Annotated in this window: 101 protein-coding genes, 5 tRNA genes and 1 other RNA gene (2 of these 107 cut by a window edge); 59 read left to right on the forward strand and 48 right to left on the reverse strand. The window is 53.9% G+C overall.

Annotated features, from left to right (window positions below; all coding sequences use genetic code 11):
* The 4 genes in view from rfaQ to rfaD are tightly spaced (at most 3 nt apart) and all read right to left on the reverse strand, a layout consistent with a single transcriptional unit that may run on beyond the window.
* On the reverse strand, positions 1-423 hold the start of the coding sequence (rfaQ, locus tag N1249_RS00555) for a putative lipopolysaccharide heptosyltransferase III (RefSeq protein ID WP_014068359.1). 681 nt of this gene lie to the left of the window's left edge; the window shows 423 of its 1,104 coding nt (coding positions 1-423); it begins with the start codon at positions 421-423; its stop codon lies beyond the left edge, outside the window.
* The gene (gene rfaC / locus N1249_RS00560) at positions 416-1,402 is read right to left on the reverse strand and encodes a lipopolysaccharide heptosyltransferase RfaC (RefSeq protein WP_259833726.1); all 987 of its coding nucleotides are present in this window, start codon (positions 1,400-1,402) and stop codon (positions 416-418) included. Before rfaC ends, rfaQ begins: the two co-directional genes overlap by 8 nt.
* Positions 1,403-1,405: 3 nt before the next feature.
* Complete coding sequence (gene rfaF, locus N1249_RS00565; protein ID WP_259833727.1) at positions 1,406-2,452, reverse strand: ADP-heptose--LPS heptosyltransferase RfaF; 1,047 nt, start codon at positions 2,450-2,452, stop codon at positions 1,406-1,408.
* 2 nt (positions 2,453-2,454) lie between these two features.
* Positions 2,455-3,387 (reverse strand): ADP-glyceromanno-heptose 6-epimerase, encoded by a 933-nt coding sequence (rfaD, locus tag N1249_RS00570; protein ID WP_259833729.1) that lies wholly within the window; start codon positions 3,385-3,387, stop codon positions 2,455-2,457.
* A gap of 215 nt (positions 3,388-3,602) precedes the next feature.
* Here rfaD and kbl point away from each other — a divergent pair, with 215 nt between their 5' ends.
* The 6 genes from kbl (at position 3,603) to N1249_RS00600 (ending at position 10,767) form a co-directional block, all read left to right on the forward strand.
* Positions 3,603-4,799: a glycine C-acetyltransferase gene (gene kbl, locus N1249_RS00575; RefSeq protein WP_014068363.1), complete on the forward strand. Its 1,197-nt coding sequence runs from the start codon at positions 3,603-3,605 to the stop codon at positions 4,797-4,799.
* Positions 4,800-4,808: 9 nt separating this feature from the next.
* On the forward strand, positions 4,809-5,834 hold the full coding sequence (gene tdh, locus N1249_RS00580; RefSeq protein ID WP_259833731.1) for an L-threonine 3-dehydrogenase: 1,026 nt from the start codon (positions 4,809-4,811) through the stop codon (positions 5,832-5,834).
* A 176-nt stretch (positions 5,835-6,010) separates the two neighbouring features.
* On the forward strand, positions 6,011-7,591 hold the full coding sequence (locus N1249_RS00585) for a phosphoethanolamine transferase (protein ID WP_259833733.1): 1,581 nt from the start codon (positions 6,011-6,013) through the stop codon (positions 7,589-7,591).
* A 63-nt stretch (positions 7,592-7,654) separates the two neighbouring features.
* The gene (locus N1249_RS00590; protein WP_311202514.1) at positions 7,655-8,920 is read left to right on the forward strand and encodes an O-antigen ligase family protein; all 1,266 of its coding nucleotides are present in this window, start codon (positions 7,655-7,657) and stop codon (positions 8,918-8,920) included.
* Positions 8,921-8,991: 71 nt separating this feature from the next.
* Positions 8,992-9,840 carry a glycosyltransferase gene (locus N1249_RS00595; protein WP_259833736.1) on the forward strand — a complete coding sequence of 283 codons (849 nt, stop codon included), beginning with the start codon at positions 8,992-8,994 and terminating at the stop codon, positions 9,838-9,840.
* A gap of 15 nt (positions 9,841-9,855) precedes the next feature.
* Positions 9,856-10,767 (forward strand): capsular polysaccharide synthesis protein, encoded by a 912-nt coding sequence (locus N1249_RS00600; protein ID WP_259833738.1) that lies wholly within the window; start codon positions 9,856-9,858, stop codon positions 10,765-10,767.
* 37 nt (positions 10,768-10,804) lie between these two features.
* Here the strand turns inward: N1249_RS00600 and N1249_RS00605 are convergent, their stop codons facing one another.
* The 3 genes from N1249_RS00605 to gpmM are packed head-to-tail and all read right to left on the reverse strand — an operon-like array spanning position 10,805 to position 14,581.
* A complete protein-coding gene (locus N1249_RS00605) occupies positions 10,805-11,740 on the reverse strand; it encodes a divergent polysaccharide deacetylase family protein (protein ID WP_259833740.1) in 936 nt (311 codons plus the stop codon).
* Between the two features lie 3 nt (positions 11,741-11,743).
* Complete coding sequence (gene envC / locus N1249_RS00610) at positions 11,744-13,003, reverse strand: murein hydrolase activator EnvC (RefSeq protein ID WP_259838274.1); 1,260 nt, start codon at positions 13,001-13,003, stop codon at positions 11,744-11,746.
* A 33-nt stretch (positions 13,004-13,036) separates the two neighbouring features.
* Positions 13,037-14,581, reverse strand: coding sequence for a 2,3-bisphosphoglycerate-independent phosphoglycerate mutase (gene gpmM, locus N1249_RS00615; protein WP_259833741.1), 1,545 nt, complete (start codon positions 14,579-14,581; stop codon positions 13,037-13,039).
* Positions 14,582-14,830: 249 nt separating this feature from the next.
* On the opposite strand from gpmM, the gene N1249_RS00620 reads away from it, so the two are divergent.
* The 5 genes from N1249_RS00620 (at position 14,831) to cysE (ending at position 17,944) form a co-directional block, all read left to right on the forward strand.
* Positions 14,831-15,262: a rhodanese-like domain-containing protein gene (locus N1249_RS00620; RefSeq protein WP_166718128.1), complete on the forward strand. Its 432-nt coding sequence runs from the start codon at positions 14,831-14,833 to the stop codon at positions 15,260-15,262.
* An 11-nt stretch (positions 15,263-15,273) separates the two neighbouring features.
* Positions 15,274-15,525 carry a glutaredoxin 3 gene (grxC, locus tag N1249_RS00625; RefSeq protein ID WP_014068373.1) on the forward strand — a complete coding sequence of 84 codons (252 nt, stop codon included), beginning with the start codon at positions 15,274-15,276 and terminating at the stop codon, positions 15,523-15,525.
* A 32-nt stretch (positions 15,526-15,557) separates the two neighbouring features.
* Positions 15,558-16,025: a protein-export chaperone SecB gene (secB, locus tag N1249_RS00630; RefSeq protein WP_003860835.1), complete on the forward strand. Its 468-nt coding sequence runs from the start codon at positions 15,558-15,560 to the stop codon at positions 16,023-16,025.
* Positions 16,025-17,044: an NAD(P)H-dependent glycerol-3-phosphate dehydrogenase gene (gene gpsA, locus N1249_RS00635; protein WP_259833743.1), complete on the forward strand. Its 1,020-nt coding sequence runs from the start codon at positions 16,025-16,027 to the stop codon at positions 17,042-17,044. Before secB ends, gpsA begins: the two co-directional genes overlap by 1 nt.
* A gap of 78 nt (positions 17,045-17,122) precedes the next feature.
* A complete protein-coding gene (gene cysE / locus N1249_RS00640; RefSeq protein WP_008502718.1) occupies positions 17,123-17,944 on the forward strand; it encodes a serine O-acetyltransferase in 822 nt (273 codons plus the stop codon).
* On the opposite strand, the gene trmL is transcribed toward cysE, so the two are convergent.
* The 8 genes from trmL to N1249_RS00680 all read right to left on the reverse strand — a co-directional run bounded on the left by trmL (position 17,941) and on the right by N1249_RS00680 (position 26,514).
* Entirely contained in the window at positions 17,941-18,414 is a 474-nt protein-coding gene (gene trmL, locus N1249_RS00645) for a tRNA (uridine(34)/cytosine(34)/5-carboxymethylaminomethyluridine(34)-2'-O)-methyltransferase TrmL (protein ID WP_223562074.1), read from the reverse strand. The genes cysE and trmL overlap by 4 nt on opposite strands.
* A gap of 38 nt (positions 18,415-18,452) precedes the next feature.
* A complete protein-coding gene (lldD, locus tag N1249_RS00650) occupies positions 18,453-19,640 on the reverse strand; it encodes an FMN-dependent L-lactate dehydrogenase LldD (protein WP_259833747.1) in 1,188 nt (395 codons plus the stop codon).
* Positions 19,637-20,410 (reverse strand): transcriptional regulator LldR, encoded by a 774-nt coding sequence (lldR, locus tag N1249_RS00655; protein WP_259833750.1) that lies wholly within the window; start codon positions 20,408-20,410, stop codon positions 19,637-19,639. Before lldR ends, lldD begins: the two co-directional genes overlap by 4 nt.
* The gene (gene lldP / locus N1249_RS00660; RefSeq protein WP_259833753.1) at positions 20,407-22,062 is read right to left on the reverse strand and encodes an L-lactate permease; all 1,656 of its coding nucleotides are present in this window, start codon (positions 22,060-22,062) and stop codon (positions 20,407-20,409) included. The genes lldR and lldP overlap by 4 nt, the downstream gene beginning before the upstream one ends.
* A 277-nt stretch (positions 22,063-22,339) precedes the next feature.
* A complete protein-coding gene (locus N1249_RS00665) occupies positions 22,340-22,702 on the reverse strand; it encodes a YibL family ribosome-associated protein (protein ID WP_014068380.1) in 363 nt (120 codons plus the stop codon).
* 58 nt (positions 22,703-22,760) lie between these two features.
* On the reverse strand, positions 22,761-23,351 hold the full coding sequence (gene mtlR, locus N1249_RS00670; RefSeq protein ID WP_259833756.1) for a mannitol operon repressor MtlR: 591 nt from the start codon (positions 23,349-23,351) through the stop codon (positions 22,761-22,763).
* Positions 23,348-24,496 (reverse strand): mannitol-1-phosphate 5-dehydrogenase, encoded by a 1,149-nt coding sequence (gene mtlD / locus N1249_RS00675; RefSeq protein ID WP_166718123.1) that lies wholly within the window; start codon positions 24,494-24,496, stop codon positions 23,348-23,350. The genes mtlR and mtlD overlap by 4 nt, the downstream gene beginning before the upstream one ends.
* Positions 24,497-24,606: 110 nt before the next feature.
* Positions 24,607-26,514: a PTS mannitol transporter subunit IICBA gene (locus tag N1249_RS00680; RefSeq protein ID WP_257271746.1), complete on the reverse strand. Its 1,908-nt coding sequence runs from the start codon at positions 26,512-26,514 to the stop codon at positions 24,607-24,609.
* 658 nt (positions 26,515-27,172) lie between these two features.
* Here N1249_RS00680 and N1249_RS00685 point away from each other — a divergent pair.
* The 7 genes from N1249_RS00685 (at position 27,173) to aldB (ending at position 35,651) form a co-directional block, all read left to right on the forward strand.
* Positions 27,173-27,529 (forward strand): DUF3302 domain-containing protein, encoded by a 357-nt coding sequence (locus N1249_RS00685; protein ID WP_166718121.1) that lies wholly within the window; start codon positions 27,173-27,175, stop codon positions 27,527-27,529.
* 2 nt (positions 27,530-27,531) lie between these two features.
* Entirely contained in the window at positions 27,532-28,668 is a 1,137-nt protein-coding gene (locus tag N1249_RS00690; protein ID WP_259833763.1) for an HlyD family secretion protein, read from the forward strand.
* A gap of 90 nt (positions 28,669-28,758) precedes the next feature.
* Positions 28,759-29,367 (forward strand): glutathione S-transferase, encoded by a 609-nt coding sequence (locus N1249_RS00695; protein WP_259833766.1) that lies wholly within the window; start codon positions 28,759-28,761, stop codon positions 29,365-29,367.
* Between the two features lie 103 nt (positions 29,368-29,470).
* Complete coding sequence (gene selA / locus N1249_RS00700) at positions 29,471-30,856, forward strand: L-seryl-tRNA(Sec) selenium transferase (protein WP_259833769.1); 1,386 nt, start codon at positions 29,471-29,473, stop codon at positions 30,854-30,856.
* Positions 30,853-32,724 (forward strand): selenocysteine-specific translation elongation factor, encoded by a 1,872-nt coding sequence (gene selB, locus N1249_RS00705; protein ID WP_259833772.1) that lies wholly within the window; start codon positions 30,853-30,855, stop codon positions 32,722-32,724. The genes selA and selB overlap by 4 nt, the downstream gene beginning before the upstream one ends.
* 151 nt (positions 32,725-32,875) lie before the next feature.
* Complete coding sequence (gene yiaY / locus N1249_RS00710; protein ID WP_259833774.1) at positions 32,876-34,027, forward strand: L-threonine dehydrogenase; 1,152 nt, start codon at positions 32,876-32,878, stop codon at positions 34,025-34,027.
* 85 nt (positions 34,028-34,112) lie between these two features.
* Complete coding sequence (gene aldB, locus N1249_RS00715; RefSeq protein WP_014068390.1) at positions 34,113-35,651, forward strand: aldehyde dehydrogenase AldB; 1,539 nt, start codon at positions 34,113-34,115, stop codon at positions 35,649-35,651.
* Here the strand turns inward: aldB and N1249_RS00720 are convergent.
* The gene (locus N1249_RS00720; protein WP_259833777.1) at positions 35,648-36,610 is read right to left on the reverse strand and encodes a LysR family transcriptional regulator; all 963 of its coding nucleotides are present in this window, start codon (positions 36,608-36,610) and stop codon (positions 35,648-35,650) included. The two genes, aldB and N1249_RS00720, sit on opposite strands and share 4 nt — an antisense overlap.
* Positions 36,611-36,730: 120 nt before the next feature.
* On the opposite strand from N1249_RS00720, the gene N1249_RS00725 reads away from it, so the two are divergent.
* From N1249_RS00725 to N1249_RS00735, 3 genes are all read left to right on the forward strand, one after another.
* Positions 36,731-37,471, forward strand: a complete 741-nt coding sequence (locus tag N1249_RS00725) for a MipA/OmpV family protein (protein ID WP_259833779.1) — start codon at positions 36,731-36,733, stop codon at positions 37,469-37,471.
* Between the two features lie 336 nt (positions 37,472-37,807).
* Positions 37,808-37,993: a type II toxin-antitoxin system HicA family toxin gene (locus tag N1249_RS00730; RefSeq protein ID WP_259833781.1), complete on the forward strand. Its 186-nt coding sequence runs from the start codon at positions 37,808-37,810 to the stop codon at positions 37,991-37,993.
* A gap of 14 nt (positions 37,994-38,007) precedes the next feature.
* Positions 38,008-38,412: a type II toxin-antitoxin system HicB family antitoxin gene (locus tag N1249_RS00735; protein ID WP_259833783.1), complete on the forward strand. Its 405-nt coding sequence runs from the start codon at positions 38,008-38,010 to the stop codon at positions 38,410-38,412.
* Positions 38,413-38,455: 43 nt separating this feature from the next.
* Here the strand turns inward: N1249_RS00735 and N1249_RS00740 are convergent, their stop codons facing one another.
* On the reverse strand, positions 38,456-40,405 hold the full coding sequence (locus N1249_RS00740; RefSeq protein WP_259833785.1) for a glycoside hydrolase family 127 protein: 1,950 nt from the start codon (positions 40,403-40,405) through the stop codon (positions 38,456-38,458).
* A gap of 10 nt (positions 40,406-40,415) precedes the next feature.
* On the reverse strand, positions 40,416-41,816 hold the full coding sequence (locus tag N1249_RS00745) for an MFS transporter (RefSeq protein WP_259833787.1): 1,401 nt from the start codon (positions 41,814-41,816) through the stop codon (positions 40,416-40,418).
* A 224-nt stretch (positions 41,817-42,040) separates the two neighbouring features.
* Here N1249_RS00745 and N1249_RS00750 point away from each other — a divergent pair, with 224 nt between their 5' ends.
* Complete coding sequence (locus tag N1249_RS00750; protein WP_259833789.1) at positions 42,041-42,865, forward strand: AraC family transcriptional regulator; 825 nt, start codon at positions 42,041-42,043, stop codon at positions 42,863-42,865.
* On the opposite strand, the gene araD is transcribed toward N1249_RS00750, so the two are convergent.
* The 8 genes from araD to yiaK all read right to left on the reverse strand — a co-directional run bounded on the left by araD (position 42,866) and on the right by yiaK (position 50,465).
* On the reverse strand, positions 42,866-43,561 hold the full coding sequence (araD, locus tag N1249_RS00755; protein WP_259833791.1) for an L-ribulose-5-phosphate 4-epimerase: 696 nt from the start codon (positions 43,559-43,561) through the stop codon (positions 42,866-42,868).
* Positions 43,555-44,415, reverse strand: coding sequence for an L-ribulose-5-phosphate 3-epimerase (locus N1249_RS00760; RefSeq protein ID WP_166718110.1), 861 nt, complete (start codon positions 44,413-44,415; stop codon positions 43,555-43,557). The genes araD and N1249_RS00760 overlap by 7 nt, the downstream gene beginning before the upstream one ends.
* Before the next feature lie 2 nt (positions 44,416-44,417).
* On the reverse strand, positions 44,418-45,071 hold the full coding sequence (ulaD, locus tag N1249_RS00765; RefSeq protein WP_259833794.1) for a 3-keto-L-gulonate-6-phosphate decarboxylase UlaD: 654 nt from the start codon (positions 45,069-45,071) through the stop codon (positions 44,418-44,420).
* Positions 45,068-46,573 (reverse strand): FGGY-family carbohydrate kinase, encoded by a 1,506-nt coding sequence (locus N1249_RS00770; RefSeq protein WP_259833797.1) that lies wholly within the window; start codon positions 46,571-46,573, stop codon positions 45,068-45,070. The genes ulaD and N1249_RS00770 overlap by 4 nt, the downstream gene beginning before the upstream one ends.
* Before the next feature lie 93 nt (positions 46,574-46,666).
* The gene (locus tag N1249_RS00775) at positions 46,667-47,986 is read right to left on the reverse strand and encodes an MFS transporter (RefSeq protein ID WP_259833799.1); all 1,320 of its coding nucleotides are present in this window, start codon (positions 47,984-47,986) and stop codon (positions 46,667-46,669) included.
* Positions 47,987-48,034: 48 nt separating this feature from the next.
* Positions 48,035-48,961 (reverse strand): DUF4862 family protein, encoded by a 927-nt coding sequence (locus tag N1249_RS00780; RefSeq protein ID WP_259833800.1) that lies wholly within the window; start codon positions 48,959-48,961, stop codon positions 48,035-48,037.
* 26 nt (positions 48,962-48,987) lie between these two features.
* Entirely contained in the window at positions 48,988-49,455 is a 468-nt protein-coding gene (locus N1249_RS00785; protein WP_259838276.1) for a YhcH/YjgK/YiaL family protein, read from the reverse strand.
* An 11-nt stretch (positions 49,456-49,466) separates the two neighbouring features.
* The gene (gene yiaK / locus N1249_RS00790) at positions 49,467-50,465 is read right to left on the reverse strand and encodes a 3-dehydro-L-gulonate 2-dehydrogenase (protein WP_259833801.1); all 999 of its coding nucleotides are present in this window, start codon (positions 50,463-50,465) and stop codon (positions 49,467-49,469) included.
* A gap of 225 nt (positions 50,466-50,690) precedes the next feature.
* On the opposite strand from yiaK, the gene yiaJ reads away from it, so the two are divergent.
* Both yiaJ and N1249_RS00800 read left to right on the forward strand, forming a co-directional pair.
* On the forward strand, positions 50,691-51,506 hold the full coding sequence (gene yiaJ, locus N1249_RS00795; protein WP_259833802.1) for an IclR family transcriptional regulator YiaJ: 816 nt from the start codon (positions 50,691-50,693) through the stop codon (positions 51,504-51,506).
* Positions 51,507-51,634: 128 nt separating this feature from the next.
* Positions 51,635-52,105: a 4Fe-4S binding protein gene (locus N1249_RS00800; RefSeq protein ID WP_259833803.1), complete on the forward strand. Its 471-nt coding sequence runs from the start codon at positions 51,635-51,637 to the stop codon at positions 52,103-52,105.
* Positions 52,106-52,109: 4 nt separating this feature from the next.
* On the opposite strand, the gene avtA is transcribed toward N1249_RS00800, so the two are convergent.
* Positions 52,110-53,366, reverse strand: a complete 1,257-nt coding sequence (gene avtA / locus N1249_RS00805) for a valine--pyruvate transaminase (RefSeq protein WP_259833804.1) — start codon at positions 53,364-53,366, stop codon at positions 52,110-52,112.
* Positions 53,367-53,543: 177 nt separating this feature from the next.
* Positions 53,544-55,574 (reverse strand): alpha-amylase, encoded by a 2,031-nt coding sequence (locus N1249_RS00810; RefSeq protein ID WP_259833805.1) that lies wholly within the window; start codon positions 55,572-55,574, stop codon positions 53,544-53,546.
* Between the two features lie 314 nt (positions 55,575-55,888).
* On the opposite strand from N1249_RS00810, the gene N1249_RS00815 reads away from it, so the two are divergent.
* Positions 55,889-56,716, forward strand: coding sequence for a protein bax (locus N1249_RS00815; protein ID WP_259833808.1), 828 nt, complete (start codon positions 55,889-55,891; stop codon positions 56,714-56,716).
* Between the two features lie 51 nt (positions 56,717-56,767).
* Here the strand turns inward: N1249_RS00815 and xylR are convergent, their stop codons facing one another.
* The 4 genes from xylR to xylF form a co-directional block, all read right to left on the reverse strand.
* The gene (xylR, locus tag N1249_RS00820; protein WP_259833810.1) at positions 56,768-57,946 is read right to left on the reverse strand and encodes a D-xylose utilization transcriptional activator XylR; all 1,179 of its coding nucleotides are present in this window, start codon (positions 57,944-57,946) and stop codon (positions 56,768-56,770) included.
* A gap of 34 nt (positions 57,947-57,980) precedes the next feature.
* The gene (gene xylH / locus N1249_RS00825; RefSeq protein ID WP_259833812.1) at positions 57,981-59,162 is read right to left on the reverse strand and encodes a xylose ABC transporter permease XylH; all 1,182 of its coding nucleotides are present in this window, start codon (positions 59,160-59,162) and stop codon (positions 57,981-57,983) included.
* Positions 59,140-60,681: a xylose ABC transporter ATP-binding protein gene (locus tag N1249_RS00830; RefSeq protein WP_259833814.1), complete on the reverse strand. Its 1,542-nt coding sequence runs from the start codon at positions 60,679-60,681 to the stop codon at positions 59,140-59,142. The genes xylH and N1249_RS00830 overlap by 23 nt, the downstream gene beginning before the upstream one ends.
* A 72-nt stretch (positions 60,682-60,753) precedes the next feature.
* Entirely contained in the window at positions 60,754-61,746 is a 993-nt protein-coding gene (gene xylF, locus N1249_RS00835; RefSeq protein WP_259838278.1) for a D-xylose ABC transporter substrate-binding protein, read from the reverse strand.
* 371 nt (positions 61,747-62,117) lie between these two features.
* Here xylF and xylA point away from each other — a divergent pair, with 371 nt between their 5' ends.
* The 4 genes from xylA (at position 62,118) to N1249_RS00855 (ending at position 66,530) form a co-directional block, all read left to right on the forward strand.
* On the forward strand, positions 62,118-63,440 hold the full coding sequence (gene xylA, locus N1249_RS00840) for a xylose isomerase (protein ID WP_259838280.1): 1,323 nt from the start codon (positions 62,118-62,120) through the stop codon (positions 63,438-63,440).
* Positions 63,441-63,513: 73 nt separating this feature from the next.
* Entirely contained in the window at positions 63,514-64,968 is a 1,455-nt protein-coding gene (gene xylB, locus N1249_RS00845; protein ID WP_259833815.1) for a xylulokinase, read from the forward strand.
* A 102-nt stretch (positions 64,969-65,070) separates the two neighbouring features.
* Positions 65,071-65,610: an isochorismatase family protein gene (locus N1249_RS00850; RefSeq protein ID WP_259833816.1), complete on the forward strand. Its 540-nt coding sequence runs from the start codon at positions 65,071-65,073 to the stop codon at positions 65,608-65,610.
* Complete coding sequence (locus N1249_RS00855; RefSeq protein WP_259833817.1) at positions 65,610-66,530, forward strand: GlxA family transcriptional regulator; 921 nt, start codon at positions 65,610-65,612, stop codon at positions 66,528-66,530. Before N1249_RS00850 ends, N1249_RS00855 begins: the two co-directional genes overlap by 1 nt.
* Here the strand turns inward: N1249_RS00855 and N1249_RS00860 are convergent.
* Positions 66,523-67,518, reverse strand: coding sequence for an acyltransferase (locus N1249_RS00860; protein WP_259833819.1), 996 nt, complete (start codon positions 67,516-67,518; stop codon positions 66,523-66,525). The two genes, N1249_RS00855 and N1249_RS00860, sit on opposite strands and share 8 nt — an antisense overlap.
* A gap of 184 nt (positions 67,519-67,702) precedes the next feature.
* On the opposite strand from N1249_RS00860, the gene N1249_RS00865 reads away from it, so the two are divergent.
* From N1249_RS00865 to glyS, 3 genes are all read left to right on the forward strand, one after another.
* The gene (locus N1249_RS00865; RefSeq protein ID WP_014068420.1) at positions 67,703-68,008 is read left to right on the forward strand and encodes a YsaB family lipoprotein; all 306 of its coding nucleotides are present in this window, start codon (positions 67,703-67,705) and stop codon (positions 68,006-68,008) included.
* 160 nt (positions 68,009-68,168) lie between these two features.
* Positions 68,169-69,080, forward strand: coding sequence for a glycine--tRNA ligase subunit alpha (gene glyQ / locus N1249_RS00870; protein ID WP_003860141.1), 912 nt, complete (start codon positions 68,169-68,171; stop codon positions 69,078-69,080).
* A gap of 9 nt (positions 69,081-69,089) precedes the next feature.
* Complete coding sequence (glyS, locus tag N1249_RS00875) at positions 69,090-71,159, forward strand: glycine--tRNA ligase subunit beta (RefSeq protein ID WP_259833822.1); 2,070 nt, start codon at positions 69,090-69,092, stop codon at positions 71,157-71,159.
* A gap of 77 nt (positions 71,160-71,236) precedes the next feature.
* Here glyS and N1249_RS00880 read toward each other — a convergent pair whose 3' ends face one another.
* Positions 71,237-71,674 (reverse strand): hypothetical protein, encoded by a 438-nt coding sequence (locus N1249_RS00880; RefSeq protein ID WP_259833824.1) that lies wholly within the window; start codon positions 71,672-71,674, stop codon positions 71,237-71,239.
* Positions 71,675-72,648: 974 nt separating this feature from the next.
* On the opposite strand from N1249_RS00880, the gene N1249_RS00885 reads away from it, so the two are divergent.
* Positions 72,649-74,268, forward strand: coding sequence for an ABC-F family ATP-binding cassette domain-containing protein (locus N1249_RS00885; RefSeq protein ID WP_259833827.1), 1,620 nt, complete (start codon positions 72,649-72,651; stop codon positions 74,266-74,268).
* Between the two features lie 42 nt (positions 74,269-74,310).
* Here N1249_RS00885 and N1249_RS00890 read toward each other — a convergent pair whose 3' ends face one another.
* On the reverse strand, positions 74,311-74,598 hold the full coding sequence (locus N1249_RS00890) for an HTH-type transcriptional regulator (RefSeq protein WP_014068424.1): 288 nt from the start codon (positions 74,596-74,598) through the stop codon (positions 74,311-74,313).
* Positions 74,599-74,928: 330 nt separating this feature from the next.
* On the opposite strand from N1249_RS00890, the gene N1249_RS00895 reads away from it, so the two are divergent.
* Entirely contained in the window at positions 74,929-75,639 is a 711-nt protein-coding gene (locus N1249_RS00895; RefSeq protein ID WP_014068425.1) for a DUF3053 domain-containing protein, read from the forward strand.
* A gap of 245 nt (positions 75,640-75,884) precedes the next feature.
* Positions 75,885-76,097 carry an RNA chaperone/antiterminator CspA gene (cspA, locus tag N1249_RS00900; protein ID WP_003860775.1) on the forward strand — a complete coding sequence of 71 codons (213 nt, stop codon included), beginning with the start codon at positions 75,885-75,887 and terminating at the stop codon, positions 76,095-76,097.
* Positions 76,098-76,155: 58 nt separating this feature from the next.
* On the opposite strand, the gene ghrB is transcribed toward cspA, so the two are convergent.
* The 6 genes from ghrB to N1249_RS00930 form a co-directional block, all read right to left on the reverse strand.
* Positions 76,156-77,130, reverse strand: coding sequence for a glyoxylate/hydroxypyruvate reductase GhrB (gene ghrB / locus N1249_RS00905; protein WP_259833828.1), 975 nt, complete (start codon positions 77,128-77,130; stop codon positions 76,156-76,158).
* A 27-nt stretch (positions 77,131-77,157) separates the two neighbouring features.
* Positions 77,158-78,438 (reverse strand): MFS transporter, encoded by a 1,281-nt coding sequence (locus N1249_RS00910; protein WP_259833829.1) that lies wholly within the window; start codon positions 78,436-78,438, stop codon positions 77,158-77,160.
* Positions 78,439-78,557: 119 nt separating this feature from the next.
* Positions 78,558-79,496 carry a sugar kinase gene (locus N1249_RS00915; RefSeq protein WP_259833830.1) on the reverse strand — a complete coding sequence of 313 codons (939 nt, stop codon included), beginning with the start codon at positions 79,494-79,496 and terminating at the stop codon, positions 78,558-78,560.
* Between the two features lie 3 nt (positions 79,497-79,499).
* Positions 79,500-80,249, reverse strand: coding sequence for a sugar phosphate isomerase/epimerase (locus N1249_RS00920; RefSeq protein ID WP_259833831.1), 750 nt, complete (start codon positions 80,247-80,249; stop codon positions 79,500-79,502).
* Between the two features lie 103 nt (positions 80,250-80,352).
* Complete coding sequence (locus N1249_RS00925) at positions 80,353-81,369, reverse strand: LacI family DNA-binding transcriptional regulator (protein WP_259833833.1); 1,017 nt, start codon at positions 81,367-81,369, stop codon at positions 80,353-80,355.
* 141 nt (positions 81,370-81,510) lie between these two features.
* Positions 81,511-82,173, reverse strand: a complete 663-nt coding sequence (locus tag N1249_RS00930; protein WP_259833835.1) for an OmpA family lipoprotein — start codon at positions 82,171-82,173, stop codon at positions 81,511-81,513.
* A gap of 212 nt (positions 82,174-82,385) precedes the next feature.
* Between N1249_RS00930 and N1249_RS00935 the strand changes: the two genes are divergently transcribed.
* Positions 82,386-84,665, forward strand: coding sequence for a molybdopterin guanine dinucleotide-containing S/N-oxide reductase (locus N1249_RS00935; RefSeq protein WP_259838283.1), 2,280 nt, complete (start codon positions 82,386-82,388; stop codon positions 84,663-84,665).
* Here N1249_RS00935 and N1249_RS00940 read toward each other — a convergent pair.
* Together N1249_RS00940 and tag are read right to left on the reverse strand one after the other, a co-directional pair.
* Positions 84,628-85,074, reverse strand: coding sequence for an N-acetyltransferase (locus N1249_RS00940; RefSeq protein WP_259833837.1), 447 nt, complete (start codon positions 85,072-85,074; stop codon positions 84,628-84,630). The two genes, N1249_RS00935 and N1249_RS00940, sit on opposite strands and share 38 nt — an antisense overlap.
* On the reverse strand, positions 85,052-85,633 hold the full coding sequence (gene tag, locus N1249_RS00945; protein ID WP_259833839.1) for a DNA-3-methyladenine glycosylase I: 582 nt from the start codon (positions 85,631-85,633) through the stop codon (positions 85,052-85,054). The genes N1249_RS00940 and tag overlap by 23 nt, the downstream gene beginning before the upstream one ends.
* Before the next feature lie 160 nt (positions 85,634-85,793).
* Here tag and N1249_RS00950 point away from each other — a divergent pair, with 160 nt between their 5' ends.
* The 10 genes from N1249_RS00950 (at position 85,794) to dppF (ending at position 96,567) form a co-directional block, all read left to right on the forward strand.
* The gene (locus tag N1249_RS00950) at positions 85,794-86,498 is read left to right on the forward strand and encodes an autotransporter domain-containing protein (RefSeq protein WP_259833840.1); all 705 of its coding nucleotides are present in this window, start codon (positions 85,794-85,796) and stop codon (positions 86,496-86,498) included.
* A 238-nt stretch (positions 86,499-86,736) separates the two neighbouring features.
* Positions 86,737-87,939 carry an MFS transporter gene (locus tag N1249_RS00955; protein WP_259833842.1) on the forward strand — a complete coding sequence of 401 codons (1,203 nt, stop codon included), beginning with the start codon at positions 86,737-86,739 and terminating at the stop codon, positions 87,937-87,939.
* Positions 87,940-88,201: 262 nt separating this feature from the next.
* The gene (eptB, locus tag N1249_RS00960) at positions 88,202-89,893 is read left to right on the forward strand and encodes a kdo(2)-lipid A phosphoethanolamine 7''-transferase (protein WP_259833844.1); all 1,692 of its coding nucleotides are present in this window, start codon (positions 88,202-88,204) and stop codon (positions 89,891-89,893) included.
* Between the two features lie 91 nt (positions 89,894-89,984).
* A tRNA-Pro gene (locus N1249_RS00965) sits at positions 89,985-90,061 on the forward strand.
* 33 nt (positions 90,062-90,094) lie between these two features.
* A non-coding RNA gene (locus tag N1249_RS00970) (RtT sRNA) lies at positions 90,095-90,226 on the forward strand.
* A gap of 620 nt (positions 90,227-90,846) precedes the next feature.
* Complete coding sequence (gene dppA, locus N1249_RS00975) at positions 90,847-92,454, forward strand: dipeptide ABC transporter periplasmic-binding protein DppA (RefSeq protein ID WP_014068442.1); 1,608 nt, start codon at positions 90,847-90,849, stop codon at positions 92,452-92,454.
* Between the two features lie 177 nt (positions 92,455-92,631).
* Positions 92,632-93,651 (forward strand): dipeptide ABC transporter permease DppB, encoded by a 1,020-nt coding sequence (gene dppB / locus N1249_RS00980; RefSeq protein ID WP_014068443.1) that lies wholly within the window; start codon positions 92,632-92,634, stop codon positions 93,649-93,651.
* A gap of 9 nt (positions 93,652-93,660) precedes the next feature.
* Entirely contained in the window at positions 93,661-94,563 is a 903-nt protein-coding gene (gene dppC, locus N1249_RS00985) for a dipeptide ABC transporter permease DppC (RefSeq protein WP_259833849.1), read from the forward strand.
* 10 nt (positions 94,564-94,573) lie between these two features.
* The gene (dppD, locus tag N1249_RS00990) at positions 94,574-95,557 is read left to right on the forward strand and encodes a dipeptide ABC transporter ATP-binding protein (RefSeq protein WP_014068445.1); all 984 of its coding nucleotides are present in this window, start codon (positions 94,574-94,576) and stop codon (positions 95,555-95,557) included.
* The gene (dppF, locus tag N1249_RS00995) at positions 95,554-96,567 is read left to right on the forward strand and encodes a dipeptide ABC transporter ATP-binding subunit DppF (RefSeq protein WP_259833853.1); all 1,014 of its coding nucleotides are present in this window, start codon (positions 95,554-95,556) and stop codon (positions 96,565-96,567) included. Before dppD ends, dppF begins: the two co-directional genes overlap by 4 nt.
* Before the next feature lie 54 nt (positions 96,568-96,621).
* On the opposite strand, the gene coaA is transcribed toward dppF, so the two are convergent.
* Entirely contained in the window at positions 96,622-97,572 is a 951-nt protein-coding gene (gene coaA / locus N1249_RS01000) for a type I pantothenate kinase (protein WP_259833856.1), read from the reverse strand.
* Positions 97,573-97,891: 319 nt separating this feature from the next.
* Here coaA and N1249_RS01005 point away from each other — a divergent pair.
* The 13 genes from N1249_RS01005 (at position 97,892) to rpoC (ending at position 111,960) form a co-directional block, all read left to right on the forward strand.
* A tRNA-Thr gene (locus N1249_RS01005) sits at positions 97,892-97,967 on the forward strand.
* Positions 97,968-97,975: 8 nt separating this feature from the next.
* Positions 97,976-98,060: transfer RNA gene (locus N1249_RS01010), tRNA-Tyr, on the forward strand.
* Between the two features lie 117 nt (positions 98,061-98,177).
* Positions 98,178-98,252, forward strand: a tRNA-Gly gene (locus tag N1249_RS01015).
* Between the two features lie 6 nt (positions 98,253-98,258).
* Positions 98,259-98,334 (forward strand) — tRNA-Thr (locus N1249_RS01020).
* Between the two features lie 118 nt (positions 98,335-98,452).
* Positions 98,453-99,637, forward strand: coding sequence for an elongation factor Tu (gene tuf, locus N1249_RS01025; RefSeq protein WP_014068448.1), 1,185 nt, complete (start codon positions 98,453-98,455; stop codon positions 99,635-99,637).
* Between the two features lie 229 nt (positions 99,638-99,866).
* Positions 99,867-100,250, forward strand: coding sequence for a preprotein translocase subunit SecE (gene secE, locus N1249_RS01030; RefSeq protein WP_014068449.1), 384 nt, complete (start codon positions 99,867-99,869; stop codon positions 100,248-100,250).
* 1 nt (position 100,251) lies between these two features.
* Positions 100,252-100,797 (forward strand): transcription termination/antitermination protein NusG, encoded by a 546-nt coding sequence (gene nusG, locus N1249_RS01035; RefSeq protein WP_003862341.1) that lies wholly within the window; start codon positions 100,252-100,254, stop codon positions 100,795-100,797.
* A gap of 156 nt (positions 100,798-100,953) precedes the next feature.
* Positions 100,954-101,382, forward strand: coding sequence for a 50S ribosomal protein L11 (rplK, locus tag N1249_RS01040; protein ID WP_008503452.1), 429 nt, complete (start codon positions 100,954-100,956; stop codon positions 101,380-101,382).
* Between the two features lie 3 nt (positions 101,383-101,385).
* The gene (gene rplA, locus N1249_RS01045) at positions 101,386-102,090 is read left to right on the forward strand and encodes a 50S ribosomal protein L1 (RefSeq protein ID WP_006176745.1); all 705 of its coding nucleotides are present in this window, start codon (positions 101,386-101,388) and stop codon (positions 102,088-102,090) included.
* A 291-nt stretch (positions 102,091-102,381) separates the two neighbouring features.
* Entirely contained in the window at positions 102,382-102,879 is a 498-nt protein-coding gene (rplJ, locus tag N1249_RS01050; RefSeq protein WP_259833857.1) for a 50S ribosomal protein L10, read from the forward strand.
* Between the two features lie 66 nt (positions 102,880-102,945).
* Complete coding sequence (rplL, locus tag N1249_RS01055) at positions 102,946-103,311, forward strand: 50S ribosomal protein L7/L12 (protein ID WP_006176746.1); 366 nt, start codon at positions 102,946-102,948, stop codon at positions 103,309-103,311.
* 320 nt (positions 103,312-103,631) lie between these two features.
* Entirely contained in the window at positions 103,632-107,660 is a 4,029-nt protein-coding gene (gene rpoB / locus N1249_RS01060; RefSeq protein WP_259833858.1) for a DNA-directed RNA polymerase subunit beta, read from the forward strand.
* Between the two features lie 76 nt (positions 107,661-107,736).
* Complete coding sequence (rpoC, locus tag N1249_RS01065) at positions 107,737-111,960, forward strand: DNA-directed RNA polymerase subunit beta' (protein ID WP_014068451.1); 4,224 nt, start codon at positions 107,737-107,739, stop codon at positions 111,958-111,960.
* A gap of 91 nt (positions 111,961-112,051) precedes the next feature.
* Here rpoC and N1249_RS01070 read toward each other — a convergent pair whose 3' ends face one another.
* The 4 genes from N1249_RS01070 to thiH all read right to left on the reverse strand — a co-directional run.
* On the reverse strand, positions 112,052-112,369 hold the full coding sequence (locus N1249_RS01070) for a PTS lactose/cellobiose transporter subunit IIA (protein WP_257271782.1): 318 nt from the start codon (positions 112,367-112,369) through the stop codon (positions 112,052-112,054).
* 3 nt (positions 112,370-112,372) lie between these two features.
* Positions 112,373-112,678 (reverse strand): PTS sugar transporter subunit IIB, encoded by a 306-nt coding sequence (locus N1249_RS01075; protein ID WP_014068453.1) that lies wholly within the window; start codon positions 112,676-112,678, stop codon positions 112,373-112,375.
* A 180-nt stretch (positions 112,679-112,858) separates the two neighbouring features.
* Positions 112,859-114,400, reverse strand: coding sequence for a sensor domain-containing diguanylate cyclase (locus tag N1249_RS01080; protein WP_259833859.1), 1,542 nt, complete (start codon positions 114,398-114,400; stop codon positions 112,859-112,861).
* 334 nt (positions 114,401-114,734) lie between these two features.
* Positions 114,735-115,343, reverse strand: the 3' portion of a protein-coding gene (thiH, locus tag N1249_RS01085) for a 2-iminoacetate synthase ThiH (protein WP_259833860.1). 525 nt of this gene lie beyond the right edge of the window; 609 of the gene's 1,134 nt are visible here — the last part of the coding sequence; its start codon lies off the right edge, out of view; the stop codon is at positions 114,735-114,737.

A 115,343-nucleotide genomic window follows, 5' to 3' on the forward strand; every position in this document is an offset into this window, starting at 1 on the left:
GGTGAAGGATTTCACCCAGCGACGACGTGCCAGTCCACCGCGTTTATCCGGCTTAAAGCCGACGGAGACACGCGGCTTCAGCCGACGCGCCAGACGCGCGCCGTGCCAGTGTTCGGTCAGATTAATCAGCACATCGTACTGGCGCCCTTTCAGCGTATTGACCAGCGCGCGATACAGGCGGAACTGCTCGAACCAGCCCTTTTTGCGCCAGTTGCGACCAATGGTATGCACCTGATCGATATGCGGGTGGCTGGTCAGCATCGCCTGCGTGTCGTCATAGACCAGCGCGTCGACTTCAACGTTCGGCCAGTTCTTTTTCAGGACGGTAAAGACCGGCGAGGTAAGCAGCACGTCACCGTGGTGACGCAGCTTAATGATCAGCACGCGCTTTGGTGGGCGCTCCGCTGAGAAAAAATCAGACATAGGCTCTCTCTGCTGCCAGCAAAGGCTCTAATTGCGCAAATACCGCAGCGGCGCTGAGGTCGCTCAACTGCGATGAATGTTCCGGGCGGCAGATATATTGATTTTTTCCGTAGCCGCCGATAAGACCCGGGTCCGTTGGGCCGTAAAGCGTAATATTAGGTCTATCCAGCGCGGCCGTCAGGTGGCTCAGGCCAGTATCCACCGATACCACTGCCGTCGCGCCCGCCAGCTCTTGTGCCACGCCGTCGAGCTTCATGCGTGGCAACACGTCCACATAATCAAACCCTTCCGCCAGGCGTTTGGCGCGCGCTTCTTCATGCGGGGCACCCCACGGCAGTTTGATGTGCAAACCTGTGTTGCCCAGTAGACCAATCAGCTCACGCCAGTGGGCTTCCGGCCAGTGTTTGTCATCCCGGGTGGTGGCATGGAGGAAAATCAGATAAGGCGCGCTAACGTGCTGTGAATTATGGAGGAAATGCTGCGAAATAGCGTAATCGCCCTGCATTTCAGGTTTGGCATAACCCAGACTTTTGGCGAACAGCTCACGGGTACGCTCCACCGCGTGCTGCTGCTTCGCAATATGATGGCGACGGTTATAGAACAGGCTTGCCAGCGGTTCGCGGGCGGTTTGCCAGTCCATGCCGTGCTTTACGCCGTGCGCCAGTCGCGTCACCAGCGCAGCGCTTTTGACCAGCCCTTGCGCGTCGATAATGGCATCGTAATGCTGAGCCTGCACCGCTTCGCGAAACGCTTTGCGCTCGGTTTTAATCGGTGCCGAGAGCCACGCCTTACGCCAGCGGCGGATAGCTACCGGGATCACGCGATCGACCGCTTCATGCCAGGTGGGGATCTGCGCGAAGCCTTCTTCCACCACCCAGTCAAAACGAATGCCGGGAATGGCCTGCATCGCGTCCGTCAGGGACGGCAGCGTATGCAGAACATCGCCCATCGAAGAGGTTTTAACGATCAATACCCGCATTCGCTATCCTTCTTCGCTCAACAGCAGTTCGTTAAGCTCTTCGAGCACGCGCTCTGGCGTAATGTCGATCAGGCTCTGATGATAGCCTTGCGCCGCATCGCCTTTACGCACCTTGTGGTAGCCGGTGATCAGGCGAATCACACGCGCTTTGTGTGACAGCGGTGGGGTGAAGTCCGGGCTGCTTGGACCATACAGGGCAACCAGCGGGCGGTTAAGGGCGGCAGCAACGTGCATCAGACCAGAGTCGTTGGTGACCACGGCTTTACAGGCGGCAATCAGAATAACCGCTTGCTCAAGCTGAGTTTCCCCGGCCAGGTTGCGGCACCAGGCCTGCTGTTCTGTGCTCAGCGCGGCAAGGATTTCATTACCCGCTTCGTGATCTTTCGCCGAGCCGAACAGGACAATCTGGTTGCCTTCGTCGATAAGCTGTTTTGCCAGTTCGGCGTAGTGATAGTGCGGCCAGCGTTTTGCCGGGCCAAACTCTGCGCCAGGGCAGAAACCGATCATCGGGCGTTCGTCAGAAATACCAAACGCGTTGCAGGTCTGGGATTTTTCGCCATCGTTAACTTGCAACTGTGGCCACAACAGCGGCTGCGGCAGGTCTTTCGCACTGCGCATCACGCCTTTGTCGTAGGCCAGTGCCACATAGCGCTCCACCATCAGCGGCCAGGCCGCTTTATCCAGCACGCGGGCGTCGTTCAGCAGGCCGTAACGCATCTCACCGCGCCAGCCGGTACGATGAGGCACGCCAGCAAAGAAGGGCACTAAGGCGGATTTGAACGAGTTTGGCAGCACGTAAGCGCGGTCGTAGCGCTTTTCGCGCAGGCTGTGGCCGAGCTTGCGGCGTTCGCCGATTTCCAGCGCCCCGTGGCCGAGCGGCATCGGGATGGCGTCGTTAACTTCAGGCATCCGCGATAACAGCGGACGGCACCATGCAGGTGCCATCACGTCAATTATCGCCTGGGGATAGCGCGCCTTGAGCGTGCGATAGAGACTTTGCGACATCATCATGTCGCCCACCCATGACGGGCCTATCACCAAAATTTTCATACTTACGCGCTACGGTTCAGCCAGGCCATATATTCCGTTACGCCTTCGGCAACGGTCTTGAACGGCTTGTCGTAGCCTGCAGCACGCAGGTTGGTCATGTCAGCCTGAGTGAATGCCTGGTAGCGGCCTTTCAGTTTTTCCGGGAACGGAATGTACTCAATGCTGCCTTTTTTGTGGTACGCCAGGGTTGCGTCTGCAACGGCCTGGAAGGATTCTGCACGGCCGGTACCCAGGTTGAAGATGCCGGACACGCCGTTTTCCCAGAACCACAGGTTCACTGCGGCAACGTCGCCCACATACACGAAGTCACGCTTGAAGCTATCGCTGCCTTCGAACAGTTTCGGACTTTCGCCATTATTCAGCTGGGTGTTCAGGTGGAACGCCACGCTCGCCATGCTGCCTTTGTGGCCTTCACGCGGCCCGTATACGTTGAAGTAACGGAAGCCCACGATCTGGGAATTCGCTTCAGGCAGAACCTGGCGCACATATTCGTCGAACAGGAACTTAGAGTAGCCATACACGTTCAGCGGCTGCTCATATTCGCGGGATTCGATGAAGTTTGATGTACGGCCGCCGTAGGTTGCCGCAGAAGAGGCATACAGGAACGGAATTTCACGCTCCAGGCAGTAGTGCAGGATCTCTTTGGAGTACTGATAGTTGTTGTCCATCATGTACTTGCCGTCCCACTCGGTGGTGGAAGAGCACGCACCTTCGTGGAAGATGGCTTCGATCTCGCCGAACTCTTCACCCGCCATAATCTGGATAAGGAAGTCTTCTTTATCCATGTAGTCAGCGATGTTCAGATCCACCAGGTTTACAAATTTGGTGCCGTCTTTCAGGTTGTCCACCACCAGGATGTCGGTGATGCCTTTGTCATTGAGAGCCTTAACAATATTGCTGCCGATAAAGCCCGCGCCGCCGGTAACGATAATCATAACTGTAACCTTTGAAGTGTGGAGTCCGGGGACAATCCCGGACGCTAATGTTTCTATCATATCATTAGTATGGCGACCCTTCAGCCATTCACCGACATCGCGCATGGGTACGCGTGATTTATGCTACAAAAACGACAAGAGATAATGTGTCATCTCGTCATGAAGTATAGGTTTGGGTAATATGTGCCGAAATTTGCCGAGTCTGGAGAATTGCAATGCGTGGTGATTTTTACAAACAGTTAAACAGCGACCTGGACACCGCACGTGCGGAAGGGTTGTTCAAAGAAGAACGCATCATCACTTCTGCGCAGCAGGCGGACATCACCGTCGCCGATGGCAGCCATGTGATTAACTTTTGTGCGAACAACTATTTAGGTCTTGCGAATCACCCTGAGCTGATTGCCGCTGCGAAAAACGGCATGGACACCCACGGTTTCGGTATGGCCTCCGTGCGCTTTATTTGCGGCACGCAGGACAGCCACAAGCAGCTTGAGAAAAAGCTGGCGAGCTTCCTCGGAATGGAAGACGCGATCCTGTACTCCTCTTGTTTCGATGCTAACGGCGGCCTGTTTGAAACGCTGCTGGGCGCAGAGGATGCGATTATTTCCGATGCGCTGAACCACGCTTCCATTATCGATGGCGTGCGTCTGTGTAAAGCGAAGCGTTTCCGCTATGCCAACAACGACATGGCAGAACTGGAAGCACGCCTGAAAGAGGCGCGTGAAGCCGGTGCTCGTCATGTACTGATTGCCACCGACGGCGTGTTCTCGATGGACGGCGTGATTGCCAACCTGAAAGGCGTATGCGATCTGGCAGACAAATACGATGCACTGGTGATGGTCGATGACTCTCACGCAGTGGGCTTTGTGGGCGAAAACGGCCGTGGTTCACACGAATACTGCGACGTGATGGGCCGTGTGGATATCATCACCGGCACGCTCGGTAAAGCACTGGGCGGCGCATCCGGCGGCTATACCGCTGCACGTAAAGAAGTGGTCGAGTGGCTGCGTCAGCGCTCCCGTCCGTACCTGTTCTCCAACTCCCTGGCACCGGCCATTGTTTCTGCCTCCATCAAAGTGCTGGAGATGGTGGAATCAGGCGCGGAACTGCGTGACCGTCTGTGGTCCAACGCGCGTCTGTTCCGTGAAAAAATGAGCGCTGCAGGTTTTACTCTGGCCGGCGCCGATCACGCGATCATCCCGGTCATGCTGGGCGATGCGGTTGTGGCGCAGAACTTTGCCCGTGAACTGCAAAAAGAAGGGATTTACGTCACCGGGTTCTTCTTCCCGGTGGTGCCAAAAGGTCAGGCGCGTATTCGCACCCAGATGTCTGCGGCGCATTCGCCTGAACAAATTGAACGTGCGGTTGAAGCCTTTACCCGCATTGGCAAACAACTGGGCGTGATTGCCTGAGGACGTGAGATGAAAGCGTTATCCAAACTGAAAGCAGAAGAAGGGATTTGGATGACCGACGTGCCGGAGCCGGAAGTCGGTCATAACGATCTGCTGATCAAAATCCGTAAAACCGCGATCTGCGGTACTGACGTCCATATCTACAACTGGGACCAGTGGTCGCAGAAAACCATTCCGGTACCGATGGTGGTTGGCCACGAATATGTCGGCGAAGTGGTTGGCATCGGCCAGGAAGTGAAAGGCTTTAAAATTGGCGATCGCGTGTCTGGCGAAGGCCACATCACCTGCGGCCACTGCCGTAACTGCCGCGGTGGCCGTACGCACCTGTGCCGCAATACCGTGGGTGTGGGCGTGAACCGTCCTGGCTGTTTCGCGGAATACCTGGTGATCCCGGCGTTCAACGCATTCAAAATCCCGGACAACATTTCCGACGATCTGGCCTCCATCTTCGACCCGTTCGGTAACGCGGTGCATACGGCGCTGTCGTTCGATCTGGTGGGTGAAGATGTGCTGGTGTCTGGTGCAGGCCCAATCGGCATTATGGCGGCAGCCGTAGCGAAGCACGTAGGGGCGCGCAACGTGGTGATCACCGACGTGAACGAATACCGTCTGTCGCTGGCGCGTAAGATGGGCGTTACCCGTGCGGTGGATGTCTCTAAAGAGAGCCTGAACGACGTGATGGTTGAGCTGGGCATGACCGAAGGCTTCGACGTGGGCCTGGAGATGTCCGGTGCGCCGCCGGCGTTCCGTACCATGCTGGATACCATGAACCACGGTGGCCGTATCGCCATGCTGGGTATTCCGCCTTCAGACATGTCCATCGACTGGAACAAAGTCATCTTCAAGGGTCTGTTCATCAAAGGTATCTATGGCCGCGAGATGTTCGAAACCTGGTACAAGATGGCTGCACTGATCCAGTCTGGCCTGGATCTGTCGCCAATCATTACGCATCGCTTCTCCATCGATGAGTTCCAGCAGGGCTTTGACGCAATGCGTTCAGGCCAGTCCGGGAAAGTTATCCTGAGCTGGGATTAACCTGCTCTCAGGCACCCGTTTTTACGGGTGCCCTTACACTTTTTAGCGGTTTGACTTTCCAGAGGTTACTTGTTAACTTCTGGCGAATTTTTCTCCACTTAGTCTTCTCCGCACGTTCATTCTTGCAGTTATAATGATTACGTCAGGAAAGATATTGCCAGGCTAATCAGGTCATTATGTCCACATTGTTTTCGCAAAAGTTGGTTGATACCCCTTCACGGCTTGCCGCTTTTTTAACTGTAGTTATTTCCCTGCTAATAGTTATTGGCGTTAATATTATCAATGCCAAATATAATGCGGTGATTAACCGGACGCTGGTATTTGTACTGATATTGCTGACGTTAAAATGTATAAATAATAAATTTATTAAAAACGTACTGGCGGTGGTTTTATTAATTCCGGTCGCGGCTGATCTTACCCTTCAGTTATATGCGTGGAATAACTTCAATTCAGCATTCAGCTACGGATTTGCGCTCAGCGTATTAAATACCACACCGGGTGAAGCCAGTTCGATGCTCGGGCTGTACTGGCGTGAATGCATTATCTTTGTGGCGTTTTCCGCACTGTTTATCTATACCGCCAACACCGGTGGATGGCCCGTTGCACCGCGTTTTCGTCGCTGGCCGGGTATTGCGCTGGCATTAACGCTCGCAGCCTTTATTGGCCAGGCCTGGCAGCATCAGCTCAGAAGAAGTAATGTCGAAAGCATGGCGCAGCGCGTCGTGCAGGCCACACCAGTCAGTACCGCAAAAGTGTTTATGCAGGCGATAGAAGATAACGCGGTGGTCGCCAATATTGGCAATAACATTCCCGATTATAAACTCACGCTGTCAGACACTGGGATTGAAAACTATGTGCTGATCATCGGTGAGTCAGAGCGCACGGCAAACATGGGTATCTATGGTTATCCACGGGATACCACGCCGGAGCTGGAGAAGCAGAAATCGCAGCTTTTGCTGTTCCGCAATGCCGTGACTCCTGCGCCGGTCACCATTATGGCCGTGCCGTTAGCGATGACAGCCGATACCGTGAGCAAGCGCGATCCGCATAAATACAGCGATAATGTTATTAATATCGCCAATAAAGCGGGATATGACACCTACTGGTTTAGCCGCCAGGGCAAGGGCGGGGCGCATAATAATGTCATTACCGGCATCGCCATGAACACGAAGGAGCATCAGTGGGTAGAAGGTGGCTATGATGAAGACCTGCTGCCGCTACTGAATGAGGCGCTGAAAAAACCGGGCAAAAAAATCATCGTCCTGCACCTTTACGGTAGCCACGAGCCCGCCTGTCGACGCTTCCCGGCAAACCAGGCTGTTCTGCATGGCGGCAGCGAAGCCGATGATTGTTACGATAACTCGGTGCGTTACACCGATACTCTGATGGGCGATGTCTTCCGTACACTGGAAAACTCGCGTTCATCGGTGATGTATTTTTCCGATCATGGTCTGATTCGCGATCCGCAGCGTTCAGTGGTTTACTCTCACGGTAACGTTAATCCTCCGAGAGAAGCCCTGCACATCCCGATGTTTATCTGGTACGGGCAACAGGTTGATCCTAAAAATAAATTCATTGGCGACTATAATAAGCCCTGGTCGGCTGACGATGTAAACACGCTCGCGGAGTTGTGGTTAGGCATTCATCGTCAGGGAGAGCCTGTGCAATCGGTACAGTCCTGGCTTGGCAGTTACGATAAGAATGTGACGGTGCTGGATACGACCGGTAAGTCGTATGAATGGCGCAATATTCGTTAACACAGGTACGATCAACAAACGTAACGGGATGTGCTAGCCTGTTTTTTACTTTCAGTAAGTGGAATGATGATGAGTAACTTAACATTAGATAAGACCCAATATTATTTATTACAGTTATTATTTGGGCTATGTGCTGTTGCGTTTGGGTGCGTTATTATTTCACCCAATTTTTCGATAAAAGTATTTAGTGTTGCCGGTATTGTGGCTCTGGTTGCATTTTTACTGGATATTAAAAACTTTAAAAAACATGATGCATTTTGGCTATGCCTGGTGCTGCTGGTTATCGGTATTTGCGATCTCGTCTGGTATCGCATGTTTAAGGTAGAGAGTAGCCCGGCGATTAACTCTTACCGCGCTTACCTGGAAGTGGGTAAAATTTGCTTGTTTGGCGCATTTTCGCTGTTTGTATTTGCAAACAGAAGTCAGCTCAAAATCGGTAGCAATAAAGTCCATGTATTTCTGGCTGTTCTGCTTCAGGTGATGATTATTGTTTATGCAAGTTATCAGCACTTTTTCCTTGATAGTCAAAGGGTAACGCTTGCACTGAAGGGGGGGACCAACGCGACGGGTGCGGCGTATACTATTGCCTTTATCTCCTTCTATACCATCCTTGTGATGCAGCACAGCGCTTCCCGCTGGAAAGAGTTTGGCATCCTTGCGCACTTCTTTATTACCTTCCTGATTCTGGTTTCTACAGAAACACGTGCCGCTATTCTGGCGTATCCTGTCATTTTCTTCGGCCTGCTGGTGGTGAAGTTCTACAAAGAAAGGCATATCCCGTGGAAAGGTGTTGGTGTGCTTTTGGTCGCGTTGCTTGCGGGCATGTTTATGATGAAACACAGCCTGATCCAGCGTTATAACGATTTAAACCACGACATTGTTGCCTATGATAAAGACAACAGCACCACGTCCGTTGGGGCGCGTTTTGCCATGTGGAAAACCGGTTTAATTGCGGCAGAAGATAACTATTTCTGGCAATCCACTGATGTGCGTAATGCCAAAATTGCTGAAGTGGTGAAAAAAGATCCTAGCCTGGCAGGCGCGTTAGAACATATGCGTGGTCACTTGCATAATGAAGTGGTTGAGACGCTTTCTTTAAAAGGTCCGTCAGGTTTAATTCTTTATATTCTGTTTGTCATATCTCTTGCGTGGTATGCATTGCGGAAGCTAAACAGCGTTATTCTTTGTGCATTCTTAGCATCATTAATTATGTTCGGTTTAAGCGGCGTCATGTTCTATTCTAAAACAACACCGGTTGCCTGGATGCTGACGCTTATAATGTCGGTTGTTTTCCTGGAGCAAAACAAGCACCGGGATATCATAAAGTAATCGTTTTGATTCTCCACCGGGAAAAAGGTATTCTCCCGGTGGAAAAATGTCATTTAACAGACGAGCACGCTATGAACGAACTGATTTCAGTAATCATCACCACCTACAACAGAGAGGATTTGCTGGAACGCGCTATTCGCTCAGTAATTGCTCAGACTTATCCTGCTGTAGAATTGATTATTGTTGATGACTGTTCGAACGAAAAAACGGCGCAACTTATTGAACGTATACGATCAGAATGTGAAGCGCGTTTTGTGCATTTCACTTATGAACGTAATGAGAAGAACAGCGGCTCTAACTTCAGCCGCAACCGGGGTTACGCACTCTCCCACGGTGTGTTTGTCACCGGTCTGGATGACGACGACTATTTCCTCCCTGAGCGTTTGGCAAAGCTGGTTTCCCGCTACGATGAAAACTATGCCTTTGTCACGGATACCCCAGCCCGCCTGGATAAAACCCACCGCACTTACCCTGATACCAACAATAAAAGAATAATTGGTTTACAGGATATCCTGTGTGAAAACGTGGTGGGTAATCAGGTCCTGACCACGAAAGAGAAACTGTCAGGCGTGGGTGGTTTTTCCCCTGAGATTAAACAACAGCAGGATCGCGATGTCTGGATTAAATTAATCCTGACATATGGTCCCGGTATTAAATACAGCTTTAGCACCGCTATGGTGGATGCTGAGCACGGCAGTAACCGTATTACATCGCAAATTAAAAAATATAATGCTTACCGCAAGCTCTATTTTAAATACCGCGAGCACATGTCCGAAGAAACCAAAAGTAATAACCTGTTCCAGCTGATGTCGTTTCGTGGCTTTAAATCTTCGCGTATGAACTGTTTATTACGCGGGCGTAAAAAAGATGCCAAGCTGAGAATGAAACTGCTACGCCGTACATTAAAAGAGCTATTCTGATATTAATAAGGTGAAATGATGAATCTTAATTTAACGAATAAGCTCATCAAGAAAACACGGCGCTGGCACAAAAAAACCGGTTTATCTCTTTTCCAGCGTGCGGCTGAGCATTTTGAGCAGAAGAAAAAAGAGACGCTGTTTGGCGTGATTGATGCGCTGAAAATTCAGCCTGAATCCGCGAGTAACACTGAACCTGCCCAGTCACGCATCATCTGGATTTGCTGGTTTCAGGGGCTGGAAAGCGCACCAGCGCTGGTTAAGCGTTGTATCGAATCCGTACAACGTAATACGCCTGACGCCAGGGTTGTCATCCTGACGGATGATAATATTCCTGACTACCTCTCGTTACCGGAACACATTAAAACCAAGTATCAGGCCGGACTTATCAGCAAAGCGCAATATTCCGATATTGTTCGCTGCTCATTACTGTACCAGTACGGCGGGATCTGGATGGATGCCACCGTCTTGATGACGAAAGCCGTGCCTGAATCCTTCTATGAAAATAGCTTCTCATCGCTGCGTTTTGATTCGGGTGAAAATGCGACAAGCCAGGGATTCTGGACGGCCTATTTTCTTGCCTCGCAAAAGGGCAATACGCTGGTGAAACTGGTTCGGGATATCCTTTATCGCTACTGGCAACAGCACGATACCCTGATCGAATATTTCTTAATTGATTACAGCTTCTTGTATGCCCGCGAACGTTATCCTCAGTTTCGCGAGATCATGAATGCGCAGCCGGTGACGGGAAATAATCGCTTTTTGATTCGCCAGTTTATCTCTGCTGCACCTGATGCGGCGGCGATTGATACCCTGAATCGCGATCCTGTGGGCATCTATAAACTCTCCCACAAGGAACAGTATCGTACGGCGGATAACGGGAAGCCGACGCTGTACAGCCAGATCCTCGACGATACCTTCCGTCTGTAATGACAAAAAAGCCACCCTCACAGGTGGCTTTTTGTTATCAGGATTTCTTACCCCATCCCTGCCATTGTTGCTGAACGTATTTCACCAGCGTGCTTTCGCCAATGCTTTCGCCAATCACCGTGAAGAAGCGGGTCGCGTAGACCGGCGCTGGCGGTTGTTTCGGTTTACAGCTCTTCACGCCGCGGAACGGATTACGCGGCGCAGATGGCTTAGCAGGTTGTGAAAGATTCGGTGTCGACGTATCAGACTGTGGTTCATTCAGCAGGTCGCTCGGGCGCACCAGCGTGATATCGGCAGGCAACGTCGGCAGCATCTGTTGCAGGACGCGCACGGTAGACGGATGCGGGTGGCCGATAGCAATTGCTGAGCCGTTGCGACGCGCCAGCTGCACCGCGCGATTAAACTGCACGCGGATATCCGCTTCGTTTTGGGTGTCATCCAGGAACACCTTGCGCTTAATGACCTTCACCCCTGTGCCCTGGGCTGCGCGCATGGCCTGGCTGTTGCCGATGGTCATGCTGTCCAGGAAATAGAGATTGTAGCGCTCCAGCGCCTGCATCACCTTGAGCATCCCGTACAGGCTGGATGTCATCGCGCTGCCCATATGGTTATTGAGGCCCACGGCATACGGCACTTTGTTGTACGCATCGCGGATAATGCGATCGATTTCATCGCTGCTCATGTCCGGGCGGAGGGTGTCTTTTTCCAGCGGTTGCTTACTGATTGGTGCCATCGGTAAGTGGATCAGAACCTGATGCCCGCTGTTGTGGGCTTTGGTTGCCATTTCGCGCGCATGTGGTGCATTGGGCAGCACGGCGACGGAAATGGCTGACGGCATCGCCAGTACCTGGTTTTCGGTTTGCGGACGATAACCGAAATCATCAATGACGATGGCAAGTTTGCCTGCGTATACCGGTGCTGCCAGCGCCAGTGCGCTGGCGACGGAGAGAACAATTCGACGAAATTGAAGCAAAACTTATCTTCCCAACCACGGCTGTGGATTGACCGCCTGACCCTGGCGACGAATTTCGAAATAGAGTGACGGGCGGCCCTGACCGCCACTGCTGCCCACAAGGGCGATGGGTTGGCCTGCGCGCACCTGCGTGCCCACGCTGACCAGTGCGCTCTGGTTGTAGCCGTAAAGGCTCATATCGCCTTTGCCGTGTTCGACTACCACCACAAGCCCGTAACCCTGCAACCAGTCGGCAAGGATCACGCGGCCATCGGCAATCGCTTTTACTTCGCTACCTTCAGACGCACCGATAACTATCCCTTTCCAACGTAGCTCACCCTGCAACTGTTCGCCATAGCGATGCAGAATAGAGCCGCGAACAGGCCAGTAAGCCTGACCGCGAGGCGCACCCAGACCGCCGGTACGCGACATCAGTGAGCGTTCGCTCTCCGTTGGTTTGTAGGTTGTCCCTTTGCGGGACGCTTCTTGTTGCTTGTCGCGAACGGCCTGCGCATCACGTGCTTCTCTCTCGGCGCGCGCTTTGGCGGCCGCTTCTGCACGGGCAATGCTGTTACGCAGTTTTGATTCGTTGGCGCGCATCTCGCTCAGCTGGCTCTGGCCTTCCTGAATGGACGACTCAAGACCAGAGAGGGTTTTTTTACGCTCATTACGCGCCTGCTCGAGCTTCGCCTGCTGTGCCTGCTGATCGTAGAGCAGCGTTTGCTGCTGACTCTGCTTCTCTTCCAGCTCGGCTTTTTGCGAGGTAACTTCTTCGCGGGTTTGTTTCAGCTGAGCGATAGTTTCCTGGCGGGCCTGGTTCAGGTAACCGAAGTAGGCCTGCAAACGCTGGCCGCGCTGAGTCTCTTCCCCGCTTAAAATCAGCTGAATACCGGTATGTTCCCCCTGACGAAAGGCGGCATCAAGCTGAGCTGCGAGATTGCGCTCCTGGCTGGCGCGCTGGCGCTCCAGTCTGGCAATCGAGGCATTCATTTCGTCGATCTGTTTGTTCAGCTGCGCGAGGGTGTTTTGAGTTTCACGTAGCTTGCGCGCGGCAGTAGAGATGGCTTCTTCCTGCTGCTTTAGTTGGGCAAGGAGTGATGAACGCTGCTGTTGTTGCTGGCGTACCGCGCGCTCTTTGGCTGCGATATCGGCCTGAATAGATTTAAGCTGGTCGCGATCGTCCGCATGGGCGGATGCTGCGCACAGCAATACGCCAGCGCTGAGTGCGCTGGCGCAAAATAGGGCCCTGACTGATAACCGAAGCGGCTTCACGACCCATGTGATTGAAAAAATCGCCTTTCCCCTCATGGGGAGCGATTATTCCACGATGAACAGCGGCTTGCCAGTCATCTCTTTAGGGATTTCCATGCCCATCAGCGTCAACATGGTTGGAGCGATGTCGGAAAGCTTGCCGCCTTCCACCGCTTTCAGTGATTTATCACCAACATAGATCAGCGGAACAGGCAGGTTGGTGTGGGCAGTGTGAGCCTGGCCGGTAGACGGATCGCGCATCTGTTCTGCGTTACCGTGGTCGGCGGTGATCAGCAGCTGGCCACCTACGGATTCAACCGCTTTTGCAACCTGCTCAACGCAGTGATCCAGCGCTTCAACGGCTTTGATTGCGGCTTCCATCACGCCGGTATGGCCAACCATATCGCCATTCGGATAGTTACAGATGATGGTGTCGTACTTGCCGCTTTCGATAGCCGCGACCAGTTTTTCAGTCAGCTCGGCAGAGCTCATTTCGGGTTGCAGGTCGTAAGTAGCCACTTTCGGCGAGTTGATCAGGATACGGTCTTCGCCTTTGAACGGCTCTTCAACGCCACCGTTAAAGAAGAAGGTCACGTGCGCGTATTTCTCTGTTTCGGAGATACGCAGCTGTGTTTTATCGTTTTTCGCCATCCACTCACCGAGGGTGTTTTCCAGTGAGGCCGGTGGATAAGCGCATGGCGCTTTGATGTCTGCGGCGTATTCGGTCAGCTGGATGAAATCAAGTTTCACCACTTTCTTACGGGCGAAGCCGTCGAAATCGCTGTTCACGAATGCACGGGTGATTTCACGCGCACGGTCAGCACGGAAGTTCATGAAGATCAACGCATCGCCGTCTTCCATCGCAGCATCGGCCTGACCTTCAGCACGGATAACCGTCGCTTTTACGAATTCGTCGTTTTCATCGCGGGCGTAAGCCGCTTCCAGACCTTCTACAGCGGTCGCAAACTGGAACTCGCCTTTTGCCAGGGTCATCAGGTCATAAGCTTGTTCAACGCGATCCCAACGGTTGTCGCGGTCCATTGCGTAGTAACGACCAATGATGGAGGCCACACGACCTTTGCCCAGTGCGGCAAATTTGTCTTCGAAAGCTTTCAGGGAACCTTCAGCGCTGCGCGGTGGTGTATCGCGGCCATCAAGGAAAGCGTGCAGATAGATTTTCTCAGCACCGCGTTCTGCTGCCAGCTCAACCATCGCCATAATGTGATCTTCGTGGCTATGAACGCCGCCCGCAGAGAGCAGACCCATGATGTGTACCGCTTTGCCCGCGGCAACGGCTTTATCAACCGCACCCGACAGCGTTGGGTTGGAGAAGAAAGTCCGTTCTTTAATTTCAACGTCCAGACGGGTCAGATCCTGATACACAATACGACCCGCACCCAGGTTAACGTGACCGACTTCGGAGTTGCCCATCTGGCGATCCGGCAGACCCACTTCCAGGCCAGATGCATCAATCAGGGTATGGGGACGTTTTGCCCACAGCGCATCCATGACCGGGGTTTTGGCGTTGAAAATAGCGTTATCCTGGCTGTCTTCACGGTAGCCATAGCCATCCAGAATCACCAGTACCATAGGTTTTTTAGAAACCGACATTGCGATAACCTCATGCTCAAGAGACAAAAAATTTGCGTAATTTTACTACAGCTGAATCGATCAAATAGCCGCAGAAGATCAAAGAATGCGTAGGGGCAAGGGGCTTCTCAGGTCATTTTAGGGCTTTTTTTTCGTGGCATCCCGCAGAAAATGGATTAGCTTATTGTCGCTGGCTGTATTTGCCACAACGCACAGGTATACTCCTGTCCTGGTTTTTTTAATCACTTTAGACGGGAGTTGTTACCCCCCATGCAAGAAATTATGCAATTTGTTAGCCGCCACCCGGTACTGAGCATCGCGTGGATTGGTCTACTGGCCGCAGTGCTGTTCACCACCTTTAAGGGCCTGACGTCCAAAATTCGGGTAATTACCCGTGGTGAAGCGACGCGTCTTATCAACAAAGAAGATGCCGTCGTCGTTGACCTGCGTCAGCGCGATGATTTCCGTAAAGGCCACATTGCAGGTTCTGTTAACCTGCTGCCTGCTGAAATTAAAGCGAACAATATTGGCGAGCTGGATAAGCATAAAGCCCAGCCTATTATCGTTGTAGACGGTACCGGGATGCAGGCGCAGGAATCTGCAAGCGCACTGCACAAAGCCGGTTTTGAAAACGTATCTGTACTGAAAGAAGGCATTTCCGGCTGGAGCGGGGAAAACCTTCCTCTGGTTCGCGGTAAATAAGGAGCCCAGTCATGGCCAATATCGAGATCTACACCAAAGCAACCTGCCCGTTCTGCCACCGTGCAAAAGCGCTGCTGAACAGCAAAGGCGTCACCTTCCAGGAACTGCCTATTGATGGTGACGCGACAAAACGCGAAGAGATGATTCAACGTAGTGGCCGTACGACGGTTCCGCAGATTTTTATTGATGCGCAGCACATTGGCGGCTGTGATGACTTGTATGCGCTCGACGCACGTGGTGGACTCGATCCCCTGCTGCGCTAAGAGACTTTAGGACAATTAAAAAGGGTTTTTCCATGTCAGAACAAAATAACACTGAAATGACTTTCCAGATCCAGCGCATCTACACCAAGGATGTCTCTTTCGAAGCGCCAAATGCGCCACACGTTTTCCAGAAAGATTGGCAGCCAGAGGTTAAACTTGATCTTGATACCGCATCCACCCAACTGGCGGATGATGTGTATGAAGTTGTGCTGCGCGTAACCGTTACCGCTTCTCTGGGCGAAGAAACTGCATTCCTGTGCGAAGTACAGCAGGGCGGCATCTTCTCCATCGGCGGTATCGAAGGTAACCAGATGGCGCATTGCCTGGGTGCATACTGCCCGAACATCCTGTTCCCGTATGCTCGCGAATGCATCACCAGCCTGGTTTCTCGCGGTACATTCCCGCAACTGAACCTTGCGCCAGTTAACTTTGATGCGCTGTTCATGAACTATCTGCAACAGCAGGCTGGCGAAGGTGCTGAACAACATCAGGATGCCTGATGAGCACTGTTAATGCGTCAATGACTGTGATCGGTGCCGGCTCTTACGGCACCGCTCTTGCCATCACGCTGGCAAGAAATGGTCACGATGTGGTTCTGTGGGGCCACGATCCAAAACATATCGCGACGTTGCAACACGACCGCTGCAATGTGGCGTTCCTCCCGGACGTTCCGTTTCCTGATTCCCTGCACCTCGAAAGCGATCTCGCGACTGCGCTCGCGTCCAGCCGCAATATTCTGATTGTGGTGCCAAGCCATGTCTTTGGCGAAGTGCTGCGTCAGATTAAGCCGCTGATGCGCGCAGATGCGCGCATTGTGTGGGCGACGAAGGGGCTGGAAGCTGAAACCGGACGCCTGCTCCAGGATGTTGCCCGCGAAGCGCTGGGCGATGACATTCCTCTGGCGGTGATCTCCGGGCCGACATTCGCGAAAGAGCTGGCCGCAGGTCTGCCGACGGCAATCTCTCTGGCATCGACCGATGCGACCTTCGCTGACGATCTTCAGCATTTGCTGCACTGTGGCAAGAGCTTCCGCGTCTACAGCAACCCCGATTTTATCGGCGTGCAGCTGGGTGGCGCGGTGAAGAACGTGATTGCTATCGGCGCAGGCATGTCGGACGGCATTGGTTTCGGCGCGAATGCGCGTACGGCGCTTATCACCCGCGGGTTAACCGAAATGTCCCGTCTTGGCGCGGCGCTGGGCGCTGACCCTGCCACCTTTATGGGAATGGCGGGTCTGGGCGATCTGGTGCTGACCTGCACCGACAACCAGTCGCGTAACCGCCGCTTTGGCATGATGCTCGGACAGGGCAGCGATGTAAAAGGCGCGCAGGAGAAGATTGGCCAGGTGGTTGAAGGCTATCGCAATACCAAAGAAGTCCGCGAGCTGGCACACCGTTTTGGTGTCGAAATGCCAATAACCGAGGAAATTTATCAGGTATTGTATTGCGGAAAAAATGCGCGCGAGGCAGCATTGACCTTATTAGGTCGTGCGCGCAAGGACGAGCGCAGCAGTAACTAATCGCAGGGATCCTTGTTAGCTATATGACCCGGCCAGCAAAGAACTGGCCGGTCATTAACATATCGTCTGGAGTATGCAATGCCGTGTGAAGAACTGGATATCGTCTGGAACAATATTAAAGCCGAAGCCCGGGCTTTGGCCGACTGCGAGCCTATGCTGGCCAGCTTCTATCACGCGACGCTACTCAAGCACGAAAACCTCGGCAGCGCCCTGAGCTATATGCTCGCCAACAAACTGGCCTCCTCAATTATGCCTGCCATCGCCATTCGCGAAGTGGTAGAAGAGGCCTATGCCGCAGACCCGGAAATGATCGCCTCTGCCGCCTGTGATATCCAGGCTGTGCGCACGCGTGACCCGGCTGTCGATAAATACTCAACGCCGCTGCTGTACCTGAAAGGCTTCCATGCGCTTCAGGCCTACCGCATCGGCCACTGGCTGTGGAACGAAGGCCGCCGCGCGCTGGCCATCTTCCTGCAAAACCAGGTGTCGGTCACCTTCCAGGTGGACATCCACCCGGCCGCGAAAATTGGTCGTGGGATCATGCTTGACCATGCCACGGGCATTGTCGTGGGTGAAACGGCGGTCATTGAAGATGACGTGTCGATTCTGCAATCCGTCACGCTGGGTGGTACGGGCAAAACCAGCGGCGATCGCCACCCGAAAATCCGCGAAGGGGTGATGATTGGCGCGGGTGCGAAGATCTTAGGTAATATCGAAGTCGGGCGTGGGGCGAAGATTGGTGCGGGTTCGGTTGTATTGCAGCCCGTTCCGCCGCACACCACTGCGGCTGGCGTACCGGCGCGTATCGTCGGCAAGCCAGACAGCGATAAACCGTCGATGGATATGGATCAGCACTTCAACGGTATTCACCATACGTTTGAGTATGGTGACGGAATTTAACTTCTGAGAATGGCGCCAGGGTAACCCAGCTGGCGCCAGGCCTCATATACCACCACCGACACCGCATTAGACAGGTTCATGCTGCGGCTGTCCGGCATCATTGGAATACGGATTTTTTGCTCAGCGGGCAGGGCGTCCAGAATGGTTGCAGGCAGACCACGGGTTTCCGGGCCAAACATCAGATAATCCCCGTCCTGATAGCTTACCGCGCTGTGTGCAGGCGTTCCTTTGGTGGTCAGGGCAAACATGCGCTGCGGCTGTTCTGCTTCCAGAAACGCGGCATAGTCGTGATGGCGAACCACGGCCGTAAATTCATGGTAATCCAGTCCTGCACGGCGCAGGCGTTTGTCGTCCCACGTGAAGCCCATTGGCTCAATGATATGCAGGCGGAAACCGGTGTTGGCGCACAGGCGGATGATATTGCCGGTATTGGGTGGGATTTCTGGTTCGAATAAAACGATGTTAAGCATGTTGCCCCCTTGAATAGCGGGGGCAGAATAGCACAGAACTAGGCCGCATTCCCCTGCGACAGCGGGGCCGGTGCCGCAGACAGTTTACTCAGTTCCTGCACCAGCGAATCCTGGCTGATTTCACTAATCGATTTCGCCCCGGTCAGCGTCATCGCCACTTTCATCTCTTTCTCGATCAGGTTCAGCAGATTCGTTACGCCCGCCTGGCCGTGGGTCGCCAGTGCGTAAAGGTAGGCCCGGCCCAACAGCACGCTGTCAGCACCCAGCGCAATCATGCGCACCACGTCCAGCCCGCTGCGAATGCCGCTGTCGGCCAGAATCGCGATATCGCCTTTGACTGCATCGGCAATGGCAGGCAGTGCGCGGGCAGAAGAGAGTACGCCGTCGAGCTGGCGTCCACCGTGGTTAGAGACCACAATGCCGTCGGCACCAAAGCGCACGGCATCGCGCGCATCTTCCGGATCGAGAATGCCTTTGATCACCATCGGGCCGTCCCAGAATTCACGGATCCACTCCAGATCTTTCCAGGAAATTGACGGATCGAAGTTGTTCGCCAGCCAGCCAATGTAATCTTCCAGGCCGGTGGGCTTCCCGAGGTAGGTCGAAATATTGCCCAGATCGTGCGGACGACCGTTCAGACCAACGTCCCATGCCCACTGCGGGTGAGTCACTGCCTGCCAGTAGCGGCGCAGGGCGGCATTCGGGCCGCTCATGCCGGAATGGGCATCGCGGTAGCGTGCACCCGGTGTTGGCATATCGACGGTAAAGACCAGTGTCGAACAGCCTGCGGCTTTGGCGCGCTCCAGCGCATTACGCATAAACCCGCGATCGCGCAGAACGTACAGCTGGAACCACATCGGGCGCTTAATGGTTGGAGCGACTTCTTCAATCGGGCAGACGGACACGGTGGAGAGCGTAAACGGGATGCCTTTGGCATCTGCCGCTGCGGCCGCCTGTACTTCGCCACGACGGGCGTACATGCCGCAAAGACCGACAGGGGCGAGTGCAACAGGCATTGAGAGCGTTTCATTGAACAGCTTCGTCTCAAGGCTCAGGTCGGACATATTTTTCAGCACGCGCTGGCGCAGGGCCACTTCTGACAGGTCTGCCACGTTACGACGCAGCGTGTGCTCGGCATAGGCCCCGCCGTCGATATAGTGGAACAGGAATGGCGGCAAAATGCGTTGCGCCGCGGCGCGATAGTCACTGGCTGCTGAAATAATCATGCTTTGTTCTCCCTGGAAATATCGTTGTCGCCTGGCAGACGGGTAATGCGCGCCTGTCGGGCCTGATCTTCATCGAATCGTTTAATGGTGGTGTGCACAAAGCCCAGATGCGCCATCATCGCTTTGCGCGCGGTATCGGCATCACCGGCCAGAATGGCGTTAAGCACCGCCTCGTGCTGTTCGGTCAGTTGAGCAAACACCGGCGGCACCAGATACATGCGCTGGCGGCTCTGCTTTACGGAGGACTGCAGCAGGTCGAAGAAACCGCGCATGGTCTGGAGCAGCACCACGTTGTGCGACGCCTCGGCAATCGCCAGGTGAAACCGCACGTCAGCCTGCGAGGCGATATCCGGATCGCTGCTTTGGGTTGCTTCAAAACAGGCCCGCAGTTTCTCTTTATCGGCTTCTGTGGCCCGCATCGCCGCGTGCCAGGCGGTGCTGGCTTCGATGGCGTGTCGCGCTTCGAGGATGTCAAAACTGTAGTCAGGGTCGTTTGCCATCAGCGTTTTGAGCGGCTGAACAATGTTTTGCTCAGACCAGTCATCGTGCTGCCAGCGCACAAAGGTGCCGCCGCCGCGACGGCTCAGCAGCACACCGTCGTTAACCAGCGTCGCCAGCGCTTCGCGCAGTGAATTACGCGATACTCCAAGCTGGGCGGCAAGCTGGCGCTCGGCGGGCAATTTCATGCCCGCTTCAAGCTGTTGTTCTTCAATCAGCGCCCGCACGCGAGAAGCAATCTCGTCGGACAGGCGCCTGGGCATCACTATCATGGAATCATCCAGGTTAAGACATAGGCCTGCAGGGTGGTTATCACACCGACCATGCAGGTGAATATCAGGCTGTGTTTGACGGTAAAGCGGAACAGATCCGACTCTTTACCCACCAGGCCCACCGCTGCACAGGCAATGGCGATGGATTGCGGGGAGATCATCTTGCCGGTGACGCCACCCGTGGTGTTCGCTGCGACCAGCAGCACGTCCGAGACGCCGATTTGCTGCGCGGCAGTTGCCTGAAGCGCGGCGAAGAGGGCGTTAGACGACGTATCTGAACCCGTCAGGAATACCCCCAGCCAGCCGAGGAACGGCGAGAAGAAGGTGAACGCGTGGCTGGTATGCGCCAGAGCCAGCGCCAGCGTGGATGACAGGCCGGAATAGTTCGAGATAAACGCGAATGCCAGCACCATTCCAATGGAGTAAATCGGTAGCGCCAGCTCTTTAATGGTAGTGGCAAAGGTCTGTACCGCTGCGGATGGCTTCATGCGAAGCCACACGACAGACAGGATAGCCGCAAACAGGATCGCCGTGCCGGTCGCGGAGAACCAGTCGAACTTATAGACCGCAGCATAGGGCGTCGCGGCGTGAACGACTGGCGGCATCCGGGCGACCATTTTGTCGAGGAACGGCACGGAGATATTAATCACCATGTCGTACAGCGCGCCGCCAGGGGCAAACAACGCTTTAAACGGCGGCACGCTCCACAGCGTGACGGTTGCGGTCAGGAACAGGAACGGCGACCACGCGCGAATAACCTGGCCTGCGGTATACCCGGTGCGCGCCAGCGTTTGATCAACCTGCGAGGCTCCCATATCCGCAAAGCGGAAGATGCGTACCGGCTGCCAGCGTTTGAGGAACAGCGTCAGGCAAACCAGCGAAACCAGGGATGAGATAATGTCCGGCAGTTCCGGCCCGAGGAGATTCGAGCTGAGGAACTGAGCAATGGCGAATGACCCCCCCGCCACCATAACCGCAGGCCAGGTTTCTTTCACGCCACGCCAGCCGTCCATAATCGCCATGATCCAGAACAGCACGATAATGGTCAGGAATGGCAACTGACGGCCCACCATCTGGCCGATTTCAAAGCTGTCCAGCCCGGTGACTTGCCCGGCAACCAGAATCGGGATCCCCATCGCGCCAAACGCCACCGGCGCGGTGTTTACGATCAGGCACAGGCCCGCGGCATAAAGTGGATTAAAACCAAGACCAACCAGCAGCGCCGCCGTGATCGCCACAGGCGCGCCAAAACCGGCAGCCCCTTCAAGAAATGCCCCGAAAGAGAAACCGACAATCAGCATCTGCAAACGCTGGTCCGGGGTGATCGAGAGAATCGACGAGCGGATGATGTCAAACTGTCCGGTTTTCACCGAGATTTTATAGACAAAGACCGCGGCAATAATGATCCACGCTATTGGCCACAGCCCGTAGAAGAAGCCGTACACCACAGAGGCCAGCGCACGATCGACCGGCATTTTGTAAAAGAACAATGCGACCAGCAGCGCAATGGCAACGGTGTATGTCGCAGCAAGGTAGCCCTTCAGCTTGAGCTTAATCAGCGCAAAGAAGAAGAACAGGATCGGTAGCGATGCGATCAGGCTTGAAAGCCAGATATTCCCGGCCGGATCGTAGTTTTGTTGCCAGAGGCTCATGCAGGTCTCCAGGGGACCGCACAGTCAGTTTCGCGGTGAGTCTGTGCTCATCTCGGCGTCACAGTCTGTGTAAAAGTGGTCCTGCCAATAGTGTGATGTAGGGTGAATGACAATGAATGGTTAATCAGATGTTATCGATGAGCAATGGTTTTGTGAGCAAAGATTATGGAAGTGTGAACCAGGAGAGGGATGTTCGATGAATTGGTTGGGCCAATTTGAAGCTGGTGGGGCCTGATGCCCTCACCCCGGCCCTCTCCCAGTGGGAGAGGGGGAATTATCAGAACGCGGTCTTACAAAAGCCCGTCATCTCTTTCAGGCCCATTTCGCGGCCGAGTTCCGTCATCGGGTGTACAACCACCAGGCCACGCACGCTTTTCTTCAGCTTGCCCATATCGGCCTGTTCTTTTTTGGTGATCGCGCGGCGGTGCGGCATGTTCATCAGCTTCTGCGCTTCTTTGCTCAGCTTCTGGCCTTTGACTTCACGCAGGCGCTCGATTTCGGTTTCCAGCGTGGCGATCTCTTTTTCCAGCTCAGCGTATTTCTCAGCGGCATCAACCAAAGAGAGATCGGCCTGCTGGTGGCGGATCAGATCCAGACGATCGCTCAGGCGTTTAATTTCGTTCTTTTCGACTTCTTTCATCACAAATGACTCTAAAAACGGGGGATTTACAGGGAAGGATACACCAATGTGCGCAGGCTTACTTCTGAAACGCTTTTTTTAAGCTGATTCGGGAAATCAGCTCAGTCAGGGAAAGGACCATGGTAGAACGGACAACCTGTTGATAACGAAGCTTTTGCATCGCATACAGCTCAGGATCGCTGTTATCAAAATGCGGTGCCGGAGGAAGCGCGGTGACGCAGTGCAGCTCGCCGAAGGGGCCCAGAATTTCATCATCGGTAAAGCTGTATTCATTACCGTCATGATTTAACTCTTCGCGCAGCGCCATTAACAGCTCGGCGTCTTCATACTCTGGCCTGCTGAGCACGCCAAGGCCGTAAATCAGCTTCAGGCGCACGGATAAATCGCCCAGCGGTCCGTCTCCGTCCAGTAACGGTTCTACAGCATATTTTACCGCGTAGTCGTCTTTGCGAAACACCTGAAGCACCAGGATATTCACCGCCTCGGTTAACAACTCGACGGCGGCAATCAGGAAGCTTCGTACGGTTTTGCCAGCATTCAGACGCTCAAGCACACGATTTTCAAAGGCCTGGGTTTGTTCCATTATTGCCTGCATATCTGACAATCTGTTATCTGGGCGCAGGATAACCTGCGCCGCATTCTGCATCATTTGGTTGCGTTGTATGCGTTAACCGCCTCCACAACCACGTTGCTGTTGGCATCCAGGCCTGAAACCTGCGCCAGCGCAGCTTGCGGGCCTTCATCGCCAATCAGTTTCGCCAGCTCAAGCGCCTGTGGATCTTGCTCGCTGCGGTAGTGCATGGCAGCGGCAATCCCTTTCACCAGGTTGGCGTGCGGCAGGCCGTATTCCAGCGTGCCCAGCAGTGGCTTAATCAGACGGTCGCCCGCGCTCAGTTTACGCAGTGGCTGACGGCCAACGCGCTCTACGTCATCTTTCAAATACGGGTTTTCAAAACGACCGAGGATTTTCTGGATGTATGCTGCATGTTTTTCAGCATCAAAACCGTAGCGTTTGATCAGCACCGCGCCGCTCTCTTCCATTGCACCTTTTACCACAGCGCGGATTTTCTCATCGAGAATCGCGTCACGGATGGTCTGATGACCGGCCAATTTTCCGAGGTACGCGGTTATAGCATGACCGGTGTTCAGCGTGAAGAGTTTACGTTCGACAAATGCCATCAGGTTATCAGTTAATTCCATCCCCGGGATGGTTGGCAGCGCGCCTTTGAACTGCGTTTTATCGACAATCCATTCGCTGAAGGTTTCAACGGTCACTTCCAGCGGGTCGTTGGTGGCGGATTCAGACGGCGGAACGATACGGTCAACGGCGGAATCAACAAAGCCAACATGCGCTTCAACCCAGGCTTTATCTTCGTCGGCCACGGCGGCCAGAACGTGACCTTTCAGCTGCGTGGTGCCGCGAACCATGTTTTCACAGGCGATGATGTTCAGCGGGGTATCAATGCCCTGTGCTTTACGTTTTGCCAGACCTTTTGCCACCGCAGGGGCGATACGCTCAAGCACAACCGGGCCGACCGCCGTGGTCACCAGGTCAACGCTTGCGATCAGATCAACCACGTCATCACCGATGCTGCTTACCGCATTCACGCCAGAAACGGTTTCGACCTGCTCGTTTTCTCCCACTACGTGAACCTGATAGCTATGACGGGCATTCAGGGCGTCTAGCACCACCTGGTTCACATCGGCGAATGTCAGCGTAATGCCCGCGTCTGCCAGCAACTTGCCGATAAAGCCACGACCAATATTACCTGCGCCAAAATGTAATGCTTTCATAGTGTTAACCTTCATCAATGTTTTTACCCGAGAGGGCTGGGGTGAGGAACCGCATAACTTTCCCCTCACCCAAGCCCTCTCCCCAGTGGGGGAGAGGGAAGAGTACGATATTACTTGTTCAGCAGCGCCAGAACTTCTTCCACGCTGGTGGTGCTGGCCAGGCGCTCGATGACTGATTCGTCATCCAGGGCGTTGGTCAGGCTGGTAATCACCTGGATGTGCTCGTTGTTGCGAGCGGCGATACCAATCACCAGACGGGCGATGTCGTCTTCTTCTTCACCGAAGCGCACACCCTGTGGATACTGACAGAACACCACGCCGGTTTTCAGCACGCGGTCTTTCGCTTCAACTGTACCGTGCGGAACCGCGATGGATTCACCCAGGTAGGTTGGGGTCAGTTTTTCACGTTCCAGCATGGCGTCAACATACTCAGGCTGTACGTAACCGCCTTTCACCAGCTGTTCACCCGCAAAGCGAATCGCTTCTTCTTTGTGGGTCGCGGTACGGCCCAGGAAGATGTTTTCCGCACCCAGTTTGAACAGGTGGCTGTCGTTCGCATCGAAGCTGTCTTTTAGGCTATCGCGGACTTTCACTTCGTTGTCTTCGTGGCGCTGTGCCGCAACCAGACGTTCAGTCAGGCTGGTGTAAAGGCCGCTGTCGAGGAAGTTGGTCAGCGAAATGTGCTGCGCCTGTGGCACCTGACGCATAGCGCGTTCGGTCAGATCGCGGTGCGTGATAACCAGGTCAACATCCGGTGGCAGGCTGTTAATCGCGCTGTTGGTCACAGAGATATTGCTCAGACCGGCATCCTGTACTTTCTTACGCAGCACGCCTGCACCCATTGCGCTGGAGCCCATACCGGCATCGCAGGCAACGATGATTTTACGTACGTGGCTCAGGTCGTTAGACACATCACCCGCGGCCAGTGGCGTAGCGCCTTTGGATTCCGCTTTCATGTCGTGCATACGACGGGTTGCTGCTTCGATATCGTCTTCTTCTTTCACTTTGCTGGTTTTCAGCAGGATAGAAGAGACAACGAAGGAGACTGCCATTGCTGCACAGATAGCCGCGATGTTAGCGAAGTAAGCACCTTTTGGCGTCATCGCCAGCACGGCCAGGATAGAGCCCGGAGAGGCGGGAGAAACCAGACCACCGCCCAGCACGCTCAGAGTGAACACGCCAGTCATACCGCCGAGGATAACAGCCAGGATCAGACGTGGGTTCATCAGCACGTACGGGAAGTAAATTTCGTGGATACCACCCAGGAAGTGAATGATCGCCGCACCGCCCGCAGACTGTTTTGCACTGCCACGGCCAAAGAAGATGTACGCCAGCAGAACACCCATACCCGGACCCGGGTTCGCTTCAATCAGGAAGAAGATAGACTTCCCGAGGTCATGAGACTGCTGAATACCCAGCGGTGAGAAGATACCGTGGTTGATGGCGTTGTTAAGGAACAGGATTTTCGCCGGTTCAACAAAGATAGACGCCAGCGGCAGCATGTCGTGCGCAACCATGAAGTTAACGCCTGCTGCCAGAATTTTGGACAGCACTTCAACCGCCGGGCCAATGCCGAGGAAGGCCAGAATCGCCAGGATCATACCGATGATGCCAGCGGAGAAGTTGTTCACCAGCATTTCGAAGCCGGATTTGATTTTACCATCAACCCAGACGTCGAATTTCTTGATTGCCCAACCGCCCAGAGGACCGGCAATCATTGCACCGAGGAACATCGGCATATCCGCACCGACAATCACACCCATGGTGGTGATAGCACCCACCACACCGCCACGATCGCCGCCAACCAGACGACCACCGGTAAAACCGATGAGCAGCGGCAGCAGGTAAGTAATCATTGGGCCAACAAGCTTCGCCAGCGTTTCGTTAGGCAACCACCCTGTCGGAATGAACAATGCAGTGATGATACCCCACGCGATAAACGCGCCGATATTTGGCATCACCATGTTGCTGAGGAAACGACCAAAGCTTTGTACTTTGATCTTGAAATCGGATGACATAAAACACCCCTTCTTATGTTTACGCTTAGGCTTGCGGCCCGAGGTTTATCGTTAATGTGCGGCGGCAGAGGTAGCCGGGCCCTGTTCATGCTGTGAAATCTGGCACTGAATCGTTCAACTGTCCAGATAGCGAAATTTTGTGTGATCTCAGTCACGTAAATGTAGGGGGTGTGGCATTTAATGAAGTGATCTGCGTCACAAAAGTGGTGTGCAAAAAAAACTCAACGCGGGAAAAAGGTGCAAAAAGCACGTGCTTTTGTGATGAGTGTCACATTTGGTTGTCGTCGGTTTGTTTCTGTAATGTGACTGAATTCACAAAAAATTTTCATGCAGATTTCTCTGGATGTGATCAAAGGCAAATTCTGTTTTGCGGTTCATAGCCAGGATGTAATCAAACAGCACCTAAAGCAAAAACTACTCATATGTGAGTGTGTTATGGCGAAAAGTGAAAACCTGGATTACGCTCAATATGTAAGGTTAAGTCTATTATTATTCAGGATATATTTTGACACGCTTATAAACTTGCATGGAGATATAATAAAAAACCATACTCTGCGGCTCTGAAAATAAGTGCGGGTCATTGTGCTTAAATTAATTTAATTTGGGTGCTTATTATTTTATTTATTTAATGAGTTATCTTTGTTTGAGTGAGGGGAATATGTTTCTCAACTACTTTGCGCTGGGTGTCTTAATTTTTGTATTCCTGGTTCTGTTTTACGGGATCATCGCTATTCATGATATTCCCTATAATATGGCCAAAAAACGCAACCATCCTCATGCTGATGCAATCCATACCGCCGGATGGATAAGCCTGTTTACGCTCCATGCCATATGGCCGTTTTTATGGATTTGGGCAACGCTGTACCAGGAAGATCGTGGCTGGGGTATGCAGAACCATATCACAAAGCCTGATGAGGTCCCCGGCATGGATGCTTTGGCCAAACGTGTGGCCGAACTAGAACAAAAACTGGCTGTCGCTCAATCGCCAGCAGATAAGAATACGTCGGAGCACTGATCATGGATCTGTTGATTATTTTGACCTATGTGGCGTTTGCCTGGGCAATTTTTAAAATATTCCGTATTCCTGTAAACCAGTGGACACTCGCTACCGCGACATTAGGTGGGGTGTTTATTGTTGCGGGACTCATTTTATTAATGAACTATAACCATCCGTATACCTTTACGGCGCAAAAAGCGGTTATTTCGATTCCCATTACGCCGCAGGTTACAGGCGTGGTTAGTGAGGTTACGGATAAAGGTAACCAGCTTATTAAACAAGGTGAAGTGTTATTTAAACTCGACCCAACCCGCTATCAGGCACGCGTCGACCGGCTGCAGGCTGACCTGGTGACCGCCACGCACAATATCGACAACCTGAAGGCACAGCTTTCGGAAGCGGTAGCCAATACCACGCGTGTGTCTGCCGAGCGCGACCGACTGTATAAAGACTATCAGCGTTACCTGAAAGGTAGCCAGGCGAAGGTTAACCCGTTCTCTGAAAGCGATATCGACAATGCACGCCAGAACTATCTGGCACAGGATGCGCTGGTAAAAGGTTCCGTGGCTGAACAGACGCAGATCCAGAGTCAGTTAGACAGCATGGTTAACGGTGAGCAATCTCAGGTGGCTTCTCTGCGTGCCCAGCTCGCGGAAGCCAGATACAACCTTGAGCAGACCGTCATTCGTGCACCGAGTAACGGTTATGCCACGCAGGTGTTAATTCGCCCGGGGACCTATGCTGCGGCGCTGCCTCTGCGTCCGGTGATGGTGTTTATTCCGGAACAGAAACGCATGATTGTTGCTCAATTCCGTCAGAACTCGTTACTGCGTCTGAAACCGGGTGATGAAGCGGAAGTGGTGTTTAATGCGCTGCCGGGCCAGGTATTTTCAGGCAAGCTGCTTGGCATTCAGCCAGTCGTACCTGGGGGCACTTATCAGGCACAGGGTGCGGTGCAGGCACTGACCGTGACACCAGGTACGGATGGTGTTATTGCCAGCATCCTGCTGGATCCGAATGCTGATGTCGATGCACTGCCAGACGGTATTTATGCTCAGGTTGCGGTCTATTCCGACCACTTCTCGCACGTTTCCGTCATGCGCAAAGTCCTGCTGCGTATGACCAGCTGGATGCACTACCTCTACCTCGATCACTAATCCTTCCGGGGCAGGAATGCGATATGCATACCTGCCTTTTTTCATTGCTTGATCCATACTGACCTCTTTGTGGGCATTCAGGATCAGGCAATGAAACTTATCGGCAGCTATACCAGTCCCTTCGTGCGTAAAATCTCGATTCTCCTGCTGGAGAAAGGGATTGAATTTGAATTCGTCAATGAACAGCCCTACAACGCCGAAAATGGCGTAGCCCGGTTTAATCCGCTGGGGAAAGTCCCGGCGCTGGTAACCGATGATGGCGAGTGCTGGTTTGATTCCCCTATTATTGCGCAATACATCGAACTGCTTGGCGTGGCGCCAGCCATGCTCCCGACTGATGCGAAAGCCGCGCTGGCGGTGAAACAGATTGAAGCCCTGGCCGATGGCATTATGGACGCGGCGCTGGCTTCCGTGCGCGAGCAGGCAAGACCCGCCGCGCAGCAATCGGAAACGGAGCTGGTACGTCAGCGCGAAAAAATCAGCCGCAGCCTGGATATGTGCGAGCAGTTGATCCGGGATGGCATCATCCAGCGTGACAGCCTGAACCTGGCGACAATAGCCATCGCCTGCGCCATCGGCTATCTCAATTTCCGTCGTGTTTCTCCGGGCTGGTGTGTGGAACGCCCGCTGCTGGTTAAGCTTGCTGAAACGCTCTTCCAGCGCGAGAGTTTTGCACAGACTGAACCGCCTAAGGCTTGATGCGGGTTATAACACTTGGGCTCGGGAGGTTGTACAATCCCTCTTCACATCGACTCCCTCTCCCGTCGGGAGGGGGGATGATAAATCATTGCCAGGCGCTTTCATGACTACTCATCTTTCTCTCTACAGCCACATTCCCGCAACCGATCGTCTGCTTCGTGATCCTCACTTACTGGTCGTTCTGGAAACGTTCGGCCATCGCGCAACGGTAGATATGCTGCGCACGTTACAGGAAGAAGCCCGGGAACATATTCAGGCCGAACATGCGTTGCCAGACTGGGCTGCACACTGGGGGCAGGAGGTTGAAAAGCGGCTGGCGGCGAATACGCAAAACACGCTGCGTCCGGTCATTAATCTGACGGGGACGGTTTTGCATACCAATCTGGGCCGTGCCCAGCAGGCTGAAGAAGCCATCAGTGCGGTGGCGCAGGCCATGCGCTCGCCCGTTACGCTGGAGTACGATCTCGACGGTGCCGGGCGCGGTCATCGCGACAGGGCGCTGGCGGACTTACTTTGCCAGCTAACTGGCGCGGAAGATGCCTGTATCGTGAATAACAACGCGGCGGCGGTGTTGCTGATGCTGGCGGCGACAGCAAGCGGCAAAGAGGTGGTCGTATCACGCGGTGAGCTGGTAGAGATTGGCGGCGCATTCCGCATCCCCGACGTGATGCGTCAGGCCGGGTGCACACTGCATGAAGTAGGCACCACCAACCGCACTCACGCGAAGGACTATCGCGCGGCAGTGAATGAAAACACCGCGTTGCTGATGAAAGTACATACCAGCAACTACCATATCGAAGGCTTTACCCACACGGTTGAAGAAGCCGAGCTTGCGGAGATTGGGCGTGAGCTAAACGTACCAGTGGTGGCCGATCTCGGCAGCGGTTCGCTGGTGGATTTGAGCCAGTACGGCCTGCCAAAAGAGCCGATGCCGCAGGAGATGATCGCAGCCGGCGTGAGCCTGGTGAGTTTTTCCGGTGATAAATTGCTGGGCGGGCCGCAAGCGGGGATTATTGTCGGGCGGCGTGAACTGATTGCCCGGTTACAGCAACATCCGCTGAAGCGGGCGCTGCGCGCGGATAAAATGACGCTCTCGGCGCTGGAAGCGACGCTGCGGCTTTACCTCCACCCGGAGAGGCTGGCCGAACGCCTGCCCACCCTGCGGTTGCTGACGCGCGATGCTGCTTCGATTCGCGCTCAGGGTGAGCTGCTGTTGGCCCAGGTTGCACAGCATTACCCCGATTTTGACGTGCGTGTCGAATCCTGCCAGTCCCAGATTGGCAGTGGTTCACTGCCGGTAGACAGGTTGCCCAGCGCAGCACTGACGTTCACCCCGCGCGACGGCAGAGGCAGCCAGCTTGAGGCGCTTTCTGCACGGTTACGCGCCTTGCCAGTACCGGTAATTGGACGTATTTATGATGGCCGAATGTGGCTGGATCTACGCTGCCTTGAAGATGAAGAGCGGTTTCTGGAGATGATGTCGAAATGATTATTGCCACCGCCGGTCACGTTGACCACGGCAAAACCACCTTATTGCAGGCCATTACGGGCGTAAACGCCGATCGCCTGCCGGAAGAGAAAAAACGTGGGATGACCATCGACCTGGGTTATGCCTACTGGCCGCAACCCGATGGTCGCGTGCTGGGCTTTATTGATGTGCCTGGCCATGAAAAGTTTCTTTCCAACATGCTGGCGGGCGTGGGCGGTATTGACCATGCGCTTCTGGTGGTGGCGTGCGATGACGGCGTGATGGCGCAAACGCGAGAACACCTGGCGATCCTGCAACTGACCGGCAATCCGCAACTGACGGTTGCGCTGACGAAAGCCGACCGCGTTGATGAAGCGCGCATCGATGCCGTGCGCGAAGAGGTGCAGGACACCCTGCGTGAATACGGTTTTGCCGATGCCCCGTTATTTGTGACGGTCGCCACCCAGGGGCACGGGATTGACGCTCTGCGCGACCATCTGCAACACCTTGCATCCCGCGAGCAGGCCAGCCATCACAGTTTTCGCCTGGCGCTCGACCGCGCATTCACTGTGAAAGGGGCGGGTCTGGTGGTGACGGGGACGGCGCTGAGCGGTGAAGTCCGTGTAGGCGATACCTTATGGCTGACAGGCGTTAACAAGCCAATGCGAGTACGTGCGCTTCACGCGCAAAATCAGCCGGTTGAACATGCTCATGCCGGGCAACGCATCGCGCTGAATATTGCGGGTGATGCCGAAAAAGAACAGCTGAAGCGTGGCGACTGGCTGCTCTCGGATGCGCCGCCGGAGCCGTCGGAACGCGTCATTGTCGCACTTCAGATCCATTCGCCGCTGACGCAGTGGCAACCGCTGCATATCCACCATGCCGCCAGCCACGTGACCGGGCGCGTATCACTGCTGGAAAACGACCTGGCTGAGCTGGTGTTTGATTCCCCGCTGTGGCTGGCGGATAACGACAGGCTGGTGCTGCGGGACATTTCCGCTAAAACCACCCTTGCCGGGGCGCGTGTGGTGACACTGAACCCGCCACGCCGCGGAAAACGTAAGCCGGAATATCTGCAATGGCTTGCGGCACTGGCACAAGCGAAAGGGGATGCTGACGCGCTGGCCGTGCATCTTGACCGTGGTGCCGTGAATCTGGCGGATTTCGCCTGGGCTCGCCAGCTGAGCGGCGAGGGGCTGCGTCAGCTGACGCAAGAGCCGGGCTTTATCCAGGCCGGATACAGCTTGTTAAATGCACCGATAGCGGCGCGCTGGCAACGTAAAGTGCTGAGCACGCTCGCCACGTATCATGAACAGCATCAGGACGAACCCGGTCCGGGGCGCGAGCGCTTACGTCGCATGGCGCTGCCCATGGAAGACGACGCGCTGGTGCTGTTACTGATTGAAAAAATGCGCGAAAGCGGGGTGATCAACAGTCATCACGGCTGGCTGCATCTGCCGGATCATAAAGCGGGCTTTACGGCTGAACAGCAGGCGGTGTGGCAGAAAGCCGCGCCACTGTTTGCGGATGAACCCTGGTGGGTGCGCGATTTAGCCCATCACACCGGTACCGATGAAACGCTGATGCGCCAGGTGTTGCGCCATGCGGCTCAGCAGGGGCTGATTGTGGCGATCGTGAAAGATCGGTATTACCGCAACGATCGTATTGTGGCGTTCGCGAATCTGATCCGCGAACTGGATCAGGAGCGAGGCTCAACCTGTGCGGCCGATTTCCGCGATCGGCTGAACGTGGGGCGCAAGCTGGCCATTCAGATCCTGGAATATTTCAACCGCATTGGTTTTACCCGTCGTCGTGGTAACGATCATTTATTACGCGATTCATTATTATTTCCTGAAACAAAACCAGGAATTAATACAGAAACAAAATAGATTGAAATAGATTTATATATTAATTAACACCCTCGCAGGCTTAAATATATTAAGCCTGCGAGAATGCACGCAAAAACAGGTTATCGATCATGTTTTTTAAATGACCTTTTCCGTATGCTGCCGATACTTTTTATCTCTTCGAGGAAATATCATGGCTGCATCCGTATTTTATATTCCTTCCGTGAATATTATTGGTTCTGAATCATTGGGTAGCGCAATGGATACCATGCGCGACTACGGCTGGCGCCGGGCGCTGATTGTGACTGATGCCATGCTCAGCAAGCTGGGCATGGCAGCGGATATTCAGAACGCACTGAAAGAACGAAATATTGCCAGCGTGATTTATGACGGGACACATCCTAATCCCACCACGGGAAATGTGGCCGCCGGTCTTAAAGTATTAAAGGACAATAACTGCGACTGCGTTATTTCTCTCGGTGGCGGCTCGCCACACGACTGCGCAAAAGGGATTGCGCTGGTGGCCGCTAATGGCGGCGATATTCGCGATTATGAAGGCGTGGATCGTTCTTCAAAACCACAATTACCGATGGTGGCTATTAATACTACTGCTGGCACGGCTTCAGAAATGACGCGTTTTTGTATTATTACCGATGAGGCACGCCATATTAAAATGGCGATTGTTGATAAACACGTTACCCCGGTGCTTTCTGTTAACGATTCATCGTTGATGGCGGGAATGCCGGCCTCGCTGACGGCGGCGACAGGTATGGATGCCCTGACCCACGCAATTGAAGCTTATGTTTCCGTTGCCGCAACCCCCATCACGGATGCCTGCGCGTTGAAAGCAATCACCATGATTGCCGAAAACCTCGTCCATGCCGTTGAAGATGGCAGCAATACGGCGGCGCGCGAGGCGATGGCCTACGCGCAGTTCCTTGCCGGGATGGCCTTTAACAACGCCTCGCTGGGTTATGTACATGCAATGGCGCACCAGCTTGGCGGCTTCTACGATCTGCCGCATGGCGTCTGCAATGCGGTGTTACTCCCACACGTTCAGGTCTTCAACGCCCAGGTTGCGGCCGCCCGCCTGCGGGACTGCGCCAGCGCAATGGGTGCGGATGTCAGCAAAATGAGCGACGAACAGGGCGCTCAGGCCTGTATCGTGGAAATTCGCGCCCTGGCGCGTAAGGTGAATATCCCGGCGGGTCTGCGCGAGCTGAACGTCAAAGAAGAGGATATTCCGGTGCTGGCAACCAACGCTCTGAAAGATGCTTGTGGGTTCACTAACCCTGTTCAGGCAACCCACGAAGAGATCATGGCGATTTACCGCGCCGCGATGTGACCCCTGTCGTAAACCCAGGATGGGCTGGCGAGAAAATCGCCAGTCCGAACTACCCTTGTTGTACACCAACAGCAAGGAGACGGTCATGACAAACAATCCTCCCTCATCGCGTATTCAGCCTGGCGAGTATGGTTTCCCTCTCAAGTTAAAACCCCGTTATGACAACTTTATTGGCGGCGACTGGGTTGCGCCCGTCGACGGTGAGTACTATTCGAATCTGACCCCAGTTACCGGCCAGCCGCTGTGTGAAATCGCCAGTTCCGGGAAGAAGGATATCGATCTGGCGCTGGATGCGGCACACAAGGTGAAAGACAAATGGGGGCATACCTCTGTGCAGGACAGAGCCGCCATTTTGTTCAAAATTGCGGATCGAATGGAGCAGAATCTGGAGCTGCTGGCAACGGCAGAAACCTGGGACAACGGTAAACCTATCCGTGAAACCATGGCGGCGGACGTCCCGCTGGCCATTGACCATTTCCGCTATTTTGCATCCTGTATCCGTGCGCAGGAGGGGGGAATAAGCGAGGTAGATAGCGAAACGGTCGCTTACCATTTCCACGAGCCGCTGGGTGTGGTCGGGCAAATTATTCCGTGGAACTTCCCGCTGCTGATGGCGAGCTGGAAAATGGCTCCGGCACTGGCGGCAGGCAACTGCGTTGTGCTCAAACCTGCGCGCTTAACGCCGCTGTCGGTGCTGTTGCTGATGGAAGTGATTGGCGATCTGTTGCCGCCGGGGGTGGTCAACGTGGTGAACGGTGCCGGGGGTGAAATTGGTGAATATCTGGCGACCTCAAAACGTATCGCCAAAGTGGCCTTTACCGGGTCGACAGAAGTGGGCCAGCAAATCATGCAATACGCGACCCAGAACATCATCCCGGTAACGCTGGAGCTGGGCGGTAAGTCCCCGAATATCTTCTTTGCCGATGTGATGGATGAAGAAGATGCCTTCTTCGACAAAGCGCTGGAAGGCTTCGCGCTGTTTGCTTTCAACCAGGGTGAAGTGTGCACCTGCCCGAGCCGGGCGCTGGTTCAGGAATCTATTTACGAGCGCTTTATGGAGCGCGCGATCCGACGCGTGGAGTCTATTCGCAGTGGGAACCCGCTGGATAGTGTCACCCAGATGGGAGCGCAGGTGTCCCATGGGCAGCTGGAAACCATCCTCAACTACATTGATATCGGTAAGAAAGAGGGGGCCGATGTCTTGACCGGCGGACGACGTAAGGTGTTGGGCGGCGAGCTGAATGAAGGCTATTACCTGGAGCCCACCATTCTGTTCGGCAAGAACAATATGCGTGTCTTCCAGGAAGAGATTTTTGGCCCTGTGCTGGCGGTGACGACCTTCAAAACCATGGAGGAGGCGCTGGAAATCGCCAACGACACGCAGTATGGCTTAGGGGCGGGTGTCTGGAGCCGCAACGGCAATCTGGCCTATAAGATGGGGCGTGGCATTCAGGCTGGCCGCGTGTGGACGAACTGTTATCACGCCTATCCGGCACATGCGGCGTTTGGCGGGTACAAGCAATCGGGGATTGGTCGCGAAACGCACAAGATGATGCTGGAGCATTACCAGCAGACGAAATGCCTGCTGGTCAGCTACTCGGATAAACCGCTGGGATTGTTTTAATCACCCATATCAGGCCGCCCATGGGCGGCCTGAGCAATTTGCTGGCGAAGGCAGTTCAGTACGCCGTCCAGGACGTATTGCACGCGCCAGGGCTGGTACTCGCGTTTGCGGAATATGGCCGTGAGATCGAGCCACCACTCCTCCTGATGCGGAAAACAGGGGACTAACATGCCATGAGTGAGCTCTTTTTTCAGGCTCTCTTTCGGGGCAAAAACAATGCCGAGGTTATTTCTCGCAAGCTCCAGCGCCGTCTGGGTATTATCACAAATATAATTCCCGGTGACTTTATAGTCGCGTGCACCTTCACTGCCGTGCGCCCGGAAACGCCAGATGTTAGCATCGTCAACCAGCATCGAGTCTATTAATATACATGAGTGATTGATTAAATCGTCAGGTCCGCTAATCGGGTGGATCTTTAAGTATTCTTTAGAGGCAAATGCCGTGACGGAATATTTTGTTAATACGCTTGCGACTAAACTTTCATCTTTCGGTTGAGCATAGGTGATTAAAATATCGCAATCATCAGGAAATGAAACGCCTTCGGAAAATTCGTTGCTATCGAGGTTATAGGTTTTTAGCGAAATACGAATGTCGCCAGGATCTTCAATCTTGTGAATGACATAGCGAGCCAGATAGGTGACGATGCCCGTTGGGGCGTAGATCGTCACTTTCCCTCGTTTTTCATGCTTGTAATCAGCAATGAAATTAATGAGTTGGCTATTCTTATCCAGTGAAGCATTAACATAGGGTAACAACGCCTCGCCGAACTGCGTGAGTGACAGCTGGCGGGTGGTGCGCTCAAATACTTTGAGTCCAACACGGGTTTCAAAATCAGATAGATATTTACTCACATTGGCCTGCGCCATACCCAATAAGGCGGCAGCATCACCAATGCTGTGCGTTGCGGCGATGACAGAAATGATTTTTAACTCACGCGGTTTCAATTGCAGGTTACTCATCGTGCGCACCCATCTATATGATTTTATATATAATATTATATAAACGGCAACGTTGCATTGGCAAATTTGTAACCATTATTATTCGCCCCGCTTGTTTGGCGTTTAAATGGATTGCATGGAATGACTATTAATAAGAATTTACTCATCGCCGCCACGTTATTTGCAACATCATCCGCGATGGCCGGTGATTTTTCACTAGGGGCGGGGGCTGTATTTAATGAATCGCCTTACAAAGGGTATAACGAAAATACCACAGCAGTACCGTTAATTAGCTATGAAGGCGACCGGTTTTATGTGCGTCAGACCACGGGAGGATGGATCCTGTGGAAAGATGGCAAAAATGAACTGAGCCTGACGGCAACCTGGATGCCGCTGCATTTCGACCCGGATGATAACGACGACCATCAGATGAAACACCTTGATGAGCGTAAAGCTTCCGCATTTCTCGGCGGCGCATACTATCGCCACGAAAGCTGGGGTAGCCTGAAATTCGCCGTTTCTGGTGATGCGATGGATGAAAGCGGTGGTGTGATGGGCGAAGTGTCCTATTTCCGTCCGATTCGTATGGAGCGCCTGACGCTGACGCCGTCAGTGGGCGTTTTCTATAGCGATGAGAGTTACAACGATTACTACTACGGCGTGTCCGGCAACGAATCTCGTCGCACCGGGCTGGATGAATACAAGGCTGGTGACAGCTGGACACCGTACGTTGGCCTTGCCGCAAAATACCAGCTGACCCAAAGCCTGTTCCTGAATGCCAGTGCGGTTTACACCGTATTACCTGACGATGTGAAGAACAGCCCGATGATCGACCGTGATGACAGCTTCGCGCTGATGACGGGCGTGACCTGGCGTTTCTGATGGCTTAACACTGTCCCCACGGATGGGGGCAGCCTCTCTGATTGCCTGGTGCTGTTGCGTTTATCTGGTTTGTCAGCCCTATTTTTGCCGGGTGGCGGCTCCGCCTTACCCGGCCTACGATACGGCTTCAGGCCCGCGCAAGCGCAGCGCCGCCGGGCTTTTTATTGCGATATTCCCCGCATCTTATTTAGTAATATCGCGTATTGCACTTTCTTTTCTCATCGTATCTTCCTGTTCTGGCAATAGATTGCTGCACTCTGACCATCCCCGCGCTAATGTGATCTCATTCGGTAAGTTTCGTGTGTATAATGTGTATAATCATCGAAGGATCAGGATGTGAAAAGTGCGGACGTCATTACCATTCTGGTCAGTCATGGCTGGAAATGCATAAGAACGAAAGGAAGCCATCATCAGTTCCGCCATCCGGTATATAAGGGGCTGGTAACCGTTCCTCATCCTAAAAAAGACATTAAACCTGGAACTCTCGCGCAAATCTGGCGGCAGGCGGGAATCAAACATTGATATCAGGAGTAGTTATGTTTTATCCGGCTTATATTCATTCTGACCTCAACGGAAGCGCCAGTGGCTTTTTTCCTGATGTGCCAGGCTGTTTTTTTGCAGGAGATTCTCTGGATGATGCTTTTCAGGACGCTCGTGCAGCGTTGACTGCTCACTTTGAAGCGCTGTTTGAAAGCGAAGAAGAGCTGCCTTTGCCTGGGAATGTTGAAGCGCATCTTGAAGCAACTCCAGCTGATTTTATCGGTGGGCAGTGGCTGCTGGTGGACATCAATATGAAGCAGTTTGACGGCAGGGCTGAGCGTATTAATATCACTATGCCCCGTCGTTTGTTGGTTAAGATCGATTCCTTTGTCAGCGAACATCCCCAGTTCAGCAACCGGAGTGCATTCCTGGCAGAGGCAGCACGTCGAGTGCTGCCCTGATTATCTCCCTCTCCCGTGGGAGAGGGTCGGGGGCCGCAAGGCGTTACGCCTCATCCACCCAAATTCGCATTTCCCCTTCACCGCGGTTCGCCCAGCTAAACCATGGAATAAAGGTTAATGTCTGAGGCTGACGCTGCACCGGCGAGCGATCGTATTGCCACAACGCATCTGAATCAGTTGCATGACAACCGATGCCCTCTGCCTGAATCAGCATCTTGTGGGCGAAAATCCCTTTTCCTTCAAAGACCCGGAATGTGCTCTCCTCGGGCAGGGAGAGATTATGCAGATTCGCACCGTTGTCGGCCTCTTCCAGACAATACACCAGCGGCCCGCGTTGCAGGGCGACTTTACCCGCCTGCTGGCGTACCTGTGGATTACCATACAGACGGCGAACCGGCATGGGGAGCGTTAGCGTAAGGGTGTCTCCCTCTTGCCAGCTGCGGGTGAGGTAGAGATAACCTCGTGTCACATCCCCTTTAATGACTTCGCCATTCAGGGCAACGACCGGGTTCGCGCACCAGTCAGGCAGACGCAGAGCCAGCGTGTGAGTTACCGGCACCGGAGAGGTAATGTCGATTTTCACCTGCTCATGCCACGGATAGTCGCCGCTGATACGCAGCTGTAGCGTGCGGTCGCCAACCGGGATAGTGACATCGTTCCCTACATACAGGTTGATAAACAGCGCATCCTCACGAACGGTATAGATGTAATGACCGAGCGAGGTCAGCACCCGTGCGATGTTTGGTGGGCAACACGCGCAGCCAAACCAGCGCTGGCGAACCGGCTTCACGTGATCGTAGATATGGTTAAACGACAACGTCTTAGGATGCACCTCCAGCGGATTCACATAGAAGAAATGCTTTCCGTCCAGCGCCATACCGCCTAATACCGTGTTGTATAGCGCCCGTTCCATGACGTCGGCGTACTGGCTGTCTGCTTCCATCTCCAGCATCCTGCGGGCAAACATCATCAGGCCAATCGAGGCGCAGCTTTCGGCATACACCGTGTCATTGGGCAGATCGTAATCACTGCTGAAGGCTTCGCCGCTGCTCTGCGAGCCGATCCCACCGGTAATGTAGAGCTGGCGCTGGGCCATGTTGTTCCACAACCGCAAACAATCCTGGCGTTTACCTTCGTCATGACTCAGGCGCGCCAGATGCGCCATGCCTGTCATCAGATAGACAAAACGCACTGCATGGCCAATTGCCGTATGTTGCTCCGCAAGCGGCTGATGCGCCTGGCTATAGGCTTTGTCTTTCACCATCCACGCCGGGCCGTAGGTGTTCCAGTGTGACGTTTTGCCGCGCTTTTCGTATTCGATATCGTAAAAATGCGGCTGTGCCCCGCGCTCTTCGATGAAGTATTTCACCAGCGCCAGGTAGCGAGGCTCCTGCGTGACGTCGTACAACCGCATCAGCGCCAGTTCAATTTCCGGGTGACCGGGGTAACCGTGCAGCTGGTTAACGCCTGGGCCAAAGACACTGTCGATGTGATCGGCAAGCTTGCACACCACCTCCAGCAAACGGCGTTTCCCCGTACCCTGGAAATACGCCACGCCGGCTTCAATCATATGCCCGGCGCAGTAAAGCTCGTGGCACTCAGCCAGATTCGTCCAGCGCGCTTCGGGGGCTTTTACCGTGAAATAGGTGTTGAGATAGCCATCTTCGCATTGCGCCGCCGCGACCAACTCAATCACCTCATCGGCGGTTTTTTCCAGTTCTGCGTCGGGCTTCTGGCATAGCGACCATGCCACGGCTTCGAGCCATTTCGCCACATCGCTGTCCTGAAACACCATACCGTAGAATTCGCCTTTCTCCAGACCTGCCGCAATGCGGAAGTTAGTGATGGCATGGCTTGGCTCGGCTTCCGTCACGCGATCGTTGAGCGCATCCCACTGGTAAGGAATGACCACATCGCGCACCAGCTGCTGATACTGGCCAAGAAAGGGATCGTTAATTTTAAGCGTGTGCAGGTCGGCTTCCATTATGGACATCTCGTTCTCCTCAGGACTGTACGTGACGCTGGCGCAAATCGGTGGAAATGCGCGACATCATTGGATTGTTGAGTCTGCACCAGCGAATACTGACAGCCAGCAGCAGATGGAAAAGGGCAGGGAGCAATGTCTCCATGGCGGTGATGCCTTGCAGGGACGCCGGTGTCTGGTTACCGGCACCAGGCTGATAGGCCACGGCGATAAACACCAGGCTGATGATCCCGGCGCTGGAGGCCCATGCCAGCTTGATGAAAAACAGGTTAAAGGCGAAGTTCATGCCAGAGGAGCGCACGCCGGTTTTCCATTCGCCGTAGTCGTCGGCGAAGGCCATCAGCGAGAAGTGCAGCGGCAGCGTAAAGCCAAGGATGACGCCGTTGCTCAGGATCACAATCAGCCACAGCGTCTGGTAAGTCGGCCCGCCGGGCAGGAGCCACATTCCCGCCGCGAGCACGGCCAGCACCAGGTTGGTGTAATAGTAGAGTTTGACCGTATCAATACGGCGGGACAGCGGGTTGACGATCACCGCCCCAAGAATGGCCGCAAAGGTCACCATGGTGAAAAACAGTGAGGTGTAGGCGGTGCTGCCCTGGAGCACATAGGTGATGAAGTACATGTATCCGCCGCCGCGAATGTTGAACACGTTGATCAGCAGGAAGGACATCACCAGCATCAGCAGCAACTGGTCGTTATTACGCAGGCCCGCCAGATGCTCGCGCAGGGTGAATTTGCCCATCAGCGCCAGCGGTACACGTTCACGCACCCAGAAGAAACAGCACAGGAACATCACCACGGCGATGGTACACAGCACGCCGACCCCAAGCTGATAGCCCTTTGCAGCATTACCCTGACCTAATGCAGATACCAGCCACGGCAGGCCAACGGACACTAAAAATCCGGCAACGCCGCACAACACAAAGCGCCAGGACTGGCAGGAGATCACCTCGTTGTGGCGAGTGGTCATGGTGTTAATCAGCGCGCAGTAGGGCACGTTGATGGCGGTATAGCCCACTGACAAGAGCAGATATGTTCCGAACGCCCAGGCGATTTTCACTCCCATGCTGGCTTCCGGGACGGTGAAGGTCAGTACGCCGATGATCCCGATCGGGAACGCCACCCAAAGCTGCCAGGGGCGAAAACGTCCCCAGCGGCTTTGCGTACGGTCAGCAATCACGCCCATCACCGGGTCGGAGATGGCGTCAAACACGCGAAGTGCAATAAACAGCGTGCCAACCAGGGCAGGTGTCAGGCCAAAGATATCGGTATAGAAAAAGGTGAGAAAGTTCATGATAAGACAGGTAATGACCGTGCCGCCCGCGTCACCCAGGCCGTAGCCTATTTTTTCGCGAACTGACAGGCGGTCATCCACTGCCTGTTGTGCAACGTCAGATTCTGTAATCGGTGTGGAAGTCATGAGGTAACTCCTCGGTAAACGATTTTTATCGTATTTGTGCAAGGTACCCCATTCATTCTGCACTGAACGGAAAGGCCAACAAGGGAAGGGAAAAGTATAAAAAGATGACGATTCCGACCTGATGCCAAAAATGTGAGTTGGATCGGGCAGAGACGTTAATATTTATTAATAATCAATAAATAAACTCAACTATTACGATGATAAAAGCGGGAAAGTGAATACCGATGCTTGAATTATCCATAGCGCTTCCGATTAAAGTACAAAATGGCGGGTTATTTATTTCCCGGGGTGTGGGTCGCCATCCGGCGAGAAAACTGACGTCGTGGGAGATTATTTTTGTCGAAAAAGGGACATTAACGATCCTCGAGGAAAATACCCTTTTTGAGGTGAAGGCCGGAGAGTGCTTATTGCTTTGGCCGAACCGACGACACGTTGGCGTGGAGGATTTCCCGGCAGACCTCAAATTCTACTGGCTGCATTTTGAAGTGGAAAACGTTGATGTGGAAAATACCGCGAAGAACGGCCCACCGCTGGCAATAGAACAACATTGCAGCGTCAGGGATGCGCAATATGTCATTTCTCTGTTCCGTCAGTTTCTGAGCGAGCAGGAAAAATTACAGCGCAGCATTGCGCTGGAACTCTTGTTGCTCCTGATTTTGCAGCAGGTTTCACTCTCTTGCGGATATGAAGACAAAATGGATGAGGCTGGCGCCTCGATGGCGTGGAAGGCGAAACAGCTTATTCGCACACAATTTCATTTACCCCTTTCCACTTCGCAGCTTGCCAGGGAGTTGCACTGTAATGCCGACTATCTGGGGCGGGTGTTTCGACGCACCTTCCATTTAACCCTGACAGAGGCGATTCATCGCCAGCGTGTCAGGGCGGCAGAAAAACTGTTACTGAATGACTCCGCATCACTCACCGAAGTGGCAGCCCGCTGCGGGTTTAATGACGTGGGCTATTTCCGGCAGATATTCACTAAGCACACCGGCTTAACACCCGCCGTCTGGAAACGGCGGTATTGTAAGGAACATATTAATTCCGGGTGATTACTGCCCGTAATAGGCATTCGCCCCGTGCTTGCGCAGATAGTGTTTATCTAACAACTCTTGCTGCATTACCGGTAGCTGGGGGGCCAGCTGGCGCGAGAACAGCCCCATATAGGCGCACTCTTCCAGGACCACAGCGTTATGTACGGCATCGGCGGCATCTTTGCCCCAGGCAAACGGGCCGTGGGAATGCACCAGCACCGCCGGGATCTGCATTGGGCTAAGGTCACGCTCCTCGAAGGTTTTGATGATCACTTCGCCGGTCTGATACTCATATTCCCCTGCAATTTCTGCCGTGGTCATCAGACGCGTGCAGGGGATCGCCCCGTAGAAATAATCAGCGTGAGTGGTTCCCCAGGCTGGCAGATCCTGCCCCGCCTGTGACCAGATGGTTGCGTGGCGGGAATGGGTATGCACGATGCCGCCAATCTCAGGATAACGGCGGTACAACGCAAGATGCGTTGGCGTGTCGGACGAAGGTTTTTTGCTCCCTTCGACTACCGCACCGGTGGCGATATCCACCACCACCATGTCCTGTGCGGTCATCACGTCATACTCCACGCCGGAGGGTTTGATCACCATCAGGCCGCTTTCACGATCGACCGCACTCACGTTGCCCCAGGTAAAAGTCACCAGCTGGTGGGCGGGAAGTGCCAGGTTTGCCGCCAGCACTTCGGCTTTGAGTTGTTCTAACATGCCATGCCTCCTTCCTGCATCCGGGCTTCAATCCAGCGACGTGCCTGGATAATTTCGAGTACGGGTTCTTTTGCTTTTTCAGTCCACATTTCAATAAGGAATGCCCCGCGATAGTTCAGTTGATTCAGCGTGTTAAACACGCCAACAAAATCAACGCAGCCTTCGCCAAACGGTACATCGCGGAACTGCCCCGGGCTTTGTTCAGTGACCGGTTGGGTATCTTTCAGGTGGATTGCGGCAATACGATCAATGCCCAGCGTCAGCTCGGCGGTCACATCGTTACCCCACGCGCTCAGGTTGCCGACATCCGGGTAAACGCTAAACCACGGTGAGGCGAGCATATCGTCCCACTTTTTCCATTTGCTGATGGAGTTCATAAAGGCGGTGTCCATGATCTCCACCGCCAGCATCACCTGAGCGGCAGCGGCTTGTTCCACCGCCCAGGCCAGCCCTTCAGCGAAGCGTTGCTGCGTGCCCTCGTCATGCTCTTCGTAATAAACGTCATAACCTGCAAGCTGAATGGTGCGGATACCCAAATCACGCGCCAGCCTGATGGCTTTGGTCATGATCTCGCGCGCGCGTTCACGCACGGTTTCATCGCGGCTGCCAAACGGGAAGCGGCGGTGGGCGGACAAACACATCGACGGGATCGACACGCCCGTTTCCAGCATGGCTTCGACCAGAGACGCGCGCTGCGTGGTGCTCCACTCCAGGCGGGATAAGCGTTCATCGGTTTCATCGACCGACATTTCGACAAAGTCGAATCCGCAGCTTTTTGCCAGAACCAGGCGCTCTGGCCAGGAGAGTGTTTTTGGCAGCGCTTTTTCATAAATACCTAACGGATGCTGACGCATGATTACTCCCCCCAGATGTCGCGGATTTGCGAATGGAATGCCTGTGCCACCTGCGGCGGATTTTCTGCACCTGCCAGCGCTCGCCCGGCGATAAAGGCTTTGACGTTGATCTGCTTAAATAACGGCAGGTCGGCAGGGGTGATCCCGCCGGTGACAGAAAGCTGCAAACCGATATCCGACAGCGCTTTCATTCTGGCGAGATCCACTTCACCCCACTGCTGACCGCTCGCCTGAGCATCGCGTCCGCGGTGGTAGATGGCTTGTTGTACGCCAGTGCGGTACCACGCGCGGGCATCGTCCAGTGTCCAGTTACCAAACAGCTCTATCTGGATTTCACCGCCGCAGCATTGTGCAACCTCATGGCCTTTTTCAATGGTTGCCAGCGGTGCGGCGCAGATGATGGTCATCCAGTTGGCGCCTGCACCAAACGCCTGTTGTGCCAGCGTTTCCCCGGCATCGGCCACTTTCCAGTCGGCGACGATGATTTTGTCCGGGCACTGCTCGCGAAGTGCGCGCACGGCTTGTAAACCCTCGGTCAGGCACAGAATGGTGCCTGCTTCGACGATGTCGACATGATCCGCAAGCAAAGCGACGTCGCGCTGCGCGGCCTGAAGTGAGGTATGGTCGAGCGCCAGTTGAAGTAATGGACGGCTCATAGGTCGAACTCCTTAACACGGGCGTGATAGCCCTGTAGTGCGGTAATCAGTAACTGGTATCGGTGGTATTTGCTCTGGTAGGCCGCATGGGCGCGCATGTCGGGTTCAATAATCCGGATGTCATGGCGCAGGGCACGCTGCGCAGCGTGGAAATCGGCATAGATGCCCGTACCGACGAGCGCGGCCAGCGCGGCGCCGGAACACCCCGTCTCTTCAACCTGTGGCAGCTCTATCGCCAGGCCGCTGACATCTGCCAGCATTTGCATCCACACATCTGAATGGGTCGGGCCGCCCGTGACGCGCAGTGACGTCACCTGCGTAAAGCGTTCGAGCATCCGGTTCAGGTGGGTCATGTGGCTGAAGACCACGCCCTCATAAACCGCCTGCAACAGATGGGCCCGGGTGTGCAGTGCCTGCATTCCGTAAAAGCCGCTGGTCATCTCCAGGCCGGCGTTGCTGCCATAGAGAAAAGGCAGAAAGAACACATCGCTCTCCGCTTTCGGTAAGCTGGCGACGGCGTGGTTAATTTCAGTGAACGACACGTCACCCCACTGCGCGGTCAGCCATTCCAGGTTGCCGGATGAGGTAGGGCTGGCTTCGTGTACGATGTACTGCTGCGGATGAACATAGCGGCCATACACATAAGGAAAGGGTTCGTTATCGCGAATGCCGTTGGCGATCCCGCTGGTTACGGCCCAGGTTCCCATCACCGCGTTAAGGGTGTATTCGTCATGTAATCCGGCGCAGATCGCGGTGGAAACCACATCAAACAGCCCGCCAACGACAGGAGTACCCGCCGCCAGACCGGTAAGCGAGGCTGCCTGAGCGGTGATTTCCCCGCAAATTTCTGCCGATCCGACAATGGGCGGAAGCGCGCCGTCTATTTCGCCAATCCCGAGCCAGCGAGTCAGCTGCGGGTCGTACTGGCCGGTGTTCATGTTGTAGAGGTTGGATTCCGAGATGTTGCTCTCTTCGCAGCCTTTTACCCCCGTCAGGCACCAGCGCAGGTAGTCGTGTGCCATCATCACGCAGCCAATCTGCTGATAACGCTGTGGTTCGTTCTCTTTGACCCAGCGCAGGAGCGATGCCGGATGCCCTGTCCACAGCGTCTGGCGCGTGTGCGGGTAGAGTTTTTCGGGAATACCGTCCTGCTGCCAGCGCTGCACAATCTCCAGTGCCCGACGGTCTGAAGAAAGCATGGCATTGCCCAGCGGCTGATCTTGTTTATCAAGAAGAAACAGCCCTTTGCCCTGAGCCGAAATCCCAACACCTTTAATTTGCTCACCGTCGACACGGGCGTTTTTGAGCAGCAGCGTGACGGTTGCATGGCAGTGCTGCCAGAGCTGGTGCATATCCCGTTCGGCATAGCCAGGGCGCGGGCTGAGGGTGGCAACCGAGCGGCGCTCAATACAGACTTCTTTTCCCTGGCTGTTGTACAAACCGGCTTTCAGATAAGTACCGCCACAATCGATACCCAGCCAGAAGGGCTCTTTTTCACTCATCTTCATCTCACTTATGCGCCGGGTGGCGCTGCGCTTACCCGGCCTACGGTTCGGTTTCAGCCCTCTCCACAGGAGAGGGCTGAGGTAAGGGCATCAGGCCGCACGTTTATGCGGATTCACCGTGGGATTCGTTTCCGATCCGGCATCGCATTTCGCCGGTAACAGCAGGGCCAGCAGTGATGCCAGCGCCAGAGATACCGCCAGGCAGTAGACCCCTGCGTCTTTGCTGTACAGCGTGATAAGCACGCCCACCGCATAAGGGCCGCAGAAACCACCGAGGTTACCCAGGGCGTTAATGACACCGCGCGCACCGCCTGCCATTTCGGCACTGAACAGACGCGCCGGAATGGTCCAGAACACGCCCGCTGCGGATTGCAGGAAGAAGCCGCAGCCCACCAGAGCGGCATAGGCCAGCCAGGTGTTCTCTTTTAGCGCCACAGAAAGGAACATGCAGAGCGCGAAGCCAATCAGAGGCAGGGAGACAAACAGTTTGCGTTTACCGGTACGGTCAGAGAGTGAAGAGAACAGGAACATGCCCGCAATCGCGCCGATGTAAGGCAGAATGGCGAGCATCCCCACCTGGCCGATACTGGTGTGTGTCAGCTCTTTCAGGATGGTTGGCAGCCAAAGGGTGTAACCGTAAATCCCGGTCTGGTAGAAGAAGTTCAGGGCGATCAACTGCCACATGGTTTTGTCAGAGAGCACGGCACCCAGCGAGGCGTTTTTCACCTCTTTGCCGGCGATGGCTTGTTGTTCAGCCGCCAGGGTTTGCACCAGGTAGTTTTTTTCAGCCTCGGAAATCCAGCGTGCTTCCTGCGGGCGGTCGTAGACGGTGAGCGCCCACAGCACCAGAACCACAATCGACAGCAGGCCTTCAATGATGAACAGCCAGCGCCAGTCGAGTGCGGTGATGATCCAGCCCGACAGCGGTGCGGTGATGATCCCGGCGATGGGCACAAACATAATCACAATAGCGTTCGCGCGACCCCGTTCGGCATCCGGGAACCAGTTACTGATCATCGTGAGTACGACAGGCAGCATCCCGCCCTCAGCCACGCCGAGTAAGAAACGTAGCACCAGCAACTGATACTGGTTTGTGACCAGACCCGTCAGTACCGAGAGCACCGCCCAGGCGACCAGCGACCAGCCAATGAATTTCTTACCACTGCCGTGAACGGCAATTTTGCCGCCAGGCACCTGGAGGAACAGATAGCCAAGAAAGAAGATCCCACCCGCCAGGCCTGCCATGGTGGCAGAAATACCCAGTTCCTCGTCCATGCCGCCAGGCATCGCAAATGCGATATTCACACGGTCCATATATGAAATAATGCAGGCGATAAGAATAGGAGGAATGATCCTTAGCCAGCGCTGGTGCGGAATATCCGCATGTAGAGCATTAGAAGAAGTGTTCATATTTAATGTCTCAGTTAATGTAACCGATATAGGGATGTTTTTTTATTGTTATTGCGTTGCTTTATTCATAGCGCTAATACCGTCGCGCAAAATGGCGATGCGATGGTCGACGTTAGCATTAGCATTTATTTCCAGTAATTTAATACCGGAGAATTTCAATGTTGCGGCGCTCGCCGCAGTAAACAGTGTTTTTGCGTGTTCAGGTGTCATTAAACTTTCGGCGCAGAACGAAGAAAACGGCGCATGAAGATCCTGCCAGTCACCGTATTCACCGGATGCGGTGGTGCCGGAGAACATCAGTGCCCCGAGCTTCCCGGCCTTGAGTGCCGCCTGAACATGCTCAACGGGCCGCGTGGTATTTCGTCCTTCAATGGCTGAACGCGCCCAGTTAATGCACACGCTGATATCGGTGTCTTTCACGACGTCCAGCACCTGCTCCAGGGGTAAAAATCCCTTACGCGGTGCGCTGCCGTTCATGGCATCGCAGTGTTCCAGAACCAGATCGCATGACCAGTCCCATCCGGCGATTTCGCGAATCGAGCGGGCGAACGCGTCAGTGGCCTGCTCAACCGAGGCATTGCCTGCCTGAGGCGCGGCCTGCATTTCCAGCGCGATCACTTTGCCCGGGAAACGCGTATTGACGGCATCAATCTTCTGACGCAAATGGCGGTAAAAATTGATGCTGGCTTTTCGCTGTTCTTCGTCCGCGGAGGCCAGGCCAAAGGCACCGTTTGTGCCACGCCGGCGCATGGTTTCCATGACCGCCGTGACCACGATTTGCCAGTCGCCAGGCGTATGCCGGAACAGCCATTCATCACCATAAGGATGCAGGTCTTCAAGGCAGGGTTGTTCCAGCCCGCGAATGTACGGTGTGTCGGAAAGTACTCGCCAGAAGGTTTGTTCTTCTTGCTCCCCTTTCTGGTGAAACGAGGGTGCGCAGGGGTACGCACCAATAATAAAACCGGTGTTGGTCATTTCGCGTTCCTGTATTTATCAGAAAATTACGGTAATTCGCTGATTGCCACTTTCACTACAATTTTACGAATTGCAGTTTCCTTGTTTTTAATACAGGCAGGACGATGAACATCCTGCGGGAAAAATATGGCGTAATTGCCAGGAGTCATTTCAATAAACGATTCGTTTTCACTGCCGTGATAAAAAATAATATCCCGTTGTTCCAGCAACGATTCACTTATTTCGTTATTACCCGTATCAATAGCGATACCTATTTTTTCTTCGCCCCAGGCGAGAAACTGGATATCCAGATAACGACGATGCACTTCGGGACGGTTTTCGTGTTTTTCCTTCGTTTTCAGGTCGAGCACCTGGGCGAAGATGTTCCGTCCGTCAATTTCCACGACGCCAGGTTCCAGCGCGGTGAAGTCTGTGTTGCGCAGAAAATCGAGTGCTTTTTCAATTGCCTGCGGCAGGCGGCACGGGTTTGGCTGCGAAATATGTCCGAATATCATGGCGTCACTCCTTACAGCGACTGGATCTTCGCCCATACGCTGTCGTCAACGGTAATACCGTTACGACGGTTCTCTTCCAGCAGGCGTGTGAATTCATGCCCCGGCAGGCGCACAGCAACGTTTTCGTCTGAGCGCTCGGCACTGGTGATGAAATCCATAATGCGCTGAAGTTTGGCATCGCGGGTTGGACCGTCGATCAGTTTATCGACCTCAATGGCGATAAAGATCTGTGACACGCCGTACTCGTCGCTGTTGTCCTGGGTGACTTCCGCCACGGAGGAGCCGTTAGAGAGCAGGGTCGCAATCATATCCAGCACGATGGACAGGCCAGAACCTTTCCAGTAGCCCATTGGCAGAATACGGCGGTTTTTCTCAATCACGCCCGGTTCTTTGGTCAGGTTGCCTTCGTCGTCAAACCCGCCGTCAACCGGCAGCGTGCGCCCGGCAAGGCGGTTCACTTCCAGCATCCCGTAAGAGAACATTGACATCGACATATCGACCATGGTGATGGGGCTAGACGGGATTGCGACGATCAGCGGGTTGGTCCCGATGCAGCACTCTTTCGAGCCCCACGCGGGCATCACGGCGATGGAGTTCGTCCAGCAAATGCCAATATAGCCTTTCTCCGCAGCCTGCCAGCCGTAGCTGCCGCCGCGCATCCAGTGGTTTGCGTTACGCAATGCCACCAGGCCAATCCCGTGGTCGGAGGCTAACTCTGTGGCGCGATCCATCATCTTTTTCGCCGTCAGATTGCCAATAGAACGCTGGGCATCCCACTGTTCGATCGCACCCAGCGTGGTCACGCGTTTTGGCAGCGCATCAGGAATGATGTCGCCTGCATCAAGCTGCTGGATAAAACGTGGGAAGCGATTCACACCATGTGAATAGACGCCTGATTCTGTGGTGCGGGCAAACATTTCCGCACAGGCATCTGCGGTATCGGCTTTGACGCCACGATTGAGCAGAACGCGATTAAATGCCGCTTTCAACTCTTCGAATGTCACTTTCATCCCTGTTCTCCTGTTCTTTTTAGGGGGCGCTGTGAGTGCTTTTTTATCTCTAAATTTCACTATGCGAAATCTGATTTCAAATATAGCGATCAATTTTTGCCAGATCAACGACATTCATGTTTTTCAAAATCGATTAAAATCAATTGGTTGTGTTTTTTCTGTTGAGATCGTGAACTGAGCCACACTTTGCGCTACCATCAGGGCGCGATAAAAAGGAGCCATTTGATGAGCATGAAAGAGAGCGAAATGACGCAAGAAAAAGAGAGGCCAGCAGGTAGCCAGAGCTTGTTTCGCGGCCTGATGCTGATTGAGATCCTCAGTAACTACCCGAATGGGTGTCCGCTTGCGCATTTATCAGAACTTGCGGGGCTGAATAAGAGCACCGTGCACCGTCTGTTACAGGGGTTGCAGTCGTGCGGGTATGTCACACCAGCCCCGGCCGCGGGCAGTTATCGCCTGACCACTAAATTTATTGCCGTCGGGCAGAAGGCGCTGTCGTCGCTGAACATCATCCACGTGGCGGCGCCGCATCTTGAGACGCTGAACATCGCCACGGGTGAGACGGTGAACTTCTCCAGCCGGGAAGATGACCATGCCATTCTGATTTACAAACTGGAGCCGACGACCGGGATGCTGCGTACGCGTGCCTATATTGGCCAGCATATGCCGCTCTACTGTTCTGCAATGGGTAAGATTTATATGGCGTTTGGCCACCAGGATTATGTGGCGAGCTACTGGGACAGCCATCAGGAGCAGATCCAGCCTCTGACGCGTAACACCATTACTGAACTCAGCGCCATGTACGATGAGCTGGCGGAGATCCGCGAACACAGCGTGGCAATGGATAAAGAAGAGAATGAACTGGGCGTGTCGTGTATCGCCGTGCCGGTCTTTGATATTCATGGCCGCGTGCCGTACGCCATCTCCATATCGCTTTCTACCTCGCGTATGAAGCAGGTGGGCGAGAAGAACCTGTTAAAACCCCTGCGTGAAACCGCAGAGGCGATTTCACGCGAGCTGGGCTTTACCGTGCGCAGCTAAACGTCTGGCAAAAAGCCAGATCGGGTGGCAAATGCCACAAATCTGGCTCCTTTCCCCTGTTTGATCAAAGCGCTGTCGCGCACCTCTCTGGCACTCTGCGGTTTTAAGCGCGCAGGCGGAGTGAAGAGATGAACCGGTTTATTGTTGCTGATTCGGCAAAGTGCATTGGCTGTCGCACCTGCGAAGTGGCCTGCGTGGTTTCGCATCAGGACACGCAGGATTGCGCAGCCGTTACTGCCGTGGCGTTCTCTTCGCGTATCCGGGTGATAAAAGGCGGGGCATTTACTACTGCGGTGGCGTGTCATCAGTGCGAAGACGCACCCTGTGCGAATGTGTGCCCAACCCAGGCAATTCGTTCTGAGGCGGGAGTTTGGCGGGTGGAGCAGTCCCGCTGTATTGGCTGCAAGAGCTGTATGGTGGCCTGCCCGTTTGGGGCGATGCAGGTTGCCGTGGTCGCGGAACACGCTCAGGCGCTGAAATGCGATTTGTGCGCGCATCGCGCGGACGGGCCAGCCTGCGTTGCTGCTTGCCCGACTCACGCGCTGAGCTGTGTTGATCCCGCCAGATTACGCGCCGAACGTCTGCGTTATCTGGCGTAGGGCGTTACTGGCCGCCTTCGCGCCAGGCGATTTCAATCTCTTCTGCGAGAATTTTCACGCCAGCTTCAATTTTGTCCGGATCGGGAACGTAGTTCATACGCATACACTGGTGCGTGTGCGGCCACGGCTTATCCAGGCCCGGGAAGAAGTAATCCCCCGGTACCATCAGGACACCGCGTTTTTTCAGGCGCTGATAAAGCAGCTCCGTCGAAATCGGCAGATCCTTAAACCACAGCCACAGGAATATCGCCCCTTCCGGTTTATGGATAAGGCAACGTTCTTCCGGTAAATAGCGGCGAAGAATGGTAATCGTGTCCTGAACGCGCTGGTAATAGAACGGTTTAATCACGTCGTTTGACAGGCGCAGCAGGTCGTTGCGTTTGATCATTTCGCACATCATTGCCGGGCCGATACCGCCAGGAGAAAGGCTGATAATGCCGTTCATGTTGGTGATGGCAGTGATGATTTTTTCGTTGGCAACGATGATGCCGCAGCGGCTACCCGGCAGGCCGAGCTTGGAAAGGCTCATGCACAGCACAATGTTCGGGTTCCACAGCGGGCGTGCCTCGCTGAAGATGATGCCAGGGAAAGGCACGCCGTAGGCATTATCAATCACCAGCGGGATGCCGTGCTGATTCGCCAGCGCATCCAGCTTCATCAGTTCGTCGTCGGTGATGACGTTGCCTGTCGGGTTGGTTGGACGCGACACGCAGATCATGCCCGTCTCTTCACCAATGTGCAGGTGTTCAAAATCGACGTGATACTTGAACTGGCCTTCCGGCAGCAGCTCGATATTCGGACGCGCAGAAACAAACAGGTCTTCTTCCAGGCCGGAATCGGCGTAGCCGATGTATTCCGGGGCCAGCGGGAACAGCACTTTTTTGGTAGTGCCGTCGGCGCGACGTCCTGCAAAGAGATTAAACAAGTAGAAAAATGCGCTCTGACTGCCGTTTGTCAGTGCAATATTCTGTGGCTCGATATCCCAACCCAGCTCTTCACGCAGCATATCGGCAAGGAGGGTGAGCAGCTCTGTTTTACCCTGAGGGCCATCGTAATTGCAAAGCGCATCAGTCGCTTTACCGTTTTCCAGCATGTTGGCCAGCAGGGTCTGGAAATATTCATTCATCTCCGGGATTTGAGCCGGGTTTCCGCCGCCGAGCATGATTGCGCCCGGTGTGCGCAGCCCGTCGTTGAGATCCTCCATCAGGCGGGTAATGCCTGAATGGCGGGTAAATTTGTCGCCGAAAAGTGAAAACGTCATAGCAGGTGATCTGTCGAGCTTATTATGAAAGTGGGTAACCATAACGCTAGCATCGGGCGGGTGCAAATCGAGTGAAACGACAGGGTTTGTTGTTTTATGTGGTGACGGTGTGTTTATGTGGTGAATTGTTCTGCTGGTTTAACCCCCTCCCTTTCGGGAGAGGGTTAAGGTGAGGAGTTACTGATTTCCTGCCCACACGACCATGGCTTTATCGCCATTGTGCTCACGCACAAAACCGTACCCGTCTTTTAGCGACAGCGTGGTTTGCTTACCTTCGCCAATGGCCGGGTGGCGGGCGCGGAACTGCCCCAGGATCTGCCAGTGGGCAACGGTTAACGCCTCTTTACCCGTGACATCCTGCCAGTTCATATCCGAACGTGTTCCCTGAAGTGGGTCAGATCCTGTCGGGCCAAATGGGCGTTCGGATTCATCCCCGTAGTAGATTTGCACGCTTCCTGGCGCCAGCAGGAGCAGCTCTGCGGCACGTTGCCCTCCTTCACGGAACAGGCGGGTATCGTGCGAAGAGAGATAGCTCAGGACATTGAATCCCTGGAGTTTTTCCGCCATTTGCTGCCAGGTTAAGTCGATATCGGCCAGGCAATCCACCGCTTTCGCCGCCTGTTCCTGGTAGTCGAAGTTAATCATTGCGTCGAAACCGTGGCGGTAATAGTCGCTCTGCATAACCCCGTGGCCCCAGGATTCTCCGGTCATCCAGAACGGGGCATCATCGAGCTTTTTGGTCGGGTTTTCTGCTTTCCACGCCTTTAACGCTGCGCTTGCCTGGTCTTTCAGCTGCTGCCACGCGGCAAGTTCGACATGTTTAGCCGTGTCGACACGAAAACCGTCGATGCCGTAATCGCGTACCCACTGGCTGAGCCAGTGAGTCAGGTAATCGCGTGGCGTGTAGCCCGCAATCTCTTTGGCGTGGGTGTCTGGCTTGTGTTGATAAAAGTTTGGCAGGCCGGAAGGGACGGTCGATTCCGTTTTCAGGTCAGGTAAAAACGCCAGCGACATGGTTAAGTCGTCATAACCCGGGCTGTCGTAATCGCCGATATCGGTGCGTATCCATTTTTTGCCCCACCATTTTTCCCACGCGGCTTTGTCACTGAAATTAATATAATCGTTAAAACTGTGCCAGCTCTGGCCCGCGCCTGGCTTCCAGTCAGTCCAGTGTTCGCCCAGGGTCTTTTTCAGCTCGTCGCCTTGCAGGTACAGTGCGCCGAACCGGAATTCCTGCATATCGGCGAGCGTGGCGTAACCCGTGTGGTTCATTACGATATCGAACAGGATGCGGATACCGCGCTTGTGGGCTTCATCAATCAGATGACGCAAGTCGTCTTCCGTGCCCATATTGGCATCCAGTTTTGTCCAGTCCTGCGTGTAGTAGCCGTGATAAGCGTAGTGAGGGAAGTCGCCTTTCGTACCTCCACCCACCCAACCGTGGATCTGTTCCAGCGGGGAGCTTATCCAGAGCGCGTTAACACCCAGCTGCTGTAAGTAATCGAGTTTACTGGCGAGGCCTTTGAGGTCACCGCCGTGGAATGTGCCAATCTCCTGCATCCCGTCTTTATGGCGACCGTAGCTGTTGTCATTCGTCGGATCGCCATTAACGTAGCGGTCGGTCAGTACGAAGTAGACGGCAGCGTTTTGCCAGCTGAAGGGAGCAGGTTTGTCGGTTTCGGCGCGCTCCAGCAGCAACAACCCATTGCTGTTAGCCGCGGGCTGAAGTGTGATTTTTCCCTTCTGTACGGTCGCGGTTTGCTTGCTGTAGAAATCGCGCACCACTGAGCCTTCAGGGAAGGTACTGCTCACGTCCAGAGTCAGCGGTTTTCCGTCCCATTTTGGGCACTGACGGATAACGTTTGCCACCGGCTGTTCCGTCGCGCTTTGGATCGTCAGCATCAGGGTTGGTGTGCCAGAACGGGTATCGACACGCATCTGGTAGTCGGCATCGCGGAACAGACGCCACTGCGGTGGTGTACCTTCGCAGGGTTTAAGCGATAACATCTCATTGAGTTTTATGGCATCTGTTGGCTGCCAGCACGCGTTGTCAAAACTCACCGTCAAAGGACGGGTACCCTTCGCGAGCTTTGCATGGCTGGTAAATATCCCGGTGCCTTCGGCACTGAACGCGCCAAAACCCGGCGATGTCCAGTCGGCGTGTGCCAGTGCGGGTAACATCAGAAAAGCTAATGCAGTGCGTTTCATTCCATTTTCCTGTCGCGGCATTTTTGACCAGTGTGCCACCAGGTAAACTCGAGAAACTCATCCCTTTGCGCTTTCTGAGAGGGTGATGTGAAAGGATGAGTGATCCCGCGCAAAATTAAGCAGTTATCTGCGATAACGCACACAATTTTTCAGGAATGATGTTTTAGTGAGCAACTTTTAGGTGACATAGTTTCGGAATTGGACTATTTCTTTAGGTGCTCTGGAAGTCTATTTTTGATATGATTTGAGATTCCGCTCTCAAATTTGTGAAAAAAATAAGGTGTTGGAATGTTTAAATCCGACCAGGAGACCTAATGATATCGACTCCCATTCGACGATTTGGGGCTACGATACTCATGTTACTCACCGTGTCATTTTCAGGTGAGGTGCTTGCGAAAACGCACACGGATACATCGAGTCACAAAGCCCACGTCATAAAGACGACGAGTAAAAGTAAGGTTAGCAGTAAACAAGAGTATTCTCGCAATAGTGCAAAGAGTAGTTCACTTCCTGATTTGCGAAAATACCCTTCCGGGACACCAAGGAAAAAAGCGTTTCTCCGGACGGTAATGCCTTATATTACAAGTCAAAATGCCGCGATTACTGCGGATCGTAACTGGCTAATATCAAAGCAGTACGATAGCCGCTGGTCGCCGTCTGAACGCACGCGTCTGAAAGAAATCGCGCAACGCTACAAGATCAGCTGGAACGGTAACACGCGTCGCGTGCCGTGGAATGCGTTGTTAGAGCGTGTGGATATCATCCCGGGCAGCATGGTAGCGACCATGGCCGCAGCCGAAAGTGGCTGGGGGACGTCAAAGCTGGCGCGTAGCAACAATAATCTCTTCGGTATGAAGTGCGTCAAAGGCCGCTGTAACAATGCGCCAGGCACGGTGAAAGGGTATTCACAGTTTGAGTCTGTGAAAGACTCTGTGAACGCCTATGTGGTGAATCTGAACACGCACCCGGCATACTCCTCATTCCGTAAGTCACGCGCTCAGCTGCGTAAAGCGGATCAGGAAGTCACGGCAAGTACGATGATCCACAAGCTGAAAGGTTATTCCACCCAGGGACAGAGCTATAACAACTATCTGTTCGCGATGTACCAGGATAACCAGCGCTTAATCGCCGCACATATGTAATCCTCAAAAAAGCGCCTTCCACCGGAAGGCGTTTTTCTTTTCTGCATCAGACTACATCAGCACTTCACTGTGACGCTCCCGATATTCCTTCGGCGTGGTGTCGTACTCTTTCTTGAATACCGAATAGAAGTATTGCAGCGACGGGTAACCGCACATCTGCGATATCTCGTTGATCGACAGCGAAGTAGAGACCAGCAGGCTACGTGCCTTTTCCAGTTTTTCGGCGTGAATGACAGCATGAATGGTTTCGCCAACCTCTTCCTTGAAGCGTTTCTCCAGGTTGGAGCGCGAGATGCCAACCGAATCCAGCACCTGATCGACTTTGATACCTTTGCAGGCATGGTTGCGAATGTAGTGCATAGCCTGGATCACGGCCGGGTCGTTCAGGGAACGGTAATCTGTTGAACGGCGTTCCACCACCCGAACGGGAGGAACCAGTAAACGCTGGAGCGGCAAGGCTTCGTTATCCAGCAGCCGGTGGAGTAATTTCGCCGCCTGATACCCCATCTGGCGTGTTCCCTGTGCAACCGACGACAGCGCCACGCGTGACAGATAACGGGTAAGTTCCTCGTTATCGATACCGATGACACACAGCTTTTCGGGAACGGGAATGTGTAAATGCTCGCAGACCTGTAGCACATGACGAGCACGAGCATCGGTTACCGCGATAATGCCGGTTTGCGGAGGCAAGGTTTGCAGCCAGTCCGCAAGGCGGTTTTGCGCGTGCTGCCAGTTTTCAGGCGCAGTTTCCAGCCCCTGATACACCACCCCACGATACTTCTCCTGCGCAACCAGCTGGCAGAAGGCGTATTCCCGCTCCATTGCCCAGCGTTTACCGCTCGAGGCGGGCAGGCCATAAAATGCAAAGCGATGAACGCCTTTCTCTTTTAAATGCAAAAAGGCGCTTTCGACCAGCGCATGATTATCAGTCGCGATGTAGTTAACCGGCGGGTAGTTTTCGGGTGAATGGTAAGAGCCGCCGACGCCCACAATCGGGACGTCGACGTCGGTAAGCAACTGTTCGATGACGGGGTCGTCGTAATCAGCGATCACGCCATCGCCAAGCCAGTCTTTGATATTTTCAATGCGAGCCCGGAAATCTTCTTCGATGAAAATATCCCACTCCGATTGCGACGCCTGCAAATATTCGCCTACACCTTCAACCACCTGGCGGTCGTAGGCTTTGTTGGCATTGAATAACAACGTAATGCGGTGACGCTTCTCAAACATGGCTTATTTTCCCAAATAAGTAACAATGCTGTTATCAGGCCCGTCGCTTGGTGGCAGAGTCCATCCAGACTGCCAACAACAGAATGGCTCCCTTGACGATATACTGCCAAAAGGTCGGGACGTCCATCATACTCATTCCGTTATCCAGCGAAGCCATAATAAATGCGCCCATCACCGCGCCCGCCACGCTGCCTACACCCCCGGCGAGACTGGTGCCACCAATGACGCAGGCAGCGATGGCATCCAGTTCAGCGATGTTCCCCGCAGACGGTGAACCGGCTCCCAGACGTGAACTGAGTATCAGCCCGGCGATCGCGACCATCAGGCCGTTGATTGCAAAGACGGCGAGCTTCGTGCGTTCTACATTAATACCCGACAGTCGCGCCGCCTCCAGGTTGCCGCCAATCGCATAAATACGGCGACCAAATGCGGTGCGCGTGGCCATAAACATGCCCGCCAGCAGCAGAAGTGCTAACAGCAACACCGGGGTCGGTACGCCACGATAGTCGTTCAGAAGCCAGATGGCGCCCAGTACGATCACCGCAGTCAGCGCCTGACGCCCGACAAGCGATGTCGAGGGGGCAGAGGCAAGCCCCAGCGCCTGACGGCGCATACGCCCGCGCCACTGCCAGGCAACGAAGGCCATTAACCCTACCACACCGAGCGTGAAGCCTAATCCTCCAGAGAGATAGCTCTGCCCAATTTGTGACATGGATGCGCTGGTCGGCGACACGGTTGTGCCGTTAGTAATACCAATCAAAATGCCCCGGAAAGCCAACATGCCGGCAAGCGTGACAATAAACGAGGGGACTTTGCGATAGGCAACCCACCATCCATTCCAGGCGCCGAGCACCAGACCCATGATCAGCGTGACGGCAACAGTGAGCGGTAGCGGCCAGCCTAACCAGACATCGAAAATGGCGGCCACACCGCCAAGCAGACCCATCATTGAACCAACGGAGAGGTCTATCTCGGCGGAGATAATCACAAATACCATGCCCACGGCCAGGATGCCTGTGATGGCCGTCTGGCGCAGCAGGTTGGAAACGTTACGTGCGCTCAGGTAAGAGCCATCGGTCATCCAGGTAAAAAACAGCATGATGACGATAATCGCGGCAATCATGACAAAGACTTGCAGGTTCAGTACCTTAAGCCCCGCGAACGCGCCTGGCGTCGGTGCAGCGACTTTAAGATCAGACGGATTGCTTTTCGACATGGCGTTCGCTCCTTAATGCGGCTTCCATCACCTGCTCTTGCGTCAGGCTTTGGTTAATCAGGTTGGCTTTTAATTTCCCTTCATGCATGACCAGCACGCGGTCGCTCAGACCAAGCACTTCCGGGAGCTCAGAAGAAATGACAATGACGGCAATCCCTTGCTGCACAAGCTGATTAATCAGTTTGTAGATTTCGTATTTTGCGCCGATGTCGATCCCGCGCGTTGGCTCATCCAGTATTAAAATGCGGGGATTGAGCAGCAGGCAGCGCGCCAGTATCGCTTTTTGTTGATTGCCCCCGCTCAGGCGACCAATGGCCAGTTCCGGGGAGGAGGTTTTTACCTTAAGCCGGGCAAGCGACTGGAGAATGCACTGCTGCTCGGCGGCATCGTCGAGGCTGCTGAGTGCACCAGAAAACTGGTTGAGGGCGGCAAGTGTGATGTTTTTACCCACGGCCATTACCGGAACAATGCCGTCTTTTTTACGGTCTTCCGGCACCATCGCGATGCCCTGTGCAATGGCCTGCTGGCAGTTGTCGATGTGTACTGGCTTGCCATCGATATAAATGCTGCCTTCCCAGCGCCCCGGCCAGACGCCGAACAGGCACTGTACTGCTTCGGTGCGCCCGGCGCCGACCAGCCCGGCGATGCCGAGGATCTCGCCGCGATGAAGTGAGAAGGAGATATTGTTCACGCGCTTGATGTGGCGGTTAACGGGGTGCCATGCAGTCAGGTTTTCAACGCGTAACACTTCATCCCCAATGGTATGGGGTTCGTTCGGATACAGCGCGGTGAGCTCGCGGCCGACCATCATGGTAATGATGTCGTCTTCGCTCATACCTGCCGCTTCGCGCGTGCCGATGTGCTGACCATCGCGGATCACGCAGATGGTGTCCGAAATGGCTTTCACTTCATTGAGCTTGTGCGAAATATAGATACAGGCAATGCCGTGGTGTTGCAGGTCGCGGATGATGTTGAGCAGCACGGCCGTTTCCTGTTCGGTGAGCGATGCCGTGGGTTCATCGAGTATTAACAGGCGCACCTGTTTGTTCAGCGCTTTGGCAATTTCAACCAGCTGTTGTTGGCCCAGCCCTAAATCTCCCACGCGCGTATTGGGTGAAATTGCGAGGCTCACCTGCGCCAGCAGCTTTTCACAGCGCAGCGTCATGGTGTCGTAATCCAGCACGCCGTGACGTGAAATCTCAGCGCCCAGGAAGATATTTTCCAGCACGGTGAGATGCTTAACCAGTGCCAGCTCCTGATGAATGATAGCGATGCCTTTGCGTTCGGTATCGCGGATGTGTGTGGCCTGAATCACCTCTCCGGCAAAGACGATTTCGCCGTCGTAGCTGCCGTGAGGATAGATCCCGCACAACACTTTCATCAGTGTTGATTTACCCGAACCGTTTTCACCACACAGTGAAACCACCTCTCCGGCGTTGAGCCGCAGGCTGACGTTATCGACGGCTTTCACCGCGCCGAAAGCTTTGGTGATGCTTTTCATTTCTAGTAAATAAGGCATAACTGCTCCACATGACCCGAAGTAAGAACAGCACAAGTCGATGCGCCCCCGCAGGGCAGGGGCAGCGCTGGATTACAGTTCACTCTTTTTGTGGAAACCGTCTTTAATCACGGTGGCGTCAATGTTCTCTTTATTGACTTCGATCGGGGTGAGCAGGCGAGACGGAACATCTTTCAGGCCGTTGTTCAGGCTAGTGTCTGCTTTGGGTTGTTGGTTATTGCCCAGCTCAACGGCAATTTCAGCTGCCGTGTTGGCGAGTTCGGTGATGGGTTTGTAGACGGTCATGGTTTGCGTGCCGGCGATAATACGTTTAACGCCCGCGAGATCGGCATCCTGACCTGAAATCGCGACTTTACCGGCAAGGCCCTGTGCGCTGAGCGCCTGAATGGCACCGCCAGCGGTCGCATCATTGGACGCAACAACAGCGTCAATTTTGTTGTTATTGGCGGTTAAGGCGTTTTCCATAATTTTCAGCGCATTTTCTGGAAGCCAGCCATCTGCCCATTGATCGCCCACCACTTTGATTTTGCCATCATCAATATAGGGCTTAAGCACTTTCATTTGCCCTTCACGGAATAGTTTGGCGTTGTTATCGACCGGCGAGCCGCCCATCAGGAAATAATTCCCCTGAGGCACTTTATCAACCAGACTTTTTGCCTGTAATTCACCGACTTTTTCATTGTCGAATGAAATATAAAAATCAATATCCGCATTATTAATCATGCGATCATAGGCTAAAACTTTTATACCTTCTTGTTTTGCTTCTTTAACTACGTTACTTAACACCTGGCCGTTATAAGGGATAATGACCAGGACATCTACGCCACGGTTAATCATATTCTCGATTTGCGACATTTGGGTTTCTTCGTTGCCGTTAGCCGACTGAACAAACACCTCTGCGCCAAGCGATTCCGCTTTTTTCACAAAAATATCGCGATCTTTTTGCCAGCGTTCAAGGCGTAAATCGTCAATAGCCATGCCGATTTTTACCTCTTTTGCATGACCAGCAAAGCTTGCAAGCAGGAGAGTAGTGCAGAGAGTAAGGGACAGGTTCTTTATCTTCATAATTATAGGGCCTTTTTGTAGGTGATGTGCTGCTGAGATAAAAGAAACATTCACTGCTGTAGACGCAGCAAATTTTTAACGTGGAATGGCTGACTGGCAATTACAGATTTTTATCTTCTCATTATGATATTTGGTTTATTTCTGAATTTATGACAGCGATCTGATTTTAAAAAGCGTAACTTATTAATTACACGCAAATCTGGAATACGCGCCGAAAAATAGTTTGCCTGCGCATTATTTTGCGAGCCAGCGCACAGTTGTGCATTCTCTCAATAGCAGTGTGAAATAACGTAATTGAGCAAGTCCAAATGTCTATTCACTATTACTCCAGTATCGACTACTCGCCGCATCCCTTGATTATGGAGCTCAATATGCAAGCTTATTTCGACCAACTCGATCGCGTTCGTTACGAAGGCCCGAAAACGGCCAATCCTTTAGCATTTCGTCACTACAACCCGGATGAGCTGGTGCTGGGTAAGCGCATGGAAGACCATCTGCGCTTTGCCGCCTGTTACTGGCACACCTTCTGCTGGAATGGCGCCGATATGTTCGGTGTGGGTTCCTTCGACCGCCCGTGGCAGCAACCCGGCGAAGCCATTGAGCTGGCGAAGCGTAAAGCGGATGTCGCGTTTGAATTCTTCCACAAGCTGAACGTGCCGTATTACTGCTTCCACGATGTGGATGTGTCACCGGAAGGCGCATCCCTGAAAGAGTATCTGAACAACTTCGCACAAATGGTTGACGTGCTGGCGGCAAAACAGCAGCAAAGTGGCGTGAAGCTGCTGTGGGGCACCGCAAACTGCTTCACTAACCCGCGTTATGGTGCCGGTGCGGCAACAAACCCTGATCCAGAAGTGTTCAGCTGGGCCGCCACCCAGGTGGTGACCGCAATGAACGCAACCCATCAGCTTGGCGGCGAAAACTATGTTCTCTGGGGTGGTCGCGAAGGGTATGAAACCCTGCTGAACACCGATTTGCGCCAGGAGCGTGAACAGATCGGTCGCTTTATGCAGATGGTTGTCGAGCACAAACACAAAATTGGTTTCCGCGGCACGCTGCTGATTGAGCCGAAACCGCAAGAGCCAACCAAGCATCAGTACGATTATGATGTCGCTACCGTATACGGCTTCCTGAAGCAGTTTGGTCTGGAAAAAGAGATCAAAGTGAACATCGAAGCCAACCACGCCACGCTGGCGGGCCACTCTTTCCATCACGAAATCGCCTCTGCCATTGCGCTCGGTATCTTTGGCTCCGTAGATGCGAACCGTGGCGATGCACAGCTGGGCTGGGATACCGATCAGTTCCCGAACAGCGTCGAAGAAAACGCGCTGGTGATGTACGAAATCATCAAAGCGGGCGGCTTCACCACGGGTGGCCTGAACTTCGATGCCAAAGTGCGCCGTCAGAGCACTGACAAATATGACCTGTTCTACGGCCACATCGGTGCGATGGACACCATGGCGCTGGCGCTGAAAGTCGCGGCTCGTATGATTGAAGACGGTGAGCTGGATAAACGCGTGGCGAAGCGTTATAGCGGCTGGAACAGTGAGCTGGGCCAGCAAATTTTGAAAGGCCAGTTATCACTTGCTGAAATCGCGAAGTACGCTGAACAGCACCATCTGGCGCCGCAGCATCAAAGCGGACACCAGGAGTTGCTGGAAAACCTGGTGAATCACTACCTGTTCGATAAGTAACAGCGAGCTGAAGACGTGCATAGGCCCGGTAAGCGTAACGCCACCGGGCATTTCTGTTAAAGGAGTCACCGCAATGTATATCGGGATCGATCTTGGCACATCGGGTGTGAAAGCCATCCTGCTCAGCGAGCAGGGCGAAGTGTTAGCAACACAGACTGAAAAACTTCAGGTTTCACGCCCGCATCCGCTGTGGTCGGAACAGGACCCGGAGCAATGGTGGCAGGCGACGGATCGTGCAATGAAGGCGCTGGGTGAACAACACAGCCTGCGTGATGTAAAAGCGCTCGGTATTGCCGGGCAAATGCATGGCGCCACGCTGCTCGATAGCGAGCACCGCGTGTTGCGCCCGGCTATTCTCTGGAACGATGGCCGTTGCGGTGAAGAGTGCGCCATTCTTGAAGGCCGCGTGCCCACCTCCCGTGAGATAACGGGCAATCTGATGATGCCAGGCTTTACCGCACCAAAACTGCTGTGGGTGCAACGCCATGAGCCAGAGGTGTTCCGTCAGGTTGCCAAAGTGCTGCTGCCGAAAGATTATCTGCGTTTTCGTATGACGGGTGATTTCGCCAGCGATATGTCCGACGCGGCGGGCACCATGTGGCTCGATGTGGCCAAACGCGACTGGAGCGAGGCCATGCTCGATGCCTGCCATCTGACGCGCGATCATATGCCGGCGCTTTTCGAAGGCAGCGAGATCACGGGGACATTGCAGCCGGCCGTTGCCAAAAGCTGGAACATGCCGGCCGTGCCGGTGGTGGCCGGTGGTGGTGATAATGCGGCTGGTGCTGTAGGTGTCGGGATGGTTGACGCGGGGCAGGCGATGCTCTCGCTGGGGACATCCGGCGTCTATTTTGCGGTTAGCGATGGCTATCGCAGCAACCCTGAAAATGCCGTGCACAGTTTCTGCCATGCCCTTCCGGGTAAGTGGCATCTGATGTCGGTGATGCTGAGTGCGGCTTCCTGTCTTGACTGGGCGGCAAAACTGACCGGAATGGCCGATGTCCCGACGCTGATTGCGGCTGCGCAGCAGGCGGATGAAAACGCAGGTACCGTCTGGTTTTTACCTTACCTTTCCGGCGAGCGTACACCGCATAACAACCCTGAAGCCAAAGGTGTCTTTTTTGGGCTGACGCATCAGCACGGCCCGGCAGAGCTGGCGCGCGCGGTGCTCGAAGGGGTAGGTTATGCACTGGCCGACGGGATGGACGTCGTACACGACTGCGGGCTAAAACCCGGCAGTATCACCCTGATTGGTGGAGGCGCCAGGAGCAGCTACTGGCGACAGATGTTGTCTGATATCAGCGGGTTGCAGCTGGACTACCGGACAGGTGGCGATGTTGGCCCTGCATTGGGGGCGGCGCGTCTGGCGCAGATTGCCCTGAACCCGGATACGCCACTTGCGCAGCTGTTGCCGCAGCTTGCGCTTGAACAGGCGCATGTGCCTGATGCTAAACGCCATTTACAGTACGCCGAAAGGCGCGATGTCTTCCGCAAAATCTACCAGCAGCTGCTGCCGTTAATGTCATAAAGCGGTTGTCTGGAACAGGCATGAGGATGTCCTTTTTTGGTCTGTTCGTGCTCCCATTTCCTCGCCAGGATAAGGTTACACCCACTGGCGAGGAGAACCATCATGTCACGCATTGCTTTACTTAATATCGATACTCAACAGTCCTTTCATCATCGTGATTACTGGCAGGAGAAGGATATCCCCACGTTCCAGCAGGCGATGCTTGGGCTGATCGAAGGCTGTGAATCGCGCAATATTCCCGTTGTTGATATCTTTCATGTCGACGAGGACGGTCCCTTCTCACTGCAAAGTGGCTATGTCAAACCGATGGCCTTTTTACGTCATCGTCCTGCCGTGGTATTTCAGAAACACGTCCATAATGCCTTTACCGATACCGGTCTTGACCACTGGCTGCGGGAGCGTGATATCAATCAGTTGATCATCTGCGGCATTCGCACCGAGCAGTGCTGTGAAACAACCGCCCGGGTGGCCTCCGATCTGGGCTATGCTGTGACCTTTGTTAGCGAGGCAACGCTTACGTTTCCGATGACGCATAAGGGGATCACCCTCAGCGCAGACGAACTGCGCCATCGCACCGAGACGGTGCTGGCCGGGCGATTTGCCGATATTAAAACCGTCGCGCAGGCGCTGGAGTCACTTTAATGAGCATCGACGTCTGGTTCGTCATGCTGCCAGGGGTGTTGTCATTAGACATGACCGGCCCGGCAGAAACCTTCGTGCTGGCAGGCGATGCATTTCGCCTGCATTACATTGGCCCGGAGCCAGAAGTCCCGACGTCGATTGGCCTGACGATGGCGGGCATCCAGCCCTTGCCGGATACCCTGCCGGCGGGGAGTTTGCTGGTGCTGCCAGGCGTCAGTGATTCCTGCTATCAGTTTTCAACGCCGCAAGCGAAGTGCATTCAGAACTGGTTGATGCGCCTGCAACCGCAAATTCACCATCAGGACATCACTGTCATGTGCGTCTGTTCTGGGGCGCTGCTGGCGGCGAAATCCGGTTTGCTGGATGGCAGGCAGTGCACAACGCACCACGATGTTATCGGGCGTTTGCGCAGCGCCGCACCGACAGCGGCGATCAAAGAGAATCGAATATTCGTTCAGGATGGGAGTATCTGGACCAGTGCCGGGATCACGTCGGGTATCGATCTGGCGCTGCACATGATTAATCGTCTTTGTGGGCCGGAAAAGGCGCTGGCCGTGGCGCGTGAGATGGTGGTCTGGTTCCGTCGCTCTGGCGACGACCCGCAGTTATCCCCCTGGCTACGCTATCGCAACCATATCCACCCGGCCATCCACCGTGCGCAGGATGCTCTCACCGCAGAGCCGCAAAAAGCGTGGAGCCTGCCGGATATCGCCGCTCTGGCGCACGTCAGCCCGCGCCATTTGACCCGGCTTTTTCAGGCGCATTTAGGGATAAGCGTTCGGGATTACCTGGAACAATTGCGTCTGGCGGTGGCAGAGCAGTGGTTATTGCAGGGGCGTGGCGTGGAGCAGGCGTCACTGGCGGCAGGGTTTTCCTCCCCGCGCCAGTATCACCGCGCCAGGCAGCGCAATGTTAACTGACGAAACGGCGAGTATCGATCTTCTGTAGCAGCATCGACAGCAACAGACTCACGGCAAGCGTAGCGGCAAAAATCCAGACAATATCCAGCAGCGGCCAGCTTTTCAGCTCAACGCCCCGGGTTCGCAGTGCGTGGATAACCAGCGCGTGAAACCCGTAAATTCCCAGAGAATGCCGCGAGATAAACCCAAGCCAGGGAAGAGGGCGGGCATTCAGCGTATTTTTGACCAGCGTTAGCAGGGATACGGCACAGATAAAGACCATCGGCCCGCAGTACAGATACCACGTATCAGCGAAGTTACCGCGCCATTGCAGTTCATACAGCGTCCCGCGGGAGATAATCACCACGCCGATGATAAAAATGGCGGCACATAGCCCATTAAGCCCGCGTTTTTGCGTGTCCATCATGCCAATCGCGCGTCCCAACATGCCGTAGAGAATGTAGTAGAACGTATCGCCACTGATATAGAGGTTTACTGGCAACCATTCAAATCCCCCGATTTTTTGCGACACCGTATTGGGGTTGGCTACCACGCCAATCACCACCATCAGCGCCAGCAGCATTTTTCCGCTCACATTTTTTACCTGAATCAGCGGGGAAACCAGATAGATAACGATGATCGCGAAGAAGAACCACAGATGGTAGAACACCGGCTTTTGCAGCAGATATTTGAGTGAAAGCCCGGCGTTAATCGAGGTAAACAGCGTGATATAGAGCAGCGCAATGGCGCTGTAAAACAGCAAACATGAGGCGATGCGCATGAAATGCTTCGGCTGCGCGCTGCGCTCGCCAAAAAAGAGAAAGCCAGAAATCATAAAGAACAGCGGCACGCTGACGCGGGACGCAGAGTTCAGAATATTGGCGATATCCCAGTTAACGTGACTGATACTGTGGGCGTTAGTGACATACCAGGTGGTGGTATGGATCATCACCACCATCAGACAGGCTATTCCTCGCAGGTTATCAATCCAGTTAATTTTTGACTGCATCAGTTCCTCTGTTGTCCTGTTAAAAAGAGTGTGACTGCCAATACACGAAAGCCTCTCGTTGGAAAATTCTGAGTTTTATTATGCAGGCTTGTACGGAGGCCGCGAGATTCGCAGAATGCCAAACCTTAATCTATAAAAGCTTTGATACTAAAAATAACAGCCATAGACCAGGCCGGTAATAAAAATGATGATGAAGCGTGTGGCGTCACTCTTTCTGCTGCTTATGCTGGCAGGATGCAGTTCTTCGCAAGATGCCCCTGTGCAAAAAGCGCAGCAGGGTAAAATGAGCCCTGAACGCTCTCTGAATATGGAGCAACTGTGCAAAGATCAGGCTGCTCACCGCTATAACACGGGCATGGAGAAAATCGATGTCACGGGCTTCGAGCGGTTTCAGGGCAGTTTCGAGCTGCGGGGACATACCTCTCGTAAAGAGGGCTTTGTCTGTTCTTTTGACGCAGACGGCCAGTTTTTACATCTCTCGATGCGCTAACGTGTGCGGATAATCAGCAGCCAGAGCGGGCAAGTCTTCAGGCTGAAAGCCTTATTTCCCAATTTTCCCTAAACAAACCCGTTTCGTACTGTATATCTTGCAGTCAGCGGGTATACTGATCCCTTCCATTAAAAACCACACGTATCCAGCACGACATACTATGCAAAAGTTTGATACCAAGACCTTCCAGGGCCTGATCCTGACCTTACAGGATTACTGGGCTCGTCAGGGCTGTACCATTGTTCAACCTTTGGACATGGAAGTAGGCGCAGGCACTTCACACCCGATGACCAGCTTACGCGCGTTGGGGCCAGAACCAATGGCAACGGCTTATGTGCAGCCATCCCGCCGCCCTACTGATGGCCGTTACGGCGAAAACCCGAACCGTTTACAGCACTACTATCAGTTCCAGGTTGTGATTAAGCCATCACCGGATAACATTCAGGAGCTGTACCTCGGGTCGCTGAAAGAGCTGGGAATGGATCCAACCATCCACGACATTCGTTTCGTGGAAGATAACTGGGAAAACCCAACGCTGGGTGCCTGGGGTCTGGGCTGGGAAGTGTGGCTGAACGGTATGGAAGTGACACAGTTCACTTACTTCCAGCAGGTTGGTGGTCTGGAATGTAAACCGATTACCGGTGAAATCACCTACGGTCTGGAACGTCTGGCTATGTACATTCAGGGCGTAGACAGCGTTTACGACCTGGTCTGGAGCGACGGCCCGCTGGGTAAAACCACCTACGGCGACGTGTTCCATCAGAACGAAGTGGAGCAATCCACCTATAACTTCGAATACGCGGACGTGGACTTCCTGTTCACCTGCTTCGAGCAGTACGAGAAAGAAGCCCAGCAGCTGCTGGCGCTGGAGACTCCGCTGCCGCTGCCTGCTTACGAGCGTATTCTGAAGGCCGCCCACAGCTTCAACCTGCTGGACGCCCGCAAAGCCATCTCCGTGACTGAACGTCAGCGCTACATTCTGCGTATTCGTACCCTGACCAAAGCCGTTGCAGAAGCTTACTACGCGTCCCGTGAAGCCCTTGGCTTCCCGATGTGCAACCGAAACAAATAAGAGGCGGCCATGTCTGAGAAAACTTTCCTGGTGGAAATCGGCACCGAAGAGCTGCCACCAAAAGCCCTGCGCAGCCTGGCTGAATCTTTTGCTGCGAACGTGACTGCCGAGCTGGATAACGCTGGCCTGGCGCACGGTAAAATTGAATGGTTTGCTGCACCGCGTCGTCTGGCGCTGAAAGTGGCCAACCTGGCGGCGTCTCAGCCCGATCGTGAAGTGGAAAAACGTGGCCCGGCGATTGCTCAGGCGTTCGACGCTGAAGGCAAACCAAGTAAGGCGGCAGAAGGCTGGGCACGTGGTTGCGGTATCACCGTTGACCAGGCTGAGCGTCTGACCACTGACAAAGGCGAGTGGCTGCTGTATCGCGCACATGTGAAAGGCGAAAGCGCGGAAGCGCTGCTGCCGGACATGATCGCGACCTCACTGGCTAAGCTGCCAATTCCTAAGCTGATGCGCTGGGGCGCGTCCGACGTGCACTTCGTGCGTCCGGTTCACACCGTGACCCTGCTGCTGGGCGATGCCGTTATTCCTGCCACCATTCTGGGCGTGGCGTCCGATCGCGTGATCCGCGGCCACCGCTTTATGGGCGAGCCGGAGTTCACCATCGACAATGCCGACCAGTACCCGCAGATTCTGCTGGAGCGCGGTAAAGTCATTGCCGACTACGAACAGCGTAAAGCCAAAATAAAAGCGGACGCGGAAGAAGCGGCACGCCAGATTGGCGGTAACGCTGACCTGAGCGAAAGCCTGCTGGAAGAAGTGACCTCTCTGGTCGAGTGGCCTGTTGTGCTGACGGCGAAATTCGAAGAGAAATTCCTGGCCGTTCCGGCTGAAGCGCTGGTGTACACCATGAAGGGTGACCAGAAGTACTTCCCGGTCTACGCCAACGATGGCAAACTGCTGCCAAACTTCATCTTTGTGGCGAACATTGAGTCCAAAGATCCGGTCCAGATTATTTCCGGTAACGAGAAAGTGGTTCGTCCACGTCTGGCGGATGCGGAGTTCTTCTTTAACACCGACCGCAAAAAACGCCTGGAAGACCACCTGCCACGCTTGCAGACGGTACTGTTCCAGCAACAGCTGGGTACGCTGCGTGACAAAACCGACCGTATTGCAGAGCTGTCCGGCTGGATCGCTCGTGAAATCGGTGCGGATGTGAACCACGCGACCCGCGCGGGCCTGCTGTCTAAATGCGACCTGATGACCAACATGGTGTTCGAGTTTACCGACACCCAGGGTGTGATGGGGATGCACTACGCGCGTCATGATGGCGAAGCAGAAGATGTGGCTGTTGCTCTGAACGAGCAGTATCAGCCGCGCTTTGCCGGTGATGACCTGCCGTCTAACCCGGTTGCCTGTGCAGTAGCGATTGCCGACAAAATGGACACCCTGGCGGGTATCTTCGGCATCGGTCAGCATCCGAAAGGTGATAAAGACCCGTTTGCGCTGCGTCGTGCCGCACTGGGCGTGCTGCGTATCATCGTTGAGAAGAACCTGAACCTTGATCTGCAAACCCTGACCGAAGAAGCTGTTCGTCTGTACGGCGATAAGCTGACCAATACGAAAGTGGTGGATGACGTTATCGACTTTATGCTCGGCCGTTTCCGCGCCTGGTATCAGGACGAAGGTTATACTGTCGACACCATTCAGGCGGTTCTGGCGCGTCGTCCGACCCGTCCGGCAGACTTCGATGCGCGTATGAAGGCGGTATCTCACTTCCGTACTCTGGAAGCGGCATCTGCGCTGGCTGCGGCTAACAAACGTGTATCCAACATCCTGGCAAAATCCGACGAAACGCTGAACGAGCGTGTGAATGCTGCGACGCTGAAAGAGCCGGAAGAGATCGCTCTGGCGATGCAGGTTGTGGTGCTGCGTGACAAGCTGGAGCCGTTCTTCGCGGAAGGTCGTTATCAGGAAGCGCTGGTCGAACTGGCTGAACTGCGTGAGCCGGTTGATGCCTTCTTCGAGAAAGTGATGGTGAACGTAGAAGATAAAGAGCTGCGTGTGAACCGTCTCTCTATGCTTGAAAAACTGCGTGAACTGTTCCTGCACGTGGCGGATATTTCGCTGCTCCAGTAACGTGCTGTTGCCCGGTGGACGGGCCTGGAAATGCTAAAAACCCGCTTCGGCGGGTTTTTTTATGGTGCAGCGTTGTGCTAACCGATCGCGATCATGCCTTCACTGGTTTTCAGCCAGCGTGGGGCTTTCAGCGTATCGGCAAAATAGCCGACCAGTTCGCGCAGCAAATCCTCCAGCACGATCACTGTCTGTCGCGGCAGGGAACCGTTCATCAGCAATTGCGTGATCTCCTGGCAGTAACGTCCCAGTTGGTCACACTCAGGTTCGAAAGCCGGAAGGCGTGACGGAAGTTCTTCCACGGTCAGATTTGCTTTTAAGTATTCCGGGATGGGTTCCATAAGCGTGGGTTGCAGCAGATTCAGGCAGGCGGACAGTCTGCCGTACAGCGCCATTTTTTGTGCGGGTTCCTCGCAATCAATCAGGATGTCGGCGAAGCGTTCGCAGTTATCTGCCAGTTCGGTGAAGGCGGTGGAGTGGTTGAAGGGAAGAGTGATTAAAGAGTCAGTCATAGCCATAATAATAACCTCAGTGAGTGGTATATCTTCCGCCACCGGAGGTTCCAGGCTCGCTGGTGGCGGAACCGGACAAGGTTGGAACGACTGGCCTCACTGACACCAGCGCGCTTTGCAGCGCCCCTGTCCGGCCCGCCATTGGGATGAAGCAGGCCGTACGACACAGAGCCTGTGTCGCCAGTGAAGTGAGTCAGGGTTCCAATCCCGGCACCTGATTTTGCAGGTGCGAAGAGAACTTACTGCTCATCAAAACAAGCGGCAACAGATTTGAGCTATGTCGCTGAGGATATTACCATTTCTGGAAAGAGGCTCGCAAAATTACCGTCTGTTCCGCCCATACCCTCTCCCAAAGATCTGAGGGTTCCCCGGTAGTTTTTGTCGTTACTCAGCGATGGCATTACGCCATTGAAATAAAAGGCTTACAGCGGCGCCATGGTCCGGCCGAAAATCGCCGAAGCGTTTCCTGTAGGCCGGGGCGAGGCGCATGGATGCGCCGAGAGGGCGCGACTTGCATGGACGCTGCATCGCGCCCGACCCGAAAGCCGAAAGGAATAAGCTGAGGGTACCGCGAAGCGGCGATTTTCTTGCCGGGAGCCCGGGTCGCCAGGGTGGTGGCGTTGAGCCACCCTGGCACGTTCACGTGTTATGGGGTGACAGAGTAGCAAGGAACGTGAAGTGAACGGAATATCCACCACAGCCGTATGTTCCCCCTCACCCCAACCCTCTCCCCAAAAAGGAGAGGGGGCCGTACGTGCCCGTATTTTTTGTGGGGATCCCTCACCCCAAATGAGGATGAAGTCTATCTTGCCCAAAAATTAACCTTGAAACGGTCAACAAATTACCGTTATCCTTATCCCCGTTAACTTTCTCCCTCTGGAGCGCATCCCGAAAATGAACAAACACGACTGATGAATTTCGATCCTTGCTAAACGCCACCGCGTCGGCAGGGGATGTTTTGATTTCATTCAGGAGTGCTTATGGCTCATTTTGCGCAGTCCCCTTCTTTTATTTTGCATCAGGTCACCTGTCAGTTTGCGACGGGCGATACGCTTTTTGGTCCGCTGGATCTCTCTCTTGAGCCGTCGCTGTGCGCGCTGGTTGGCCGTAACGGTAGCGGCAAAACGCGCCTTCTGCGTCTGCTGGCCGGGGTTGATGACCCTGCGAGCGGGCATATTGAACGTTTCGGCACGCACGTTTATGTGGCGCAACAACATGATATTTCCCCACACACTACACTGGCTGAACTGCTCGGGTATGGCGATATTTTTGCTGCCCGCAGGCGTATCGAAAGTGGTGATTATCAGCCTGAGTGTCTGGAAATACTCGACGGATACTGGGATTTAGCGGAACGCCTGAGCGGGGCGTTTAACCAGGCGAAACTCCCGCCATTTGATCCTGATAAACCTGCCGCAGAGCTTAGCGGGGGCGAACGTATTCGCGCCCTGCTGTGCGGAGCATTCACTGCCGGTGCAGATTATCTTCTGCTGGATGAACCCACCAACCATCTCGACAGACAAGGCCGTGAGTGGTTTTACGAGCAGCTTTCCCGCTATCAGGGGGGTGTGCTGGTGGCCTCTCATGACCGTGAACTCCTGGCTCAGGTTCCACGTATTCTGGAACTGAGCGCGTCGGGGTTGCATAGTTACGGCGGGAATTTTGCTGATTACCAGCGCCAGCGTGATGCCGAACAGCAATCAGCCCGCGCAGCGCTTGAACATGCCGCGACTGAACGTAAGCGCACGCGGGCGCGGATGAAAAAAGAGCATGACGACAGCCAGCGGCGCTCGGCAAAGACGCTGCGCACCGTCGATAGTCTTAACATCGCCTCGTTCGAGCGGGTCAAATACAAGATGGCAGCGAAAGAGCGTATTGGATCGTGGAAAAAACAGCATAACGATCAAAATGATGTGCTGAATGATGCCGTCAACAAGGCGCGTGAGCGGGTGGAAGAAGATAACCCGGTGATGTTCACCCTGCCGGGAAGTCAGATTGCCGAAGGGAAACAGGTGCTGGTACTTGAGGATCTGGTGCTGCCGTTTGTGGATATCCCGCCGACAAACTGGCGGATGGATGGCCCGATGCGCGTGGCGCTGCGGGGGCCTAATGGCTGTGGGAAATCAACGCTCCTGAAAACCATACTCGGGGAAACATCGCCGCTCGCGGGCAGTTGCCGGGTGTCAGTAACCTGCGCGTATCTCGACCAACACCTGTCGCAGCTGGATCTGTCGCTGTCGGTGATGGCGCATCTCAACCTGAGCAATACGCCGCTGGAAGAAGGAGGGTTGCGTACCCGCTTAGCCCAGCTTCAGCTTGGCGCTGATAAAGTCATACTTCCGCTGGCGGAGCTGAGCGGCGGTGAACGTCTGAAAGCCGCGCTGGCCTGTGTGCTCTGGCGTGAAGAGGCCACACAGCTTCTGCTGCTGGATGAGCCGACCAACCATCTGGATTTGGCCTCCGTTCAGGCGATTGAAGCGGCGCTGGCGACGTTCCCCGGCGCGTTGCTGGTGGTGTCGCACGATGAGGCCTTCCTGAACGGACTGAACCTGACGCATGAAATGATGTGGCAGAAAGAGGGGTGGCGCTGTGAGAGGTTTTAAAACACAAACCCCCGCAAGGGCGGGGGCTGTCACAATCTGGTATTACGCTATCTGTTTGCTGAGTGCAGGGTTTGCCTGAATCAGGCGCATCAGCTTTATCTCGGTGGCTGTGGGTCTTTCACGTTTTGACTCCCACTCCAGCACCATCGCTACGCTGACACCCATTGCTCTGGCGAATTCATCCGTTTTCAGTCCTGTCCCTTTGCGCAATTGCTCATATTCTGTAAAGGGATTGGATTTTTGTTGCAGGGTAATCGTCTGCGGTACATCTTTAAAAACAATCTGTTCCAGGCTGCTCAGCAGCTCAAACTCAGGATCTTTATATTCCATTGAGAACTCCTCTTAAATCACACAGCGGGATCGTGAACATCAGAGAGCCAATTAAGAATAGTCCCTAAAACAGACGCAGGATCGCCAGGGTTGTGATTAATCGTGCGGTAGGCGGGGCTTTACGCGTTTCAGCAGAAGGCTTATCCGCGCTAATTGACTGATTATTCATAAACAGCGCGGCAGCGTATTTTTTTGTAAATCGTCAGCAAGAAAACGGCAATAGTCGTTTTGTATGAAAAGAGTATCTTGCAAGGCTGACCTGGACTATCCTTGTCAGCGTCGGGCACGCGTGTGCCGGTGTGCGCTTTTTTGGGTGAAAGGAGTATTAAAATGGCGACAGGAAAGTCCTGCTCTCGCTGGTTTGCGCCTGTTGCGGCGTTATTGATGGTAGTTAGCCTGAGTGGGTGTTTTGATAAAGAAGGCGATCAGCGCAAAGCGTTTATCGATTTTCTCCAGAATACGGTGATGCGCAGTGGCGAACGTTTACCAACGCTGACTGCGGATCAGAAAAAACAGTTCGGTCCTTTCGTGTCCGATTACGCCATTCTTTATGGTTATTCACAGCAGGTGAGCCAGGCGATGGACTCTGGTCTTCGTCCCGTGCTGGATAGCGTTAACGCCATCCGTGTACCGCAGGATTATATGACCCAGCGTGAACCGCTGCGCCAGTCTAATGGTGCTCTGGGTGTGCTGAGCCAGCAATTGCAGAATGCAAAAATGCAGGCCGATGCTTCCCACTCTGCGCTGAAGCAAGGCGACGATCTTAAACCTGTCTTTGACAAGGTTTACGAGAAAGTGGTGACTAAGCCCGCTGACGCTATGCAACCGCTGATCCCGGCGGCGCAGATCTTCACTCAGCAGCTGGTACAGGTTGGAGATTACATCTCCCAGCAGGGGACCCAGGTGAGCTTTGTCTCTAACGGTATCCAGTTCCCGACCTCTCAGCAGGCCAGCCAGTATAACGCGCTGATAGGGCCGCTGGCGTCCCAGCACCAGGCCTTTAGTCAGGCGTGGAGCTCGGCAGTGACAGCCACTGAATAAGACAAAAAACCCCGCGAGCTGCGGGGTTTTTTTATGGGTGATGAAAATAACGCTTGTCATTCATGTACCACATAGGTATAACTGTGCCGTCGGTTTGTTACACAGACCTAAAGCAGTTTAGTAAAGCAGTCCAGATTGTTATCCATAGATACCCTTCGTTGTGACCCTTCCTTCATCGCTTAAAAATCTGTAACGCAACCCATCGCGCCGGAAGGCACAATATATTTGTTAATAAGGTAATTTCTATGTCTGCTAAAATGACTGGTCTGGTAAAATGGTTCAACGCTGATAAAGGTTTCGGTTTCATCACTCCTGATGATGGCTCTAAAGATGTGTTCGTACACTTCTCTGCTATCCAGAACGATGGCTACAAATCTCTGGACGAAGGTCAGAAAGTTTCCTTCACCATCGAAAGCGGCGCTAAAGGCCCAGCAGCTGGTAACGTTGTAAGCCTGTAAGCTTCCAACCCAGTAGCAAAGAATTTAAAAACCCGCCTTCTGGCGGGTTTTTTCGTTTCTACTGTTGTACCTGCGGGTTAACGCAGTTTTTCTCAACCCTTCCACCCAGCGCGGCGATAAGGTTGTCCACTGCGGTGGCCGCCATGTTGTAGCGGGTTTCGTGAGTTGCCGAGCCAATGTGAGGCAGGGCGACCACGTTTGGCAATGTCAGCAGCGGTGAACTGACCGGCAGCGGCTCTTGCTCAAACACATCCAGACCCGCGGCGTGGATCTCGCCGTTTTGCAGTGCTTCAATCAGCGCCTTTTCGTCCACCACCGGGCCGCGACCCGCATTGATGAAGATGGCTGATTTCTTCATTTTCGCGAACTCTGCTTTGCCTATCAGATGATGCGTTTCTTCCGACAGCGGCAGGATCAGGCAGACGTAATCGGCTTCCTGAAGCAAGGTATCCAGCTCGCAATAGCGCGCGTTAAAGCGCTCTTCAGCTTCAGTGTGATGGCGACGCGCGTTGTACAGCACCGGCATGTTAAAGCCGAAATGCGCACGTTGCGCCAGTGCCATACCAATACGGCCCATGCCGACAATCCCCAGCGTTTTGCCGTGAACATCCACACCGAACCAGTCCGGGCCAATGCTCTTTGTCCATTCACCCGCTTTCACGCGTTCGGCCACTTCCACCACCCGGCGGGCGGTGCTGAGCACCAGCGCCATCAGCGTGTCGGCCACGGTTTCTGTCAGGGCATACGGGGTATGCATCAGCAGAACTTTGCGGGTGTTCAGGGCCTCGACGTCGAAGTTGTCATACCCTACAGAAATCGTAGAGGTAGCACGAAGCTTCGGCATTTTCTCCAGCAATGTGACATCCACTTTCTCGCTTGAACCCAGCAGGCCTTCAGCGCTTGCGAACGCATCAGCGTGCTGCGCGACGGTGTCCGGGCTAAGGTTCTTCACCTGAGTCACGGTGAAGTGTTCTTCCAGGCGCTTTTGCAGATCTTCAGGCAGTGCTTTATACAAAATGACGGACGGCTTCATGCTAATCTCCGTTGATTTTAAAGGGGGTCAGGCGTGACGTGCGCCGACGGGAAGCTGTTGATTATTAGCAGGCTTAACAATCAAAGTAAGCCACACTGAGGCGAAAAGTGCTACCCCCATAAATATGTACGAGGCTGACGGGCTGCCGGTCGCGCCGTTCAGGTAGCCCACAAACCAGGAGCCGCAGAACGAGCCCAGTGCACCCATGCTGTTGATAAGCGCCATCGCGCCGCCTGCCACGTTACGCGGCAGCATCTCCGGGATGATGGCGAAGAACGGTCCATACGGGGCATACATCGCTGCACCAGCGATGACCAGCAGGGTGTAAGAAGCCCAGAAATGGTTGGCGCCCACGGCCCAGGAGCCGATAAAGGCAAAAGCAGCAATCAGCAGCAGCGGCCAGACAAACAGTTTACGATTTTGCAGTTTGTCCGAGGCCCAGGAAGCGACAATCATGGCAATGGTTGCCGCCAGATAAGGCACGGATGACAGCCAGCCCACTTCCACCATGCCGAGGTTTTCGCCGCCGCTGCGGATAATCGATGGCAGCCACAGCACGAAACCGTACACGCCAATGCTCCAGGTAAAGTACTGCGCACACAGCAAAATGACGTTGCGGGAACGGAAGGCTTCACCGTAGTTACGTACCGCTTTCAGGCCCTGTTGCTCTTTATCCAGCTGCGCCTGCAAAGCTGCTTTTTCATCTTCAGAGAGCCATTTCGCCTGCGAAGGTTTGTCTTTTACCAGCACCCACCAGCAAAATGCCCAGATGACAGCCGGAACCCCTTCGATGATAAACATCTCGCGCCAGCCGAATGACTGGATCAGGTAGCCAGACACTACCGACATCCAGAGTACCGTGACCGGGTTGCCGAGGATCAGAAAGGTGTTGGCGCGGGAGCGCTCAGATTTAGTGAACCAGTTGCTGATGTAGATAAGCATCGCTGGCATTACTGCCGCTTCGACCACACCAAGAATAAAGCGAATGGCGGCCAGGGCAGGAATATTGTTCACCACGCCGGTCAGTGAAGCGCAGCCGCCCCAGAGGATCAGGCAGATAAAGATTAGCTTACGAACACTGCGACGTTCGGCGTAGATAGCGCCAGGGATCTGGAAGAAGAAATAGCCGAGGAAGAAAAGGGCACCTAACAGGGAAGAGATACCTTTGGTGATCCCCAGGTCTTCAGTGATGCCCGCGGCGGACGCGAAACTGAAGTTTGCACGATCAAGATACGCCAGGCTGTACGTGATAAACACGATTGGCATGATGTACCACCAGCGTTTTGCTGCATTGGTCGAACTGTTCATAGGCTTGCCTCTGTTGTTGAGGTTTGTACCGCCGTTGTATGTAGGGTACACGGTGGTTTGTTTTGTGTGGTGTGGCTTGTTGCCTTCACCCTGGCCCTCTTCCCGGTGGGAGAGGGAATTCAGGAACCGAGCTGCGCTCGTGTCGGTAATCCTTCGCTGTCACCCTGCACCTGGATGGCCAGCGATCCAATTTTGTTGCCGCGCGATACGGCCTGGTGCAGCGTTTTGCCTTCCAGCAGGGCGCTAATCACCCCCACAGCAAACCCGTCGCCAGCCCCAACGGTGTCGACTACGTTGTCGACTTTTACCGCGGCAACTGCGCCTTGTTCACCCTCGGCGGTTTTAAACCAGGCACCGTCGGCACCGGTTTTCAGCACCACGGCTTTTACCCCTTTGTTCAGGTAAAAATCAGCGATCCCTTCCGGCGTCTTTTGGCCGGTGAGGATGATCCCCTCTTTCACACCCGGCAATACCCAGTCGGCCTGGAAAGCCAGATGGTTAAGCTTTTCAACCATTTCGGCTTCACTTTTCCAAAGCACCGGGCGCAGGTTAGGATCGAAAGAGATCGTTTTCCCTTGCGCTTTCATGGCCGCAGCTGCGTGATCCAGCAGTTCATAAGAGCTGGCGGAGAGCGCTGCCGCCACGCCGCTCAGGTGCAGATGGCGTGCGGAGGAGAAATAGTGGGCGTGATAGTCGTTAACCGACAGATGGCTCGCCGCCGAGCCTTTGCGGAAATATTCCACAATGGGATCGGTTCCATTTTCAACTTTAGATTTCAGCTGAAAACCGGTCGCGAAGCGCGCATCAAGGGTGACACCCGCGGCATCAATACCCTCTTTTTTCAGCGTATCCAGAACGAAATGGCCAAAACTGTCATCGCCCACGCGGCTTACCCAGCCGACGTTCAGCCCCAGGCGCGCCAGGCCGGTCGCGACGTTCAGCTCCGCCCCTGCCACGCGTTTGAAAAAGTGCTCTACCGCGCTAAGCTCGCCCGTTTGCGTGGCTACGAACATTGCCATGGCCTCGCCGATGGTGATCACATCCAGCGTCTTGTGCATGATTTACTCCTCGCGCAGCAGATTAACGTAATGACGGGTGACGGCAGCCAGGTCCGGCCCTTCCAGCGGAAACTCGATCCCGCGTGGTGCGTCAGATGGCAGCTGATCAAGCAATTCCAGCCAGCGTGCGTCGGCGTGGTCCGGCGCAATGGCGCGGAACTGCTGATGATGTGGGACGGCGGCTTTGACGTGGATATAACTCACGGCAGGCGCCAGATGGCGGGCGGCTTCTTCCGGTGAATCACCCACCCACAGCCAGTTGCCCATATCAAATGTCAGCGTTACGGGCAGCGACAACACCCGGCAGGCTGCCTTGAAGCGCTGCATCGGCGCAAGCTGGCCGCAGTCGGTCTGATCGTTTTCGACCACCAGCGCCATGCCGCTTTCGTTCAGCAATGTACGCAGCTCCTCAAGCGGCTGCTTATCGCGGAAGTGACCCAGAGAGACTTTCAGCCACAGAGCATTGAGCGTGGTGGCTTCGGCCAGGTATCGCGAAAGGTCGGGATTGAGGGTTCCGTCAGGCGTAAACAGGGGGGCTGGCGCAGAATAACAGGCCAGTAAACCCTGCAGCTCAATGGACTCGCCCAGTGCGGGCAGCGCCAGTAACTCTTCGCTGCTGAACAGCTCACGGCGGATCTCAACGCCATCGGCACCTGCGGCGGCAATCACCGGAAGCATTGCCCGTTGGCCACCTGCCTGTCGCACCTGATCCGCACCGTATGCGGCGGTGACCACCATTATTTTCCTGCCCATTGCCTGACTCCGTTACATCACTCGATAGTATTACGCTAGATGGAACCGGTTCCAAAGGAAAGGGCAGGATGTTGAATTTATGATCGGCATCACGAAGGGGAAATTAACGGGCGGTTGAGCCCCGAACGATCAGTTCACCGGAGAAGACCTGCTCGTGAATAGCATCGCTGACGCCTTCAATACGGCGCACCACCTGCTCAACCGCGGCATAACCGATTTGCCACGTGGGTTGCTTGAGTGTGGTAATGCCCACGCCGGCCAGCTCGGCCCACTCCAGCTCATCGAACCCCAGCAGGCCAATATCGCTGCCCCAGTGCAGGCCGATACGTTTAAGCGAGCGGGCAACTTGCAGCGTCAGCGCGCCGTTGGCGGAAATTACGGCTTTTCGCATCCCGCGATGGCGGGTGTGGAACTGGCGCAGGATGTTGTCGATCTGGTCGGCTTCATGCAGCGGGGTTTCGGCATTCTCGGCAATCACGCCCGGGTAGCGTGCCATGGTCACGCGGAATGCCGCCAGCCGATCGCGGCGGGTATTGACCGTACCCAGCGGTTCGCTCAGAAACAGGATAGCCTCAAAGCCCTGTTCGATGAGATGTTCGGTTGCGGTGGTAGCTGCCTGAGTGTTATCCAGGCCGACGACATCGCAGGCGAATTCCGGGATTTTTCTGTCGATAAGCACCATCGGCAGGGAGGATTGTTGCAGGCGATTCAGGCCTTCTTCGCGCATTCCCACGGCATTCACCACAATCCCTTCCACCTGGTAACTGCGCAGCAGATCGAGGTAGTGCAGCTCCTGGTCGACCTCGTTATTGGTGTTACACACCAGCGGGGTGAACCCTTTTTCACGGCAGGCCGCTTCAATCCCACTTAACACATTTACGGAGTAGGGGTTGGTGATGTCGGCGATGATAAGCCCAATAAGACGCGTACGGCCATGCTTCAGGCCGCGAGCCATCAGGCTTGGGCGATAATCCAGGTCGGCAATAGCTTGTTCAATACGTGCCAGCAGGGCGTCAGACAACAGATGTTTCTCGCCGTTGAGATAGCGTGAAATACTGGTTTTACCGGTTTTGGCGGCTTTGGCTACGTCGCTGATGGTGGCCCGTGCTGATTTGCTCATCGTTGATTTCCCTGAATTGAGTGAGAACACCTTAGCGGGAAAATCTGACGAATCAAGTGATTTGCCCGGTGGCGCTGCGCTTACCGGGCCTACATATCGAACGTAGGCCGGGTAAGGCGAAGCCGCCACCCGGCGCAATGATTACTGCACAGGACTCAGGGTGATCTCTACGCGACGGTTTTGCGCTTTGCCTTCCGCGGTGCTGTTGCTGGCGATAGGATTAGCAGGGCCCATTCCCTTGCTACTGATACGGTTAGCCTCAACGCCCTGGGTAATCAGCGAGCTGGATACGGCATCGGCACGCTGCTGCGACAGACGGTTGTTGAGATCCAGGCTGCCCGTGTTGTCGGTAAAGCCGAACACGTTCACGGCTGTCTTGTTGTACTCTTTCAGCACCATCGCCACGCCGGTCAGGGTGTTTGCACCTGCTGGCTTCAGCGTTGAGCTGTTGGAGTCAAAGGTCACGTTGTTTGGCATGTTGAGGATGATGTTGTCGCCATTACGCGTCACGCTCACGCCGGTTCCCTTCATTTTCTCGCGCAGTTTTGATTCCTGCACATCCATGTAGTAACCCGCGCCGCCGCCCAGTGCTGCACCGGCCGCTGCGCCAATCAGTGCGCCTTTGCCGCGATCTTTCTTGGAAGAGGAGAGTGCGCCAATGCCCGCGCCTACCAGCGAACCGAGACCTGCGCCGATGCCCGCTTTTCCTGCTTCGCTCTCACCGGTATAAGGGTTTGTTGTGCAGCCTGAAACAGCCATTGCGCCGCTCACCAGAGCAGCAATTACGAGTACGCGTTTTTTCATCTTATTTCCTTAATCCTTTTTATTCTTTGCCACGACGAGCGTGGCGGTTGATTATGACGTCCAGATACGGAGAAAATTCCGGGTATTACTCTGAAATTTGTGTCAAACCATAAACAGCCTCAATAAGAAGGCCGTAAAACCTGCACGCAACCAGGAGCGCACGCTTGAGCACCTCAACAAAAACGATTCTGACCGCCGCCCACTGGGGCCCGATGCTGGTCGAAACCGATGGCGAAAACGTCTTGTCATCCCGCGGGGCACTGCCTTCGCAACATCCGAACTCGCTTCAGACAGTCGTTCGCGATCAGGTACACAGTAAAACCCGCGTGCGCTGGCCGATGGTCCGCAGAGGTTTTTTGATGTCACCGGATAAACCGCAAGGTATCCGCGGGCAGGATGAGTTTGTACGCGTGAGCTGGGACGATGCGCTCGCGCTGATCCACGCGCAGCATAAACGTATCCGCGAGAGCTATGGTCCATCGTCCATTTTTGCGGGCTCTTATGGCTGGCGTTCAAACGGGGTACTGCACAAAGCCGCCACGCTTCTCCAGCGTTATATGAGCCTGGCCGGGGGTTATACCGGGCATCTGGGGGATTATTCGACCGGCGCGGCGCAGGCCATCATGCCGTACGTGGTGGGTGGAAACGAAGTTTACCAGCAGCAGACCAGCTGGCCGCTGGTGCTGGAACACACCGATGTGGTGGTGCTGTGGAGTGCTAACCCGCTCAATACGCTCAAGATTGCGTGGAATGCCACTGACGAACAGGGTATTCCTTACTTTGATGCGCTGCGTAAAAGCGGCAAACGCATTATTTGCATCGATCCGATGCGCTCTGAAACCATGGATTTCATGGGTGACAGCGCCGAATGGATTGCCCCGCACATGGGAACCGATGTGGCGATGATGCTGGGTATCGCGCATACGCTGGTGGAACACGGCTGGCAGGATGAGGCGTTTCTGGCGCGGTATACCACCGGTTACGACAAATTTGCGGAGTACCTGACTGGCAAAACCGACGGGATCGCTAAAACGGCTGAATGGGCGGCAGAGATCTGCGGTGTAAGTGCAGAGAAAATCCGCGAGCTGGCGGCGTTGTTCCACGAAAATGCCACCATGCTAATGTCCGGCTGGGGGATGCAGCGCCAGCAATACGGTGAGCAAAAACACTGGATGCTGGTGACACTCGCTGCAATGCTTGGCCAGATTGGTACGCCGGGCGGGGGTTTTGGCCTCTCTTATCACTTCGCGAACGGCGGAAACCCTACGCGTAAAGCCGCTGTGCTGGGGTCCATGCAAGGGACCGTTCACAACGGCACTGATGCGGTGGATAAAATCCCGGTGGCGCGCATTGTTGAGGCACTGGAAAACCCTGGCGGGTTCTATCAGCACAACGGCATGGACCGGCATTTCCCGGATATTCGCTTTGTCTGGTGGGCGGGCGGTGCGAACTTTACCCATCATCAGGATACCAACCGTCTGATCCGCGCCTGGCAGAAACCGGAGCTGGTGGTGATTTCAGAATGCTTCTGGACTGCCGCCGCCAGGCACGCAGATATCGTTCTGCCTGCCACGACCTCGTTTGAACGTAACGACCTCACCATGACCGGCGATTACAGTAATCAGCATATGGTGCCGATGAAGCGTGTTGTGGCGCCGCGTGATGAAGCGCGCGATGACCTGGATGTCTTTGCCGAACTGAGCGAGCTCTGGGAAGAGGGGGGACGCGAGCGCTTCACCGAGGGTAAAACCGATCTGGAATGGCTGGAAACGTTCTACCAGATAGCCGCTCAGCGTGGCGCTGCGCAGGGCGTCACATTGCCTCCGTTTGCCCAGTTTTGGGAAGCGAATGACATTTTCGAAATGCCGGAGAGCGAGCAGAATGCGCAATTTGTCCGTTTTGCCGATTTCCGCCGCGATCCGCAAAATCATCCGCTGAAAACCGAGAGCGGGAAAATTGAAATCTACAGCCAGCGGATCGCCAGTTTTAATTACGCCGACTGTCCGCCGCATCCTGCATGGCTTGAGCCAGACGAATGGCACGGAAACGCGCAGCCGCAGCAGCTTCAGATTCTGTCTGCTCACCCGGCGCACCGCTTACACAGTCAGCTTAACTATACCTCGCTGCGTGAACAATACGCCGTAGCAGGACGCGAGCCGATCACGTTGCATAAAGACGATGCGCAGGCGCGCGGGATTGTGGATGGCGATGTGGTGCGTGTCTGGAACCAGCGCGGGCAAGTGCTGGCGGGCGCTGTGGTGAGTGACGGGATCAGGCCTGGCGTTATCTGTATCCACCAGGGGGCATGGCCAGACCTTGAGCTGACCGAAGGCGGTATCTGTAAAAATGGGGCCGTCAACGTGCTGACCAAAGATCTCCCCAGCTCAAAGCTGGGGAATGGGTGTGCCGGAAACACGGCGCTGGCATGGGTCGAGAAATACCAGGGGCCTGAACTTACACTAACGGCGTTTGATCCGCCTGCCAGCTCATGATCCACGTCGGGTGTTGAGTGTCATCCTGCCAGGCGCTGTCTTCGATGCGAAAGCCCTGGGAATGGTAGAAATTCACCGCCCGGACGTTTTTCTGATACACCTCAAGGCTTAAATGCGGGTAGCGCTGCTGAACATAGTTCAGCAGCGCGCGCCCGATACCTTTCCCGATGAATGCCGGTGCGACAAACAGCGCGCCGACAAACTGCGTCTGCATCACGCTAATGAATCCGCACGGGCGTCCGTCTTCTTCCCAGACCCAGGTTTCTGCCGACGGAAGATAGACGTCACGCACCAGAATTTCATTCTCTTTCCAGTAGCCCGGGTCGATAAACGGATGCGCCTCGGTGGTACTTTCAAGCCATAAGCTCAGTAACGGATCTGCATTTTCACTTTGCCATTTGCGGATCATCAACGCCCCCAGGGTGACAGATGCAGCCTGTAATATGGTCGTTCACCAGCCCACAGGCCTGCATAAAGGAATAACAGATAGTGGTGCCCACAAATTTAAACCCTCTTTTCTTCAGCGCCTTAGACAGCGCATCTGAAGCGGGGGTTGAGGTGGGGATCTCCGCGAGCGTTGCGGCCAGCGTCACTTTTGGGGTGTTGTCCACAAATGACCAGACAAAATCTGAGAACGGCTCGCCGTTTTGCGCCATGGCCAGGAACGCCCGCGCGTTACCGATGATGGCCTGTATTTTGCCGCGATGACGGATAATACCGGCGTCCAGAACCAGCCTTTCTACATCCTCGTCGGTCATTGCCGCGACCTTAACGGGATCAAACTGATGGAAGGCTGCGCGGTAGTTTTCACGCTTCTTCAGAACGGTTATCCAGGAAAGACCGGCCTGCTGACCTTCCAGACAGATCATCTCAAAGAGTTTTTTGCCGTCTTTTTCCGGCACACCCCATTCCTGATCGTGATAGTCGATATAGAGCTGATCCTGGCTTACCCAGCCGCAACGTTGCATAGGTTATCTCCCTTATTGATACTGAAATCGCAAAAATTTCAATCTTTCAGGCTTGACGTGTCTGCTAAAGAGACAATAGTTAATACAGGGCTAAGCCCTGATACCTCTTCCTAAACAATGATAAATATCGCCGAATTCGGCTCTGTCTGGAGTCGCTTTGATGATGATAAAAAAAATCAGTGGCTGCCATGCAGTTTTGGGCCTGGCAGGTGTCTCAGTCTGTTTATTTTCCTGTAACACTGCTTTGGCCTGGCAACAGGAATATATCGTTTCAGATACACAAAGCAATACGGCGGAACGCTATACATGGGACGCCGATCACCAACCGCGTTATGAAGATATTCTCGCAGAGCGTATTAAGACGTCGCAGAATGCGCCCGGGCTCGCCCTGACTCTGCCGTCTGACTCGACGTCTGAACTTCCCGGCTCGATGAGCCTTGGGTGGAATTTCCCTGTCACCAGCCATATCACCACCGGACCCGTCCTGGCATGGCGTTATGATGGTTCGGCTCCAAACATGTACAACGAGTTTGGTGATAGCGCCACAACGCAATCACTGACCGACCCGCTCTGGCACGCCAGCGTCAGCTCGCTGGGCTGGCGAGTGGATACGCAATATGGCGAACTGCGCCCCTGGGCAAAGATTAGCTATAACCAGCAGTTTGGTGAAAATCAGTGGAAATCGCAGTTTGGCATGTCCCAGTCGCCCGCGCCGATGCAGTACGGTAACTGGGTGGATGTGACGGTCGGTGCCGATGTACTGCTTAACCCGCATATGGCAGCGTATGCCTCTTTATCTCAGGCGGATAACACCACCGCCGGCGAAGACTTTTTGTATACCCTGGGTGTGAGTGCAAAATTCTAGGGTTGTAACTTTTTTCAACGATGCGATAACATCTTTGGCACAATAATGGTCGGGGTTGCAGCGATAGTATGCACTAACACACTTTCGCTCCTGACCCCGGCAAGGTCATTCATTCCTGAATCCAGGCATTTCATTCCGTCTCTCCTGCATTTCATGCCGTTTTCCCCCAGATGTTTTAAGGTTTTGTTTATCGTTGTCCTCAGCGAATTCCCTTAATTTCTCTTGCAGGACAACTGCCATGAACACATCAACATACAACCGCACTCGCTGGCTGACCTTATTTGGCACCATCGTGACTCAGTTTGCGCTAGGTTCGGTCTATACCTGGAGCCTGTTTAACAGCGCACTTTCCGATAAGCTCGGCGCGCCGGTGAGCCAGGTGGCGTTTTCCTTTGGTTTATTGAGTCTTGGCCTGGCGCTTTCCTCCTCGGTGGCGGGTAAGTTGCAGGAACGTTTTGGTGTTAAGCGTGTCACCATGGCGTCCGGTGTTTTGTTGGGTGTGGGTTTTTTCCTGACGGCACACTCCAGCAACCTGATGATGCTGTGGCTGAGCGCCGGCGTGCTGGTGGGGCTGGCAGACGGTGCGGGTTATCTGCTGACGCTGTCAAACTGTGTGAAATGGTTCCCGGAACGCAAGGGGTTAATCTCCGCCTTTGCTATCGGGTCTTATGGCCTGGGCAGCCTCGGCTTCAAATTTATCGATTCGCATCTTCTGGCCTCCGTGGGTCTTGAGAAGACCTTCATGATCTGGGGCGTTATCGTGCTGGTGATGATCCTGTTCGGGGCGACGCTGATGAAAGATGCGCCTCAGCAGGAAGTGAAATCCGTCAATGGGGTGATGGAAAATGACTTCACCCTGGCGCAGTCCATGCGTAAACCACAGTATTGGATGCTGGCAGTCATGTTCCTGACGGCCTGCATGAGTGGTCTGTACGTGATTGGCGTGGCGAAAGATATTGCTCAGGGGATGGTGAAACTCGATGCGCTCACCGCCGCTAACGCGGTAACCGTTATCTCTATCGCTAACCTGTCCGGCCGCCTGGTGCTGGGTATTCTGTCCGATAAAATTGCCCGTATCCGCGTGATCACCATTGGTCAGGTGGTATCGCTGGTGGGGATGGCAGCGCTGCTCTTTGCGCCACTGAATGAAGCGACGTTCTTTGCCGCGATTGCCTGCGTCGCCTTCAACTTTGGCGGCACCATCACCGTATTCCCGTCACTGGTGAGTGAATTCTTTGGCCTGAATAACCTGGCGAAAAACTACGGTGTGATTTACTTAGGTTTTGGTATCGGCAGCATTTGCGGCTCGCTGATTGCCTCACTGTTTGGCGGCTTCTATGTGACCTTCTGCGTCATATTCGCATTACTGATTATTTCGCTGGCACTGTCGACAACGATCCGTCAGCCGCAGCGCGAAGTATTTACCGAAGCACATGCATAATGCATAAGATAAAAAGGCCGGCGTTCCGGCCTTTTTATTGCCTGTAAAACGGAGACTTAGACAAAATTGTCTGCATTCGTATTTGATTTTTTGTAAATAACTGTTCCGATCACATTCTCTGCTGCCACTTTTTCCTTTCCCTGTGGTCTACTGACCACGCTTGTAGACGTTTCTTATAACGATTCCCTGAGCGAATATTTAATCTGTTCACATTTAGTACAAAGGTGGACGGCGTTACTGTCCCTTTTTCCGGGTAGCTTGCATGAAATACATTAAATCGATGGCGCAACAAAAGCTGAGCTTTTTGCTGGCGTTGTACATCGGCCTGTTTATGAATGGCGCAGTGTTTTTCCGTCGGTTTGACGGCTACGCGCAGGATTTTACCGCCTGGAAAGGAATTGCAGCGGTTGTTGAATTGGTCGCTGCTGTACTGGCTACGTTTTGTTTGCTGCGCGTGCTCTCACTGTTTGGGCGACGCGTGTGGCGGGTACTGGCATCATTTGTCGTGTTGTGTTCGGCGGGTGCCAGCTATTACATGACCTTTATGAATGTGGTGATTGGCTACGGCATTATTGCCTCGGTCATGACCACGGATATCGACCTGTCGAAAGAAGTGGTTGGCCTGCACTTTGTGCTCTGGCTGCTGGCGGTCAGTGCATTGCCGCTGCTGCTTATCTGGAGCAACCGCTGCCGCTACACCTTAATACACCAAATTCGCACACCGGGGCAGCGTATCCGTAGCGTCGCGCTGGTGCTGCTGGCTGGGTTGATGGTCTGGGGGCCGATTCGCCTGCTGGAAGTGAAGCAGAAGTATGACGAGCGTACCTCTGGCGTGGATATGCCAAGCTACGGCGGCGTTGTCGCGAACTCTTATCTGCCTTCTAACTGGATCTCTGCGCTGGGGTTGTATGCCTGGGCTCAGGTGGATGAATCCTCCGATAACAAATCGCTGATGAACCCGGCGAAGAAGTTCTCTTACGTGGCCCCGAAAGATATTGATGACACCTATGTTGTCTTTATTATCGGTGAAACGACCCGCTGGGATCACATGGGCATCCTCGGCTATGACCGCAATACCACGCCAAAACTGGCTCAGGAGAAAAACCTGGTTGCCTATCGTGGCTACTCTTGCGATACGGCGACAAAGCTCTCCCTGCGCTGCATGTTCGTGCGTGAGGGCGGGGCAAGCGATAACCCGCAGCGTACGCTCAAGGAACAGAACGTTTTCTCGGTGCTTCGCCAGCTAGGGTTCTCGTCCGATCTTTATGCGATGCAAAGCGAGATGTGGTTCTACAGCAACACGATGGCGCAGAACATTGCCTACCGTGAGCAGATTGGCGCAGAGCCGCGTAACCGTGGCAAGAATGTCGATGACATGCTGCTGATCGACGAGATGAAAAACTCGCTGAACGGCAATCCTGATGGTAAGCACATGATTATTCTGCATACCAAAGGCTCGCACTTTAACTACACCCAGCGCTATCCGCGTAGCTTTGCGAAGTGGACCCCAGAGTGTGTCGGGGTGGATAAAGACTGTACCAAAGAGCAGTTGATTAACTCCTTCGATAACTCGGTGTCCTACGTTGACCACTTTATTGATAGCGTGATTGACCAGGTGCGTGATAAGAAAGCGATTGTGTTCTATGCCGCTGACCATGGTGAATCCATCAATGAGTTTGAGCACCTGCACGGTACGCCGCGCAAGATGGCACCACCGGAGCAGTTCCGCGTACCAATGATGGTGTGGATGTCTGATAAGTATCTGGAAGACCCGGAGAAAGCGAAGATGTTTGCGCATCTGAAAACAGAGGCGGAAATGAAGGTGCCGCGTCGTCACGTTGAGCTGTACGACACCATTTTGGGCTGCCTGGGGTATACCTCACCTGACGGTGGCATCAACGAAAATAACAACTGGTGTAAACTCCCCGATAGCACCGCAAAAGCCGCACAATAGCTCCTCTGGCGAGTTTCTCGCCAGTTGAATGGCTTTTTTAATTTAGGGGATTGACGGGGGCGTACCTCAGCAGTAAGATGCGCTCCGCATTCGGCGAGTAGCGCAGCTTGGTAGCGCAACTGGTTTGGGACCAGTGGGTCGGAGGTTCGAATCCTCTCTCGCCGACCACATTCGAAACCCTGCTCTTAGAGCAGGGTTTTTTGCATCTGAAGCTTATGAGGATGAGAATCTCCGGGGAAGGAGGTTCGACTCTCGCGAAGCGAGAGAACGTTGCTTTAGCAACGGCCCGAAGGGCGAGCCACGCAGTGGCGAGTCATCCTCTCTCGCCGACCACATTCTGAAAAGGGCTAACCACAAGGTTAGCCCTTTTTGCATTAGCGGGTTATTCATCCCGATTGTCTAAAACGCCCCTTATCCCTGCTTCAACCTGCCTGTTAACGATTTTGTGACATAATCCATTGTATTTTTTTATATATAGATTGATCTTTTTTCGCGTTGCTTATGGATAACCTCAGCATTTTTCGCTGTGCGTTTTAACGTTCGCGGAATTTAGTGCTCAGATAATCACCATTCTGCAAGAAAATTTACCCAATCTGAATAAAAGTTAATCACTGGATGTTGCAGAATATGAAGATATTTGTGCTGCAACATAGCGAGTAGCATAAATTTCCCTGCTGAAAACTGGCTTCTAAAGTTTTTTTAATCTTTGTTTGCGGTTTCTCACACTCAGCGTAAATCCCCGTCACCTGTATTGACGTTTTCACATTCTGTTGACAGATTGTAGGGCACGAGGGGCATTTCAGGGAGGATCTGCGCTGCAACTCAAAGGCTCTTCTGAAAGGATTCTCCATCCCTTTAACGCCTTCGGGCATCACCGACCGGACCGGGTAAAAAATAAATAAAGGTCAGGCGGCGTAACACAACAAAGCAAAACATCACATTGGAGCAGAATAATGAGTATTTCCTTGAAGAAGTCAGGGATGCTGAAGCTTGGTCTGAGCCTGGTGGCTCTCACCGTCGCAGCAAGCGTACAGGCAAAAACCCTGGTTTACTGTTCTGAAGGCTCGCCGGAAGGCTTTAACCCACAGCTCTTTACCTCTGGTACAACGTACGACGCAAGCTCCGTACCAATCTATAACCGTCTGGTTGAATTCAAAACCGGGACTACGGAAGTTATTCCGGGTCTGGCTGAGAAGTGGGAAGTCAGCGAAGACGGCAAAACCTATACCTTCCATTTACGCCAGGGCGTGAAGTGGCAGGACAGCAAAGAATTCAAACCAACGCGCGACTTTAACGCCGATGACGTTGTGTTCTCTTTCGATCGTCAGAAAAACGCTCAGAACCCGTACCACAAAGTGTCTGGCGGCAGCTATGAATACTTCGAAGGGATGGGTCTGCCGGATCTGATCTCTGAAGTGAAAAAAGTTGACGATAAAACCGTTCAGTTCGTGCTGACCCGCCCGGAAGCACCATTCCTGGCTGACCTGGCAATGGACTTCGCGTCTATTCTGTCTAAAGAATACGCGGACAACATGCTGAAAGCGGGCACCCCGGAGAAAGTAGACCTGGATCCAATCGGTACTGGCCCATTCCAGCTGCTGCAATACCAGAAAGATTCTCGCATTCTGTATAAAGCGTTCCCGGGCTACTGGGGTACTAAACCTCAGATCGACCGTCTGGTGTTCTCCATCACCCCTGACGCCTCTGTGCGTTACGCAAAACTGCAGAAAAACGAGTGCCAGGTTATGCCATACCCGAACCCGGCTGATATCGCGCGTATGAAGCAGGATAAAAACATCAACCTGCTGGAGCAGGCTGGCCTGAACGTGGGCTATCTCTCCTTCAACACCGAGAAAAAACCGTTTGATGACGTGAAAGTACGTCAGGCGCTGACTTACGCAGTGAACAAAGAAGCGATCATCAAAGCGGTTTATCAGGGTGCAGGCGTTGCCGCTAAGAACCTGATCCCACCAACAATGTGGGGCTACAACGACGACGTTAAAGACTACACCTACGATCCTGAGAAAGCGAAAGCGCTGCTGAAAGAAGCAGGCCAGGATAAAGGCTTTACCGTTGAGCTGTGGGCGATGCCAGTACAGCGTCCGTACAACCCGAACGCACGCCGTATGGCTGAAATGGTTCAGGCTGACTGGGCTAAGATCGGCGTTCAGGCCAAGATTGTGACCTACGAGTGGGGCGAGTATCTGAAACGCGCCAAAGCGGGTGAGCATCAGGCTGTGATGATGGGCTGGACCGGCGACAATGGGGATCCAGACAACTTCTTCGCAACCCTGTTCAGCTGCGCTGCGGCGAAAGACGGTTCCAACTACTCTCGCTGGTGCTACAAGCCGTTTGAAGACCTGATTCAGCCGGCGCGTGCGACCGACGATCACAACAAACGTATTGAACTGTACAAACAAGCTCAGGTTGTTATGCACGATCAGGCTCCGGCTCTGATTGTTGCTCACTCCACCGTGTACGAGCCAGTGCGTAAAGAAGTGAAAGGCTACGTGGTTGATCCACTGGGCAAACACCACTTCGAAAACGTATCTGTTGAATAATTAAAAGCAACGCCAGGCGGCGCTGCGCCTGCACTGGCCTACGGTATGTAGGCCGGGTAAGCGTAGTGCCACCCGGCAGCAGTGCTTTATTCCCTCTCTGAAAGGGGAGGGAATAAGATTTGTGAGCAATACAGACGTCACGCTTTTTGCCGTGCGTCATCAGAGAGAATCCGGGTTATGTTGCAGTTCATCCTCCGACGTCTGGGACTTGTTATCCCCACGTTTATCGGTATCACTCTTCTCACTTTTGCCTTCGTTCATATGATCCCCGGCGACCCGGTAATGATTATGGCGGGCGAGCGTGGTATTTCCCCTGAACGCCATGCCCAGTTGCTGGCTGAGCTTGGTCTGAACAAGCCGCTGTGGCAGCAATACCTCAACTATATCTGGGGTGTGTTGCACGGTGACTTAGGTATTTCGCTGAAAAGCCGTCTTCCGGTGTGGGACGAGTTCGTGCCGCGTTTTAAAGCGACGCTGGAACTTGGTGTCTGCGCCATGATTTTTGCCACTGCGGTGGGTATTCCCGTCGGTGTACTGGCTGCCGTTAAGCGTGGTTCTATTTTCGATCATACCGCTGTTGGTCTGGCGCTGACCGGCTACTCCATGCCTATCTTCTGGTGGGGCATGATGCTGATTATGCTGGTGTCGGTGCAGTGGAACCTGACGCCGGTTTCCGGGCGTGTCAGCGATATGGTCTTCCTTGATGACTCCAACCCGTTGACCGGCTTTATGCTGATCGATACGGCCATCTGGGGTGAACCAGGTAACTTTATCGATGCAGTGGCCCACATGATCCTGCCTGCAATGGTGCTGGGCACCATTCCTCTGGCGGTTATCGTGCGTATGACCCGCTCATCGATGCTGGAAGTGCTGGGCGAGGACTACATCCGTACTGCCCGCGCGAAAGGCCTGACCCGGATGCGCGTCATCATCGTTCATGCGCTGCGTAACGCAATGCTGCCGGTCGTTACCGTTATCGGTTTGCAGGTCGGGACGTTGCTGGCAGGGGCGATCCTGACCGAGACCATCTTCTCCTGGCCGGGACTTGGACGCTGGCTGATTGATGCGCTGCAACGCCGTGACTATCCGGTGGTGCAGGGCGGTGTGCTGCTGGTTGCGACGATGATTATCCTCGTCAACCTGCTGGTCGATTTGCTGTACGGCGTGGTGAACCCGCGTATTCGTCATAAGAAGTAAGGGGCCATCATGTCACAGGTTTCTGAAAACAAAGTTGTCGCTGCACCGGTTCCAATGACACCGTTGCAGGAGTTCTGGCACTACTTCAAACGCAATAAAGGCGCAGTGGTGGGGCTGGTCTATGTATCCATCATGATCCTGATTGCGGTGTTTGCGAACGTGCTTGCACCGTATAACCCGGCGGATCAGTTCCGTGATGCGCTGCTTGCTCCTCCTGCCTGGCAGGATGGCGGTAGCCTGGCGCACCTGCTGGGCACTGACGACGTGGGCCGCGATGTGCTGTCGCGTCTGATGTACGGCGCACGCCTGTCGCTGCTGGTAGGCTGCCTGGTGGTGGTGCTGTCGCTGATCATGGGTATCGTTCTGGGTCTGATCGCAGGCTACTTCGGCGGTATCGTTGATAACATCATCATGCGCATTGTCGACATCATGCTGGCGCTGCCAAGCCTGCTTCTGGCACTGGTTCTGGTTGCGATATTCGGCCCGTCGATAGGTAACGCAGCGCTTGCGCTGACATTTGTGGCACTGCCTCACTACGTGCGATTAACGCGCGCGGCGGTGCTGGTGGAAGTGCATCGCGACTACGTTACCGCTTCTCGCGTCGCGGGCGCCGGCGCAATGCGTCAGATGTTCGTTAATATTTTCCCGAACTGCCTTGCGCCGCTGATTGTTCAGGCGTCGCTCGGTTTCTCTAACGCCATTCTCGATATGGCCGCTCTTGGCTTCCTTGGCATGGGTGCGCAGCCGCCTACACCGGAGTGGGGCACTATGCTCTCCGACGTGTTGCAGTTCGCACAAAGCGCCTGGTGGGTCGTCACCTTCCCGGGTCTGGCGATTCTGCTGACGGTGCTGGCATTTAACCTGATGGGTGATGGTCTGCGTGATGCACTTGATCCCAAACTGAAGCAGTAAGAGGCACGAGATGGCGTTATTAAATGTAGATAAATTATCGGTGCACTTCGGCGACGAAGGCACACCGTTTCGCGCCGTGGACCGTATCAGCTACAGCGTAAATCAGGGCGAAGTGGTCGGCATTGTAGGGGAGTCAGGTTCCGGTAAATCGGTCAGCTCGCTGGCAATTATGGGGTTGATTGACTATCCGGGCCGCGTGATGGCCGAAAGCCTGGAGTTTAACGGGCAGGATCTGAAGCGCATTTCTGAGAAGCAGCGCCGCCAGCTGGTCGGTGCTGAAGTGGCGATGATCTTCCAGGACCCGATGACCAGCCTTAACCCATGCTACACCGTCGGTTTCCAGATTATGGAAGCGATTAAGGTACATCAGGGTGGTAACAAGAAAACCCGTCGTCAGCGTGCCATCGACCTGTTAACTCAGGTGGGGATCCCCGATCCGGGTTCACGTCTGGACGTGTATCCGCACCAGCTTTCCGGCGGTATGAGCCAGCGCGTTATGATTGCGATGGCCATTGCCTGTCGACCAAAACTGCTGATTGCCGATGAACCGACAACGGCGCTGGACGTGACCATCCAGGCACAAATCATCGAACTGCTGCTGGAGTTGCAGCAGAAAGAGAACATGGCGCTGGTATTGATCACTCATGACCTGGCGCTGGTGGCTGAAGCGGCACACAAAATTATTGTGATGTATGCCGGGCAGGTTGTGGAAACGGGCGCGGCGAACGACATCTTCCGTGCGCCACGTCATCCATATACGCAGGCTCTGCTGCGTGCGCTGCCGGAGTTTGCGCAGGACAAAGCGCGTCTGGCGTCATTGCCGGGTGTTGTTCCAGGCAAATATGACCGTCCGCAGGGCTGCCTGCTGAACCCGCGCTGCCCGTACGCAACGGACAAATGCCGCACCGAGGAGCCAGAACTTGCCTTGCTGGGTGACGGCCGTCAGTCCAAATGTCACTACCCACTCGATGATGCCGGGAGGCCAACACTATGAGTACGCAACAGGCCGCCACGCAACAACTGCTGTTGCAGGCCATCGACCTGAAAAAACACTACCCGGTGAAGAAGGGGCTGTTCGCACCTGAGCGCCTGGTAAAAGCGCTTGATGGCGTATCGTTCACCCTGGAGCGTGGTAAAACGCTGGCGGTGGTGGGTGAGTCCGGCTGCGGGAAATCCACGCTGGGCCGCTTGCTGACGATGATCGAAACGCCTACCGGTGGTGAGCTTTACTATCAGGGCCAGGATCTGCTCAAGCACGATCCGCAGGCGCAGAAGCTGCGTCGCCAGAAAATCCAGATTGTGTTCCAGAACCCGTACGGTTCGCTGAACCCGCGTAAGAAAGTGGGGCAGATCCTTGAAGAGCCTCTGCTGATTAACACCAGCCTGAGCAAAGAACAGCGTCGTGAAAAAGCGCTGGCGATGATGGCGAAAGTCGGGCTTAAAACCGAGCACTACGATCGTTACCCGCACATGTTCTCTGGCGGCCAGCGTCAGCGTATCGCTATCGCCCGTGGTCTGATGCTGGACCCGGATGTGGTGATTGCCGATGAACCAGTATCGGCCCTCGACGTTTCCGTTCGCGCCCAGGTGCTTAACCTGATGATGGACTTACAGCAGGAGCTGGGGCTGTCGTACGTGTTTATTTCGCATGACCTGTCCGTTGTTGAGCATATTGCGGATGAAGTGATGGTGATGTATCTGGGGCGGTGTGTCGAGAAGGGGACGAAAGATCAGATCTTTAATAACCCTCGTCATCCGTATACTCAGGCGCTGTTGTCCGCCACACCGCGTCTGAACCCTGACGACCGCCGCGAACGTATTAAGCTGACCGGCGAGCTGCCAAGCCCGCTGAACCCGCCTCCGGGATGTGCATTCAACGCCCGTTGTCGTCGTCGCTTCGGCCCTTGCACACAGTTGCAGCCGCAGCTGAAAGACTACGGTGGTCAACTGGTGGCGTGCTTTGCCGTCGACCAGGATGAAAACGGCGAAAAGCCGCACGCGTAATGCAAAAACAAAAAACCGGCGATTATCGCCGGTTTTTTTATGTCTGCTTAACGCTTATTTCCGCAGGCGGATCTGGTCGACCGCGTGCTTCTCGCTCTTGGTGAGGATCAGGCTCGCGCGCTCGCGGGTCGGCAGAATGTTCTCTTTCAGGTTCACGTAGTTGATCTCATTCCACAGCCCCGTTGCCACACTGATGGCCTCTTCTTCAGAGAGCTGAGCGTAGTTGTGGAAGTAGGAGTCAGGATCGGTGAACGCCCCTTCACGGAATTTCAGGAAGCGGTTGATATACCAGCTTTGCAGCAAATCTTCCGGCGCATCGACATAAATAGAGAAATCGACAAAGTCGGAGACGAATACGTGGTGGGGGTCGTGCGGATAGTCCATGCCGCTTTGCAGCACATTTAATCCTTCCAGAATCAGGATATCCGGCTGAACCACCGTTTTGTCACCATCCGGGATGCGGTCATAAATCAGGTGCGAGTAAACCGGTGCGGTCACGTTTGGCGCGCCTGATTTCAGATCGGAGACGAATTTAACCAGTCGGTGCATATCATAAGAAAGAGGGAAGCCCTTCTTCTTCATCAGACCGCGTTCTTTTAACACTTCATTCGGGTGCAAAAAGCCGTCTGTGGTGATCAGCTCTACGCTGCGATGCTCAGGCCAGCGGCTCAGCAGCGCCTGCAATACGCGCGCGGTGGTGCTTTTACCGACGGCAACGCTACCCGCAATACTGATGATATAAGGAATACGCTGGCCGTTAGTCCCAAGGAACTGCTCCAGCACTGCCTGGCGTCGTAAATTGGAACTGATATAGAAGTTAAGCAATCGAGATAATGGTAAATAGATTTCTGCCACTTCTTCCAGCGACAGGTCTTCATTTATCCCTTTTAACCGCGCTATCTCACCTTCCGTCAACGTCATAGGGACGGAATCGCGCAGGGCAGCCCACTGGCTGCGGTTAAAGTGAAGATAAGGCGTCATTAACGTTTGCTCTTTTTTGCTCATAAGCATGTTTCAGTGAGCCAGCAACAAAACAGCCGGGTCGTGGCTCTTCACACAGTTAATTTTGGACAATGGGCAGGAGGTTAACACCAGATGACAGGAATAATAAGAAAAAATATAGGGAAGCACTGCTTTACGCGGGAGCCATCACGGTACGCTATATACGGTGTAAATCATGTATTCATGCTGGATTTTTAACCGTGAGTGGGTGAATTTACAGCGTTTAGACCTTCTTTCGAATAAAATGTGAGCGAAAGAACGTTTTATGCAATTTTTTAGTTGCATGACTGCTCATGTCTCCATAGAATGCGCGCTACTTGATGCCGACTTAGCTCAGTAGGTAGAGCAACTGACTTGTAATCAGTAGGTCACCAGTTCGATTCCGGTAGTCGGCACCATCAAGTCCGGTGGGGTTCCCGAGCGGCCAAAGGGAGCAGACTGTAAATCTGCCGTCACAGACTTCGAAGGTTCGAATCCTTCCCCCACCACCACTTTCTGGCAGCGTAAATGCCGCCGGAGCTGGTTAGAAAAATTAATCAGCTCAAACATGAAAAGAGAGAAATCTCTTTTTTTGTTACAGAAAGAACTGGGTAGCCGAGTTTCAGGATGCGGGCATCGTATAATGGCTATTACCTCAGCCTTCCAAGCTGATGATGCGGGTTCGATTCCCGCTGCCCGCTCCAATACGTGCTGATATGGCTCAGTTGGTAGAGCGCACCCTTGGTAAGGGTGAGGTCCCCAGTTCGACTCTGGGTATCAGCACCACTTCACTTCTCCCTCCCGTTTCTCTCTGTTTCAATTTAAATGTATTCAACAGTTCAGGCATTTCGCCTGGTTGATGTGGTGATATCACCGATTTATCCGTGTCTTAGAGGGACAATCGATGTCTAAAGAAAAGTTTGAACGTACAAAACCGCACGTTAACGTCGGTACTATCGGCCACGTTGACCATGGTAAAACAACGCTGACCGCTGCAATCACCACCGTTCTGGCTAAAACCTACGGTGGTTCTGCTCGCGCATTCGACCAGATCGATAACGCACCAGAAGAAAAAGCTCGTGGTATCACCATCAACACTTCCCACGTTGAATACGACACCCCGACTCGCCACTACGCACACGTAGACTGCCCAGGCCACGCCGACTATGTTAAAAACATGATCACCGGTGCTGCGCAGATGGACGGCGCGATCCTGGTAGTTGCTGCGACTGACGGCCCAATGCCTCAGACTCGTGAGCACATCCTGCTGGGTCGTCAGGTAGGCGTTCCTTTCATCATCGTGTTCCTGAACAAATGCGACATGGTTGATGACGAAGAGCTGCTGGAACTGGTAGAAATGGAAGTTCGTGAACTTCTGTCTCAGTACGATTTCCCAGGCGACGACACCCCAATCGTTCGTGGTTCAGCTCTGAAAGCGCTGGAAGGCGAAGCAGAGTGGGAAGCGAAAATCATCGAACTGGCTGGCTTCCTGGATTCTTACATCCCAGAACCAGAGCGTGCGATTGACAAGCCATTCCTGCTGCCAATCGAAGACGTATTCTCCATCTCCGGTCGTGGTACCGTTGTTACCGGTCGTGTAGAGCGCGGTATCATCAAAGTTGGTGAAGAAGTTGAAATCGTTGGTATCAAAGAGACTGCGAAGTCTACCTGTACTGGCGTTGAAATGTTCCGCAAACTGCTGGACGAAGGCCGTGCTGGTGAGAACGTTGGTGTTCTGCTGCGTGGTATCAAACGTGAAGAAATCGAACGTGGTCAGGTTCTGGCGAAGCCAGGCTCAATCAAGCCACACACCAAGTTCGAATCTGAAGTGTACATCCTGTCCAAAGACGAAGGCGGCCGTCATACTCCGTTCTTCAAAGGCTACCGTCCACAGTTCTACTTCCGTACAACTGACGTGACCGGTACCATCGAACTGCCAGAAGGCGTAGAGATGGTAATGCCAGGCGACAACATCAAGATGGTTGTGACTCTGATCCACCCAATCGCGATGGACGACGGTCTGCGTTTCGCAATCCGTGAAGGCGGCCGTACCGTTGGCGCGGGCGTTGTTGCTAAAGTTCTCGGCTAATCGCTGATAACATTTGACGCAATGCGCATGAAAAGGGCATCATTTGATGCCCTTTTTGCACGCTTTCACATCAGAACCTGGCTCATCAGTGATTATTTTTGTCATAATCATTGCTGAGACAGGCTCTGCAGAGAGCGTATAATCTCTAAAGGGATTAAGCGTTTCGATTTGGCTCGCCTCGCAATCGCGGGGTGAAATTATTTGTAGAATTCTTCTTACAGGTTGGTTTATGAGTGCGAATACCGAAGCTCAAGGGAGCGGGCGCGGCCTGGAAGCGATGAAGTGGGTCGCTGTTGCCGTGCTGCTGATTGTGGCAATCGTTGGCAACTATCTTTATCGTGACATGATGCTGCCGCTGCGTGCGCTGGCAGTGGTGATTCTGATTGCTGCAGCGGGCGGTGTCGCGCTGTTAACGACTAAAGGTAAAGCAACCGTTGCTTTCGCGCGCGAAGCACGTACCGAAGTTCGCAAGGTTATTTGGCCGACCCGTCAGGAAACATTGCATACCACTCTGATTGTGGCTGCAGTGACTGCGGTAATGTCACTGATCCTTTGGGGACTGGATGGTATTCTGGTTCGCCTGGTATCCTTTATCACTGGCCTGAGGTTCTAAGATGTCTGAAGCCCCTAAAAAGCGTTGGTACGTCGTTCAGGCGTTTTCCGGTTTTGAAGGCCGCGTAGCAACATCGCTGCGTGAGCATATCAAATTACACAATATGGAAGAGTTGTTTGGCGAAGTGATGGTTCCGACCGAAGAAGTGGTCGAGATCCGTGGTGGCCAGCGTCGCAAAAGCGAGCGTAAATTCTTCCCGGGCTACGTGCTGGTTCAGATGGTTATGAACGACGCGAGCTGGCACCTGGTGCGCAGCGTACCGCGTGTGATGGGCTTTATCGGCGGCACGTCTGACCGTCCGGCGCCAATCAGCGACAAAGAAGTTGATGCGATTATGAACCGCCTGCAACAGGTTGGTGATAAGCCGCGTCCGAAAACGCTGTTTGAACCGGGTGAAATGGTTCGTGTTAATGACGGTCCGTTTGCTGACTTTAATGGCGTGGTTGAAGAAGTGGATTACGAGAAGTCCCGCCTGAAAGTTTCCGTTTCTATCTTCGGTCGTGCGACCCCGGTAGAACTGGACTTTGCCCAGGTAGAAAAAGCCTAAGCAGCGATCAAAAAAGCGGCGATTTAATCGTTGCACAGGGCGCGAGATTGGAATACAATTTCGCGCCTTTTGTTTTTATGGGCCACGCCCGTAAAACGATTTTTACATCACGGGGAGCTTCTCTGAAGCGCTATCACCCAATTTGAGGATTTTAGAATGGCTAAGAAAGTACAAGCCTACGTCAAGCTGCAGGTTGCAGCTGGTATGGCGAACCCAAGTCCACCAGTTGGTCCAGCTCTGGGTCAGCAGGGTGTTAACATCATGGAATTCTGTAAAGCGTTCAACGCCAAAACTGAATCCCTGGAAAAAGGTCTGCCAATTCCAGTCGTAATCACTGTTTACGCTGACCGTTCTTTCACTTTCGTTACCAAAACCCCTCCAGCAGCAGTTCTGCTGAAGAAAGCGGCTGGTATCAAGTCTGGTTCCGGTAAACCGAACAAAGACAAAGTGGGTAAAATTTCCCGCGCTCAGCTGCAGGAAATCGCGCAGACCAAAGCTGCCGACATGACTGGTGCCGACATTGAAGCGATGACTCGCTCCATCGAAGGTACTGCACGTTCCATGGGCCTGGTAGTGGAGGACTAAGAAATGGCTAAACTGACCAAGCGCATGTCCGTGATCCGTGACAAAGTTGATGCGACCAAACAGTACGACATCAACGAAGCTATCGCTCTGCTGAAAGAACTGGCTACTGCTAAGTTCGTTGAAAGCGTTGACGTTGCTGTTAACCTGGGCATCGATGCTCGTAAATCTGATCAGAACGTTCGTGGTGCAACTGTACTGCCACACGGTACTGGCCGTTCCGTTCGCGTAGCTGTATTTGCTCAGGGTGCAAACGCTGAAGCTGCTAAAGCTGCTGGCGCTGAACTGGTAGGTATGGAAGATCTGGCTGATCAGATCAAGAAAGGCGAAATGAACTTTGACGTTGTTATTGCTTCCCCGGATGCAATGCGCGTTGTTGGCCAGCTGGGCCAGGTTCTGGGTCCACGCGGCCTGATGCCAAACCCGAAAGTTGGTACTGTAACTCCTAACGTTGCTGAAGCTGTTAAGAACGCTAAAGCAGGTCAGGTTCGTTACCGTAACGACAAAAACGGCATCATCCACACCACCATCGGTAAAGTGGACTTTGACGCTGACAAACTGAAAGAAAACCTGGAATCTCTGCTGGTTGCGCTGAAAAAAGCTAAACCAACTCAGGCTAAAGGCGTGTACATCAAGAAAGTTAGCATCTCCACCACCATGGGTGCAGGTGTTGCAGTTGACCAGGCTGGCCTGAGCGCTGCTGCAAACTAATGCCTTTACGTGGGCGGTGATTTTGTCTACAATCTTACCCCCACGTTTGCTAACGAAAGTTAGCGGCTAAAAGATTTGTTCGTTGGAGCCTGGCCTAATCCAGGCCTCCGTCGAAGACCGCAGGTGTTTCGCAAGAGACTTAATCCCCTGCGTAGACGGTGACAGAACGCTAAGATTATTTTTTGATACTCTGGCTTGTTTCTGCTCACCGTATTAAGACGCTCTTCCCGTTGGGTTGAGTGAAGTGAGTTCCGGAACATGTGTTCCGGCAAACATCCAGGAGCAAAGCTAATGGCTTTAAATCTTCAAGACAAACAAGCGATTGTTGCTGAAGTCAGCGAAGTAGCCAAAGGCGCGCTGTCTGCAGTAGTTGCGGATTCCCGTGGCGTTACTGTAGACAAAATGACTGAACTGCGTAAAGCAGGTCGTGAAGCTGGCGTATACATGCGTGTTGTTCGTAACACCCTGCTGCGTCGCGTAGTTGAAGGTACTCAGTTCGAGTGCCTGAAAGACACGTTTGTTGGTCCGACCCTGATTGCATACTCTTTGGAACACCCGGGCGCTGCTGCTCGTCTGTTCAAAGAGTTCGCGAAAGCGAATGCAAAATTTGAGGTCAAAGCTGCAGCCTTTGAAGGTGAGTTGATCACGGCATCGAACATCGATCGCCTGGCAACCCTGCCGACCTACGAAGAAGCAATTGCACGCCTGATGGCAACCATGAAAGAAGCTTCGGCTGGCAAACTGGTTCGCACTCTGGCTGCTGTTCGCGATGCGAAAGAAGCTGCTTAATAGCAGTTATCTTTATAAAGCATTCGCTTACGTATAAACTTATTCTGATTTTCAGGAACAATTTAAATGTCTATCACTAAAGATCAAATCATTGAAGCAGTTGCAGCTATGTCCGTAATGGACGTTGTAGAACTGATTTCTGCAATGGAAGAAAAATTCGGTGTTTCTGCTGCTGCTGCTGTAGCTGTAGCTGCTGGCCCGGCTGAAGCTGCTGAAGAAAAAACTGAATTCGACGTAATTCTGAAAGCTGCTGGCGCTAACAAAGTTGCTGTTATCAAAGCAGTACGCGGCGCAACTGGCCTGGGTCTGAAAGAAGCTAAAGACCTGGTAGAATCTGCTCCAGCTGCGCTGAAAGAAGGCGTGAGCAAAGACGACGCAGAAGCACTGAAAAAATCTCTGGAAGAAGCTGGCGCTGAAGTTGAAGTTAAATAAGCCAACTTTTCTGGTTGCAGCCTAAGCAATTAGGCTGATGGCTGGTGACTTTTTAGTCACCAGCCTTTTTGCGCTGTAAGGCATCAGTAGCATTTCACACTGTTTGACTGCTGATTGTCCTGACAATGCTTGTTTCTATCGACGCCTTAATATACTGCGACAGGGTGCTCGCTCTGTGTAAATCGCAACGAAATGGTTTAAGCGTGATAGCAACAGGTATTGCGGAAAGTATTCAATTTTCCGATCAACAAAATGGTGTTGCACAAACTGTCCCTTCGTCGGACAGATGGGTCGACTTGTCAGCGAGCTGAGGAACCCTAATGGTTTACTCCTATACCGAGAAAAAACGTATTCGTAAGGATTTTGGTAAACGTCCACAAGTTCTGGATATACCTTATCTCCTTTCTATCCAGCTTGACTCGTTCCAGAAGTTTATCGAGCAAGATCCTGAAGGGCAGTATGGTCTGGAAGCAGCTTTCCGTTCCGTATTCCCGATTAAAAGCTATAGCGGTAATTCTGAGCTGCAATACGTCAGCTACCGCCTTGGCGAACCGGTGTTTGACGTTCAGGAATGTCAGATCCGTGGCGTGACCTATTCCGCACCGCTGCGCGTAAAACTGCGTCTGGTGATTTACGAGCGCGAAGCGCCGGAAGGCACCGTTAAGGACATTAAAGAACAAGAAGTCTACATGGGTGAAATTCCACTCATGACGGACAACGGTACTTTCGTTATCAACGGTACTGAGCGTGTTATCGTTTCCCAGCTGCATCGTAGCCCGGGTGTCTTCTTCGACAGCGATAAAGGTAAAACACACTCTTCCGGTAAAGTACTGTATAACGCGCGCATCATTCCTTACCGTGGTTCCTGGCTGGACTTCGAGTTCGATCCAAAAGACAACCTGTTTGTCCGTATCGACCGTCGTCGTAAACTGCCAGCCACCATCATTTTGCGTGCGCTGCAATACACCACAGAACAGATCCTGGACCTGTTCTTCGAGAAAGTGATCTTTGAAATCCGCGACAACAAGCTGCAAATGGAGCTGGTGCCGGAACGTCTGCGTGGTGAGACCGCGTCGTTCGACATCGAAGCCAACGGCAAAGTGTATGTGGAAAAAGGTCGCCGTATCACTGCGCGCCATATCCGTCAGCTGGAAAAAGATGATATCAAACACATCGAAGTTCCGGTTGAATACATTGCTGGAAAAGTGGTCGCGAAAGATTACGTTGACGAGTCAACGGGTGAGCTGATCTGCGCAGCGAACATGGAGCTGAGCCTGGATCTGCTGGCTAAGCTGAGCCAGTCTGGCCACAAACGTATCGAAACGCTGTTCACCAACGATCTGGACCACGGCGCGTATATTTCTGAGACTATTCGCGTCGACCCAACCACCGATCGTCTGAGCGCGCTGGTAGAAATCTACCGTATGATGCGTCCTGGTGAGCCACCAACTCGCGAAGCGGCTGAAAGCCTGTTCGAGAACCTGTTCTTCTCCGAAGACCGCTATGACCTGTCTGCGGTTGGTCGTATGAAGTTCAACCGTTCTCTGCTGCGCGACGAAATCGAAGGTTCCGGTATCCTGAGCAAAGACGACATCATCGAAGTGATGAAGAAGCTCATCGATATCCGTAACGGCAAAGGCGAAGTGGACGATATCGACCACCTCGGCAACCGTCGTATCCGTTCCGTAGGCGAAATGGCGGAAAACCAATTCCGTGTTGGCCTGGTACGTGTTGAGCGTGCGGTGAAAGAGCGTCTGTCTCTGGGCGATCTGGATACCCTGATGCCTCAGGATATGATCAACGCCAAACCGATTTCCGCAGCAGTGAAAGAGTTCTTCGGTTCCAGCCAGCTGTCTCAGTTTATGGACCAGAACAACCCGCTGTCTGAGATTACGCACAAACGTCGTATCTCTGCACTCGGCCCAGGCGGTCTGACCCGTGAACGTGCAGGCTTTGAAGTTCGAGACGTACACCCGACTCACTACGGTCGCGTATGTCCAATCGAAACGCCTGAAGGTCCAAACATCGGTCTGATCAACTCCCTGTCCGTGTACGCTCAGACTAACGAATATGGCTTCCTCGAGACGCCGTACCGTAAAGTGACTGACGGTGTTGTAACCGACGAAATTCACTACCTGTCTGCTATCGAGGAAGGCAACTACGTTATCGCTCAGGCGAACTCCAACCTGGATGACGAAGGCCACTTTGTAGAAGATCTGGTTACCTGCCGTAGCAAAGGCGAATCCAGCTTGTTCAGCCGCGACCAGGTTGACTACATGGACGTATCCACCCAGCAGGTGGTATCCGTCGGTGCGTCCCTGATCCCGTTCCTGGAACACGATGACGCCAACCGTGCATTGATGGGTGCGAACATGCAACGTCAGGCCGTTCCAACTCTGCGCGCTGATAAGCCGCTGGTTGGTACCGGTATGGAACGTGCTGTTGCCGTTGACTCCGGTGTTACTGCGGTTGCTAAACGTGGCGGTACTGTTCAGTACGTGGATGCTTCCCGTATCGTTATCAAAGTTAACGAAGACGAGATGTACCCAGGTGAAGCAGGTATCGACATCTATAACCTGACCAAGTACACCCGTTCTAACCAGAACACCTGTATCAACCAGATGCCATGTGTGTCTCTGGGTGAGCCAATTGAGCGCGGCGACGTGCTGGCAGATGGCCCGTCTACCGACCTCGGTGAACTGGCGCTCGGTCAGAACATGCGCGTAGCGTTCATGCCGTGGAACGGTTACAACTTCGAAGACTCCATCCTCGTCTCCGAGCGTGTGGTTCAGGAAGATCGTTTCACCACCATCCACATTCAGGAACTGGCATGTGTGTCCCGTGACACCAAGCTGGGGCCAGAAGAGATCACTGCTGATATCCCTAACGTGGGTGAAGCTGCGCTCTCCAAACTGGATGAATCCGGTATTGTTTACATCGGTGCGGAAGTGACCGGCGGCGACATTCTGGTTGGTAAGGTAACACCTAAAGGTGAAACCCAGCTGACGCCAGAAGAGAAACTGCTGCGTGCTATCTTCGGTGAGAAAGCGTCTGACGTTAAAGACTCTTCCCTGCGCGTACCAAACGGTGTTTCCGGTACGGTTATCGACGTTCAGGTCTTCACCCGTGATGGCGTAGAGAAAGACAAACGCGCGCTGGAAATCGAAGAAATGCAGCTCAAACAGGCTAAGAAAGACCTGTCTGAAGAACTGCAAATCCTCGAAGCGGGTCTGTTCAGCCGTATCTATGCGGTGCTGGTTGCCGGTGGTGTTGAAGCTGAGAAGCTCGACAAACTGCCTCGCGATCGCTGGCTGGAACTGGGCCTGACCGACGAAGAGAAACAAAATCAGCTGGAACAGCTGGCTGAGCAGTATGACGAACTGAAACACGAGTTCGAGAAAAAGCTCGAAGCGAAACGCCGTAAAATCACTCAGGGCGACGATCTAGCACCAGGCGTGCTGAAGATTGTTAAGGTGTATCTGGCTGTTAAACGTCAGATCCAGCCTGGTGATAAGATGGCAGGTCGTCACGGTAACAAGGGTGTTATCTCTAAGATCAACCCGATCGAAGATATGCCACACGATGCTAACGGTACGCCGGTAGATATCGTACTGAACCCGCTGGGCGTACCATCTCGTATGAACATCGGTCAGATCCTCGAAACCCACCTGGGTATGGCTGCGAAAGGTATCGGCGAGAAAATCAACGCCATGCTGAAACAGCAGCAAGAAGTCGCGAAACTGCGCGAGTTCATCCAGCGTGCGTACGATCTGGGTACTGACGTTCGTCAGAAAGTCGACCTGAACACCTTCAGCGATGATGAAGTTCTGCGTCTGGCGGAAAACCTGCGTAAGGGTATGCCGATCGCAACGCCAGTATTCGACGGTGCAAAAGAGTCTGAAATTAAGGAACTGTTACAGCTGGGTGGCCTGCCGACTTCCGGTCAGATCACACTGTTCGACGGTCGTACCGGTGAGCAATTCGAGCGCCAGGTTACCGTTGGCTACATGTACATGCTGAAACTGAACCACCTGGTTGATGACAAAATGCACGCGCGTTCTACCGGTTCTTACAGCCTGGTTACTCAGCAGCCGCTGGGTGGTAAGGCTCAGTTCGGTGGTCAGCGCTTCGGTGAGATGGAAGTGTGGGCGCTGGAAGCATATGGCGCAGCATACACCCTGCAAGAAATGCTTACCGTTAAGTCTGATGACGTGAACGGCCGTACGAAGATGTATAAAAACATCGTGGACGGCAACCATCAGATGGAACCAGGTATGCCGGAATCCTTCAACGTACTGTTGAAAGAGATCCGTTCTCTGGGTATCAACATCGAGCTGGAAGACGAGTAACTCTCGCTCAAACAGGTCACTGGTGCCGGGTTAATCCCCGGCACCAGATTGTGCTAACTCCGACGGGAGCAAATCCGTGAAAGACTTATTAAAGTTTCTGAAAGCGCAAACTAAAACCGAAGAGTTTGATGCGATCAAAATTGCTCTGGCTTCGCCAGACATGATCCGTTCATGGTCTTTCGGTGAAGTTAAAAAGCCGGAAACCATTAACTACCGTACGTTCAAACCTGAGCGTGACGGCCTTTTCTGTGCACGTATTTTCGGGCCAGTAAAAGATTACGAGTGCCTGTGCGGTAAGTACAAGCGCCTGAAACACCGTGGTGTTATCTGTGAGAAGTGCGGCGTTGAAGTGACCCAGACTAAAGTGCGTCGTGAGCGCATGGGCCACATCGAGCTGGCGTCTCCGACTGCCCACATCTGGTTCCTGAAATCTCTGCCGTCCCGTATCGGTTTGCTGCTGGATATGCCGCTGCGTGATATCGAACGTGTTCTGTACTTCGAATCTTATGTTGTTATCGAAGGCGGTATGACGAATCTGGAACGTAACCAGATTCTGACCGAAGAACAGTATCTGGACGCGCTGGAAGAGTTCGGTGACGAATTCGACGCGAAGATGGGTGCGGAAGCTATCCAGGCCCTGCTGAAGAGCATGGATCTGGAGCAAGAGTGCGAGCAGCTGCGTGAAGAGCTGAACGAAACCAACTCCGAAACCAAGCGTAAAAAGCTGACCAAGCGTATCAAGCTGCTGGAAGCGTTCGTGCAGTCTGGTAACAAACCAGAGTGGATGATCCTGACCGTTCTGCCGGTTCTGCCGCCAGATCTGCGTCCGCTGGTTCCGCTGGATGGTGGTCGTTTCGCAACGTCCGATCTGAACGATCTGTACCGTCGCGTTATCAACCGTAACAACCGTCTGAAGCGTCTGCTGGATCTGGCTGCGCCAGATATCATCGTACGCAACGAAAAACGTATGCTGCAGGAAGCGGTAGATGCCCTGCTGGATAACGGTCGTCGCGGTCGTGCGATCACCGGTTCTAACAAACGTCCTCTGAAATCTTTGGCCGACATGATCAAAGGTAAACAGGGTCGTTTCCGTCAGAACCTGCTCGGTAAGCGTGTTGACTACTCCGGTCGTTCTGTTATCACCGTAGGTCCATACCTGCGTCTGCATCAGTGCGGTCTGCCGAAGAAAATGGCACTGGAGCTGTTCAAACCGTTCATCTACGGCAAGCTGGAACTGCGTGGCCTCGCCACCACCATCAAAGCCGCTAAGAAAATGGTTGAGCGTGAAGAAGCTGTCGTTTGGGATATCCTGGACGAAGTGATCCGCGAACACCCGGTACTGCTGAACCGTGCACCAACACTGCACCGTCTGGGTATCCAGGCATTTGAGCCAGTCCTGATCGAAGGTAAAGCTATCCAGCTGCACCCGCTGGTTTGTGCGGCTTATAACGCCGACTTCGATGGTGACCAGATGGCTGTTCACGTACCGCTGACGCTGGAAGCCCAGCTCGAAGCGCGTGCGCTGATGATGTCTACCAACAACATCCTGTCTCCAGCGAACGGTGAACCAATTATCGTTCCTTCTCAGGACGTTGTATTGGGTCTGTACTACATGACCCGTGACTGTGTTAACGCCAAAGGCGAAGGCATGGTGCTGACTGGCCCGAAAGAAGCTGAGCGTATTTATCGCGCTGGCCTGGCCTCTCTGCATGCGCGCGTTAAAGTGCGTATCACCGAATACGAAAAAGATGAAAACGGCGAATTCGTTGCGAAAACCAGCCTGAAAGACACGACCGTTGGCCGTGCCATTCTGTGGATGATCGTACCAAAAGGTCTGCCTTTCTCCATCGTCAACCAGGCGCTGGGCAAGAAAGCGATCTCCAAAATGCTGAACACCTGTTACCGCATTCTGGGTCTGAAGCCGACCGTAATCTTCGCTGACCAGACAATGTACACCGGCTTTGCTTATGCAGCGCGTTCAGGTGCATCTGTTGGTATCGATGACATGGTCATCCCAGAGAAGAAACACGAGATCATCTCTGAAGCGGAAGCCGAAGTTGCTGAGATCCAGGAGCAGTTCCAGTCTGGTCTGGTAACCGCGGGCGAACGCTATAACAAAGTTATCGATATCTGGGCTGCGGCAAACGATCGTGTATCCAAAGCGATGATGGACAACCTGCAAACCGAAACCGTTATTAACCGTGACGGCGTAGAAGAGCAGCAGGTTTCCTTCAACAGCATCTACATGATGGCCGACTCCGGTGCGCGTGGTTCTGCGGCACAGATTCGTCAGCTGGCAGGTATGCGTGGTCTGATGGCTAAGCCAGATGGCTCCATCATCGAAACGCCAATCACCGCGAACTTCCGTGAAGGTCTGAACGTACTCCAGTACTTCATCTCAACCCACGGTGCTCGTAAAGGTCTGGCGGATACCGCACTGAAAACAGCGAACTCCGGTTATCTGACGCGTCGTCTGGTTGACGTTGCGCAGGATCTGGTTGTTACCGAAGACGATTGTGGCACCCTCGAAGGTATCACCATGACCCCGGTTATCGAGGGTGGTGATGTTAAAGAGCCACTGCGCGATCGCGTTCTGGGTCGTGTAACCGCGGAAGACATTCTGAAGCCGGGTACCGCAGACATTCTGGTTCCACGCAACACGCTGCTGCACGAACACTGGTGTGACCTGCTGGAAGCGAACTCTGTTGACTCAGTGAAAGTGCGTTCCGTTGTATCCTGTGACACCGACTTTGGTGTGTGTGCGCACTGCTATGGTCGTGACCTGGCGCGTGGCCACATCATCAACAAAGGTGAAGCAATCGGCGTTATCGCGGCACAGTCAATCGGTGAGCCGGGTACACAGCTGACGATGCGTACGTTCCACATCGGTGGTGCAGCATCTCGTGCGGCTGCTGAGTCCAGCATCCAGGTGAAAAACAAAGGTAGCATCAAGCTCAGCAACGCGAAGTCTGTTGTTAACTCCGCAGGCAAGCTGGTTGTGACCTCTCGTAACACCGAGCTGAAGCTGATCGACGAATTCGGTCGTACCAAAGAGAGCTATAAAGTGCCTTACGGTGCTGTTATGGCGAAAGGTGATGGCGAGCAGGTTGCTGGCGGCGAAACCGTAGCAAACTGGGATCCACACACCATGCCGGTTATCACCGAAGTAAGTGGTTTCATCCGCTTCACTGACATGATCGACGGCCAGACCATTACTCGTCAGACTGACGAGCTGACCGGTCTGTCTTCTCTGGTGGTTCTGGATTCTGCTGAACGTACTACCGGTGGTAAAGATCTGCGTCCTGCACTGAAAATCGTTGATGCTCAGGGTAACGACGTTCTGATCCCTGGCACCGATATGCCTGCGCAGTACTTCCTGCCAGGTAAAGCGATCGTTCAGCTGGAAGATGGTATTCAGATCGGCGCAGGTGATGCTCTGGCGCGTATTCCTCAGGAATCCAGCGGTACCAAGGACATCACCGGTGGTCTGCCACGCGTTGCGGATCTGTTCGAAGCACGTCGTCCGAAAGAGCCTGCAATTCTGGCTGAAATCAGCGGTATCATTTCCTTCGGTAAAGAGACCAAAGGTAAACGCCGTCTGGTTATCACTCCAGTAGATGGTAGCGAGCCGTACGAAGAGATGATTCCTAAGTGGCGTCAGCTCAACGTGTTCGAAGGTGAACGTGTAGAACGTGGTGACGTGGTTTCCGATGGTCCAGAAGCACCGCACGACATTCTGCGTCTTCGTGGCGTACACGCGGTAACGCGTTACATCACCAACGAAGTACAGGACGTTTACCGTCTGCAAGGCGTTAAGATTAACGATAAGCACATCGAAGTTATCGTTCGTCAGATGCTGCGTAAAGCAACCATCGAAAACGCGGGCAGCTCCGACTTCCTGGAAGGCGAGCAGGTTGAATACTCACGCGTTAAGATCGCTAACCGCGATCTGGAAGCGAACGGCAAAATCGGTGCGACCTTCGCACGTGATCTGCTGGGTATCACCAAAGCGTCTCTGGCAACCGAGTCCTTCATCTCCGCAGCATCGTTCCAGGAAACTACACGTGTCCTGACCGAAGCGGCCGTTGCGGGTAAACGTGATGAACTGCGCGGTCTGAAAGAGAACGTTATCGTGGGTCGTCTGATCCCTGCTGGTACCGGTTATGCGTACCATCAGGATCGTATGCGTCGTCGTGCAGCGGGCGAACTGCCAGCAGCACCGCAGGTAACTGCTGAAGATGCATCCGCGAGCCTGGCAGAACTGCTGAACGCAGGTCTGGGTGGTTCCGACAACGAGTAATCGTTGATTCAGCTAATAAAAAACCCGCTTCGGCGGGTTTTTTTATGGTGTTTTGTAGGCCCGGTAAGCATAGCGTCACCGGGCTTTTTTATCAGTTTATCAACGGGATGCGTCGATAAAGCTCAATCATGTCGCCCGCCAGATCCTGGATAACCATCGCGTTCATCAGGTGATCCTGAGAGTGAACGGTGATCAGGTTGACCGGAAGTTTCCCGCTGCCTTCATCAAGGCCAATCAACTGCGTCTGGATCGTGTGCGCGTGTTTCACATATTCGCGTGACTCTTCCATTGCTTTTTCGGCTTCGGCAAAGTCACCTTTACGAGCCATCTGCAAGGCGGTCAGGGCTGCGCTGCGCGCTGCGCCCGCATTGACCAGTAATTCCATGATCGTTGTTTCTAAATCTTCCACAGGTCACTCCAGCAGTTTGAGGGCTTTTTCCAGTACGACATCGCCTTTCATCATGCCGTAATCCATCATGTCGATAACCGCGACCTTTTTACCCAGCGGGTCTGCCTGCGCCTGAAGTTTCGCCTGCTCGTATTTTACCTGTGGCCCCAGTAATACGATGTCGGCGGTGGCAATGTTGTCTTTAAACTCCGCAACCGGGACGGCTTTAATGGTTACTTCAACCCCTTTTTTCTGCGCGGCATCTTTCATTCGTTGAACCAGCATACTGGTCGACATTCCCGCTGCACAACATAAAACGATGTTCTTCATAGTCAGCCTCGATGTACATGTGTTTATTGATAATTATCCCGTGCAGACCGCTTCAACAACCGCTTTACCGCGATTGTGTGTCTGGCATCACAAAGAAATCGGCAATTTTCTGAAACCGGTTACAATTTTACATCTGAAAGCAATATGCCCGTTGAAACGGGCACAGAGACAGGAGAGGGGTTAGCTGTCGCCGGTCTGCAAAATGCGGTTTTTACCCTGCTGTTTGGCTTTATAGAGTGCGCCATCAACGGTGCCAATAAACTGCTCAAGCGGCTCGAAATGCCATTCGCCCAGCCCGGCGCTGAATGTGACGTGCAGACCCTCTTCGCGCCAGGTGCGCTTCTCCACCGCGATACGCCATGTCTCCAGTAATTCGTGAGACAGCCCGAACAGCTCCGAGTGGAAAATAACCGCAAACTCCTCACCGCCGTAGCGATAAACAGAAACGTTATGCGGTTGCATAACCTGAAGCCCTTCACGCGCGACGTTGCGCAGAACGATATCACCGCTCAAATGTCCCCAGGTGTCATTGATGGACTTGAAGTTATCAATATCGACCAGCGCCAGGGCGAACGGCTGGTGGTTATTGAGCAGCTCCGCAACATCGCTGTCGAAAGCGCGACGGTTTTTACAGCCAGTCAGCGCATCGTGAGTCGCCTGGCGCACATAGGCAAGCTCCCGCTCTTTGTTTGACTGAATGGTATGGCTGAGCATCGCTTCCAGGCGAGGTGCCGTGCTGACATCCCCGGTTTTGATCGCGTTAATGATGTTCATCAGCACGGTGCGCGAGGCATGGCGCAGGTATAAACCAAACAGGATGATAACGAGGCCTGCCAGCGCAAATCCCCAGCTGACAATGGATGTTTCATGCTGGGTGATCCCGGTGAGAGTAGAGTCAGCTACCCGGTAGATAACAAACCAGTCGGGGTTGGTAAATGAGTAGTAGTAATACCAGGTTTGGCTCTCCGGGTCGTAAAGATGGCCTTCACCACTGGTCATTTTATCCATTAGCGCTTCGCTCACGTACGGCTTAAAAAGCGCCCCGGTATCAGGGTGCAGCACTACGGCGCCGTCCCGCTCGACGATAAAAAACTCGCCTTGTACGGGAGCGACCATTTGTCGCAGGGTATATCCCATTGAGGTCAGGTCGAGGTGAAACGCGAGCGTCCCTTTCAGACGCCCCTCCGGCGAAATCACCGGTTTAAAGAGCGTGACCGTAGGATGGCCGGTGAAGTAGTCCATATAGGGGCGGGTATAGCGGCTGAAAGTACTGGCTTCTGCCTGGCCGATAAACCACGGGCGGGTGCGGGCATCAAACGTTTTGCTCTTATCCGTCGGCAGCACTTCCGGCGCGCGCAAATAATGCCCTTGCGTGTCGGCCAGCGAGATAGAAGAGACAGTCGGCATCAGATTCTGAAGATGCATCAAGACCTGCAATCCTTCACCTGGATTGGTGTTTACTGTTTGATTCAGCCTGTCGTTTCGCGCAAAGAAGGTGGCCGCCCGTCCCAGAATGTAGTCATTTTCACGCAGGATGGATTCGGTATAGTTCACCGCAAGGTTGTGGGTGAAATTTCCATTAATCTTATGATAATCATTAAGAAAATTACTGCGCTGAGACAGGGTGATAAACACAGCGACCAGAATAAAACTGAGCAGGATCCCCGCGAAACTGACCATTATCGGCCTGGTGAAAGATAGTTTTCTGCTATGAAGTGCCATGAGTTGTAAATCAGTCCAGATGATGTGGCGAATGAGAGCAATGGGTATCCTCTGAGCATAGTCGCTACACGGATGCTGACTGTTAATTATACGTATAAGGTTTCGCTGCAAGATGATTTACCTTAAGAAACGCTAATAAATTTCGTATTTATTTGATGAAATCAAATTTTGTTTCGTTCCGGAGAGGCAGGGCGAATCGAGGAAGAAGCTATTCGCCCTGGTCAGCGTCCGTTGCTGACGAACCAAGCGTAAAAAAACCGGGCGATCTCTGACAACCACCCGGTTACAACACTACGAGGCTTCTCGGCAACTTTCCGCGCTGTTGCACGGTGTTTCAGCGCAATTGCGAGGCGCGCCCCAGCCAGCTATCCCAGTCTTTCCATACCGGTTGTAGCCCCTGTGCCGCAAGGGCATCTGCCACGGCTTCAGGGCGTCGCCCATCGTGGGGGGCAAACTGTTCCAGCTCGGGATGGTCATCGGCATAACCCCCGGGCTGGGTTTTGGAGAAGGCACTGACATTGTTGATGGCCAGCGGGATAACCCGGTCGCGAAACGCCGGTGATTCGCGTGTGGAGAGTGACAGTTCCACCTCCGGTGCGAACAAGCGAAAAGCGCAGATGGTCTGAACAAGCTGGCGTTCATCCATCAGCGAAGCTGGCTCGATTCCCCCTGCGCACGGGCGTAAACGTGGGAAAGAGATTGAATAGCGGCTTTGCCAGTAGTGTTGCTGCAACCACAGCAGGTGCTCCGCCACCATATAGCAATCTACCCGCCAGCTATCCGAAAGCCCAATCAGCGCCCCCAACCCGATTTTGTCGATCCCGGCGCGCCCAAGCCTGTCTGGCGTCTCCAGCCTGAAGAAAAAATCCTGTTTTTTCCCTTTCAGGTGATGCTGCGCGTACATCGCCTCGTGATAGGTTTCCTGGTAGACCATTACGCCATC

This window comes from Enterobacter sp. CP102, from assembly GCF_025152625.1.
Classification (GTDB): Bacteria; Pseudomonadota; Gammaproteobacteria; order Enterobacterales; family Enterobacteriaceae; genus Enterobacter; species Enterobacter soli.

Coding starts and splice junctions, on each gene's coding strand:
- N1249_RS00720 (WP_259833777.1), bottom strand. CDS start 36,610: ATGAGTAACCTGCAATTGAAACCGCGTGAGTTAAAAATCATTTCTGTC.
- N1249_RS00585 (WP_259833733.1), top strand. CDS start 6,011: ATGTCCACATTGTTTTCGCAAAAGTTGGTTGATACCCCTTCACGGCTT.
- N1249_RS00955 (WP_259833842.1), top strand. CDS start 86,737: ATGAACACATCAACATACAACCGCACTCGCTGGCTGACCTTATTTGGC.
- xylB (WP_259833815.1), top strand. CDS start 63,514: ATGTATATCGGGATCGATCTTGGCACATCGGGTGTGAAAGCCATCCTG.
- N1249_RS01080 (WP_259833859.1), bottom strand. CDS start 114,400: ATGGCACTTCATAGCAGAAAACTATCTTTCACCAGGCCGATAATGGTC.
- N1249_RS00920 (WP_259833831.1), bottom strand. CDS start 80,249: ATGGGCAGGAAAATAATGGTGGTCACCGCCGCATACGGTGCGGATCAG.
- N1249_RS00680 (WP_257271746.1), bottom strand. CDS start 26,514: ATGTCATCCGATTTCAAGATCAAAGTACAAAGCTTTGGTCGTTTCCTC.
- N1249_RS00860 (WP_259833819.1), bottom strand. CDS start 67,518: ATGCAGTCAAAAATTAACTGGATTGATAACCTGCGAGGAATAGCCTGT.
- N1249_RS00595 (WP_259833736.1), top strand. CDS start 8,992: ATGAACGAACTGATTTCAGTAATCATCACCACCTACAACAGAGAGGAT.
- selB (WP_259833772.1), top strand. CDS start 30,853: ATGATTATTGCCACCGCCGGTCACGTTGACCACGGCAAAACCACCTTA.
- dppD (WP_014068445.1), top strand. CDS start 94,574: ATGGCGTTATTAAATGTAGATAAATTATCGGTGCACTTCGGCGACGAA.
- dppA (WP_014068442.1), top strand. CDS start 90,847: ATGAGTATTTCCTTGAAGAAGTCAGGGATGCTGAAGCTTGGTCTGAGC.
- rfaD (WP_259833729.1), bottom strand. CDS start 3,387: ATGATTATCGTTACCGGCGGCGCGGGCTTTATCGGCAGCAATATTGTT.
- N1249_RS00590 (WP_311202514.1), top strand. CDS start 7,655: ATGATGATGAGTAACTTAACATTAGATAAGACCCAATATTATTTATTA.
- N1249_RS00855 (WP_259833817.1), top strand. CDS start 65,610: ATGAGCATCGACGTCTGGTTCGTCATGCTGCCAGGGGTGTTGTCATTA.
- N1249_RS00950 (WP_259833840.1), top strand. CDS start 85,794: ATGATGATAAAAAAAATCAGTGGCTGCCATGCAGTTTTGGGCCTGGCA.
- N1249_RS00685 (WP_166718121.1), top strand. CDS start 27,173: ATGTTTCTCAACTACTTTGCGCTGGGTGTCTTAATTTTTGTATTCCTG.
- N1249_RS00930 (WP_259833835.1), bottom strand. CDS start 82,173: ATGAAAAAACGCGTACTCGTAATTGCTGCTCTGGTGAGCGGCGCAATG.
- rplJ (WP_259833857.1), top strand. CDS start 102,382: ATGGCTTTAAATCTTCAAGACAAACAAGCGATTGTTGCTGAAGTCAGC.
- mtlD (WP_166718123.1), bottom strand. CDS start 24,496: ATGAAAGCATTACATTTTGGCGCAGGTAATATTGGTCGTGGCTTTATC.
- xylH (WP_259833812.1), bottom strand. CDS start 59,162: ATGTCGAAAAGCAATCCGTCTGATCTTAAAGTCGCTGCACCGACGCCA.
- yiaJ (WP_259833802.1), top strand. CDS start 50,691: ATGAGCATGAAAGAGAGCGAAATGACGCAAGAAAAAGAGAGGCCAGCA.
- rplL (WP_006176746.1), top strand. CDS start 102,946: ATGTCTATCACTAAAGATCAAATCATTGAAGCAGTTGCAGCTATGTCC.
- N1249_RS00620 (WP_166718128.1), top strand. CDS start 14,831: ATGCAAGAAATTATGCAATTTGTTAGCCGCCACCCGGTACTGAGCATC.
- selA (WP_259833769.1), top strand. CDS start 29,471: ATGACTACTCATCTTTCTCTCTACAGCCACATTCCCGCAACCGATCGT.
- gpsA (WP_259833743.1), top strand. CDS start 16,025: ATGAGCACTGTTAATGCGTCAATGACTGTGATCGGTGCCGGCTCTTAC.
- coaA (WP_259833856.1), bottom strand. CDS start 97,572: ATGAGCAAAAAAGAGCAAACGTTAATGACGCCTTATCTTCACTTTAAC.
- glyQ (WP_003860141.1), top strand. CDS start 68,169: ATGCAAAAGTTTGATACCAAGACCTTCCAGGGCCTGATCCTGACCTTA.
- N1249_RS00740 (WP_259833785.1), bottom strand. CDS start 40,405: ATGTCCATAATGGAAGCCGACCTGCACACGCTTAAAATTAACGATCCC.
- grxC (WP_014068373.1), top strand. CDS start 15,274: ATGGCCAATATCGAGATCTACACCAAAGCAACCTGCCCGTTCTGCCAC.
- glyS (WP_259833822.1), top strand. CDS start 69,090: ATGTCTGAGAAAACTTTCCTGGTGGAAATCGGCACCGAAGAGCTGCCA.
- N1249_RS00600 (WP_259833738.1), top strand. CDS start 9,856: ATGATGAATCTTAATTTAACGAATAAGCTCATCAAGAAAACACGGCGC.
- araD (WP_259833791.1), bottom strand. CDS start 43,561: ATGTTAGAACAACTCAAAGCCGAAGTGCTGGCGGCAAACCTGGCACTT.
- dppC (WP_259833849.1), top strand. CDS start 93,661: ATGTCACAGGTTTCTGAAAACAAAGTTGTCGCTGCACCGGTTCCAATG.
- N1249_RS00890 (WP_014068424.1), bottom strand. CDS start 74,598: ATGGAATATAAAGATCCTGAGTTTGAGCTGCTGAGCAGCCTGGAACAG.
- yiaY (WP_259833774.1), top strand. CDS start 32,876: ATGGCTGCATCCGTATTTTATATTCCTTCCGTGAATATTATTGGTTCT.
- eptB (WP_259833844.1), top strand. CDS start 88,202: ATGAAATACATTAAATCGATGGCGCAACAAAAGCTGAGCTTTTTGCTG.
- yiaK (WP_259833801.1), bottom strand. CDS start 50,465: ATGAAAGTGACATTCGAAGAGTTGAAAGCGGCATTTAATCGCGTTCTG.
- N1249_RS00785 (WP_259838276.1), bottom strand. CDS start 49,455: ATGATATTCGGACATATTTCGCAGCCAAACCCGTGCCGCCTGCCGCAG.
- lldR (WP_259833750.1), bottom strand. CDS start 20,410: ATGATAGTGATGCCCAGGCGCCTGTCCGACGAGATTGCTTCTCGCGTG.
- lldD (WP_259833747.1), bottom strand. CDS start 19,640: ATGATTATTTCAGCAGCCAGTGACTATCGCGCCGCGGCGCAACGCATT.
- N1249_RS00830 (WP_259833814.1), bottom strand. CDS start 60,681: ATGCCTTATTTACTAGAAATGAAAAGCATCACCAAAGCTTTCGGCGCG.
- N1249_RS00775 (WP_259833799.1), bottom strand. CDS start 47,986: ATGAACACTTCTTCTAATGCTCTACATGCGGATATTCCGCACCAGCGC.
- N1249_RS00735 (WP_259833783.1), top strand. CDS start 38,008: ATGTTTTATCCGGCTTATATTCATTCTGACCTCAACGGAAGCGCCAGT.
- xylR (WP_259833810.1), bottom strand. CDS start 57,946: ATGTTTGAGAAGCGTCACCGCATTACGTTGTTATTCAATGCCAACAAA.
- N1249_RS00695 (WP_259833766.1), top strand. CDS start 28,759: ATGAAACTTATCGGCAGCTATACCAGTCCCTTCGTGCGTAAAATCTCG.
- N1249_RS00690 (WP_259833763.1), top strand. CDS start 27,532: ATGGATCTGTTGATTATTTTGACCTATGTGGCGTTTGCCTGGGCAATT.
- rplK (WP_008503452.1), top strand. CDS start 100,954: ATGGCTAAGAAAGTACAAGCCTACGTCAAGCTGCAGGTTGCAGCTGGT.
- ulaD (WP_259833794.1), bottom strand. CDS start 45,071: ATGAGCCGTCCATTACTTCAACTGGCGCTCGACCATACCTCACTTCAG.
- N1249_RS00780 (WP_259833800.1), bottom strand. CDS start 48,961: ATGACCAACACCGGTTTTATTATTGGTGCGTACCCCTGCGCACCCTCG.
- avtA (WP_259833804.1), bottom strand. CDS start 53,366: ATGACGTTTTCACTTTTCGGCGACAAATTTACCCGCCATTCAGGCATT.
- rfaC (WP_259833726.1), bottom strand. CDS start 1,402: ATGCGGGTATTGATCGTTAAAACCTCTTCGATGGGCGATGTTCTGCAT.
- N1249_RS00865 (WP_014068420.1), top strand. CDS start 67,703: ATGATGATGAAGCGTGTGGCGTCACTCTTTCTGCTGCTTATGCTGGCA.
- tuf (WP_014068448.1), top strand. CDS start 98,453: ATGTCTAAAGAAAAGTTTGAACGTACAAAACCGCACGTTAACGTCGGT.
- rpoB (WP_259833858.1), top strand. CDS start 103,632: ATGGTTTACTCCTATACCGAGAAAAAACGTATTCGTAAGGATTTTGGT.
- mtlR (WP_259833756.1), bottom strand. CDS start 23,351: ATGATGCAGAATGCGGCGCAGGTTATCCTGCGCCCAGATAACAGATTG.
- trmL (WP_223562074.1), bottom strand. CDS start 18,414: ATGCTTAACATCGTTTTATTCGAACCAGAAATCCCACCCAATACCGGC.
- N1249_RS00750 (WP_259833789.1), top strand. CDS start 42,041: ATGCTTGAATTATCCATAGCGCTTCCGATTAAAGTACAAAATGGCGGG.
- N1249_RS01075 (WP_014068453.1), bottom strand. CDS start 112,678: ATGAAGAACATCGTTTTATGTTGTGCAGCGGGAATGTCGACCAGTATG.
- xylF (WP_259838278.1), bottom strand. CDS start 61,746: ATGAAGATAAAGAACCTGTCCCTTACTCTCTGCACTACTCTCCTGCTT.
- N1249_RS00725 (WP_259833779.1), top strand. CDS start 36,731: ATGACTATTAATAAGAATTTACTCATCGCCGCCACGTTATTTGCAACA.
- secE (WP_014068449.1), top strand. CDS start 99,867: ATGAGTGCGAATACCGAAGCTCAAGGGAGCGGGCGCGGCCTGGAAGCG.
- N1249_RS00760 (WP_166718110.1), bottom strand. CDS start 44,415: ATGCGTCAGCATCCGTTAGGTATTTATGAAAAAGCGCTGCCAAAAACA.
- lldP (WP_259833753.1), bottom strand. CDS start 22,062: ATGAGCCTCTGGCAACAAAACTACGATCCGGCCGGGAATATCTGGCTT.
- N1249_RS00915 (WP_259833830.1), bottom strand. CDS start 79,496: ATGCACAAGACGCTGGATGTGATCACCATCGGCGAGGCCATGGCAATG.
- N1249_RS00885 (WP_259833827.1), top strand. CDS start 72,649: ATGGCTCATTTTGCGCAGTCCCCTTCTTTTATTTTGCATCAGGTCACC.
- dppF (WP_259833853.1), top strand. CDS start 95,554: ATGAGTACGCAACAGGCCGCCACGCAACAACTGCTGTTGCAGGCCATC.
- secB (WP_003860835.1), top strand. CDS start 15,558: ATGTCAGAACAAAATAACACTGAAATGACTTTCCAGATCCAGCGCATC.
- N1249_RS00880 (WP_259833824.1), bottom strand. CDS start 71,674: ATGGCTATGACTGACTCTTTAATCACTCTTCCCTTCAACCACTCCACC.
- N1249_RS00815 (WP_259833808.1), top strand. CDS start 55,889: ATGATATCGACTCCCATTCGACGATTTGGGGCTACGATACTCATGTTA.
- N1249_RS00940 (WP_259833837.1), bottom strand. CDS start 85,074: ATGATCCGCAAATGGCAAAGTGAAAATGCAGATCCGTTACTGAGCTTA.
- N1249_RS00925 (WP_259833833.1), bottom strand. CDS start 81,369: ATGAGCAAATCAGCACGGGCCACCATCAGCGACGTAGCCAAAGCCGCC.
- gpmM (WP_259833741.1), bottom strand. CDS start 14,581: ATGTCGGTTTCTAAAAAACCTATGGTACTGGTGATTCTGGATGGCTAT.
- N1249_RS00850 (WP_259833816.1), top strand. CDS start 65,071: ATGTCACGCATTGCTTTACTTAATATCGATACTCAACAGTCCTTTCAT.
- N1249_RS00665 (WP_014068380.1), bottom strand. CDS start 22,702: ATGAAAGAAGTCGAAAAGAACGAAATTAAACGCCTGAGCGATCGTCTG.
- N1249_RS00770 (WP_259833797.1), bottom strand. CDS start 46,573: ATGAGTGAAAAAGAGCCCTTCTGGCTGGGTATCGATTGTGGCGGTACT.
- N1249_RS00910 (WP_259833829.1), bottom strand. CDS start 78,438: ATGAACAGTTCGACCAATGCAGCAAAACGCTGGTGGTACATCATGCCA.
- N1249_RS00800 (WP_259833803.1), top strand. CDS start 51,635: ATGAACCGGTTTATTGTTGCTGATTCGGCAAAGTGCATTGGCTGTCGC.
- ghrB (WP_259833828.1), bottom strand. CDS start 77,130: ATGAAGCCGTCCGTCATTTTGTATAAAGCACTGCCTGAAGATCTGCAA.
- cspA (WP_003860775.1), top strand. CDS start 75,885: ATGTCTGCTAAAATGACTGGTCTGGTAAAATGGTTCAACGCTGATAAA.
- rplA (WP_006176745.1), top strand. CDS start 101,386: ATGGCTAAACTGACCAAGCGCATGTCCGTGATCCGTGACAAAGTTGAT.
- rfaF (WP_259833727.1), bottom strand. CDS start 2,452: ATGAAAATTTTGGTGATAGGCCCGTCATGGGTGGGCGACATGATGATG.
- tag (WP_259833839.1), bottom strand. CDS start 85,633: ATGCAACGTTGCGGCTGGGTAAGCCAGGATCAGCTCTATATCGACTAT.
- aldB (WP_014068390.1), top strand. CDS start 34,113: ATGACAAACAATCCTCCCTCATCGCGTATTCAGCCTGGCGAGTATGGT.
- N1249_RS00745 (WP_259833787.1), bottom strand. CDS start 41,816: ATGACTTCCACACCGATTACAGAATCTGACGTTGCACAACAGGCAGTG.
- kbl (WP_014068363.1), top strand. CDS start 3,603: ATGCGTGGTGATTTTTACAAACAGTTAAACAGCGACCTGGACACCGCA.
- cysE (WP_008502718.1), top strand. CDS start 17,123: ATGCCGTGTGAAGAACTGGATATCGTCTGGAACAATATTAAAGCCGAA.
- tdh (WP_259833731.1), top strand. CDS start 4,809: ATGAAAGCGTTATCCAAACTGAAAGCAGAAGAAGGGATTTGGATGACC.
- N1249_RS00935 (WP_259838283.1), top strand. CDS start 82,386: ATGCTGGTCGAAACCGATGGCGAAAACGTCTTGTCATCCCGCGGGGCA.
- N1249_RS00810 (WP_259833805.1), bottom strand. CDS start 55,574: ATGAAACGCACTGCATTAGCTTTTCTGATGTTACCCGCACTGGCACAC.
- nusG (WP_003862341.1), top strand. CDS start 100,252: ATGTCTGAAGCCCCTAAAAAGCGTTGGTACGTCGTTCAGGCGTTTTCC.
- dppB (WP_014068443.1), top strand. CDS start 92,632: ATGTTGCAGTTCATCCTCCGACGTCTGGGACTTGTTATCCCCACGTTT.
- N1249_RS00895 (WP_014068425.1), top strand. CDS start 74,929: ATGGCGACAGGAAAGTCCTGCTCTCGCTGGTTTGCGCCTGTTGCGGCG.
- xylA (WP_259838280.1), top strand. CDS start 62,118: ATGCAAGCTTATTTCGACCAACTCGATCGCGTTCGTTACGAAGGCCCG.